89 protein-coding genes and 1 pseudogene (2 of these 90 cut by a window edge) are annotated in these 115,343 nt (G+C 71.0%); 39 read left to right on the forward strand and 51 right to left on the reverse strand.

The window, feature by feature from the left end; genetic code table 11:
* Window positions 1–2,594 carry the 3' portion of an NEW3 domain-containing protein gene (locus G4D85_RS05560; protein WP_164008578.1) on the forward strand. The gene continues 622 nt to the left of window position 1, outside the view, so the window shows 2,594 of its 3,216 coding nt (coding positions 623–3,216); its start codon lies off the left edge, out of view; its stop codon occupies window positions 2,592–2,594.
* Window positions 2,595–2,737: 143 nt separating this feature from the next.
* Here the strand turns inward: G4D85_RS05560 and G4D85_RS05565 are convergent, their stop codons facing one another.
* The 5 genes from G4D85_RS05565 to G4D85_RS05585 all read right to left on the reverse strand — a co-directional run bounded on the left by G4D85_RS05565 (window position 2,738) and on the right by G4D85_RS05585 (window position 8,180).
* Window positions 2,738–3,196 carry a hypothetical protein gene (locus G4D85_RS05565; protein WP_164008580.1) on the reverse strand — a complete coding sequence of 153 codons (459 nt, stop codon included), beginning with the start codon at window positions 3,194–3,196 and terminating at the stop codon, window positions 2,738–2,740.
* Between the two features lie 652 nt (window positions 3,197–3,848).
* On the reverse strand, window positions 3,849–4,433 hold the full coding sequence (locus tag G4D85_RS05570) for an outer membrane beta-barrel protein (protein ID WP_338052866.1): 585 nt from the start codon (window positions 4,431–4,433) through the stop codon (window positions 3,849–3,851).
* Between the two features lie 96 nt (window positions 4,434–4,529).
* Entirely contained in the window at window positions 4,530–5,297 is a 768-nt protein-coding gene (locus G4D85_RS05575) for a hypothetical protein (RefSeq protein WP_164008583.1), read from the reverse strand.
* Between the two features lie 14 nt (window positions 5,298–5,311).
* Window positions 5,312–7,048, reverse strand: a complete 1,737-nt coding sequence (locus G4D85_RS05580; protein WP_164008586.1) for a hypothetical protein — start codon at window positions 7,046–7,048, stop codon at window positions 5,312–5,314.
* Window positions 7,049–7,169: 121 nt separating this feature from the next.
* Window positions 7,170–8,180 (reverse strand): 3-oxoacyl-ACP synthase III family protein, encoded by a 1,011-nt coding sequence (locus G4D85_RS05585; RefSeq protein ID WP_164008588.1) that lies wholly within the window; start codon window positions 8,178–8,180, stop codon window positions 7,170–7,172.
* A gap of 237 nt (window positions 8,181–8,417) precedes the next feature.
* On the opposite strand from G4D85_RS05585, the gene G4D85_RS05590 reads away from it, so the two are divergent.
* A complete protein-coding gene (locus tag G4D85_RS05590) occupies window positions 8,418–9,275 on the forward strand; it encodes an arginase family protein (RefSeq protein ID WP_164008589.1) in 858 nt (285 codons plus the stop codon).
* 30 nt (window positions 9,276–9,305) lie between these two features.
* Here the strand turns inward: G4D85_RS05590 and G4D85_RS05595 are convergent, their stop codons facing one another.
* On the reverse strand, window positions 9,306–10,193 hold the full coding sequence (locus G4D85_RS05595) for a hypothetical protein (protein ID WP_164008591.1): 888 nt from the start codon (window positions 10,191–10,193) through the stop codon (window positions 9,306–9,308).
* A gap of 155 nt (window positions 10,194–10,348) precedes the next feature.
* On the opposite strand from G4D85_RS05595, the gene G4D85_RS05600 reads away from it, so the two are divergent.
* Window positions 10,349–10,933, forward strand: a complete 585-nt coding sequence (locus G4D85_RS05600; protein WP_164008593.1) for a hypothetical protein — start codon at window positions 10,349–10,351, stop codon at window positions 10,931–10,933.
* A gap of 60 nt (window positions 10,934–10,993) precedes the next feature.
* Window positions 10,994–13,204, forward strand: a complete 2,211-nt coding sequence (locus G4D85_RS05605) for a molybdopterin-dependent oxidoreductase (protein WP_164008595.1) — start codon at window positions 10,994–10,996, stop codon at window positions 13,202–13,204.
* Here the strand turns inward: G4D85_RS05605 and G4D85_RS05610 are convergent.
* Window positions 13,143–14,189 carry a lysylphosphatidylglycerol synthase domain-containing protein gene (locus G4D85_RS05610; protein WP_240359081.1) on the reverse strand — a complete coding sequence of 349 codons (1,047 nt, stop codon included), beginning with the start codon at window positions 14,187–14,189 and terminating at the stop codon, window positions 13,143–13,145. The two genes, G4D85_RS05605 and G4D85_RS05610, sit on opposite strands and share 62 nt — an antisense overlap.
* Before the next feature lie 255 nt (window positions 14,190–14,444).
* Here G4D85_RS05610 and G4D85_RS05615 point away from each other — a divergent pair, with 255 nt between their 5' ends.
* Window positions 14,445–15,431, forward strand: a complete 987-nt coding sequence (locus tag G4D85_RS05615) for a zinc-dependent alcohol dehydrogenase family protein (RefSeq protein WP_164008597.1) — start codon at window positions 14,445–14,447, stop codon at window positions 15,429–15,431.
* Window positions 15,432–15,435: 4 nt separating this feature from the next.
* Window positions 15,436–16,209, forward strand: a complete 774-nt coding sequence (locus tag G4D85_RS05620) for a glucose 1-dehydrogenase (protein WP_164008599.1) — start codon at window positions 15,436–15,438, stop codon at window positions 16,207–16,209.
* A 22-nt stretch (window positions 16,210–16,231) separates the two neighbouring features.
* On the opposite strand, the gene G4D85_RS05625 is transcribed toward G4D85_RS05620, so the two are convergent.
* The 3 genes from G4D85_RS05625 to G4D85_RS49180 all read right to left on the reverse strand — a co-directional run bounded on the left by G4D85_RS05625 (window position 16,232) and on the right by G4D85_RS49180 (window position 20,896).
* On the reverse strand, window positions 16,232–18,739 hold the full coding sequence (locus G4D85_RS05625; RefSeq protein WP_164008601.1) for a hypothetical protein: 2,508 nt from the start codon (window positions 18,737–18,739) through the stop codon (window positions 16,232–16,234).
* Window positions 18,740–18,747: 8 nt separating this feature from the next.
* Window positions 18,748–20,139: a hypothetical protein gene (locus tag G4D85_RS05630; RefSeq protein WP_164008603.1), complete on the reverse strand. Its 1,392-nt coding sequence runs from the start codon at window positions 20,137–20,139 to the stop codon at window positions 18,748–18,750.
* Window positions 20,140–20,209: 70 nt separating this feature from the next.
* Window positions 20,210–20,896 carry a hypothetical protein gene (locus G4D85_RS49180; protein WP_240359082.1) on the reverse strand — a complete coding sequence of 229 codons (687 nt, stop codon included), beginning with the start codon at window positions 20,894–20,896 and terminating at the stop codon, window positions 20,210–20,212.
* A gap of 195 nt (window positions 20,897–21,091) precedes the next feature.
* On the opposite strand from G4D85_RS49180, the gene G4D85_RS05640 reads away from it, so the two are divergent.
* The 3 genes from G4D85_RS05640 (at window position 21,092) to G4D85_RS50685 (ending at window position 23,625) form a co-directional block, all read left to right on the forward strand.
* Entirely contained in the window at window positions 21,092–22,318 is a 1,227-nt protein-coding gene (locus G4D85_RS05640) for a phospholipase D-like domain-containing protein (RefSeq protein ID WP_240359083.1), read from the forward strand.
* A gap of 379 nt (window positions 22,319–22,697) precedes the next feature.
* Window positions 22,698–23,222 carry a VapE domain-containing protein gene (locus G4D85_RS50680; RefSeq protein ID WP_420821690.1) on the forward strand — a complete coding sequence of 175 codons (525 nt, stop codon included), beginning with the start codon at window positions 22,698–22,700 and terminating at the stop codon, window positions 23,220–23,222.
* Window positions 23,104–23,625, forward strand: coding sequence for a VapE domain-containing protein (locus tag G4D85_RS50685; protein WP_420821697.1), 522 nt, complete (start codon window positions 23,104–23,106; stop codon window positions 23,623–23,625). Before G4D85_RS50680 ends, G4D85_RS50685 begins: the two co-directional genes overlap by 119 nt.
* Before the next feature lie 1,483 nt (window positions 23,626–25,108).
* Here the strand turns inward: G4D85_RS50685 and G4D85_RS05655 are convergent.
* The 5 genes from G4D85_RS05655 to G4D85_RS05675 all read right to left on the reverse strand — a co-directional run bounded on the left by G4D85_RS05655 (window position 25,109) and on the right by G4D85_RS05675 (window position 30,638).
* Complete coding sequence (locus G4D85_RS05655; RefSeq protein ID WP_164008611.1) at window positions 25,109–26,071, reverse strand: DUF2381 family protein; 963 nt, start codon at window positions 26,069–26,071, stop codon at window positions 25,109–25,111.
* Window positions 26,072–26,175: 104 nt separating this feature from the next.
* Window positions 26,176–28,212 carry a serine/threonine-protein kinase gene (locus G4D85_RS05660; protein WP_164008613.1) on the reverse strand — a complete coding sequence of 679 codons (2,037 nt, stop codon included), beginning with the start codon at window positions 28,210–28,212 and terminating at the stop codon, window positions 26,176–26,178.
* A gap of 181 nt (window positions 28,213–28,393) precedes the next feature.
* Entirely contained in the window at window positions 28,394–28,636 is a 243-nt protein-coding gene (locus G4D85_RS05665; protein ID WP_164008615.1) for a hypothetical protein, read from the reverse strand.
* Window positions 28,637–28,965: 329 nt separating this feature from the next.
* Window positions 28,966–29,496, reverse strand: a complete 531-nt coding sequence (locus G4D85_RS05670; RefSeq protein ID WP_164008617.1) for a hypothetical protein — start codon at window positions 29,494–29,496, stop codon at window positions 28,966–28,968.
* A 116-nt stretch (window positions 29,497–29,612) separates the two neighbouring features.
* Window positions 29,613–30,638, reverse strand: a complete 1,026-nt coding sequence (locus G4D85_RS05675; protein ID WP_164009162.1) for a zinc-dependent alcohol dehydrogenase family protein — start codon at window positions 30,636–30,638, stop codon at window positions 29,613–29,615.
* 119 nt (window positions 30,639–30,757) lie between these two features.
* Here G4D85_RS05675 and G4D85_RS05680 point away from each other — a divergent pair, with 119 nt between their 5' ends.
* The gene (locus G4D85_RS05680; RefSeq protein ID WP_164008619.1) at window positions 30,758–31,672 is read left to right on the forward strand and encodes a LysR family transcriptional regulator; all 915 of its coding nucleotides are present in this window, start codon (window positions 30,758–30,760) and stop codon (window positions 31,670–31,672) included.
* A gap of 8 nt (window positions 31,673–31,680) precedes the next feature.
* Here the strand turns inward: G4D85_RS05680 and G4D85_RS05685 are convergent, their stop codons facing one another.
* A complete protein-coding gene (locus G4D85_RS05685) occupies window positions 31,681–32,286 on the reverse strand; it encodes a CGNR zinc finger domain-containing protein (protein WP_164008621.1) in 606 nt (201 codons plus the stop codon).
* Between the two features lie 116 nt (window positions 32,287–32,402).
* Between G4D85_RS05685 and G4D85_RS05690 the strand changes: the two genes are divergently transcribed.
* From G4D85_RS05690 to G4D85_RS05700, 3 genes are all read left to right on the forward strand, one after another.
* Window positions 32,403–33,122 carry an SDR family oxidoreductase gene (locus G4D85_RS05690; protein ID WP_164008623.1) on the forward strand — a complete coding sequence of 240 codons (720 nt, stop codon included), beginning with the start codon at window positions 32,403–32,405 and terminating at the stop codon, window positions 33,120–33,122.
* Between the two features lie 8 nt (window positions 33,123–33,130).
* Window positions 33,131–33,658, forward strand: coding sequence for a lipocalin-like domain-containing protein (locus tag G4D85_RS05695; protein ID WP_164008625.1), 528 nt, complete (start codon window positions 33,131–33,133; stop codon window positions 33,656–33,658).
* A gap of 162 nt (window positions 33,659–33,820) precedes the next feature.
* The gene (locus G4D85_RS05700; RefSeq protein ID WP_164008627.1) at window positions 33,821–34,510 is read left to right on the forward strand and encodes a zf-TFIIB domain-containing protein; all 690 of its coding nucleotides are present in this window, start codon (window positions 33,821–33,823) and stop codon (window positions 34,508–34,510) included.
* Between the two features lie 12 nt (window positions 34,511–34,522).
* On the opposite strand, the gene G4D85_RS05705 is transcribed toward G4D85_RS05700, so the two are convergent.
* Complete coding sequence (locus tag G4D85_RS05705; RefSeq protein ID WP_240359084.1) at window positions 34,523–37,234, reverse strand: M20/M25/M40 family metallo-hydrolase; 2,712 nt, start codon at window positions 37,232–37,234, stop codon at window positions 34,523–34,525.
* 250 nt (window positions 37,235–37,484) lie between these two features.
* On the opposite strand from G4D85_RS05705, the gene G4D85_RS05710 reads away from it, so the two are divergent.
* The 3 genes from G4D85_RS05710 (at window position 37,485) to G4D85_RS05720 (ending at window position 40,495) form a co-directional block, all read left to right on the forward strand.
* The gene (locus G4D85_RS05710; RefSeq protein ID WP_164008631.1) at window positions 37,485–38,675 is read left to right on the forward strand and encodes a hypothetical protein; all 1,191 of its coding nucleotides are present in this window, start codon (window positions 37,485–37,487) and stop codon (window positions 38,673–38,675) included.
* 69 nt (window positions 38,676–38,744) lie between these two features.
* The gene (locus G4D85_RS48800) at window positions 38,745–39,863 is read left to right on the forward strand and encodes a hypothetical protein (protein ID WP_205525425.1); all 1,119 of its coding nucleotides are present in this window, start codon (window positions 38,745–38,747) and stop codon (window positions 39,861–39,863) included.
* Window positions 39,864–40,123: 260 nt separating this feature from the next.
* Window positions 40,124–40,495 (forward strand): PilZ domain-containing protein, encoded by a 372-nt coding sequence (locus tag G4D85_RS05720; RefSeq protein ID WP_240359085.1) that lies wholly within the window; start codon window positions 40,124–40,126, stop codon window positions 40,493–40,495.
* Between the two features lie 20 nt (window positions 40,496–40,515).
* Here G4D85_RS05720 and G4D85_RS05725 read toward each other — a convergent pair whose 3' ends face one another.
* Window positions 40,516–42,006 carry a catalase gene (locus tag G4D85_RS05725; RefSeq protein WP_164008635.1) on the reverse strand — a complete coding sequence of 497 codons (1,491 nt, stop codon included), beginning with the start codon at window positions 42,004–42,006 and terminating at the stop codon, window positions 40,516–40,518.
* Window positions 42,007–42,035: 29 nt separating this feature from the next.
* On the opposite strand from G4D85_RS05725, the gene G4D85_RS05730 reads away from it, so the two are divergent.
* Window positions 42,036–42,947, forward strand: coding sequence for a LysR substrate-binding domain-containing protein (locus G4D85_RS05730; protein WP_164008637.1), 912 nt, complete (start codon window positions 42,036–42,038; stop codon window positions 42,945–42,947).
* Window positions 42,948–42,969: 22 nt separating this feature from the next.
* Here the strand turns inward: G4D85_RS05730 and G4D85_RS05735 are convergent, their stop codons facing one another.
* Both G4D85_RS05735 and G4D85_RS05740 read right to left on the reverse strand, forming a co-directional pair.
* Window positions 42,970–43,863, reverse strand: coding sequence for a sigma factor-like helix-turn-helix DNA-binding protein (locus G4D85_RS05735; RefSeq protein WP_164008639.1), 894 nt, complete (start codon window positions 43,861–43,863; stop codon window positions 42,970–42,972).
* Entirely contained in the window at window positions 43,860–46,976 is a 3,117-nt protein-coding gene (locus G4D85_RS05740) for a serine/threonine-protein kinase (protein WP_164008641.1), read from the reverse strand. Before G4D85_RS05740 ends, G4D85_RS05735 begins: the two co-directional genes overlap by 4 nt.
* A gap of 162 nt (window positions 46,977–47,138) precedes the next feature.
* Here G4D85_RS05740 and G4D85_RS05745 point away from each other — a divergent pair, with 162 nt between their 5' ends.
* Both G4D85_RS05745 and G4D85_RS05750 read left to right on the forward strand, forming a co-directional pair.
* Entirely contained in the window at window positions 47,139–51,338 is a 4,200-nt protein-coding gene (locus tag G4D85_RS05745) for an annexin (protein WP_164008643.1), read from the forward strand.
* An 87-nt stretch (window positions 51,339–51,425) separates the two neighbouring features.
* On the forward strand, window positions 51,426–52,271 hold the full coding sequence (locus G4D85_RS05750; RefSeq protein WP_164008645.1) for an urease accessory protein UreD: 846 nt from the start codon (window positions 51,426–51,428) through the stop codon (window positions 52,269–52,271).
* A 59-nt stretch (window positions 52,272–52,330) separates the two neighbouring features.
* On the opposite strand, the gene G4D85_RS05755 is transcribed toward G4D85_RS05750, so the two are convergent.
* Window positions 52,331–52,855, reverse strand: coding sequence for a hypothetical protein (locus tag G4D85_RS05755; RefSeq protein ID WP_240359086.1), 525 nt, complete (start codon window positions 52,853–52,855; stop codon window positions 52,331–52,333).
* 163 nt (window positions 52,856–53,018) lie between these two features.
* Here G4D85_RS05755 and G4D85_RS05760 point away from each other — a divergent pair, with 163 nt between their 5' ends.
* Window positions 53,019–54,299 (forward strand): lipoprotein N-acyltransferase Lnb domain-containing protein, encoded by a 1,281-nt coding sequence (locus G4D85_RS05760; RefSeq protein WP_164008649.1) that lies wholly within the window; start codon window positions 53,019–53,021, stop codon window positions 54,297–54,299.
* 13 nt (window positions 54,300–54,312) lie between these two features.
* Here G4D85_RS05760 and G4D85_RS05765 read toward each other — a convergent pair whose 3' ends face one another.
* On the reverse strand, window positions 54,313–55,596 hold the full coding sequence (locus G4D85_RS05765) for a sensor histidine kinase (RefSeq protein WP_240359087.1): 1,284 nt from the start codon (window positions 55,594–55,596) through the stop codon (window positions 54,313–54,315).
* A 67-nt stretch (window positions 55,597–55,663) separates the two neighbouring features.
* On the opposite strand from G4D85_RS05765, the gene G4D85_RS05770 reads away from it, so the two are divergent.
* The 5 genes from G4D85_RS05770 (at window position 55,664) to ureG (ending at window position 60,398) form a co-directional block, all read left to right on the forward strand.
* On the forward strand, window positions 55,664–56,218 hold the full coding sequence (locus G4D85_RS05770) for a response regulator (protein ID WP_240359088.1): 555 nt from the start codon (window positions 55,664–55,666) through the stop codon (window positions 56,216–56,218).
* A gap of 212 nt (window positions 56,219–56,430) precedes the next feature.
* Window positions 56,431–57,201: an urease subunit gamma gene (gene ureA / locus G4D85_RS05775; RefSeq protein WP_164008653.1), complete on the forward strand. Its 771-nt coding sequence runs from the start codon at window positions 56,431–56,433 to the stop codon at window positions 57,199–57,201.
* On the forward strand, window positions 57,198–58,913 hold the full coding sequence (ureC, locus tag G4D85_RS05780) for an urease subunit alpha (protein ID WP_164008655.1): 1,716 nt from the start codon (window positions 57,198–57,200) through the stop codon (window positions 58,911–58,913). The genes ureA and ureC overlap by 4 nt, the downstream gene beginning before the upstream one ends.
* A gap of 75 nt (window positions 58,914–58,988) precedes the next feature.
* Window positions 58,989–59,651 (forward strand): urease accessory protein UreF, encoded by a 663-nt coding sequence (locus G4D85_RS05785; protein ID WP_164008657.1) that lies wholly within the window; start codon window positions 58,989–58,991, stop codon window positions 59,649–59,651.
* 12 nt (window positions 59,652–59,663) lie between these two features.
* The gene (gene ureG / locus G4D85_RS05790) at window positions 59,664–60,398 is read left to right on the forward strand and encodes an urease accessory protein UreG (RefSeq protein ID WP_164008659.1); all 735 of its coding nucleotides are present in this window, start codon (window positions 59,664–59,666) and stop codon (window positions 60,396–60,398) included.
* Here ureG and cglB read toward each other — a convergent pair.
* The 3 genes from cglB to G4D85_RS05805 all read right to left on the reverse strand — a co-directional run bounded on the left by cglB (window position 60,389) and on the right by G4D85_RS05805 (window position 65,646).
* Window positions 60,389–61,657, reverse strand: a complete 1,269-nt coding sequence (gene cglB / locus G4D85_RS05795) for an adventurous gliding motility lipoprotein CglB (RefSeq protein ID WP_164008661.1) — start codon at window positions 61,655–61,657, stop codon at window positions 60,389–60,391. The two genes, ureG and cglB, sit on opposite strands and share 10 nt — an antisense overlap.
* Window positions 61,658–61,968: 311 nt before the next feature.
* Window positions 61,969–64,944 carry a M4 family metallopeptidase gene (locus G4D85_RS05800; protein ID WP_164008663.1) on the reverse strand — a complete coding sequence of 992 codons (2,976 nt, stop codon included), beginning with the start codon at window positions 64,942–64,944 and terminating at the stop codon, window positions 61,969–61,971.
* A gap of 126 nt (window positions 64,945–65,070) precedes the next feature.
* On the reverse strand, window positions 65,071–65,646 hold the full coding sequence (locus tag G4D85_RS05805; protein WP_240359089.1) for a TetR/AcrR family transcriptional regulator: 576 nt from the start codon (window positions 65,644–65,646) through the stop codon (window positions 65,071–65,073).
* 182 nt (window positions 65,647–65,828) lie between these two features.
* Here G4D85_RS05805 and G4D85_RS05810 point away from each other — a divergent pair, with 182 nt between their 5' ends.
* Together G4D85_RS05810 and G4D85_RS05815 are read left to right on the forward strand one after the other, a co-directional pair.
* Window positions 65,829–66,839, forward strand: coding sequence for a saccharopine dehydrogenase family protein (locus G4D85_RS05810; protein WP_164008665.1), 1,011 nt, complete (start codon window positions 65,829–65,831; stop codon window positions 66,837–66,839).
* Window positions 66,840–66,958: 119 nt separating this feature from the next.
* Window positions 66,959–67,966: an SDR family oxidoreductase gene (locus G4D85_RS05815; RefSeq protein ID WP_164008667.1), complete on the forward strand. Its 1,008-nt coding sequence runs from the start codon at window positions 66,959–66,961 to the stop codon at window positions 67,964–67,966.
* 6 nt (window positions 67,967–67,972) lie between these two features.
* Here G4D85_RS05815 and G4D85_RS05820 read toward each other — a convergent pair whose 3' ends face one another.
* Together G4D85_RS05820 and G4D85_RS05825 are read right to left on the reverse strand one after the other, a co-directional pair.
* On the reverse strand, window positions 67,973–68,377 hold the full coding sequence (locus G4D85_RS05820; protein ID WP_164008669.1) for a hypothetical protein: 405 nt from the start codon (window positions 68,375–68,377) through the stop codon (window positions 67,973–67,975).
* 104 nt (window positions 68,378–68,481) lie between these two features.
* Window positions 68,482–69,216: a class I SAM-dependent methyltransferase gene (locus G4D85_RS05825; protein WP_164008671.1), complete on the reverse strand. Its 735-nt coding sequence runs from the start codon at window positions 69,214–69,216 to the stop codon at window positions 68,482–68,484.
* 707 nt (window positions 69,217–69,923) lie between these two features.
* Between G4D85_RS05825 and G4D85_RS50690 the strand changes: the two are divergent.
* Window positions 69,924–70,049, forward strand: a pseudogene (locus tag G4D85_RS50690) (TetR family transcriptional regulator); the annotation flags it as partial.
* A 1,176-nt stretch (window positions 70,050–71,225) separates the two neighbouring features.
* On the opposite strand, the gene G4D85_RS05835 reads toward G4D85_RS50690, so the two are convergent.
* Both G4D85_RS05835 and G4D85_RS05840 read right to left on the reverse strand, forming a co-directional pair.
* Window positions 71,226–74,411, reverse strand: a complete 3,186-nt coding sequence (locus G4D85_RS05835; RefSeq protein WP_164008673.1) for an efflux RND transporter permease subunit — start codon at window positions 74,409–74,411, stop codon at window positions 71,226–71,228.
* Window positions 74,408–75,595, reverse strand: a complete 1,188-nt coding sequence (locus G4D85_RS05840; RefSeq protein WP_164008675.1) for an efflux RND transporter periplasmic adaptor subunit — start codon at window positions 75,593–75,595, stop codon at window positions 74,408–74,410. The genes G4D85_RS05835 and G4D85_RS05840 overlap by 4 nt, the downstream gene beginning before the upstream one ends.
* A 643-nt stretch (window positions 75,596–76,238) precedes the next feature.
* On the opposite strand from G4D85_RS05840, the gene G4D85_RS05845 reads away from it, so the two are divergent.
* A complete protein-coding gene (locus tag G4D85_RS05845) occupies window positions 76,239–77,582 on the forward strand; it encodes an erythromycin esterase family protein (RefSeq protein ID WP_164008677.1) in 1,344 nt (447 codons plus the stop codon).
* Between the two features lie 77 nt (window positions 77,583–77,659).
* Here the strand turns inward: G4D85_RS05845 and G4D85_RS05850 are convergent, their stop codons facing one another.
* Entirely contained in the window at window positions 77,660–78,187 is a 528-nt protein-coding gene (locus G4D85_RS05850; protein WP_164009168.1) for a nuclear transport factor 2 family protein, read from the reverse strand.
* 98 nt (window positions 78,188–78,285) lie between these two features.
* Between G4D85_RS05850 and G4D85_RS05855 the strand changes: the two genes are divergently transcribed.
* Window positions 78,286–79,068, forward strand: a complete 783-nt coding sequence (locus tag G4D85_RS05855; RefSeq protein ID WP_164008679.1) for an alpha/beta fold hydrolase — start codon at window positions 78,286–78,288, stop codon at window positions 79,066–79,068.
* Between the two features lie 119 nt (window positions 79,069–79,187).
* Here the strand turns inward: G4D85_RS05855 and G4D85_RS05860 are convergent, their stop codons facing one another.
* The 7 genes from G4D85_RS05860 to G4D85_RS05890 all read right to left on the reverse strand — a co-directional run bounded on the left by G4D85_RS05860 (window position 79,188) and on the right by G4D85_RS05890 (window position 88,216).
* Window positions 79,188–81,443, reverse strand: a complete 2,256-nt coding sequence (locus G4D85_RS05860; RefSeq protein ID WP_420821691.1) for a caspase family protein — start codon at window positions 81,441–81,443, stop codon at window positions 79,188–79,190.
* Between the two features lie 87 nt (window positions 81,444–81,530).
* Window positions 81,531–82,454 (reverse strand): hypothetical protein, encoded by a 924-nt coding sequence (locus G4D85_RS05865; protein WP_164008682.1) that lies wholly within the window; start codon window positions 82,452–82,454, stop codon window positions 81,531–81,533.
* A gap of 1 nt (window position 82,455) precedes the next feature.
* Window positions 82,456–85,230, reverse strand: a complete 2,775-nt coding sequence (locus G4D85_RS05870; RefSeq protein WP_240359090.1) for a TonB family protein — start codon at window positions 85,228–85,230, stop codon at window positions 82,456–82,458.
* Window positions 85,231–85,394: 164 nt separating this feature from the next.
* Window positions 85,395–86,186, reverse strand: a complete 792-nt coding sequence (locus G4D85_RS05875; RefSeq protein ID WP_164008686.1) for an energy transducer TonB — start codon at window positions 86,184–86,186, stop codon at window positions 85,395–85,397.
* A 9-nt stretch (window positions 86,187–86,195) separates the two neighbouring features.
* Window positions 86,196–86,624, reverse strand: a complete 429-nt coding sequence (locus tag G4D85_RS05880; protein ID WP_164008688.1) for an ExbD/TolR family protein — start codon at window positions 86,622–86,624, stop codon at window positions 86,196–86,198.
* Window positions 86,625–86,626: 2 nt separating this feature from the next.
* Window positions 86,627–87,301 carry a MotA/TolQ/ExbB proton channel family protein gene (locus G4D85_RS05885; RefSeq protein WP_164008690.1) on the reverse strand — a complete coding sequence of 225 codons (675 nt, stop codon included), beginning with the start codon at window positions 87,299–87,301 and terminating at the stop codon, window positions 86,627–86,629.
* 78 nt (window positions 87,302–87,379) lie between these two features.
* Complete coding sequence (locus G4D85_RS05890) at window positions 87,380–88,216, reverse strand: YARHG domain-containing protein (protein ID WP_205525426.1); 837 nt, start codon at window positions 88,214–88,216, stop codon at window positions 87,380–87,382.
* An 80-nt stretch (window positions 88,217–88,296) separates the two neighbouring features.
* On the opposite strand from G4D85_RS05890, the gene G4D85_RS05895 reads away from it, so the two are divergent.
* Entirely contained in the window at window positions 88,297–89,793 is a 1,497-nt protein-coding gene (locus tag G4D85_RS05895; RefSeq protein WP_164008694.1) for a serine/threonine-protein kinase, read from the forward strand.
* An 85-nt stretch (window positions 89,794–89,878) separates the two neighbouring features.
* On the opposite strand, the gene G4D85_RS05900 is transcribed toward G4D85_RS05895, so the two are convergent.
* The 5 genes from G4D85_RS05900 to G4D85_RS05920 all read right to left on the reverse strand — a co-directional run bounded on the left by G4D85_RS05900 (window position 89,879) and on the right by G4D85_RS05920 (window position 99,364).
* Entirely contained in the window at window positions 89,879–90,256 is a 378-nt protein-coding gene (locus G4D85_RS05900) for a hypothetical protein (RefSeq protein ID WP_164008696.1), read from the reverse strand.
* A gap of 127 nt (window positions 90,257–90,383) precedes the next feature.
* Complete coding sequence (locus G4D85_RS05905; RefSeq protein ID WP_164008698.1) at window positions 90,384–92,741, reverse strand: hypothetical protein; 2,358 nt, start codon at window positions 92,739–92,741, stop codon at window positions 90,384–90,386.
* Between the two features lie 57 nt (window positions 92,742–92,798).
* Window positions 92,799–93,683, reverse strand: a complete 885-nt coding sequence (locus G4D85_RS05910) for a trypsin-like serine peptidase (RefSeq protein WP_240359091.1) — start codon at window positions 93,681–93,683, stop codon at window positions 92,799–92,801.
* Window positions 93,684–93,824: 141 nt separating this feature from the next.
* Window positions 93,825–96,272 (reverse strand): alpha-2-macroglobulin family protein, encoded by a 2,448-nt coding sequence (locus G4D85_RS05915; protein WP_205525427.1) that lies wholly within the window; start codon window positions 96,270–96,272, stop codon window positions 93,825–93,827.
* A complete protein-coding gene (locus tag G4D85_RS05920; RefSeq protein WP_164008702.1) occupies window positions 96,269–99,364 on the reverse strand; it encodes an MG2 domain-containing protein in 3,096 nt (1,031 codons plus the stop codon). The genes G4D85_RS05915 and G4D85_RS05920 overlap by 4 nt, the downstream gene beginning before the upstream one ends.
* Before the next feature lie 121 nt (window positions 99,365–99,485).
* On the opposite strand from G4D85_RS05920, the gene G4D85_RS05925 reads away from it, so the two are divergent.
* Window positions 99,486–100,676 (forward strand): hypothetical protein, encoded by a 1,191-nt coding sequence (locus tag G4D85_RS05925; protein WP_164008704.1) that lies wholly within the window; start codon window positions 99,486–99,488, stop codon window positions 100,674–100,676.
* 6 nt (window positions 100,677–100,682) lie between these two features.
* Here the strand turns inward: G4D85_RS05925 and G4D85_RS05930 are convergent, their stop codons facing one another.
* Window positions 100,683–100,970: a hypothetical protein gene (locus G4D85_RS05930; protein ID WP_164008707.1), complete on the reverse strand. Its 288-nt coding sequence runs from the start codon at window positions 100,968–100,970 to the stop codon at window positions 100,683–100,685.
* Between the two features lie 100 nt (window positions 100,971–101,070).
* The gene (locus tag G4D85_RS05935; RefSeq protein ID WP_164008709.1) at window positions 101,071–101,274 is read right to left on the reverse strand and encodes a hypothetical protein; all 204 of its coding nucleotides are present in this window, start codon (window positions 101,272–101,274) and stop codon (window positions 101,071–101,073) included.
* 243 nt (window positions 101,275–101,517) lie between these two features.
* Here G4D85_RS05935 and G4D85_RS05940 point away from each other — a divergent pair, with 243 nt between their 5' ends.
* Window positions 101,518–101,727: a hypothetical protein gene (locus G4D85_RS05940; RefSeq protein WP_164008711.1), complete on the forward strand. Its 210-nt coding sequence runs from the start codon at window positions 101,518–101,520 to the stop codon at window positions 101,725–101,727.
* 120 nt (window positions 101,728–101,847) lie between these two features.
* Here the strand turns inward: G4D85_RS05940 and G4D85_RS05945 are convergent, their stop codons facing one another.
* From G4D85_RS05945 to G4D85_RS05965, 5 genes are all read right to left on the reverse strand, one after another.
* Window positions 101,848–102,648 (reverse strand): nucleotidyltransferase family protein, encoded by an 801-nt coding sequence (locus tag G4D85_RS05945; protein WP_240359092.1) that lies wholly within the window; start codon window positions 102,646–102,648, stop codon window positions 101,848–101,850.
* 204 nt (window positions 102,649–102,852) lie between these two features.
* Window positions 102,853–103,437: a head protein gene (locus G4D85_RS05950; protein WP_240359093.1), complete on the reverse strand. Its 585-nt coding sequence runs from the start codon at window positions 103,435–103,437 to the stop codon at window positions 102,853–102,855.
* A complete protein-coding gene (locus G4D85_RS48805) occupies window positions 103,434–103,739 on the reverse strand; it encodes a hypothetical protein (RefSeq protein WP_240359094.1) in 306 nt (101 codons plus the stop codon). Before G4D85_RS48805 ends, G4D85_RS05950 begins: the two co-directional genes overlap by 4 nt.
* Window positions 103,740–104,134: 395 nt before the next feature.
* Entirely contained in the window at window positions 104,135–105,040 is a 906-nt protein-coding gene (locus G4D85_RS05960; RefSeq protein WP_164008717.1) for an AEC family transporter, read from the reverse strand.
* Window positions 105,037–106,110, reverse strand: coding sequence for a LysR family transcriptional regulator (locus G4D85_RS05965; protein ID WP_164008719.1), 1,074 nt, complete (start codon window positions 106,108–106,110; stop codon window positions 105,037–105,039). Before G4D85_RS05965 ends, G4D85_RS05960 begins: the two co-directional genes overlap by 4 nt.
* A 125-nt stretch (window positions 106,111–106,235) precedes the next feature.
* Here G4D85_RS05965 and G4D85_RS05970 point away from each other — a divergent pair, with 125 nt between their 5' ends.
* Both G4D85_RS05970 and G4D85_RS05975 read left to right on the forward strand, forming a co-directional pair.
* Window positions 106,236–106,832 (forward strand): hypothetical protein, encoded by a 597-nt coding sequence (locus tag G4D85_RS05970; protein WP_164008721.1) that lies wholly within the window; start codon window positions 106,236–106,238, stop codon window positions 106,830–106,832.
* 234 nt (window positions 106,833–107,066) lie between these two features.
* A complete protein-coding gene (locus tag G4D85_RS05975; RefSeq protein WP_164008723.1) occupies window positions 107,067–108,332 on the forward strand; it encodes an MDR family MFS transporter in 1,266 nt (421 codons plus the stop codon).
* A 94-nt stretch (window positions 108,333–108,426) separates the two neighbouring features.
* Here the strand turns inward: G4D85_RS05975 and G4D85_RS05980 are convergent, their stop codons facing one another.
* A complete protein-coding gene (locus tag G4D85_RS05980) occupies window positions 108,427–109,881 on the reverse strand; it encodes a M57 family metalloprotease (RefSeq protein ID WP_164008725.1) in 1,455 nt (484 codons plus the stop codon).
* 600 nt (window positions 109,882–110,481) lie between these two features.
* Window positions 110,482–112,305: an outer membrane exchange accessory lipoprotein TraC gene (gene traC / locus G4D85_RS05985; RefSeq protein WP_164008727.1), complete on the reverse strand. Its 1,824-nt coding sequence runs from the start codon at window positions 112,303–112,305 to the stop codon at window positions 110,482–110,484.
* A 359-nt stretch (window positions 112,306–112,664) separates the two neighbouring features.
* On the opposite strand from traC, the gene G4D85_RS49190 reads away from it, so the two are divergent.
* The 4 genes from G4D85_RS49190 to G4D85_RS06005 all read left to right on the forward strand — a co-directional run.
* Window positions 112,665–113,519, forward strand: a complete 855-nt coding sequence (locus G4D85_RS49190) for a hypothetical protein (RefSeq protein WP_240359095.1) — start codon at window positions 112,665–112,667, stop codon at window positions 113,517–113,519.
* A gap of 269 nt (window positions 113,520–113,788) precedes the next feature.
* Window positions 113,789–114,025: a hypothetical protein gene (locus G4D85_RS05995; RefSeq protein ID WP_164008729.1), complete on the forward strand. Its 237-nt coding sequence runs from the start codon at window positions 113,789–113,791 to the stop codon at window positions 114,023–114,025.
* A 209-nt stretch (window positions 114,026–114,234) separates the two neighbouring features.
* Entirely contained in the window at window positions 114,235–115,158 is a 924-nt protein-coding gene (locus G4D85_RS06000) for a DUF4202 family protein (protein ID WP_164008731.1), read from the forward strand.
* A 121-nt stretch (window positions 115,159–115,279) separates the two neighbouring features.
* Window positions 115,280–115,343, forward strand: the 5' end (the start) of a protein-coding gene (locus G4D85_RS06005; RefSeq protein WP_164008733.1) for an FRG domain-containing protein. 725 nt of this gene lie beyond the right edge of the window; the window shows 64 of its 789 coding nt (coding positions 1–64); its start codon is at window positions 115,280–115,282; the stop codon falls past the right edge of the window.

The raw sequence follows: 115,343 nt of genomic DNA on the forward strand, positions 1-115,343 counted from the left end.
CCACCTTCCCGGGGCAGCCGCAGGCGCTCACCGTGGAGCAGGTGCGCGAGGAGTTCTTCTCCACCACCCAGCGCTCGCTGACGCGCTTCTGGAGCGAGGCGTCCCAGGGCCGCACCAGCGCCAGTGGCGACGTGGTGGGCTGGTACACGCTGGACCGCGGGTACTCGTGCGACGAGTCGGACGCCATGCGCATCGCCGCCATCGCCGCCGCCGACGGGGACGTGGACTTCCGCGAGTATGACCGGGTCTTCATCGTCCACCCGGAGGCGGACGGCACGAGCTGCTACTACGGCGGCCTGGGCACCCTGTCCTGCGTCACGCAGAACACGCAGGACGGCCCCATCACCGCCTCCGCGTCGTGGCTGCGCGCCGAGTACATGGGCAACCATGACCAGGGCGTGGAGCTCGTGACGCACGAGGCCGGCCACAACCTCACCCTGCACCACGCCAGCTCGCGGGACTTCGGCGCGGAGCCCCTGGGCCCCGTGGGCGAGACGGGGGCGCTGACCGAGTACGGAGACCTGTTCTCCACCATGGGCAGCTGGAACCTGGGCCACTACTCCGCGCCCCACAAGGTGCGGCTCGGGTGGCTGGAGCCGGGCGCGGTGGCCACGGTGGACGGCACGGACGGCACCTTCACCCTTTCTCCCATCTCCGCGCCGCTGGGCAGCGGGCTCCAGGCGGTGAAGGTGCGCCGCGGCTTCCATGGCGACGGCTGGCTGTGGCTGGAGGCCCGCCGCGCGGTGGGCGACTACGACGGCACGCTGCCCTCGCAGGTGTTCGGCGGCGCGCTCGTCCACTACGAGGAGCCGAGCACCGGCACGCACACGCACCTGCTGGACTTCACGCCGGAGACGTTCTCCTGGCAGGACCCGGCCTTCCTCCCCGGCGGCACGTGGACGGACCCGTACACCAACGTGCGGCTGACGGTGGACGGCGCCACGCCCGCGGGCGTCACCGTGAGCGTCCACTACGAGCCGGTGCCGTGCGTGCGCACGCCGCCCACGCTGACGTTCGACACCTGGCACACGTACGCCGTGCCGGGTGGGCAGGTGGAGAGTGGCTTCACCCTCACCAACAACGACTCGGTGGGCTGCCCCACCTCCACGTTCGCCTTCCAGTCCGCGCTGCCCACGGGCTGGCCGACGCTGGAGCTCCCCGCCAGCGTCACCCTGGCGCCCGGGAAGCAGCGCTTCCTCTACTTCTCAAAGCAGGTGCCGGAGACGACGCCGTACGCCACGTACACGGTGGACTTCACCGTCACGCGCGACGGAGAGAGCGTCACCGGCACGGACACGCTGGACGTGATTGCGCCGTGCCAGACGCAGCCCATCCAGCTGTACTTCGACCGGCAGTCACAGACCGTCACCGCGGGGGACACCGCCGCGTTCGGGGTGACGGTCATCAACCGCGACTCGCGCGCCTGCGGCTGGGTCTACTTCGAGCCCGCGTCCACGCTGCCCCAGGGCTGGTTCACGGAGTACGACGCGTTCGGCTTCGACATCGAGGCCGGCGGCTCGTTCGAGTTCACCATGTACAAGGCGGTGCCCCCGGACGCGCAGGGCACCTACGACGTGGACGTGCAGGTGCTGCGTGACGGCTACACGGTGGAGGCCACCGACACGGCCACCGTGACGGTGAACCCGTGCGTGCGCACCGCGCCGACCTTCACCGCGCTGCCCTCGACGCTGGACTTCGAGCCCGGCGCCACCGCGAGCTACACGCTGGCCATCACCAACCACGACGCGGAGCTGTGCGGCTCCTCCACCTTCGACTTCGACCTCGTCAACACCGACCCCTGGGCGTCGGACCTCTCCTCCCGGTCTGTCACCGTGGCGCCTGGAGCCACGGCCACCGCCACGCTGACGGTCACCGCGCCCGTGAATGCGGGCATGGGCACCCGCTACTTCGAGCTGGGCCTGCTGCGCGCGGGAGCGTTCGTCGGCGGCGCGGAGCTGGAGGCGCGCGTGGTGTGCCGGAGCCATGCGCCCACTGTGAGCTTCAGCCCCGCCGCTGGCACGGTGGAGGCGGGCAAGCCGCACACCGTCACCCTGACGGTGGTGAACACCGACAACAGGGCGTGCACCGCGGGCAGCTTCACGGTGGGCGCCACGGTGCCCTCGGGGTGGACGCACAGCTTCTCGCAGACGGCGCTGACGCTGGCGCCCGGCGCGAGCGGCTCGGTGGGCCTCACCGTCACTCCGCCGGAGACGGCGATGGCCGCGAGATACCCGCTCAGCGCGCTCGCCTCGCATCCGGGAGCCGCGTCCACCAGCGGCACCTTCACGGTGGACGTCACCCGCCCGCCGCTGAAGGCCGTGCTGTCCGTGCCGGCCACCAGCTACAAGCGGAACAGCGTGGTGCCGCTCACCACCCTGGTGACGCGCGGGACACTCGCGGCCCAGGCCAGCGTGCGCTTCAGTGTCAGCCGGCCGGATGGGCTCACCGAGACGCGCACGGTGTCCACCGATACCACCGGCAAGGCGGCGTGGAGCTACACGGCGCGCGTGCGTGGCACCTACAGCGTCACCGCTACAGCCACGTCAGGCACGGAGACGGCCGCCAGCAACACGGTGAGATTCTCGGTGCAGTGAGGCCCTGACACCGCACGCAGGGGGTCACCCGCATCCGGGTGAGCCTCTCGACATGGTGCGGGCTTGATTCAGGAAGCGCGGTGGGCGCGCTCACGGAATGAAGGCCGGGCCTGGTTGCTTCGGGCCCGGCCTTCTCTGTAGTGCTATTCCCGTCGTAGCTCGAAGGTGGCGGTGACGTAGCCTGCGTCGGTCTGGACGTAGGCCAGGGCTGCCCCGTTCTTCGTGACGAAGAAGTCGAAGTGCGCAGTGCCTCCGAGGTTGTCGAGGAGCGTCGCGGTGCCGCTACAGTCGGGCGCGACGGTGTAGGTGCCAGTGTAGACGATGCGCGTCACCACACCATTGGTATTGATGGTCGCCGCACCGGTAAGGGTCCCGTCCCCTTTGAAGAAATCATGGCCGGCCTGTGCGAAGGGGACCTGGTCGGACCCGCTCACGATGTACCCATCATTCGCATAGATGTAGTTGCCCTTCAGCATGCTCGGCTTGCATGCGGAATTCATCGAAGTCTCCGCTGCGGGAACCTCGCCAGATGCCTCGTGCGCAATGCCCAGGAGACCGGCCGTGAGGACACTTCCCATGACGTACCATTGGAATCGCTTCATGATCCCCGCCTTCGTTTGGGCTTTCACAGCCCGATGCACTGCGGGACGAAGGGTGGCACAGCCTGGGTCTTCTCAAATCGAACTCAGGTAGCTCTCGCTGTGCAGTAATGGATTGGCAGTACGACCGCGAGCGGAGGAAGTCCTGTCATGGCGCGCCGCAAAGGCACACAGCACCTCTGGAATTACCGCACAGTGTGGGGACGGAGTTCCGGGATGCGCGTGGGCTTGCGGTGCTGCTGGTGGTCGTAGAAGCACTCGGGTCCAAGCACGGTGATGAGGCGCTCCTCCGCGGCGTCACCTTCCGGCGTCATCGCCTGCGTGGGCAACTCGTAGGGCTGGAGACAGGGAAGCCGTGCGGGTGCACACGGCGGAGCACCACGTCTGGCGCGAGCCGCCAGGTGAAGAGGTGTGGTTGCTGGTGGAATGGCCGCGCGGCGAGGCCGTCCCGACGAAGTACCACCTTTCGTCCCTACTCCAGGTGCGGCGGCAGCTCCAACTCCTGCGACTTCGCCGCATCGGCCACTGCCCTCTATGCCTGCGCCCGGTCAACGCTCGCGCGCCTCCTCGCGGGTCGTCATGCATGTGACCGAGTAGTATTAGTCCCTCATCGAGACGGCGCGCCTGCGCGGGGAAGCTGGGAGACGAACGAGGCTCACCAGAACAGGCGCGTGCCCAGTCCCAGCGTCCGGAAATAGTTGTTGGGGCGGTCTTCGAAGTCGTCGTGGTAGCGCGCGTCGGCGACCAGGGCCAGCCCGTCCACTAGGTTCAGTTCCACCTCCACCCCCACGGAGTAGCCAAGCCGGCTGTTCTCGGCCCTGTACCAGGCAAGTCCTCCCACGATGGCGGGGCGGACAGGGCCCAGGGCCAGCCCGGCGCGCACCACTCCCCCGAGCTGGAAGAGGGCCTCATTCTGGAGACTGCCGACCTCTTCCCGCCCGATCTGGATTCGGGAGCCCGCATGGGCGTACAGGGCCACCTCCGGGCCGAGAGCGAGATAGGGGCCGAGCCGGGCGAGCAGATGGAGCCGGGCGCCTGGCCCTCCATGGACGAGGGCTTCGTCGTCTGTGCCCCATGCGTAGCCCGCCTGCAGGCCCAGCTCCATGCGCGCGTCTGTTCCCGACCTGGGCTGCGGTGGAGCCTCAGCGGAGGCAGGAGGGCTCGCAGTCCCTTCCTGCGCCAATGCGTGTCCAGCGGTCAGCCACAGCAATATGGAAAGTGCTCTCACGCGCCCCATCATGACATGGAGAAAGCCCGTGGCACCTGATTCGCACCACGGGCACGGCCCCCACTCCTTGGAGTGGCCAGTCCGTCACGACGGGGCAGGCGAGCGCGCTCACTTCGTGGGAGGGGTGAGTTCTGGGACACGCGTGGGCTTGCGGTGCTGCTGGTGGTCGTAGAAGCACTCGGGTCCGAGCACGGTGATGAGGCGCTCCTCCGCGGCGTCACCTTCCGGCGTCATCGCCTGCGTGGGCAGCGCATAGGGCTGGACCAGGACGAGCCCATCCCCGAGTTCCTGGCGGGTGTCCGGAGGCAGGGACAGGAGACGCTCTCCGAACATGCGCACGAAGGGTGGGCCGAAGAAGTTGCGCCAGTACAGCCCGGCAAGTCCTTCGCTGGGGTCTCGCACGGTGAAAGCCTGCTCGCTGCCGACGCCATCAGGACTGGGGATGACCCGCTCACTCTTGCGGCTCTTGTCCTCGTCCGAGCAGGCATAGGCCAGCGGAGAGTCCAACAACCGCATGACCTCCATGACCTGACGAAGGTGAGCGTTGCGCCAGTTTGCATTCTCGGCTTCGGCCAGGGGGGCTGCCCAGATGAGCTTCCCAACGAAAGGGTACTCGTCCCGCGTGGACGGGAAGAGCATCAAGTAGTCCTCCTCGGGTCGCGCGCTGATGGTGATCTTTGGGTACTCGTCGTAGCAGGCCAGGACATCACGATAATCGGAGCGCCCAGGAACCAGCCTTGCCTCGTCGCCGAAGCGGCCGTAGCTGACCGGTTGGAACCAGCGATACTGATTGAACACGAGGTCCAGCAGCTCGCGTACGACTCCCGCAGCAGGTCGCCCCGGCGGCAGGCGGACGTAGGTAGAGATGTGTTTCACCGGCATTCCCAAGCTCAAGGGTACCACCGGATCTGCGCCTGCCCTTGGTCAAAGAGGTCCTTGAACTGCTTGGTCAGGTTGGACGTGAGCTGTGTCTGGCCCCGGTCGTGCTGGGCAGAGCGGAACCACACTTCAACATGTCCCCCATATCGCTCAACGTACTGGAGCATGAACTTGAGGTTGCCGGTGAGGGCCATCTCCGCGCGGCCCTTCACCTCGACGAAACGGTAGGGCCTGCCCCACACCAGCTCCTCGGGATTGCCCACCACCGAGTCCGGGATGAAGCCCTGCTCCGCTCCCTTCCCCGGAGGCGGCATCATCATCGCGGTGTTCTTCTCGTAGCCTCGTGCCTTGAGCACCGACTCCTCGAACTCGCCGCCCCTGCTCATGTTCTCCAGCACCGTGCGGTACATCCGCTCCCACGTGGCGTCCGGCGCGAACTCGAAGCGCGGGTACTTGCCCGGGTGGCGGAACTGGTAGTCCACCCACGCCTGCGCCAGGTGCTCGGCACTGCCCGGCACCAACCGCAGGCCCTCCGTCGTGGCGCGAGAGCCCAGCAGCGGCACCCTGGCCCCGGCCTTCACCGCCTCCGCCACTTCCGCCAGCGGGCCGCGCAGCCGCTCCGTCACCTCGTGCAGCCACTTCATTTCCTCTTTCGGCACCTTCTTCCCCTGCCCCGCCAGCCGCAGCAGTCTCTGCACTCGCTCCACTTCGCCCGGGGCCAGATGCTGCGCCACGCGCTGAAGCACCTGTGCCTCCTGCAAGCCTCGCCCGGTGAGCAGCGCCGTCCTCGAAGCGCCCTCGGCCAGCGCGCTGCCCACCACGAAGGGAATCAGCAGCATCACCGCGCACAGCAGCCGGTCCTCGGGACTCAATTCCCGGCCCAGCATGCTGACGCCCACCACCGCCCCCATCAGGTCCGCTGACTCGCCCACCAGCGGCACCAGCCCCACCGCCGCCTCCAGCAGCACCTCCTCGACGGGCACCCTCGCCACGGCCTCGGGCACCCAGTCCAGGTGCGGCGGCGCCGCGTTGCCCAGCGCCAGCGCCGTAACCAGCGCGCTGCGCTTCGCCAGCAGGTACACCGCCACTTCCTGCGGACTCTTGCGCAGGTAGTCCGGGTCCTGCGTGTGCGCGTACGCCCAGCCCAGCACCGCCGAGGTGAGGGCGTCCTGCGCCCCCTCGTACACGGGGCTCTCCGTCACCAGCCACTCCCGGCCGGCCTTGCGGAAGTGGCGCGCGGCCAGCAGCCGGCTCCTCTCCCTCGCCCACCTCCAGTGCTCCTCCAGCTTGACTTCCACGGCCGCGTCGCGCGCCCTCGCCTCACGGCCCTGCTGCACGCGCGCCACCTTGAAGCGCAGGTACACCTCCTCCGGCTCCTCGCGCGCAAGCTGCTCCTCACCCCGCCCGTGCAGCCACCCCAGCACCTCCAGCAGCGCCGCTTCTCCCTCGCGCCGCTCGGCCTCGGGCACTTTCGGCCGGCGCAGTGCCGCCTGCTTCTCGCGCACGAAGGCCATGAAGCGGCCCAGCTCCGCGCCGCCCAGCGTGCCGCCGCCGCTGCCGTCCTCCAGGGACGCGGGCCGGGGAAACGGTGGTGGCGAGGCGGGGCGGTAGCGCAGCGGGGTGCTCTCCAGCCACGGCTCCAACCGCTGTCCGCCCCAGCCCTGGCATCCCGACAGCACCACCAGCGCAACCATCCCCAGCGCCCCGATACCTCGGGCTCTCGCGGCACACCGGGCTCGCCATTCCACGATAGCGCACCTCCTGGAATTCCGAGGAATACCAGAAGATACCGCCACCTGACAGCAAGCCCGCCAGGAACCCCGTTCAACCCGCGCTACGACGTCGCGACCGTCACGCGCTCGAGCAGCGCTACGGCGTCGCGACCGTCATGCGCTCGAGCAGTGCGCCGGCCCAGGTGAGCCCGCTGCCGACCACGCTCAACACAACCGTGTCGCCCACCGACGGGTCATCCCAGTGCTCGCTCAGAACGCTCGGCGCCCCAGCCGCTCCGGTGTTCCCTCGCCTGTCCACGTTGTACAGGTGGCGTGCATCGGAGACCTCGCAGCGCCGCTGCACCGACTCCAGCATCCGGAGGTTCGCCTGGTGCCCGATGAAGGTGACGTCCCCAGGCCCCTTCGCCGGCTCTCGCGTCAGGTAGCGCCCACGCAGCTCCTGGAACGTCTCGCCCGCTCGGCGGATGGCGAACTTCTGCACCTCGCCGCCCTGCTGGGTGAAGTGCCCCACCCGAGGCACCCGCACCTTGTCCGCGCCCGCCGGGTCTCCCGCGAGCAGCGTCTCCGTCACCTGCCAGCGGCCCAACATCCGAGGGGACAGAATCGCCGCCGACGCGCCGTCACCCCACAGCACCGCGCTGGAGCGGTCCGAGTAGTCCACCACGCGCGTGGAGTTGTCCATGTTCACCACCAGCACGTAGTCCGGGAGCCGCTCCGGCCGCATGCCCGTGAGGAAGTGGAGCTGCATGCAGAACGAGGAACATGCGCTCTGCAGGTCCACCGCGGGCGCGTCGATGCCCAGCAGCTGCGCCACGCGGTTGGACTCGGCCGGAATGCACTCGTCCGGGCTGCACCCGCCCGCCACCACCAGGCCGATGTCCGACGGCTTCAGCCCCGCACGCTCCAGCGCCATCAGCGCCGCCCGCCGCCCCGTCTCCGCGTTGCTGAAGAGGGCCGCCTCCTGCGCCGCGCGCACGTCGCGGTTGCGCGTCTCGCGCAGGTAGTCCAGCGGCAGCACCGTGTGCCGCGTGCGGATGCCCACCCGCTCCAGAATCCACGCGTCGTTCGTGTCGAGGCCCAGCTCCTCGAAGAAGGCATTTGTCAGGAGGTTGGGCGGATGGAAATGACCGAGCGCGTGCAGGAACATGTGAACCCTCTAACCACGTACCCTCGCAATTCTTTGTCAGCGTCATGTCACGGCTCCGCCTCGACGGAGGGCCGTCGACCATCCGAGCAGGCTCCGAGGCGCCAGTACCGCGCCGCGGCGGAGCGGCAGCATCAACGCGACACGTCATGAGCAGAGCGGCCCGTGTACGCCTACGCTGCACGCGCACCCGAGGGCGAGCGTGGGCCGCCCGGGAAAGGCAGACAGCGGATGACCTCCATGGAACGAAGCGCGGCACTCGGCCTCTTCTTCCCGCAGTGGCAGGGCGCCGGAGAGGTCCCCGCGCTGGAGACCGGAGCCCGGCGGCTGCGCGCGCGACTCGACGGCGTGGGCCCGTGGGCCGAGGTGGAAGTCCCCGCCGTCCACCCGCTGCGCCGCGAGGCCGGAGTGTGGGGACACGGAGAGCTGCTCGCGCAGTTCTGCGCCGCCCGTCGCGTGCTGGAGGCACACCAGCCCGCCCGCGTCCTCACGCTGGGGGGCGACTGTGGCGTGGAAGTGGCGCCGGTCAGCTACCTCAATGCCCGGCTCGGCGGCGACCTGGCCGTGGTCTGGTTCGACGCCCACGCCGACCTCAACACGCCCGACAGATCACCCAGCGCGCTGTTCCACGGCATGCCGCTGCGCGTGCTGCTGGGCCAGGGCGCGCCCGCCTTCGTCGAGGGCGCCCGCCCGCACCTGGAGCCCCGGCAGGTGTTCCTCGCCGGAGTGCGCGAGCTGGACCCGCCCGAGGCCGACTTCATCCGCGCGCACGCGCTGCGCCGCTTCACTCCCGCCGACCTCGTGTCACGTCCGGAGGCCCTCGCGAAGGCCCTGCGCGAAGCGGGCTTCCGCCATGCCTATGTCCACATGGATTTGGACGTCACCGACCCGGAAGAGCTGCCGGACGTGGCCTGTCCCACGCCGCATGGACTGGCACTCGGCACGCTCGTCGCACAGCTCCGCGCCATCCGTCAGGCGCTCCACCTCGTGGGGGCGAGCATCGTCGAGTACGCCCCCACGGCCACGGCGGCCTCGCGCGAGGCCGTGCTCTCCGGGCTCATCGACGAGGTGCGCTCGCTGCTGACCGGAAGCCCCTGAGCAGCGGAGCGCACAGCGGAGCGAGAAGGCTCACTTCCACGTGGGGTCGGTCACGGTCAGCTTCATCCCGCCCTCCCCTGCCACCGAAATGCCCGCCGCGCGCAGCTCCTTGCTCAGCCCCACCGACGCGGGGCCGGCCAGGGAGAACCCGAACATGCGGGCCCCCTCCGCCAGAAGGGACATCTTTCCCTCGAGGGGAATCGTCACCGTGACGGGAGAGTCCTTCTCCTGAACGGTCATCGTCGTCGACACACTGAAGATGCCCACGGCGCCTCGCGCATCCTGGACGATTTCGGAGAGCCGGACGCGGGTACCGGTGAACCGCGCGGCCGGGTCGTCGGGCTGGAGGACCTCCTTCGTGAGGACCTTGGCGAAGCGGTCCAGACTGTCCCCCACCCGGAGGGGCTTGTCGGGGAGGGCCGCCTCCAGCGCATCCACCTTGCCGAGTTCGGGAAGGTTCTCTTTGATGGCGGCCAGCTCCTCCGGGGAGACCGGCTTGCCGTCCTCGGTCGTCACCACCATGCGGCCCTTCTCCAGTCCGGCGACGTACGTCTTCCCATTCACCGGGCTGACCGTGCGCTCCTTCTTGCCCTCCTCCACCGCATCCTCGTACATGTCCCCGTAGACCACCTTCACCCGCTCGAGGAGGCCCTTGCGCGCGGCGAGCACCGTCATCGAATAGTTGCTGGACGACGTGTTCGACAGCTCCAGCGGCTCGGAGTCCATGTCCGGCCCACTGAGCACGAAGTCCAGCCGCATCTCCAGGCCCAGCGCTACCGTCTCGACGTCACCGACCGCGGGCGCCTTCTTCTTGAGCTGGAAGGTCTGGCCCTTCAGCCCGTCCCCGGCCTGGGCGCTGACGATGGACGGCGCGAGCGCCAGTCCCACGATGACGATGGACGATACGAGGCGGTGCATGTCGAGTTCTCCCTCTCGCGGCCATCCTTCCATGCTCCCCACGTCGCGTCAGCACGGATGCAGGAGGAGCCGCCTGGAGGCCGCGCGCGGTACGCTGACGGGAGCAGGGCGAGTGGGGCGTCCCCCACCGGGCCCATGACAGGGAGACCCAGCCCATGACGGCGCAGCTCAGTGACAACGTCCGGTATCTCGACCGCGACTTCGCGCTCTCCGGAGTGAAGGGCTCGGGGCTCTTCGAGCCGACGCGGCACGGGCTCGAGCCCCAGATGCAGTCGACAGCCTGCCGCCGTGGCTTCGTCTGCATCTATGCAGTCTCGGACGGCGGGCTGTTCCTGGAGGAGCTGCGCCTCGGCCTGTCCCCACCGGAGGAGCAGGAGGTCCAGGCGGGCCGGGGCAAGCCCCTGTTCGGCCAGGCGCCCCGGTACGTGGACACGTGGGATGAGCACGTCGTGTACGAGCGCCTCCACGCGCCCGTGGCGTTCTCCGGGGGCCTGCTGGTGGCCTCGGACTTCGTCCGGGAGCTGTATGTCCACATGGGCTTCCACCCGGCCTGGAAGTACCGCGAAGTCCATGAACTCCTCTTCGAGAAGGGCCGGCTGGTGGAGGCACGCGACTGCTCCCAGACCATGCACAGGGTCCGCGAGCGCCTGCGCGAGCAGCCGCTCGGACCGGGCGGGTCGGCCAGCCGGAGTGAAATCGAGCAGTGGGTCTCGAAGACCTTTCGTCTGGACCAAGACTGAAGCTCGCCGCTGGGGGCGCCCACGCAGGTCGCCCGGGCGGAGCGTTGTAGACTCCGGGGCATGACTGCCTCCGCCGAGTCCCGGGTCCACTTCCGCACCTGCAATCTCTGCGAGGCCATGTGCGGCCTGCGCATCGAGCTGGAAGGCAACCGCATCACCTCCATCCGCGGTGACGAGGAGGACACGTTCAGCCGGGGCCACATCTGCCCCAAGGCGCTGGCGCTCAAGGACCTGTACGAGGACCCGGACCGGCTGCGCCACCCCATGCGGCGCACCGCCAGCGGCTGGGAGCAGGTCTCCTGGGAGGACGCGCTGGAAGAGACGGCGCGCCGCCTCCACGCCACGCAGAAGGAGCACGGCCGCGACGCGGTGGCCGTGTACCTGGGCAACCCCAACGTCCACAACACGGGCAACATCATGTTCGGGCCCGAGCTGCTGCGGACGCTGCGCTCGCGCAACCGCTACTCCGCCACGTCGGTGGACCAGCTCCCGCACCAGCTCGTCGCGTACCTCATGTTCGGCCACCAGCTCCTTGTGCCCATCCCCGACATCGACCGCACGCGATACATGCTGGTGATGGGCGCCAACCCGCTCGCCTCCAATGGCAGCCTGATGACGGCGCCGGACGTGCGCGCCCGCCTGCGCGCGATTCAACAGCGCGGCGGCCGCGTCGTCGTCGTCGACCCGCGCCGCACGGAGACGGCTGGCATCGCCGACTCGCACGTCTTCATCCGCCCCGGCACGGACGCGCTCGCGCTGCTCGCCCTGCTGCACGTGGCCCTGGTGGAGACAACGCCGCGCCCCGGCCCCCTCGCCGCGCATGTGGACGGACTGGACACCGTGCGCGAGCTTGCCCGCGAGTTCACCCCCGAGCGCGTGGCCCCGCACACCGGCGTGCCGACGGACGTGCTGCGCGGAATCGCCCGCGACTTCCTCGCCGCCGACGGCGCCGTCTGCTACGGCCGCATGGGCCTGTCCACGCAGCCGTTCGGCTCGCTGTGCCAATGGCTCATCAACGTCCTCAACACCGTGACGGGCAACCTGGACCGCGAGGGCGGCGCCATGTTCACCCTGCCCGCCTTCGACATCATCGGCGGTCCGAAGGCGCTGGGCCTGGGGCGCGGCAGCATCGGCCGGTGGAAGAGCCGCGTGCGCGGGCTGCCCGAGTTCGGCGGCGAGCTGCCCTCGGCCGCGCTCGCGGAGGAGATCCTCACCCCGGGCGAGGGCCGCGTCCGCGCGCTGCTCACCCTGGCCGGCAACCCCGTGCTGTCCACGCCCAATGGCTCGCAGCTGGACAAGGCGCTGGGCGGGCTGGACTTCATGGTGAGCATCGACCCGTACCTCAACGAGACGACGCGCCACGCCCACCTCATCCTCCCACCCGTGTCCCCGCTGGAGCGGAGCCACTACGACATCGCCTTCCACGCGCTCGCGGTCCGCAACACGGCGAAGTACTCGCCGGCCCTCTTCGAGCCCGGGCCCGACGCGCGCCATGACTGGCAGATTCTCCTGTCGCTCCAGCACCGGCTGGAGACGCTGCGCAAGGGGCGGCCCTCCCTGCGCTCCACGCTGAAGTACCAGGCCGTGTCGAGGCTGGGACCCGAGCGGTTGCTGGACCTCGGCCTGCGGCTGGGGCCCCATGGCGCCCGCTTCCACCCGCTGAAGCAGGGCCTCACCCTGGCGAAGCTGCGCGCGGCGCCGCACGGCGTGGACCTGGGCCCGCTCAAGCCCTGCCTTCCCCACCGCCTCCAGACGAAGGACCGCCGCGTCCACCTGGCCCCGGAGCAACTGGTGGCGGACGTGCAGCGGCTGCGCGAGCGCTTCCCCGAGAGCGCCACCCCGGAGGTGCGCGACGGCGAATTGCTCCTCATCGGCCGCCGCCACCTGCGCGACAACAACTCCTGGCTGCACAACGTGTCCGGCCTCGTGAAGGGCAAGCCGCGCTGCACGCTGATGATGCACCCGGAGGACGCGGCGCGACGCGGCCTCGCGGATGGCGCGGAAGTCACCGTCACCTCGCGCGTGGGAGCGGTGACGGTGGCCGTCGCGGTGACGGACGACGTCATGCCCGGCGTGGTGAGCCTGCCGCATGGCTACGGACACGGCCGCCAGGGCACGCGCCTCAAGGTCGCCGCCGAGCACGCGGGCGTCAGCGTCAACGACCTCACGGATGACCGGGCACTGGACGCGCTCAGCGGCAACGCCGCCTTCAGTGCGACGCCGGTACAGGTGAGGCTGGCCGCGCGGGAGTCCGCCACACCAGCGGCGTGAGCACGCCCGCCACGACGAAGAGCAATTGCACCACGTGCCCCAGCATCGCCACCGACATGGCGCGCGCGGCCGTGGTGTCCAGCACGCCCGCCGCCATCGCGAAGGCGCCGTCACTCACGCCCACCTGCCCCGGCACCAGTGAGCCCACCGCCAGCGCGCACAGGTAGAGGCCCTGGGAGAAGAGGGCCTGCACCAGGGACGTGTCGATGCCCACCGCGTGCGTCAGCACCGCGTACTGCCCCACCTGGAACACCCGGCTGCCCAGGAAGGCCAGCGAGGGGCGCCACGGCAGCAGCGCTCCGCACCGCGCGGACGCCTGGAACTGCTCCGCGTGCGAGGCCCAGCGGTGGAAGCGCCGCGCCAGCCACGCCACCGGCCGCTTCGCACGCATGCACGCGCGCAGGCCCGCCGACAGCAACACCAGCACCACGCCATGCACCAGCATGGCCACCGTGAAGAGGGAGAAGCCTGTCAGCAGGTACGACGCCAGGGCGCAGGGGAAGGAGATGAGGCCCCCCGCCGCCAGCGAGGCCGACTGCGAGGTGGCCGCCGCCGCCGTGGCCGCGGCGCCGCCCGCGTAGGGCGCGAGCAGCGCCGCCTTGGTGGCCTCCGCCGCCGCGCGGCCCGCGGGAGCCATGCTGGACACCGCCGTGCCGATGAGCTGCGAGCGCACCAGCATGGAGAGCGGGATGCGCCCGGCGCTGGCGCCATACGCGGAGCGCGTGGCCAGGGCGTCCATGCACTGGCGGCCCAGCTCCAGCAGCACCACCCACGGCAGGTACGCGGCGGCGTCCGACAGCACCCCCCGCAGCTCACCTGGCCCCGCCTTGCGCACCAGCAGCGCCAACATTCCCAACCCGGCCAGCGCGAAGACGGGGCGCAGCACCCCCGCCGCCCTCCGACGCCAGGCCCCGGGCAGTGCGGGCACAGACATCGCGGCACCCACCGGCTGGCCCAGGGTCATCTCCCCGTGTGTGTTGCTCACCCGCGCCCCTCCTCGCCGCCCCGCCCACGCCCAGGCCTCGAATGAAACTGGGCAGCGTGATCGCCGCTGGCGAGGGCGGACTGTCGGAAGCCGTCAGCCCCTGTCCCTTCACGTCAGCGGGTGGACACCCGGCCGTGTCCCACACCGCCCCAGGAGGTGGGTTGCGGCGGGTGACATCGACTGCCTGCACGCTCGGCACCCGGATGGAACGCCGCTAGGGTGCGGCACGCATTTCCCCCGGACACGGAGTCACGCATGAAAGCAGTGCGATTCTCGACCTTCGGTCATCCCTTGAAGGTAGCGGAGGTGGTGGAGGAGTCGGACGCGGCGCTGCAGCCCGGCGAGGCCCGGGTCGAGGTGCTGGCCACGCCCATCAACCCCTCCGATTTGCTCACCCTCACGGGCCAGTACGGCCAGCTCCCCAAGCTGCCCGCGGTGCCCGGCAACGAGGGCGTGGGCCGGGTGGTGGAGGTGAAGGACTCCACCGCCGTGCGCGTGGGAGACAAGGTGTTCCTCCCCATCGGCGCGGGCACCTGGCGCACGCACCTCACCGCCCCCGCCGAGACGCTGCTGCCGCTGCCCCCCGGCATCGACTTGCAGCAGGCGTCGATGATGTTCATCAACCCGCCCACCGCGGACGTCCTGCTGCGGCAGTTCGTCACCCTCCAGCCCGGCGACTGGGTGCTGCAGAACGCCGCCAACTCGGCGGTGGGGCGCTACGTCATCTCCCTGGCGAAGCTGGCCGGGTACAAGACGGTGAACGTGGTGCGCCGCGAGGAGCTGGCGGCGGAGCTGACGGCGCTGGGCGCGGACGTCGTGCTGGTGGACGCGGAGAACCTTCCCGAGCGCGTGCGCGAGGTGACGGGCGGCGCGAAGGTGAAGCTGGCCCTCGACGCGGTGGGCGGCGACTCCACGATGCGCCTCGGAGACTCCCTCGCCACCGGTGGCACGGTGGTGAACTACGGCGTCATGAGCGGCAAGGGGCCCAAGCTGTCCGCGGCGGCCTCCATCTTCAAGGACATCACCCTGCGCGGCTTCTGGCTGGTGCTGTGGATGAAGCGCACCCCGCGCGAGGACCAGCGCGCCCTCTTCGCCCGGCTCGCGCAGCTCATCGCGAACGGCACCCTGCGCACGCCGGTGGAGGGCACCTTCGCGCTGGAGGACATCAAGGACGCCCTGGCCCGCGCCATGGAAGGTGGCCGCAGCGGCAAGGTGCTCCTCACCCCCAATGGAAAGGTCTGACGCGATGAAGCGCGTCGAAGGCAAGGTGGCGTTGATTACGGGCGGCGCGGGCGGGCTGGGCAGCGCGGCGGCGCGCATGCTGGCGCGCGAGGGCGCCAGGGTGGTGGTGACGGACCGCAAGGAACGCGAGCAGGACGGGCAGGCGGTGGCCGCGTCCCTGGGCGACGGCGTGGGCCTGTTCCTCCCCCTGGACGTCACGAAGGAGGACGACTGGGCGAAGGCGATGGAGCGCACGCTGGCGCACTTCGGCCGGCTCGACGTGCTGGTCAACAACGCCGGCATGGGCATCCCCAAGGACATCGAGTCGCTCTCCCTGGAGGAGTGGCGCCTCGTCCACGCCGTCAACCTGGACGGCGTCTTCCTGGGCTGCAAGCACGCCATCCGCGCCATGCGTCAGTGCGGCGCGAAGGGCTCCATCATCAACGTGTCCTCGGTGGCGGGACTGATGGGTGTGCCCACGCTCATCGCGTACGGCTCCGCCAAGGGCGCGGTGCGCATGTTCACCAAGTCGGTGGCCATGCACTGCGCGCACAAGGGCTACGGCATCCGCTGCAACTCCATCCACCCCACGTTCATCGAGACGGACATGGTGGACGCGCTGGCGAAGAGCAGCGGCGACCCGGCGAAGGCCCGCGCCAACATGGCGCGCACCATCCCCCTGGGCCGCCTGGGCGAGCCGGATGACTTCGCGTACGCCATCGTCTACCTCGCGTCGGACGAGTCGAAGCTGATGACGGGCTCGGAGTTCGTCCTCGACGGAGGCGCCACCGCGCAGTGACGCACGGTGGAGTGGCGGCGCCTCAGGCCCAGGGCGCCGCCATCAGCTCCCCGAAGCGCAGGCCCAGCTCCATGCGCCCCGTCATGGCCCTGCCCCATGCGGTGGCCTCGGCCGTCCACGACTCCACCGTGAGGCCGTGCGCCGCGAACACCGCCAGGACGTCGGCGCCACCGCCGCTCAGTTGCTTGAGGAGCAGCACGTAGTCCATCAGCGTGGGCAGCCGCGCGTCGGGCAGGATGACCTCGTCGTCAATGGGCCGGCCCGGTAGCTGGGGACGCAGGGTGAAGGCCGCCAGCGCCGCGATGTGCATTGCGGGAAGGTGGAGCGCGGGCTCCTGGCGCCGGGCGTCGTCCGCCTGGCGCTCCAAGTCCCGGCGGCGGGACTCCTCCACCACGCGCCGCAGCTCCGCCTGGCGCTCCAAGTCCCGGCGGCGGGACTCCTCCACCACGCGTCGCAGCTCCGCTTCCCGCTCCCGTGCGTCATCCTCCGCCTTCCGGTCGAGGTACTCGCGCATCAACCGCACTTCGACGTGGAGGTCCTCCAGCAAGTCACGGTGGTAGCTCGACTCGCCCTCCGGCACCGGCGCGGCGCGGACGCGGCGCTCGAAGTCGGGGAACCACGGCAGGAAGCGCTCCACCTCTGGGATGAGCGCGTCGTGTCCCTCGCGCAGCGTGTTGGCCAGCGCCGCCGCCGCGTAGAACGCGGCGTGGGACGTGGAGCGCGGCCAGGCATCCACCCGGGCCTCCGCCGCCGCCCACACGCACGCGAGGCGCCGGGGCAGCTCCTCCACGGGCGCCTCACGGACCAGCAGGTCCACCAGCTCGGGCAGCCGCGTGGGCGCGTCCGCGCGCCACCAGGCCTCGAAGCGGGCGACGGGGTCCGGCTCCTCCGCGAGCTGCCGCTCCCACAGCTCCTGCCGCCATGGCGCAAAGGCGGACAGCACGTCCGCGCGCTCTTCCGGGTGCAGCCGGAAGCGCAGCCACGCGGCGTCGATGAGCTCCTCGCGACCGGAGATACCGCTCCAGTACCTCACCGCCTTCGCGAGCGGGGCCAGCAGTCGCGCCCTCCCGGGAGGCTCCCACACGGCCAGCAGCAGCCGCGCCACCCGGCCGCCGGAGCGCACCTCCCACCGGTCCATCCGGCCGGGCAGGGACACCAGCGCGTCCAGCAGCGGCACCGCGCCCTCCTCCTCGCGCGCCCAACCGTGGAGCAGGGGTGTCTCCTCGGGGCCGGCCAGCGAGAGGAAGCGCGTGAAGTGCCCGTCCTGGAACAGGCGCGCGCGTCCCGCGGGCGTCTCTCGCGCGAGTGCCTCCGCGGCGGCGGCCACGAAGGCGCGCACCGCCGCCAGGCCCTCCGCGTCAGGGGCGGCGGCGGCCCAGTCCAGGAAGCGCAGCGCGTCCTCCCCGGGCAGGGTGCTCAGAGTACGCCGGGCCCAGGTGGCCCAGAGGTCCTGGTCCGCCGCCGACAGCGTGGCGAAGGGCTGGCCCTGGACCCACGAGTGCAGCTCGCCCGCGAGCCCACCCTCCACCCGCGAGGACACGGAGAGCAGCGTGGACAGCGCCCCGGGCGGCGGCGGCGTGGGCAGCCGCCTCAGCACGTCACGGGCAAAGGCCGCGTCTCCGTCGACATGCAGTCGCTCCAGGAGTCGTGCCGAGCCCAGGGCGGCCAGCGTGCGGCGGGCCTCCGTCACCTGCTCCGCGTCGGACGCGTCCAGCGCGGCGAGGAGGCCCGCCTCATCCTTCAAGCAGAGCGCGCACTCGAAGCGCACGTCGGCGTCCGGGTGGCGCAGCCCCTCGCGCAGCGTGAAGAGCAGGTCCAGCTCCGGCTCGCTCCCCGTGACGCGCGCCAGCGCCACGGCCGCGCGGGCCCGGTGCTCCGGATGTTCCGCGAGGACGGTGCGGGCGTGCCGCTGGAGTTGCTCGCGCTGCTCCTTCCGGATGCGCATGCGGGGAAAGACGCGCCAGCGGGTGAGGGCCAGCGTCGCCTCCAGGCCGAAGCGGCCTTCGTCGAGCAGGCAGACGGTGGCGGAGGACAGCATGGCGTGCGAGGGGTGCCCCTGGTTCACCTCCGCGAGCGCCGCGAGCCACCGGACCTCCTCCACGGTGCTCCGCTGGTGGAGCGCCTCCAGGGACTCGGTGGGTGACGCGGGGGACTCGCCCGTCTCGAAGGACGCTGCTCCCGGGAGCCAGCGGGCCCACCGGTCCTCCACCTCCTCGGCGAAGCCCTGGAGGAGGAGGTACGGCTCGCAGCGCCTCACGTCCACCAGGAGGCGGCGCACCTGGGTCCACTGCGCGGCGTACTGGCGCTCCAGCGTGTCCGCCAGGGCTGGCTCCAGCAGGGCCACCCGCTCCGCCAGCGCGAAGCGGTCCACGCCGGCCTGGAGCAGCATGCGCGCGGCGCCATACCACTCGGCCGGCACGAAGCCGCAGCCGCACTCGGGACACCGGCCGTCCGGCGACTTGAAGCGCGTACAGGCCGGGCAGCGGACCTTCGCGCCCCGGCGGGCACCGTTCTCCAGCAGGAGGACCATGTCCCGGGCTACTCCTTCATCACCTGCGCGGCCTTGAGCTGGCCCACCAGCTCCTCCGCGCCGGGAGTCTTCTTCTCCGCCAGCGCGCGCAGCCGCATGGCCACCTGTGGCGTGAGGGACTCCATCAGCGCGCTCCGCAGGGCATCTCGCCCGAAGCCCGGAGCCTCAAGCGCCGGCCCGAGCAGCTCCACGGCCCGCCGGTCCTTCAGCCGCAGCAGCGCCGCCGTGGCCTGCGCACGGGCACCCGGACACTTGCTCGCGAGCTTGAAGGCGGTGTCCGCCGCCTCGCGTCCCTTCACGAAGCCCAGCAGCTTCACGCTCCCACCGCCAGAGGTGTCCCGGCAGAACACCGTCTGGAGGATGGCGGCCTTGGCCTCCGGCTGGCCCTGTCGAGCCGCCGCCTCCAGCGTCTCGTCCTGGACGAAGGAGCCGTCCACCTTGAAGGTCACCTTCACCGGGACGTCGAAGCCCGCGTTGACGAGCTTCGCCGCCAGCAGGTTGCGCTCGTTCTCGGGGTAGCGCGCCAGGTCCTTCGCCGCCCTCGCCCCCGCAGCCTTCCGGGCGCCCATGGCCAGCCACTGCTCGGTGGCCACCGGCACCAGCAGATTCGGCAGGTACCGGCCGCGCTCGGCCACCGCCTCGTACAGCGCCACCGCGCACCCCGGAGCCACCTCCAGCGACTCCCCCGGCCCCGCTCGCACCGGTACCCGCAGCTCGTCATTGGAGCGCGACCACCCCGAGGCCGTCGCCGTGCCCGAGGCCAGCCGGTCCACCCACACCGCGTCCACGTCCGAGGGCTCCTGACAGGTCTTCGCGTCCCGCAGCTCCGCGGCCCGCTCGGACAGGGAGCGCGCATCGTCATTCAGGGTCTGCGCGTACGTCCCGGGCTTCGCCTGCATCATCGCGCAGCGCACGAAGGTGTCCGCCCACAGCAGCAGCCACGGCTCCTTCTCCTGCCGCAACCGCTCCACGGCGCCCGGCAACCCGTCGGGCGTCGAGGTCGCCGCCAGCAGCGCCATGGCCCGGTCGAACGGCTCCGCCGAGGTCTCCGCCCGCTGGCGCAGCTCCGGTGTCTCCACCAGCAGCTTGAGGGCCAGCTTCGCCACCTTCTCCGGCAGCGCGGACTGTCCCGGGTGAGAGCCCATGCGGTGCATGGCGAACATCATGCAAGCCCGAGGGCCCGCCGCCAGCGCCAGCGCCCTCTCCTCGCCGCTCACCCGCGCCAGCTTCACCAGCACGTCGTACGCGGCGGCGCCCCCCTTTCGCAGCGAAGCCTCCGCCGCCTCCTCCTTCCCCGGCTTGTCCAGCGCGTAGGCCGCCTGCCACAGCGCGGAGTCATCAGCGGCCTGCGCCGCCCCCGTGAGCACGAGGAAGGCGAGGAGAAGGGCGAGGCGGGGCATGGGACCTCCTGCGGGGACACGGAAGCGGCGTCATCCTACACGCAGGAAAGCCTGAGCCCGCGAGGGAGACTCAGCGGGTGACGGTGGGAAGCGCCCGGCCCTCCAGCCACGCGTCGAGCATCCCGTCCTCCAGCAGCCGCCCGACGACGTGGTAGCGCGAGAGCATGGCCGGCGAGGTGAGCGCGTCCTCGCAGAGGGCCTCCGCCGTCCCGAGATAGGAGGAGTGGCACATCCACACGCGGGAGCCGTCATTCCAGAGGAAGCCCACGTGGTAGTCGAGCCCGACGACGTACAGGCCCTCGCCCTCACGCGTCACGCGGTGGACGACCTCGCTCACCGGACGGTTCCGGAAGCGCCAGGTCCGCCGGGGCGGCGCGAGCGTCTTCACGATGTGCTCGGCGGGCTGCTGCGCCATCCGCACCCGCTCCACGCGGAAGCCGGCGTCCTCGAGCACGGTGGACACAAGATAGCCACAGGCGATGCCTCCTGAGCGCGGCGTCCGCGTGGTTCCGTAGAACTCCCACGGCGTGCCGTGCCACGCGGGCAGCACCTGTCCGGTGAGGGCCTGGAGCACGACGGTACGTGCCTCACTGCGGACGGCGGCGCGGTCCACGCCCCGTACGCGCCACCGCGTGGCGAGCTCCTCGCGCCGGGCCGTGAGCTCCGCGAGGACCTCTGGATAGGGCCGCTCCCGCGCGAGAGGACCTTCCTCCACCGGGAGTGAGGTGAGGGCCACGAGCAGCAGGACGGAGAGCATGTGGAAGTGGACGCCCGAACGCTTCCAGCCGTTCCCTCCGCGCAGTCGAAACCCACCCGCTGGCGCGAACACGATTCCAGTGATTTACAGATATTTCTTCATTTCATCCCGTAGCACGGCGGCGATGAACCTCGGGAGAGCACCATGCTTTCGACGACGTCCGGCAGCGGCCTTTCGCTTCAACGAGTACTCGCCGTGGTCCTCTGTACGTGGGCCTTCCTCGGCTGCGAGCCCGAGCCCTCCGAGCCTGACGTGGGCGGCGCGGACCTGGGCTCGGTCCAGGCGGGCATCAGCTCCGCGTCCGGGACGCTGGGAGGCAAGCGGGTCTGGGCGCACTTCAACAACCCGCCCGCGTTCGCCGGCCGGGACTACACCATCACCGACGAGCTGAAGCGGCTCATCAACAACGTGCCGGCGGGCGGCACCATCCGGGGCGCCATCCACTCGCTGAGCATCGACGGAGTCGCGGATGCGCTGCTCGCGGCGCAGAACACCCGGGGCGTCACGGTGTACCTGGTGCTGGACGGAAAGAATGCGCCGTCCACGGACCCGGCGGTGAACACCATCCGGCAGATTGCCAACCACAAGTTCTGCACCAACTCGAGCGGTGGTGGCGGCTGCATCGGCACGGGCTCCGCCGGCAACATGCACACGAAGCTGTTCACGTTCAGCGCCACCACGGACCCGAGCGGAGTGCTCCATCCGTACGTCTCGTGGTTCGGCTCGGCGAACCTGACGTACGCGAGCGGCACGGATGCGTTCAACAACACGATTACGGTCTACGACGCGGAGACGCTGTACACCGGCCTGAACGCCAACTTCACGGACATGTACAACCGGCGTCACTACGCCAGCAACGACTACTACGACTCGGCCAGCGGACGGGGCTACTACCTGACAAATCCGGCGGACGGGTATGCCTCTCCCGAGGCGATTGGGCAGACGGACACCATCGTCACGCGGCTCAACGACATCACCCCCGACGCGAACTGCCGGGTCCGCATCGGCATGTCCTTCGTCACCACCGGGCGCCCCGAGCTGCTGGCGCAGATCAAGCGCATGAAGGCCGGGGGCTGCGCGGTGTGGATGGTTGTCAGCGGCAACGCGACGGACGGCATCGATATGTCGCAGTCCGTCTACAACGACCTGCTCACCGCGGGCGTCTCCATCCGCCGTCGCGACAAGGTGCACGACAAGTTCTTCGCCGTGTACGGCAAGTTCGGCACCAGCTACGCGTACCGGGTGTACACGGGCTCGCAGAACTGGTCGCAGGATGCGCTGAACGAGAACGAGGAGATCTTCGTGAAGCTGGCGCCGGAGACGGGCTCGGTGCGCCCCATCTACGACGCGTTCTACACGCACTTCAACGACGCATATAACGGCGGTGTAACTTGCTCCCGGACCAACTACCCCTGCCGTTGATTCGGTAGCAGGATCCGCGCAATGCCCTCCTCCCTCCGCTCCGTGAGCGTCGCCGTGCTGTTCCTGCTGTCGGGAGCGTGTACGCGCATGGAGCGCCCCCTGGAGGAGGGCTGGCCCGAGAAGCTCGACTTCTCGCGGCTTCCTCGCCACGCGCAGCAGGAGTCGCAGTCGCAGGAGAACCTGTCCCGGCTGGAGAGACTGGGCGATGAGCGCACGTACTCGCGCACCTACCCGCAGCAGGGCCCGTTCCATGGCAGCATGCCGGTCGTCACCCTCATCTACGGGCCTGAGCGCGACGAGTTCTACGTGCAGGGGGACTGCATAATGGGACACATCCCCACTGTGCGCCCCCTCGGACGCTGGCGGCCCGTGGCCCTCGATGGGATGCGCGGCCCCCCGCCGCCTGCTTGCGCGCGCACTGCTTGCCTGTCGGGCGGCCTCTGTGGCCCAGCCGGTGGCGCTGAAACCGAGGTGTCGGGGGGCCTCTGCCCTTCAGTGCAGCCGCTCCCCTTGGGGCGGGCCGCGTGCAGATGCCAGGGGCAAGGGGAGGGTGGGCAGCCCCAGGTGCCTCAACACCTCCTTGACGCTGGGGCCTTTCAGCACCGCCAGTACCCTCCGGCGCCCGCCGCAGCCAGGACAGGTGAAGACGTCGAAGTCGAAACTGCGCTTCAGCAGCGTCGCCCAGTCCAACCGCGCAGCGCGCTGCTTCCTCCGCACCTCCGCAGCGCCTGCTGGGGCCTGCGTCTTCGTCGGAACCACGAACTCGTCCGAGTACCTGCGCGCGGATTCGAGCGGCTACCGGCGGTGGTGGCCCCGTCAAGTGCACACGCATCGACATCGCGGGCCTGAAGCGCGACAGGGGCCAGTTCTGGGCGGAAGCCGTTGCGTGCTTTCGCATGGGTGAGGAGTGGTGGCTCGAAGAGAAGCAAGCCCAGTTCGCGGAGCGACACGCCCAGGAGCGCAGCGAGTCGGACGGCGGCCCGGACGACACGATTCTCCAGTGGGTGTTTAGCTTGCCGACCGAGAAGCGCAACGAGGTGACGACCGAGCTGGTGGCCCGCAACGCGCTACTCCTCACGACGCCGGGGCAGATTCCGCGGCGTCCGCCTCGACATTGGCCGCGCCTTGCGACGCCTGGGCTTCCAACGCACCCAGCGGCGGATTGCCGGCATCCAGACGTGGGTCTACCTGCCGCCGGAGAACATCCGCACCGCTGCAACGCGATGGGCGCCGCCTGTTTCCTTAGAGCTCCTAACAAAAGTAAGGGTTGGAGCCTCCTCCCGAGGGGAAGTTCCCCTCAAACCTGACTTTTGTTAGGAGCTCTTACCGTGCGCTTCATGAGCCTCCCTCATGCACCCCACAGCCCATGCCTTAACTTCTTGTAGTCTGAGGACCAGAACTGCTGTCCGGGGTGACCTCCACCGAGGGAAGGAAACTCACGCTCAGCGGGACCAAGTCGAGAAGTCGTAGAAATTATGAATTACACACTAGTCATGGACTTCCGCTTAGTTCCGTAGTTCAACTTGCGGCTCTACCTGCTTTCACAGGAGCCGAAATGACGTTGTCGGAACGAATTCATGGCTGGACGTATTTGCTGGGTGTGATTGCGCTCTTGGGCTCGGCGACTTCTGCTCATGCGGCTGGCCCATTACTCATCACTTCAGCGGAAGCTGACCCGTCGACGAACACGCTTTACCTCTACGGCGAGAACTTCGGGTACGTGAAGCCGTCGGTGGAGTTCGCAGGCCTCGGCATCCGCGCCGACAGGATCCCGAGCTACGGAGACTCGGCGATCACAATCATCGTTCCCTTTGAACTCCTGTGGACGTCCGGGACGTACTTGGTCAGCGTCTCAACGGGGCCAGCTCCGGAACAGAATTCTTCTATTGCGGTCACGGTGGGAACCCAAGGCCCGAAGGGAGACAAGGGAGATACTGGCTCGACGGGTTCCAAGGGAGACACCGGCGCGCAGGGCGCTCAGGGACCCACGGGTGATACCGGATTGACGGGAGCGCAGGGGCTCACGGGTGAGTCAGGGCCCCAGGGGCTCAGAGGGGAAACTGGTCCGCAGGGGCCTCAGGGTGTGAAGGGAGACACCGGCGCGCAGGGCGGTAAGGGCGACACCGGCTTGACGGGGGCCAAGGGCGACAAGGGCGACAAGGGCGACACCGGCTTGACGGGGGCCAAGGGCGATACCGGATTGACGGGCGCAACTGGCGCAACTGGCGCAACTGGCGCAACTGGCGCAACTGGTCCTAAATCAATCGTTCAGTGTGAAGGGGTTGTCGGGCCGTCTACGCCTGCCGGAACGTGGGCTTACGCATCTTGTCAGGCAGGATGGTGGGCAATGGGGGGGGCATGCCGTCAGAGTGGAGGATCTACGGGCCTAGTGCAATCAGTCCTCCATACGAACAATTATGGTTGCTATCTCGCTGGCTCGGCGGCCAGCGGTTCGGTGGTTGCGCAGGCGAGGTGCTGCTATATCCAATGAGGTGGCGCGCAGGTCTGTGCTGAGAGGGCAAGTCGGAGCGTTGGTGTAGGGCTGTCCTTGAATCAGGGAAAGCCCCTAGTCCTCAGACAGCATGATTCCGGGGCGCCTCTCCGAGGAGGCGCCTCAACTGTTGCCGCGCACGTATGTTGATGGTTCCACGGCGTTCCACGGACCGGGGCTTTGATGGGCACCACAGGGAGGCCCGCGAAACTACCCCCTGTGTCAGGGAAGTTGTCGCCTCGGATGACCGGCAGAGCTGACCTCAAGAGATGCAAAGATGGCACGCGGCTAAATATTGCCTATTCGCCTTCGTGCGACTGGGCGACCGGGGCGAAGGAGATGCCGTCGACGACCAGGGCTCGGCGGTTTCCTTCCTCGGACAGCCGCAGCGTCCACGCGTCCGGGGACAAGGATGCGTCGGACTCCGCCTCCACCAGCACCCAGCTCGAATCGACCGTGGTGACAGGAAACTCCTGCCACACGGATACGACCTTCAGGCGCTCGCCCCTGCTCCTCGTGAGCGATGCGTCCTTCGCAGTCCAGGGTTCCCCTGGCTGACTGAAGCGCAGCGATAGCTCCACGAGTACCCGGCGTCTCGCGCTGTAGGTGCGTACCTGATTCGCCATGAGCGCACCGCTCCGTAGCCGAAATGCCACCGCAGGGATTTTCCGCGCCACAACACCATTGTCAGCGAGAACCGCGGAGACCCGAAGTGCCGTCAGACCAGTCAAGCCGCCTGGCGTGGCCTGGGCCCTGGTCAATTCCTCATGGCACTGGCGCACGGCCTCCCAGGCCTCTCGCACCTCTTGCTGGTAGGACTCCACCGGGCGTGGCTCGCGATACACCTCCACCAGTCGGTCCGCATGCGCCTCCCGTACCACCAGGACAAAGGTGGCTACAGGCGGGGCCGCACCATCCGCGAAGCGCACGGTCAGCCGCACCTGGTCGCCAGTCTTCAATTCATCGGAAGGAACCAGCCGGAGGACGGACTCTCCAAGCTCCAACCGCTGGAAGTCCGCTGACCGCTCCAACGCGACCTGGAGCCGTCCTACCGGCTCACCCGTGGGCCTCCCGTCGAAGGTGAGCACGGTGGAGATGCCGGGGCTGATGTGTATCTCTGGCTCCGCGTCGGCTGCTACGGCGCGAAGCTCGATGCGCCGAAGTCCTGCCTCGGGAGGAAAACGCTGCGGCTGCGCGGCTGCAGTGGCGCCCACTCCCAAAGCGAGGGCGAGCGCCAGCAGGAAAACAGGGTGGACGGGCACGTGACGGAATCTCCTGCGCGCCATGGCCATGGCCTTCGCGAGTAGTGCCACGCCACTGTCCCTGACTTGCAGAGACCTCGGCCCGGGTAGCCATCAGCGGCGTTTCATTTGAAGCGCTTCACCGTCATGAGCTTTCCTATCGGATGGACGAGCACGGTGCTGGGTTCGTCTCCAGGCCCCTCCACCGCCCAACCCAGTCTGCGGTCTTCATCCAGCAACACCATGCAGACGGGGAATCTTTGGCCATCCCTCGTTCGAGCCTCGGTGAACCAGCCATGGACACGGCCCTTGGCGAAGAACAACCGTCCGGACACCGTGGTCCCCCGCCGGGGCAGGGTCCCCAACTGACGATCGAGCGCAAAGACCGCGGGGCCCTCGCGCGCAGGGGCCGGTCCCTCCTCATACTCATAGGGCACGAGGCTTCCATCCGGCTCCGATTCGCCGACCTTGTCGAACTGAAGCTGCGCCATCGCCTCCAAGGCGTCCGGAGGACACTCCTCGGGCGGAGGCCGTGCCTGTTGCAGCGCCGCGGGGAGCCGCGGCACCTCCACCTGCTGGGGACTCGCGCAGGCCGCGCCCACGCAGGTAGCGGTGAGCGCCGCTCCAAGCGCGCCGCGCACGGCGTCCGGAGTCTTCGCTCGCTGCTTCGCGGGGGGACTGGAGGGCTTCGAGGTCTTCACGTCGGAGGTGTCCTTGGCCTGGGTCATGGGTGCAGCATCCGCTCCGGGCGGGTTCTCCACCAAGGGTGGCGACACGGCGTCGCGAGGCCCCAGTGTCCCTCCGGAGGGCGCCTCTATCCGCGCGGGCGCGTCTTCCAGCGGTGGTTCCGAATGGAAGGTGGCCCCCACCTCTTCGGATGAAGGCCCTGACACTGCCCCGCGACCGGCGGCCACCCAGGCCACGAGGCCGAGCAGCACCACCACACCGAGCGCCACACCCGCGCGGAACGCATGCTGTCTTGCCGTCGCCCAGGCGGCCCACCCACGAGGCGGCTCCGGCTCGCGACGATCCACGACAATCAGCGCCAGTCCGTGCTTTGCCGGGTCGGCCACGACCGACGGCGGCAGCAGCACGGCTCCGACAGCCCTCCGCCCACCCGTCGAGTGCCTCCTGGGCGGGGCCTCCAGCTCGGGCACCGGAGTCATCGGTGTCGCGGGCAAGACCGGGCGAACCGTGCGCCGCTCGGCGGGGTCGGCCGGCTCGGGTCCTTCCTCCCAGGCGAAGACGTGCTCCTCCCAGGCCTCCGCCGGACCGAGCGCCTGGGCCGCCTCCAGCGAATGGTGCAGCTCGCGCCCGGAGCCGTGGCGGGCCCAAGGTCTCTTCTCCAGCAGCCGCGCCACCACCTCGCTGAAGGCAGGCGGCACCCGGGGATTGATGACCGTCACGGGCGGCGGCACGTGCGCGAGAATGGCCAGCATCAACAGGTCCCCCGGAAGGTCCGGGGGAAACGGATAGTGCCCCGCCAGGGCGCGGAAGAGGCACACGCCCAGCGCGTACAGGTCGTCTGTGGGCTGGAACGTGTAGCGCGCGCCCTCCTCGCGGAAGTACAGGCGGTGGAAGTCCACGGCCTCGGGGCTGCGCAGGTGCACGGTGCCTGGCGGCACCACCGTCGAGGTGAGCGTGCTGGCCCCTTCCTGCCGCCCCACGCCGAAGTCGATGAGTATCGGCTGCGTATCGCTCGCGCGGATGAGGATGTGCTCGGGCTTGAGGTCGCGGTGGTGCACGCCCCTCGCGTGCAGCCAGTCCAGCGTCAGGGCCAGGGTGCTCGCGACCCGCGCCAGCTCGCGCAGCGACGGGTTGGTCTTCTCCGCCCACAGGTGCAGGGGCAGTCCCTGGACCCAGTCCATGACGAAGTACAGGTGATTGCCCGCCACACCCCGAATGCTGCCCCAGTCATGGAAGCGCACCACATGCGGGTGGTCCGTCCGAGCGAGCAGCGCCACCTCGCGCTCGGCGCGCGCGTCCGACGGCCGCAGCGCCAGCTTGAGCGCGTAGCTCTCGCCGGGGACGTCTCCCTCCACCCGGTACACCACGCCATAGCTGCCAGTCCCCAGCCGCTCGATGATGCGCCAGCGATTGACCTGGTCGCCGGGCAGCAGCTCCCATGGATATGCCCCGCTGTCTGCCGCCGGTCCGGACATGCCCTGCCTCGCCACGAGTTCCCGGCTCAACCTAGCAGGTCATCAACGTCCTTGCATACCTGATAGTGCGGGTCCACGGCTGGCGTGAGCGGTCCGGGCCCGGCCACGGGGCCCCAGACGGGACGGCCGGGCCCACATCCCCGGCCGCCCACCTCATGGCACACGTGCGCCCGAGCGACGCTCACGCCGCGGGCACGGGCCCGCTCCGCTGGCGCGCGGTGGCGCACGGGCCGCACACCTGGAGCTCACGGGCAATCTGGAGCCCCATACCGCCCGGGTCGTCCTTCCACCTCACGCGCCGGCCCTCGGCGTGGCGCTGGGTGCCTGGGCGGGCGGGGAACTCGGTGAGGCGGGTGGCCACGGTGACGCGGTGGCTGGAGACACGAGGACCGACGGACTTCTGGCACGACTGACAGCGATACATCGGAACAGCCAGGGAACGACAAGCCCGCGGGGTGGCTGAAGCCCCGAGGGACGGGTGACCGGCCGCGACAGTCGGCCGGAGTGGCTCCGCGCACCCTCCCCGACAGGGAAGGACACACGAAGCCGGGCGAGGCCCTCATGGCCTCGCGAGCGTACGAACCAGGAACAGAGAGACGAAGAGAAGCGAGCCGCTCACGCCGTGCTGCCACGAGGCGGCGCCGGGAGACATCAGCTCAAGCTGTGGAGGAGTTCACGCGAGAGGCGCTGCGGCGCCACGTCGAGAGGATGCGCGCAAGGTAACGACACCTCGCGCGCGGGTCAAGCCACCCCTCAGAGCTCGAAGTTCGTCACGACGTCCACCGTGCCAGTCGCACCCGTGGTCTCCAGTGCCAGGAGGTGCGCCTGCAGCGTGCCCTTGAAGCGGTACGTGGTGGCACCGCCACCGCCACCGTAGAGCTCGATATGGGTGAAGGTCAGCGTGCAGCTCCCGCGCAGGGACGCCCCCGTCTGGGGGTTCTCGTAGTACGCGAACCAGGCCTTCGCGCCATCCCGGACCGTCACACCGCAGTCCACCTCCGAGGTGGGACCGGTGAACGTGCCCACCTCGGGCCGCCCATTCGCCGACGGGCGCACGAGGACGAGGGGCCGCGCGCCCGCCTCCGTCTCCAGGGTGAGGGTGTAGTCGTCATCACTCGAGAAGTAGGCGAGCGACACGTCCCGGCACACGGGCGTCCCCGACACCGCACCCGTGACGGTGACGTCGCACCTGGCCTCGGGCTCCACGTCGTCCGGGCCCTCACCGCCGTCATCATCACCCCCGCAGCCAAGGAGCAGCGCCGCGCCAAGGAATGCCACACCCATGCTTCGTCTCATTCGCGCCTCCGACGCCAGGAACCTCGCGCCGGAAGGTACCCGAAGCGCGGCTCCTGGCTCCAGGCTCCTTCCCGGCGCGGGCGGGCGCTGCCTCCCACGCTCCCTCAGGAGCGGACGCGGATGACCAGCTTGCCGAAGGCCCCGCGGTCCAGGTGCTCCAGCGCGGCCGGCAGCTCCGCGAGCGGATAGGTGGCGTCGATGACCGGCTTCAGCGCCAGCGAGTCCACCGCGCGCACCAGGCGCTCCAGGCCGCGCCTGTGGCCCACGAAGATGCCCTGGATGAGGCCGTGCGTCTGGAACAGCGGCAGCACCGGGAAGCGGCCCTCGAAGCCCTCCAGCACGCCAATCAGGGAGATGCGCCCGCCGGGCGCCAGCGCCGCCGCCGAGCGGCCCAGGTTGTCGCCACCCACCAATTCCAGGATGTGGTCCGCGCCCTGCCCGCCGGTGAGCTCCAGCACCGTCTTCTCCCAGTCCGGCGTGTGGCGGCGGTGGATGCCGTGCGCCGCGCCCAGCGTCTTCGCGCGCGCGAGCTTGGCCTCGTCTCCCGAGACGACGATGACCCGCGCTCCCAGCGCCGACGCGAGCTGCACCCCGAACAGCGACACGCCGCCCGTGCCCTGCGTCACCACCGTCTGCCCTGGCCGCAGCGCGCCCAGCTCCACCAGCGACGTCCACGCCGTGAGGCCGGCGCAGGGCAGCGTGCTCGCCTGCGCGTCGTCCAGCGTCTCGGGCGAGGCGACCAGCCAGCCTTCAGGCATGGCCACGTACTCGGCCAGCACGCCGGGGGCGCTACCGCCCAGGCTCCGCACTCCACCATTCGCGCGGGGCACCGGCCCGTCCACCCAGTCCGTCTGGAAGTTGGCGATGACGCGCGCGCCTTCCCTGAAGCGCTGGACGCCCGCGCCGGTGGCGACGACCTCGCCCGCCATGTCGGAGGCGGGGGTGAAGGGGAGCGACACGCCCGTGTAGGCGGGCCCGTCCAGGAAGAGCTTCTCGCGGTAGTTGAGCGAGACGGCCGAGACGCGCACCAGCACCTCGCCCGGCCCCGGCTTCGGAATCGCCACGTCCGCCAGCTTCAGGTGCTCCCGGCCCGGACGCTCCAACTGCCACCGCTTCATCGTGCCGCCCATCGTCTGCTCCCGTGTCATGCGTGAAAGCCGCACGGGGGATATAGAGACGCGTCCCTTTCTCCAGTGGCGACACTTCGTTGACTCACTGGGGACACGGCGGCACCAATCGGAGTAGCGCCATGACGGACCGGCTCAGCGGAGTGCTCACCTTCGTCCAGGCCGTGGAGGCCGGGAGCTTCGCGCTCGCCGCCGAGCGCCTGGGCCTGTCGCGCTCGGCCGTCGGCAAGAGCATTGCCCGGCTGGAGGAGCGGCTGGACACACGCCTGTTCCACCGCACCACGCGCAGCCAGAGCCTCACCGATGACGGGCAGTCCTTCTATGAGCGCTGCGTGCGCGCGCTGGCGGAGCTGGAGGCCGCCGAGGCGGCGCTGGACTCGGGACGCCGCGCCCCCACCGGCCGCCTGCGGGTGACGGCGCCCGTGCTGTTCGGCCGGCACTGCGCGGCGCCGCTGCTCTGGGAGCTGGCCCGCAAGCACCCCGGGCTGGAGCTGGAGCTCTCCTTCAGCGACCGCGTGGTGGACCTCATCGAGGACGGCTATGACCTGGCCATCCGCGTCGCGCCGCTGGCCGACAATGCCGGCCTCGCGGCCCGCCGGCTGGGAGTGCAGGAGATGGTGGTCTGCGCGTCCCCCGGGTACCTCCGCAAGCATGGCCGGCCCCGGACGCTCGCGGACCTGGAGCGACACGAGGGCGTCGTCTACGGCCGCAACGGCGTCGGCAAGCCATGGCGCTTCCCGGATGCCCAGGGCGTGGACCGGCGCGTGTCCGTCCCGCACCGCCTGCGCTTCGATGACCTGGAGACCATCGCCGACGCCGCCACCCAGGGCTCCGGACTGGCGTGGCTGCCGTGCTGGCTCGTCGCGGAGCGCGTGCGTGGAGGGCAGCTCATCCCCGTGCTGAAAGAGGAGCCCAGCCACGGCAATGAAATCTTCGCCGTCTGGCCGCAGAACAAGCACCTGCCGTCCAAGGTGCGCGCCGCCATCGACGTGCTCGCGGCGCGCATCCCAGAGCGACTGTCCCCGAACCACCGATAGACACCCGTCTACCGTGTGTCCTCGCGCTGCCGTCGGCGGAACTCCTCCACCTTCGCCTTGTTGCCGCAGCCGGACATGGAGCACCAGCGCCGCTGGCCGGAGCGGGAGGTGTCCACGAAGAGCAGCGCACAGCCCTCCCCCTCGCAGTTGCGGATGCGCTCCGCGAGCGGACCGCCGAGCAGCTCCACGCCGTCCCTCGCCACCGCCGCCAGCAGGGAGCGCACGCCGCCCCCCATCCAGGTGAGCCCCTCCGCTCCGAGCTGGGGCGCCGGAGGAGGCTCCGCCGCCCACCGGTTCACCAGCGCCCGGTCCCTGGAGTCGAAGCCCTCTCCCCGCACGCGGGCCCGGGCCAGCCGGTAGAGGGCCTCCCGCAGCTCGCGTGCGTGGCCCAGCTCCTCCTCCGTGGCCTTCGGGTCCTTCACCGCCAGCCCGGCGGCCACGAGCCAGCGGCCCAGGTCGTGAGGCGTCTCCAGCAGCTCTCTCGGCTCGGCCTTGAGCCGCGCGGCCAGGGAGGCCGGCAGGTCCAGCGCCAGCCGGCCGGAGCGGAACTTGAACCCGTCGCGCAGCTCTCCCGTCGGCGTCTCGCGCGGGGCCGGACTCTTCGTGCGTGCCATGTGCGCCCTCAACAAAGCATGAAACCTGTTTGACAGGTTACTAATTCCGGAACATATCCACCGCGCGTAACCTGTTCATGAGGTTACGGCATTCCATCCACTCGGGAGGTGGTCCCATGCAGTTGGAAGGCAAGCGGGTGATTGTCATCGGTGCAGGCTCCGGCATTGGCCGGTGCGTGGCCGTCGCCGCATCGGAGGCTGGCGCCAGCGTGGTGCTGGCGGGGCGCAAGCAGGAGTCGCTGGAGGCCACCGCGGCACTGCTGAAGGGGCCCCGGGAGGTGCGCGTCCTGGATGCCTCGGTGGAGGCGCAGGTCGCGGCCTTCTTCGAGTCGGTCGGCCCGTTCGACCACCTGGTGAGCACCACGAGTCAGGGCGCCTCCGGGCCCATCACCGAGATGGGGGCCGCCTCCGTCGAGCGGGCCTTCGCCGCCAAGCTCTGGGCGCCCATCTTCCTGGTGAAGCACGCCGCCGCGCGCATCGCGCCGGAGGGCTCCTTCACCTTCTTCTCGGGCTTCCGCGCGTGGAAGCCCGCTCCGGGAACCTCCATCACCAGCCTGGTCAATGGAGGGCTCGAGGCCTTCACCAAGGCCATGGCCGTGGAGCTGGCGCCGGTGCGGCTCAACGCCATCTCCCCGGGCGTGGTGGACTCCGGGGCCTTCTGGGAGCGGCTCGGCGCCGACGCCCGGGAGCGGCTCTTCGCGGACTACGCGCGCAGGGCCCCTGCCCGGCGCGTGGGCAGACCCGAGGACCTCGCCTCCGCCACGCTCTTCGCGATGACCAACCCCTTCCTGACCGGAACCGTCCTTGCCGTGGACGGTGGCGGTCCGCTCATGTGAGGCCCGCCTTGAACCCGACTGTACGACTCACCCTCGCCGCCGTGTCGCTGCTGCTCCTCGTCCCCGCCCTTCCCGCGGGCAACGCAGCCCCGCCAGCGGCGGTGTCCCAGGAGCAGCTCGCTGGCACCTGGACGCTCGTAGCCGTGGACAACGTGTTCCCCGACGGCCGACGGGTCCAGCTCTACGGCGTCAGCCCCCAGGGCCTGCTCATGTTCGATGCACGGGGCCGCTACTCCATCCACATCTTCCGCGCGGGCCGCGCCAGGTTCGCGTCCAGCGACAAGAACCAGGGCACGCCGGAGGAGAACCAGGCCACGGTGCAGGGGAGCAACTCGCACTTCGGCCGGTACTCGGTGAAGGCGGCGGAGCGCACCCTCACCTTCCACATCGACCACGCCTCGTTTCCCAACTGGGAGGGCACCGAGCAGCAGCGCGCCTTCACGCTCGCGGGCGACGAGCTGACGTACACCGTGCCCGTACCGACGAGCGGCGGGCCGACGGCGGTGGGCGAGGTGAAGTGGAAGCGCGTCCGGTAGACGGGCCGCACCGGAGCGCGTGTGCCCGTCATCCACGCACCGGGCAGTGAGGAGGGTCCTCGCACGGCTCGGCAGGGCCTGGCCGCTCGCGGGGTGCGGCCGGGCGCGGAGCCCGTCCCACCCACTTTCGCCCGGAGCCGGGTTCATTTATTGAAGAAGGACATGCGCCGGCACTGCCCCATCTGTCCCCAGAAGCCCCTGCGAGACACCCAGCTCAACGGGGTCCTCGTGGCCACCTGTGACTCCTGCAAGGGCCACTGGATGGAGCACGATGAGCTGGAGCGGCTGACCCCCGCCTGGAAGACCGACGCGCCGTGGGCCGCGCTGCACGATGCGCCCCGGCGCTGCCCCCACGCCCAGCACCATGTCCCGGCCTCTCGGGAGAACTGCGGGCTGTGTGGCCGGGCGGCCGCGCGCTGCCCCACCTGCGATGAGCACCTCTCCCAGGTGCGGATGCAGGCCTGCGCGGTGGACGTGTGCAGCCGGTGTCACGGCCTCTGGCTGGACGCGAGCGAGCTGGAATTGCTCCGCCGTGCGCCCAGACACTCGCTGCGCCCCCTGGTGGGTGCCGCCGCCGTGGCCGCCGCGACCGCGGCCGCGCTGGCCGCCTCACAGTCCACCGTCGTCAGCTCGAGCCCGATTCAGGAGGCCGCGCGGGATGTCGCGACGACCACGGGAGAAGTCGTGGCGGAGGTCGCGGTGGAGGTGGTGGCGGAGGGCGCCCTGGAAGTCATCGTGGACGGCGCCGGCACGGTCATCGAAGTCGCCGTGGAGGGCGCCTCCGCCGTGGGCGTCGCGGTCGGCGAGGCGATGGCCGCCGTCCTGGCCGCCATCGCCGACGCCCTCAACTGACCACCGCGCGGCTCAGCGGGGCCGCTTGCTCTCCTGGAACGTCACCTCCAGCGGCACTTCCTTGCCCTCGCGGAAGACCACCGCCTTCACCGTCTCGCCGGGCTTGGAGGCGTTGAGCACGAACATGAGGTCCTCCACGCCGCCAATCACGTGCTTGCCGATGCGCACCAGGATGTCGCCCCGCTTCATGCCCGCCTGGTCCGCCGCGCCCCCGGCGCGCACGCCCGCGAGCAGCATGCCCTTCTGTCCCTCGGGCGGACCCGCGTAGTCCGGCACGGTGCCGAGCGACGCGTTGAAGCTGCGCATGTCCCCGCGAGGAGCCGGCGACGGCACCGTGCGGTAGGTGAGCGCCGTCGTCCCATCCAGCGCCAGCGCCACGGCCGAGACGATGCTCGCCACCCGCGACGTGCCCCCCACGTTGAGCGTCTCCACCGTGTCCGTGGGCTTGTGGTAGTCCGAGTGCGCGCCGGTGAAGAAGTGCAGCACCGGGACGCCCGCCGCGTAGAACGGTGAGTGGTCGCTCGGGCCGTAGCCGTCGCCGCTGGAGTTGCACGGGACGCGGGCCTTCTCGCAGGCGGCGGCGATGAGCGGCCCCCACTCCCCGGCGGACTCGGCGCCCAGCACGTTCAGCCCGCCCGAGCGCAGCCGGCCCACCATGTCCAGGTTCAGCATCGCGGTGATGCCCTTCATCCCAGCGTCGCCGCGCTGCCGCGTGAAGTACGTGGACCCGAGCACTCCCGTCTCCTCACCGGAGAAGGCGATGAAGAGCACGTCGCGCTTCAACTGCCCGCGCTGCTCCGCCAGCGAGCGCGCGATTTCGAGCAGCCCGGCGACTCCAGAGGCGTTGTCGTCCGCCCCACCGTGCGCCTCATGCCGGTCGGGAGACAGCGAGAAGCGCCCGCCCATGCCCAGGTGGTCATAGTGCGCGCCAATCACGACGGTGCCCGGCAGCTTCCCCTCCCCCGCCGGTAGCAGCGCCGCCACGTTGAAGGCGTCGCGCTTCTCGAAGTCGAGCCGCACCTCGAGGCGCGCATCCACCTGCTTGCCCTTCAGCAGCGCGTCCATCAGCGGCTCCAGGGCCGCGCGCTTCACCACCACCACGGGGATTCCGGCGTCGCCATGGCCTTCGGGAGACAGGCCGGGCAGCGCGGCCTCGGGAGGCATCCGCCAGTCCTTCTGGGCAGGCGTGGGGGCCTCGGGCCAGTCCACGACGATGAGCCCCGTCGCTCCGTGCCGCGCGGCGACCCAGGCCTTGTAGCGGAGGTCTCCGAAGCGCCGCTGCTTGTCGGTGTCCGCGAAGGTGGCCGTGTCGGGCACGAAGCGCCGCACCACGACGACCTTGCCCTTGGCGCCGCGCTTCAGGGCGTAGTCATTCACCTTCAGCGACGGCTCGACGATGCCGTAGTTGGCGAACACCAGCGGCGCCTGGACCGCGTTCTGCGCGGAGAACCCGAGCACCGTGAACGCATCCGCCGGGAGCACCTTCCCACCCAGCGTCACCTGCGTCGCCGGGCCCTGCTTCACCGCCGTCGTCACCGGGAACACCTGGCGGAATGAGCCGCCGTCTCCCGCCGGCGTGAGGCCGAGCGTCTGGAAGCGCTGCTCGATGAACTGGCCCGCCGCCTCCAGCCCGCCGGTGCCGATGCCGCGCCCCTCACGCTCCGGGGCCGCGAGGAACGTCACGTCGCGCTTGATGCGCTCCACGGCCGTCTCCGCCGTCTCGGCGGGCTTCGCGTCCTCCACCCACCGCGCGAGGAAGACGTTGGTGTCGCTGCGTCCCTGGGCCGTGGCGCGGTTGCTGGAGAACACCAGCCACTTCCCGTCAGGGGAGAACATGGGGAAGCCGTCGAAGCCCGGCGCGTGGGTGATGCGCTCCAGGTTGGAGCCGTCGACGTCCACTGCCCAGATGTCGAACTCGCGGCCCTTCGGGTCGCCGTGGTTCGAGGAGAAGAGGATGCGCCGGCCGTTGGGGTGGAAGAAGGGCGCGAAGGCCGCGGCGTTGAGCCACGTAATCTGCCGCGCCTCCGAGCCGTCCGCGTTGGCCACGTACAGCTCCAGCTTCGTGGGCCGCACGAGCCCCTTCGTCAGCAGGGCCTTGTAGTCGTCCGCTTCCTTGCCCGCGTGCGGCCGCGAGGCGCGCCAGACAATCTTCGAGCAGTCCGCGTTGAAGAACGCGCCGCCGTCATAGCCAGGCGTGTGGGTGAGCCGGCGGACATTCCCGCCGTCCTTGTCCATGCGGTACAGCTCCAGGTCTCCATCCCGCACGGAGGTGAAGATGACGGAGCCATCCTTCCCGCAGACGGTGCCCTCCGCGTCGTAGCCCGGCGTCTCCGTCAGTCGCGTCAGTTCGCCGCTGCCATCCGCGCGCGACTTGAAGATGTCGTAGGTGTCGTAGAGCGCCCAGACGTAGCCCATGGAGTGGTCCGGACGCGGCGGGCACGCCTCGCCGCCCAGGTGCGTGGACGCGTAGAGGACCTCCTGGTCTCCCGGGAAGAAGTGCGCGCACGTCGTGGCGCCCTTCCCGCTCGACACGGGCGTCAGCGTGGGCGTCGCGCCCTGGACGTCGACGGCCATGCGGTAGATGCGGTCACACCCCATGCCCTCCAGTCGGGCCTGGAGGGAGAGCTGCCGGCCGTCGAAGGACCAGTAGGCCTCGGCGTTCTCTCCGCCGAAGGTGAGCTGGCGAAGGTCCGCCAGCCGCACCTCCTGCGGAAGGGCGGGCACGGTGGGCGAGGAGGCGCCAGCCTCGGCAGTCGGCTCCGGAGCGGGAGCCGTGCCTGAAGGGGTGGCACAGGAAAGCAGGGCAAGGAATGGGAGCAGGCGACGCTTCATGGGCAGACCATCTCAGAGCCGCCCGCCCGGCTCAAATGAAGTCGGGTGGATGATGCAACCCCACCCCCGCCTACTCCTCGCCGTGGGTCTCGATGGAACAGGTCCCCGTCGGAACCTCCCCTCGCCATGCGAGAGTGGCCTCATGAACGGGAGCGACTGGGGCGAGCTGGAGCGCTCGCTGGTGACGTCGTGGAACCTGGACACGCTCGCGGTCTACGCGGACCACCTCCAGCAACGCGGGGACCCTCGGGGAGAGCTCATCGCCCTCGACCTGCGCCCCTCGCCCGAGGACAAGGCCTGGAGGACGCAGCGTCAGGCGCTCCTCGTGGCCTGGCTCGGTGAGGAGCTCGCCGCCCGCGCGGGGCACCTCGTCCAGCACGGGTTCATCCACGCGCTTCGCGATGACCGCTTCCATCCCCCGGGCCTGCTCGACGGTCCGCTGGGAGCCTTCGTCCGGGGTTACACCCTCCGAGGGGACGGGCAGGACGTGGCGCGCCTCGCGAGCCGCCCGCGGCCCTGGCTCACGTCATTGACCCTGGTGAACCAGGGCGACGCCCCCGTCAGCGCCGCGGTGCGGGACGCGCTCATCGGTGCGGCCCCGCACCTTCAAGAGCTCCAGCTCCTGGGACGCCCCGCGTTCGACGCGTTCATGCACCCCGCCGTCAACGTGCGCGTCCTCCATCCCTCTCATGAAGCCCACGGGCCCTTCGTGCTGCGGACAGAGGTGGACCTCGCGCTGGACGCGGTGGACGAGACGCCCGACCTCGGCCAGCTCCAGGCGCTGTATGGCGAGCTGTTCACCGACGGGGACTCGCTGCCGGCGCTGTTGCTGCGCCTGCGCGCGGCGGGGCTCGTCACCCTGGACGGCCCCATCGCCCGGCTGACGACGGCGGGGCGCGTCCTGCGAAACAAGGAGCCCCATCGCCCGCGCCGCGCGCGCGCCGTGGAGGTGGACTCCCCCAAATGGATTCTCTGGGCGGAGACAATCCCGGAGCGGACACCGTACCTGGTGGGAATCCTGAGCCACCAGACCCGGCTCATCGACCAATGCCTCGCCCTCGCTCCGCTCAACGCGGACGTCCAGGAGACGTTGGTGGCCTGGCGCCACTTCCTGACCCGGTTGCTGGTCTCCGACGACGCGGAGCGCCTGGGGCTCAATGACGAGGCCCCCCTCGCTGGCGCCGTGGAGACGCTGCTGGAGCTGTGGGACTTGCTGGGCCGGGACCTGCTCACGGAGGACACGGACCCCTCGCAGCTCAGGAACCTGGACGAGGCACTCGGACCGTCCTCCGCCCCCAGGGCCCTCCTCTTCCATCTCGTGTGGGGCATGTGAGCCACTCGGGTTGTCGGCGCACGGCTCGCTGGACGAGACTGCCGGCCGCCAACACCCCGGGAGGCCAGGATGGGAATCGCCGAGCGCAAGGCCGCGAAGCAGTTCGAGGAGACGCACTACCCGAAGCTGAAGAAGGACATCGACGACGCGGCCCGCTTCACGGTGCAGGTGGAGGTGGACTGGACCAGCCTCGCGGTGGAGGGCTACGAGCACCTCTATGCGGAGGCGTGGCCGAAGGTCTACTTCGAGCCGCTCATCGCCGCGCTCCGCACCCTCGGCCAGGACGAGCTGGGCCGTGAGTCGCTCCAGGGCTCGCTCAAGCGCGTCATCATCCGCAACACCACCGGCACCTCCTCCGCGTCCAGCGTGGCCACCTTCCAGGACGGCGTGCTCATGCTGGACCACGAGCCCGTCACCAACGTGGACGAGGTGAAGGAGCGGCAGGAGGCCATCCAGAAGGCGCTGGAGGCCGCGCCCGAGACGCCCAACGTCTACACGGCGAAGGACCCGCTCCAGGCCTTCCTCGACTGGGAAGCGAAGGGCGTGGACGCGACGCTGTACGCGGTGCTCCGCATCGCCGGGCGCCAGCAGGCCGGCATCCCCCTGGTGCTGCCGCGCATCACCCTCTCCCTGCGCAGCGGGCGCGTCGTGTCCGGCTACGTGCGGGAGATGCTGGAGGACCGCCGCGAGGGCCGCGCCGTGCTCCTCTACTCCCCCAGCGAGAGCGGCCTGCCCTATGACGAGGCCACCCTCGTCCCCGTGGGCGTCATCGAGACGCTGTCCATCCTCGACATGCCCGCCTTCGGCGCGCTGAAGCGCGACGCGGTGGCCGTCCCCTCGCTGCTCCAGCTCCGCCGCCAGCTCGCCACCGTGGAGGCCCGCGTGCGCGCCGCCACGGAGACGTCGCTCGTCCTGGGCCTGGCCCCCGGCGTCAACGCCACCAGCGCGGAGGAACTGCGCGCGCTCGGCTTCCTGGCGGAGCGCGCCCGCGAGGCGCTGGAGGCGCTGGTGAAGGACGAGCTCGGCCGCGCGGCCCTACGCGAGAAGGTGAAGCGCATCCACCTGCGCACGGACAAGCACGCCGCCGTGGCACTCACCGACGGGACGCTGGAGCTGGTGACGGGCCGCCGCCCCGTGGACTGGTACACCCGCCAGGAGCTGGAGAACGCGGTGCAGTCCGCGCTGTAGGTCCAGCTCGCCCGGCCTGGGGCAACCCTGCCCCGGGGTGTGGCTCCGCTCTCCGCCAGCGGAGCCCGCCTCTCCATGAGGTCCGAACGCACTCATGCCACCCGACGAGCAAGGGGCCAGGCAACCGGCAGGCGCGCATTGCCTGGAATGGGAAAATGGGCCGGAACTCCTCGCAGGTCGTGGAAATCCCCTATGCTCCCCCAGGTTGCCCCGAGAGATGCGCCGGGCATCCTTCCGGAGAAGGCCGCATGAGGCACGCCGTGAGCACGAATGACTCCCCGTCGGACCGCCGCCGTTTCCCCCGGCTCGCGGCGCCGCTGTACGCGCGCCCGGCCCGACTGAGGCGCGTGGACTACACGCAGCAGCAGGTGCTTGACGCCAGCCTCGGCGGCATCCGCATCTACTCGGATGACGAGCACAAGCAGAACAGCCCGCTGGAGCTGGACCTGTTCCTCAAGGACGGCACGTCCCTGCGGTGCGACGCGCGCGTGGCGTGGACGAAGGCGCTGCCCAAGGGCGCGGCCGCTCGCTACGAGGTAGGGCTCGCCTTCACCGACGTGTCCCCCGACGCCCTGGAGAAGCTCAAGACGGTGCTCGCTCCCGAAGAAGAGGGCGACTCGGACTTGCCGTAGCCGCCCCCTCGGTCCGCTGACTAGCGCCCCAGTCCCTGCGCGACGCGCTTGCCGTACTCGGCGTCGCACTGGGTGAGGTGGTTCACCATCCGGTCCTGGATGTCGCGGTCGCACTGACTCAGCGCGCCCACCAGGTTCTTGATGAGCTCGTCCCGTTCCCAGTCCTGGAAGGCGCGGTAGCGCGCCCCGGCCTGGCCGTAGTTGTTGGTGCGGCTGAGCTCCTTGCGCACCACCTCGCCGGACACCTTGGGGTGGTGCCCCGGGTACTCGCGAGCCGCCTCGCGCGGCGCCGATTGCTTGCTGGGCTCGTAGTTGACGTGCGGACTCTGGTCCTGCTCCGTGTGCTGGTTCTCGAACGCCATCTGCCCGTCGCGCTGGTTCGTCGCCACCTTCACGCGTGGCCGGTTGATGGGCAGCTGGAGGTAGTTGGGGCCCACGCGGTAGCGCTGGGTGTCCGAGTACGAGAACGTGCGGCCCTGCAGCAGCTTGTCGTCGGAGAAGTCCATGCCGTCGACCAGCACGCCGGTGCCGAAGGCCACCTGCTCCACCTCCGCGAAGTAGTTGGTGGGGTTCTTGTCCAGGACGATGCGGCCCACCGGGCGGAGGGGGAACTGCTCGGGCGGCCAGACCTTCGTCGCGTCGAGCGGGTCGAAGTCCAGCTCCGGGTGCTCGCCGTCCTCCATGATTTGCACCTGCAACTCCCACTCGGGGAAGTCCCCGCGGGCGATGGCGTCGAACAAGTCCCCCGTGGCGTGGTTGAAGTCCTTGGCCTGGATGGCCTGGGCCTGCTCCTGGGTGAGGTTGCGCTCTCCGCCCTTGGGGAGGAAGTGGTACTTCACCAGCACCGCCTCGCCCTTGTCGTTGACCCACTTGTACGCGTGGACACCGGAGCCGCGCATCTCGCGATAGCTGGCAGGGATGCCCCACGGGCTGAAGAGCCACGTAATCATGTGCATCGCCGACGGCGAGAGGCTGATGAAGTCGAAGATGCGGCGCGGGTCCTGCCGGTTCGTCACCGGGTCCGGCTTGAAGGCATGCACCACGTCCGGGAACTTCATCGCGTCGCGGATGAAGAAGACCTGGAGGTTGTTGCCCACCAAATCCCAGTTGCCGTCCTCTGTGTAGAACTTGAGCGCGAAGCCGCGCGGGTCTCTGAGCGTCTCCGGCGAATGGCCGCCGTGGATGACGGAGGAGAAGCGGGCGAACATGGGCGTGCGCGCGCCCTTCTTCTGGAAGAGCTTCGCGCGCGTGTACCGGCTCACCGGCTCGTTGCCCACGGCGCCATACGCCTCGAACCAGCCATGGGCGCCCGCGCCGCGCGCGTGCACCACGCGCTCCGGAATCCGCTCGCGGTCGAAGTGGCTGATCTTCTCGAGGAAGTGGTAGTTCTCCAGCACCGTCGGGCCGCGGTCTCCCACGGTGCGGTTGTTGGTGTTGTCGTAGACAGGGTGGCCCTGCCGGGTGGTGAGGGTGGGGCCCTTACCCGGCTTACCGTCGCTCGACTGGCTCATGACGCTCCTGGAATTCGTACGTTCTGCCTATGAACCTCGCCCCCCACCCCTTCACCCTCCGACAGCTCCAGTACGTGGTCGCGGTGGCGGATGCGCTGAGCTTCCGGAAGGCGGCGGAACAGTGCCATGTGTCCCAGCCCTCGCTGAGCGCACAGATTGCGCAGCTCGAGGGAGTTTTGGGCGTTCAACTCTTCGAGCGGGACAGGCGGCGCGTTCTGTTGACCCACGTGGGGACGGAAGTGGTCCAGCGTGCGAGACGGTTGCTGGTGGAAGTGGACGCGCTGGCCGAGGCGGCTCTGCGGGCGGGCGACCCGCTCAGCGGCACCCTGCGGCTGGGCGTCATCCCCACGGTGTCGCCCTACCTGCTGCCCGCGGTGACGCCCGCGCTCCGCAAGCACTTCCCCCGGCTCACCGTGCGCTGGCTGGAGGACAAGACGGAGGCGCTGACCCGGGAGCTGGAGCGGGGCGGACTGGACGCCGCGCTCGTCGCCCTGGAGGCCGACCTGGGTGACGTCGAGTCGGAGGTGCTGGCGGACGACCCGTTCTTCCTGGTGACGCCGAAGGACCACCCGCTCGGGCTGAAGAAGGGCGACGCCCTGCCCTCGGAGCTGCGCGGACAGGACGTGCTGCTGCTGGACGAGGGGCACTGCTTCCGGGAGCAGGCGCTCTCGCTGTGCTCCAAGGCCCGCGCGCACGAGCTGGAGTTCCGCGCGACGAGCCTTCCCACCCTCACGCAGATGATTGCCTCGGGCGCTGGCGTCACCCTGCTGCCCGCGCTCGCCGTCGCCACCGAGGTGAAGCGCTCCGAGCTGCGGGTGCGCCCCTTCGCGAACCCGGCGCCCAAGCGCACGCTCGCCCTCATCTGGAGGAAGCGCTCGCCCTTCAGCGGCGCGCTCCAGCAGGTGGCCGGCGCCATGCGGGACGCCTGGCCCCGGAAGTAGCGCGACGCGCCCCGGGCGTGGCTCAGCCCAGCAGGCGGTTGAGGCTGAGGTCCAGCCGGCTGCGCACCAGGCCCAGGAGGCTCTCCAGCTCCGGGGCCTCCATCCGCATCCGCGCGGCCAGCTCCGTGCGGGTGAGCTTCAGCAGGCGCTCCCGGGCGTGCGCCACCTGGCGCTGCATGCCGGAGCGCGACTCGCCATACAGCGCGGCGAGCTTGTCCATGGTGAAGCCGTGGAGGTGGTGCAGCCGCAGCAGCGCGCGCTCCCGCTCAGGCAGCGAGGCCAGCACCTTGCGCAGCACGTCGACGAGCAGCTCGCGCGAGTCCTTGCGCACCAGCTCGTGCTCCGGGTCCCCGGTGGACAGCATCCGCGCGAGCGCCTCGGGCGGCTCGTCGAAGAGCTCCTGGCGCCCGTCCCGGTTCGCCAGCTCACCGGCGATGCGCGCGGCGGTGATGCGCACCCAGGCCAGCAGCGGGCCCCGGCCGGAGTAGTCCGCGATTTTCGGTGGCGCCTCGCCCCGCCCCATCAGCAGCCGCGCGCGCAGCACCTGGAGCACCTCGTCCACCGTGGCGCGCGGCAGCGAGCCCAGCCGCGAGGGCACCTTCTGGAGGACGTGCTGGTCGAAGGCACGCAGGGCCTGGGGGTTGCCCTCGGCGCAGGCGCAGGCGAGGTACAGGTCGGCGCCGTGGAGCTGGCGCAGCACCTCCGCCGTCGCCTCCGCGGGCAGGTGCCGGGCCAGGTGGCGGAGGAAGTCCTCGTCCGTGAGGGACACCGTGGGCCAGGCGGTCCGGGCCGCCGTGAGGTGCTGCGCCAGGAGTGCGTCCAGGCCGTCCACCGCCGCCACCTGGACGCGCCGCTCCAGCGGCACGTACGCGCGCAGCAACGCGGACAGGGAGTCAGCTTCGGGTGTGTCACTCATCGCAGTCCCTCGCGTTGCCGCCAGGCCACCACGTGCTCCAGCTCGCGCCGCGCACGGAGGCCCAGGGTCTCGAAACGTGTCTGGGCCTCGCCGGCCATGGCCGTCGCGCGGGCCCGGTCCGGAGGCTTCAGCGCCAGGAGGACCCGGGCCAGGACGAAGGTGGCGCGGCCCGTGTCCCACCGCTCGCCGGAGGAGCTGCCAAGGCGCTCCCGGGCGCGCTCGGCCAGCGGCAGGGCCTTCTCCGGCTCGCCCAGGGCGAGGTGCGCCTCCGCGAGACAGAGGACGTCCCGTCCGACGTCCATGCTGTCGGGGCCCTGCACCGACTCGTTGAGCTCCCGGCTGCGCTGGCAGAGCGCGAGCGCCTCCCGGGGTGCTCCGGCGCCGAGGGCCGCGCCGGCCAGCGGTCCGAGGGCCATGGCGGCGTTGGCGCTGTTCGGGCCGTGCTGCTTCTCCTGCAGGGCCCGCGCGCGCTCGGCGTCGCGCCGTGCCTCGGCGTAGCGGCCCAGACGGAGGTAGAGCTCCGCGCGGAAGAGCAGCGACGTGACAGCGCGCGGGGACTCGGGGCCCAGCGAGCGCTGGAGACGGTCGAGGGAGTCCTGGAAGAGGGCGAGGGCCTCGTCGATGCGCTCCGCGTCGCCGGCCAGCCGGGCCAGGGCGGCCACCGTGAGCGCCGTGTCGGGGTGGTCGGGCCCGCGGATGCGCTCGTAGATGGCGAGTGCGCGCTGCTGGTGCTTCCACGCCTCGTCCAGCAGGCCCTGGGTGCGCAGCCGGAAGGCGAGGTTCTTCAGCGGAGCGGCAAGGAAGACGTTCTCCTCGGAGCCCGCGCTTCCATGGATGGCGATGGCCCGGCGCAGGGCGGCGATGGACTCGTCGGTGCGGCCCAGGCGCTCATGGTCCAGGGCGAGGCTGTTGAGGATGCTGATGAGCTCGGGATGCTCGGCGCCCAGGAGCCGCTCCCGCAACGTGAGCGCCTGCTGGTGGAGCGCGAGGGCCTCCTCATACCGCCGCTGGCGGACCCGGACGCGGCCAAGCGTGTGGAGGAAGTCGGCGGTGTGCAGGCTCCCCGAGCCATGGACCCGGCGAACCAGCTCCAGCCCCTGCGTGACTTCTGTGTCCGCCTGGTCGTACTTCCCCTCGGTCATCAGCACCGCGCCCAGCCGATAGTGAAGGTCCGCGGTGATGTCCGGGAAGCGCTCCCGGCCCAGCCGGGCCACCGCGGCCCGGGCATGGTGGGCAATGCGCTCCGCCTCCGCCGAACGGGCCAGCTCGTCGCCCACCACCCAGAGCAGGAGGTTCCAGGCGCGCGCGTTCGTCTCGTCGTCGCGCCCGGCCTCGGCGGCCCAGATGGACTTGTAGAGGATGCCCTCCGCTTCCTTCGGCTTGCCGTACTGGGCGTGGAGGTAGCCATGGGTGAGGAGCACCTCGGCCTCCAGCGGCTTGAAGTCGAGGCCCTTCAGCTCCTCGAGGAGTGCCGACGTCAGCTGGAGGCCCTCCCCGTACCGGCTCGTCGCGCGCAGGGCCTCGGCGTCCGCCAGCTTGCGCCGCGCCGCATCCACGCGAGGCCGGAGCGCGTCTGGCGGCTGCGGGCGGGTGGAGAGCGCCGGGGCATCGCGACAGCCCTCCAGTCCCTCCAGCGACGAGGCGAGCTGCTGGGCGTTGCGCACCGTCTGCGCGTCCGCCTTGCGCAGCACGTCGGTGACGGAAGCCAGCTGCCACAGCCGCGTGTCGAGACAGGCGGACGTCTGCCAGGCGGTGCTGGTGGGCTGCCTGCTGGCGGCGAGACAGGCCTCGGTGCGCAGCGTGCGCCACTGGGAGGCATGGGCGTCCAGCATGGCGGACACCTTCTCCCAGGCGAGGGAGGCGTACGGCGCCCCCGTGGCGAGGAAGGCCGCGCGCACCTGCTCGCGCTGCGTGGGGCCCCAGGCGGCGCCGAGCTTCTCCGCCTCCTGCGCGCAGTGCGCCTCGCTCCGGTGCGCCACCGCGTAGGCCCCCGCGGCGCCCAGCAGACACGCCGTGCCGGTGAGCGCCGCCACCCGGGCCCGCAGGCGCCGGGGCGGAGGCGTCAGCGCCGCCAGCAGCGGCTCCATGGAGGGGTAGCGCGCCTCGGGCCGTGGCAGGAGCCCGCGCAGCACCGCGCGCCGCACCCAGGCGGGCACCTTCGCCTCGCGGCCCGCCGGGCGCACCCGGCCCTCCAGCGCCGCGCGGGCCATCGCCTCCAGGCTGTCACCCTCGAAGGGGCGCACGCCGTAGAGGGCCTCATGGAGGGCCACGCAGAAGCTGAACTGGTCCGACAGCGCGTCCGCCCTCCGCCCGCCCAGCAGCTCCGGGGCCATGTACGCCGGAGTGCCCAGCAACACGCCCGTCCGGGTGAGCGGACTGGCGAGAGGACTGGCGGTGGGGCTCCCGGTGGACGCGGCCACGGCGGGCCCGACTCGCGGCGCGGCGCCCTGCTCGCGGTTGAGGGGACGCGCCATGCCGAAGTCCGTCACCCGCGCGCGTCCGTCCCGGCCGACGAGCACGTTGGCGGGCTTGAAGTCACGGTGCACCAGCCCCGCCGCGTGCGCCGCCGCCAGCCCGCGTCCGGCCTCGTTGAAGACGCGCAGGACTTCTTCGAGGGAGCGCTGCTGCTTCAGCCACTCCGCCAGCGTGACGCCGTCCACCAACTCCATGGCCAGGAAGACGCAGTCGTCCTGCGAGCCCACGTCGAACACGGCGACCACGTTGGCGTGGGAGAGGCGGGCCAACGCCTGGGCCTCCTGCACCAGCCGCAGCCGCAGCTCCTCCACCTGACGCCCTTCCGGACGCAGCACCTTGAGGGCCACCTGCCGGTCCAGCCGCGGGTCATACGCCGCGTACACCACGCCCATGGCTCCGGCGCCGATGCGCTCCAGCACCACGTAGCGGGCCAGCGTGGCGCCGCGCGCGAGCGGCGCGGGGACCGCCGGGAAGGACGCGTCCAGCTGGGAGGAGGTGGAGTCACCGCCCGCCGCCGCCAGCGCCCGCTGACAGTCGGCACAGCCTTCGACATGCGCCAGGACGTCGCTCCGCTGCTCCTTCGGCAGCAACCCCGCCAGCAGGTCACTCAGCGTCGTCTCAGCCGGGCACATCGTCATACCGTAACAACCGTACCAGGGTTCCCGGATTCCCCGGCTCGACGGTTGCGCGGCGGGGGGCTCTACGGACGATGCGGAAATTTCTGGGACGGCCGCGAGCCTCGGCCTTCTCCCCATCAGACGCCCCCGACAGCGTTTTCCTACAGCTTCCGAGGATTCCCCATGACCTCTGTCACCTCGAATCCGTCCGCCATCGCCGCAGAAATCCAGCGCCGCGCGCGTGAGGCCGCGGAGGCCGCCGCGAGACAGGCCGCCGAAGCCGCTCGCCGGGCCGCCGAGGCACAGGCGAAGCTGGCCGAGCAGGCGGCACAGGCGCAGCGGGCCCAGCAGTCCACCCGGTCCGACTTCCAGGCCGGGGTGAAGACGAAGGGGCCCGAGCTGTCCGCGGACCCGACGGCGCCCAGCAGCTCACTGCTCACGGAGGACACGCGGGACGGCAAGAGCAACTGCCTGGACCAGGCGGCGAACTGGCTGGAGCTGGCCTCGCCGGAGCTGCGTGCTCGCTCGGAGATGGTCTTCCTGGCCGACAGCCGCCCAGGTGCGGAGGGCGAGTCGGGCCATGTGGTCATTCGTCAGGGCAACAGCGTCTTCGACCCGGCCTCGCGCAAGAGCTACGCGTCGATGGACGCGTACCTGAAGGACCAGCCCCACTACCAACCGGCGGGCACGCTCCGGGCCAGTGCGGCGAAGCGCATCTTCGACACCCCTCCCGGGAGCCCCGCCCGCGCCGAGGCGCTGGCGAAGGAGAAGGTGTCCCCCGAGCTGCAGCGGATGATGGTGGCTGACGCCGCGCGGCCTCCGTCCGAGAGCACGACGCAGCCGCCCCCTCCGGGCGCAACGCAGACCGCGCCCCCGGCCGGCACCCAGGCGCCTCCCGCGGAGCAGAAGCCGTCATACACCCAGGAGCAGGCCACGAAGGACGCCGCCGCGCTGTACCAGGCGACGGACGGAGGCGTCACCGGCTTCGGCACCGACGAGGAGAAGCTCTTCAAGACGCTGCAGGGCAAGTCGCCCGAGCAGCTCGACGTGCTCCGCAAGACGTACAAGGACCAGTACGGGAAGGACCTGGACAAGGTCATCCGCAAGGAGCTCAGCGGCGCCGACCGCAAGAAGGCGGACGCCCTGCTCAAGGGTGACGGGGCGAAGAGCGACGCGGTCGCCATCCAGGCGGAGCTGGATGGGGTGTTCGGCTCGTCGGAGGAAATCCTCAAGACGCTGGAGAAGAAGTCTCCCGAGGAGCGGCACGCCATCGCGGAGAAGTACGCGGAGCTGAAGGGCGGCGCTCCGGCGGGACAGTCTCCCGAGGACTTCATGCTGTCCAAGCTGGAGAAGGAGCTGGACCCCGACGAGATGGCGCGGGCGCGGAACCTGCTCGGGGTGAGCCAGGCGAAGACGCCCGAGGAGGCCACGAAGCTGGAGGCCCAGGCCCTCAAGGACGGCCTGCGCGAGGACATCGGCGGCGCGGGCACCGACGAGGACCGCCTCTTCCAGCGCCTGGAGAAGGCCACGCCCGAGCAGCGCGCCATCCTGCTCCAGGACGAGAAGCTGCTGAAGGACCTGAAGGGCGACCTGTCCAAGGAGGACTACGCGCGGGCCATGGGGCTGCTCCAGGGCAATGGCGCCCAGGCGGACGCCGCGCGCATCCGGGGGGCGGTGAACGGCACCTTCGGCGCGGACGAGGAGGCCGTGCGCGGCGTGCTGGAGGGCAAGACGCCCGAGCAGCTCGAGGCCATCAAGGCCGAGTACCAGAAGCAGACGGGCAAATCGCTGGAGAGCGAGGTGCGCGGGTGGGACGGCGCGGACAAGGAGGTGACGCTGCGGCTGCTCAACCCTCCCAAGGAGGGTGACGTGAAGGCCCAGGCGGAGGCCGCCGCCGAGCGCATGCACCTGGCCATGGACGGCGCGGGCACCGACGAGGAAAAGCTGCGCAACGAGCTGCAGGGCAAGTCCAAGACGGAGCTCGACGCCATCGCCGCGGCGTACAAGGAGAAGTACGGGAAGGACCTGCGCAAGGAGCTGGACTCCGAGCTGGATGGCCGTGAGCAGCTCGAGCTCCTGGAGCAGATGTATGACCTGGGGGCCGTCGACCCGAACGACCCGAATGCGAACCAGGAGCGTGTGCGGCGCCTGCGCGAGCAGCAGTCGCAGGAGAAGGGCTTCGGCACGTGGGTGCTCGACCAGACGCAGCGGGCCATCAAGGGTGAGTCGGACAATGACCGGCTGGAGCACAACCTGGACCGGGCGGACACGGCGATTGCCAGCGGCGACACCGAGCGGGCCACCACGCTCACCGGATACGCGACGGAGGACGTGAAGTCGCTGCAGGCCAGCAAGGACTCGCTGGCGGAGGGCGCCGCGACGGCGGCGGTCGTCGTGGTCACCACGGCGGCGGTGATTGCCACCGGAGGCGCGGCCACACCGCTGGCGCTCGCGGCGTACGCGACGCTCGGCGCGGGCACGCGGGCGGCGACGTACGCGGCCTTCCAGGGCGGCGCGGCCGGAGCGCAGGAGCTGGGGCGCCAGGCGCTGATTGGCGCGGCGGAGGGCGCGACCGCCGCCATCCCCGTGGGCAAGGGCGCGGGCGCACTGACGTCCGGAGCGCGCGCCGGTGGCACCACCGTGGCGAAGGAGGCAGGGACTGCCGGCGCACGCACGGGCGCGACCACCGGTGCACGCACGGGCGCGACCACCGGCGCCAAGGAAGCGGGCACCACCGGTGCACGCACGGGTGCGACCACCGGCGCCAAGGAGGCGGGAACCACCGCCACGAAGGAGGCGGCAGGCAGCAGCGTCAGGCAGGCCGCGAAGCAAGGAGTCAAGGAGGGCGCGGCGGGTGGCGTGGCCGGCGGAGCCGTGGATGCGGCCACTCGGAGCGAGACCTGGGACAACGGCGTGCTGAGCGCCCTGGGGGACATCGCCACCCGCGCGGTGTTGGACGGCACCATTGGTGCGGTGTCGGGAGGCCTCACCGGGGCCGGCCTGACGGGCACGCTCAAGGCCACGGGCAAGGCTCCGACTCCTGGGAACAAGGCTCAGGCCTCCGAGGATGGAACCCAGCCCACGGGAGGGACTCCCGAGTCATCGCCCGCCAGGCAGAGCACCACGCCGGGCAATGAGGACGCGCCCGCCGTGGCCGGGAGCACCGGGGCGGGCACTCCCGCCAGGGCGGGCCCGCAGGGCCGCGCCGCGGAGGCGCGCGCCGACATCGACAAGGCGCTCGAGAACGTTCCTCCCCGACTCCGGACCGCCGTGGAGGAGCGGCTCGCCCGCGAGCCGGCCGCCGCAGCGACTGTTCGCGACATCATGACCCAGCCGTCCTGGTCCCGGCTCACTCCCTCCCAGCGAGAGGCGATGTGCGAGGTCATCGCGGAGACCTCTGCTCCCGCACTCAGGGACCTGCGGATGCTGGCGAGAGACGCGAACCGGCTGACCACTCCGGACAGCCAGGGGAAGACGCTGGTCGACAACCTGAAGCAGCTTGCCACCCAGCCACTCCACGCAAGTCTGGCCAGGCCCGGCATCGGCCGGCGGGAGATGCTGGAGTCCGTCCTGTCCGACGTGGCGGCACCGCAGCGGGTGCAGCAGGGCTGGGTCAACAGCTGCCAGGTCACCGCGCTCCAGCGGGACATGGCGGCGTATGACCCGTCGGAGTACGTGCGCCTGATGAACGGGCTGACCTCGACGTCAGGCACCGTCAAGATGCGGGGAGGCGCGGAGCTGACGCTGGAACCGACGCTGTTCGACCGGCAGAAGTTCGCGCTGCGCAACCCCCACCAGACGCCCCACCAGGAGCGTGGCGCGATTTTGAGGGGCCAGCAGCGCGCCCGACCTGAAGACGACATGAGGTCGCCTTCCGAGGGAATCTTCCAGAGCGCGACCCTCCAGCACGCGACGGGCCCGGAGCCGTACGATGCGCGGCGAGGCGCCCGGCTGACGAGCGAGGGGGAATGGAAGGAAGGCCTGCCCTCCCCGTCGACGGGAAAGCTGGCGGAGCAGCTCTACGGGAGGCCCTTCCGCTACGTCCCGTCCACGGACAACAACATCTCCCTGGTGGAGCGCCTCGTGGGCCGGCGGGGCGCGAACACCAGCCCCCCGTACCTGGTCCACGTCTCCAGCACCCCGGATGGCGCGGGCATGGGCCACGTGATGAGCATCTCCCGCTTCGAGAATGGCCGGGTCTACCTCTCCAATCCCTGGGGCCCCACGCGGATGAGTGTCTATGACACGAACGACCCGACGCGGCTCGTCCAGCGAGGCTCGAGCTTCGGGCCGCTCAAGCAGGAGAACCCGGGCATCGGTGAGTGGTCCATCGAGGTGGACCAGCTCCAGAAGTACCTCAAGGGCATCACCGTGCCTGCGTGAGCGGGGCCTCCGCCAGGCACCGGGGACGGGCCCGGGCGGCCATGACCAGCGTTGTGTACCGGCCGGGCTTGCCGCAGGCTCGCCCCCATGAATGCCCTGGAGCCCGCCGAGGCGCCTCTCCGCACCGGACGCGCCGGCTTCGCGCGGCTCGCCTTCGAGCGCTCGGGGCCCCGCACCGTGGTGCGCACCGCGCTGGCCCACAGTCCGCTGCGCCTGCTCACCCCGCGCAACCACGGCCACGCGGCGTGGGCCTACACCAGCTCGTTCGGCGGCGGGCTGGTGGACGGGGACCACCTGTCCCTGGAGGTGGACGTGGCGGCGGGGGCGTCCGCGCTGCTGTCCACCCAGGGCGCCAACCGCGTCTACCGCTCGCCCCGGGGCTGCCGGAGTGACTTCACGGCGCGAGTGGAGGAAGGCGCGCTGCTCGCCGTGGTGCCGGACCCCACCGTCTGCTTCACCGGAGCCCGGTATGCACAGACGTTCGACTTGCGGCTGGCCTCCGGGGCCTCGCTCGTCTTCATGGACCTGGTGACGTCCGGCCGGGACGCCAGCGGCGAGCGCTGGGCCTTCGCGCACTACACGTCCACCCTGCGCGTCTCGGTGGACGGCCGCCCCCGCGTGGACGAGCGCTGGCTTTTGGACCCCACCCACGGGCCGCTGCCGGAGCGCCTGGGCCGCTTCAACGCGCTGGCCTCCGTGCTGCTCCTGGGCCCGGCGCTGGCCTCCGCCCGCGAGGCGCTGGCCGCCGGGGTGGCCGCGCTGCCCGTGTCGTCCCGCGCGGCGCTCATCCCCTCCGCGAGCCCGCTCGGTGACGACGGCCTGCTGCTGCGCGCCGCCGCCGTGTCCGTCGAGGAATTGCTGCGCGCCACCCGCGCGTGGCTGTCCTTCCTGCCAGGCCTCCTTGGCGACGACCCGTGGGCGCGCCGGGTGTGAGGCCGCGGAGCGCCGGACCTGCTCCGGCGCTCCACGAAGGGGCTCACGCACCGTGACGATTAGAGCGGCGTGGCCCAGCGGGTGTGGTAGTCGCTCTGGAAGCGGTGCAGCCAGGGGCTGTCCGCCTGAACCACCAGGTTGGCCTCGCTGCCATCGTCGAGGATGGCGGTCACCGTGATGCTGTTCATGTTCCAGTTGTCGCCGGTGGCGAAGATGTCCGGCTGGCCGGAGGTGAACTGGATGCTGAACTCCAGCAGCCGGCTGAGCACGATGCCCACGGGCATCGGGATGGTCACCGTCTTGGTCGACCCGCCGGGCCACTGCGCGCCGTTGTTCAGGTTTCCGCCCGCGACCAGCTGGTTGCCCGAGGCGTTCGTGTACTTGAGCGTGGCCACGGCGTTGCTCGCGTTGCGCAGGTCGTCGGTGCCGGTGGCGATGGTGACGCGCATCTTCGAGACCTGACGGTCCCCATCACCCGCGAGCGCGGCGCCAGGCGACAGCGCGATGAAGGCCACGGCCAGGGCGGCGCCCAGGCTCGCGAGGGCGCGCCGGGAGACCACTGCCAGGGAACGGATTCCAGTCATGTTCGTCTTCTCTTTCGTCATGGGTCGGGTTCGTGGACAGACAGCTTCCCCGCGCCACCCAGCTCGCGCGGACTGGAGGCAAGGTCTCTTGAAGCCCTCGACGTGAACACTGCCAATCTTCTTGCACTGTCCCCGCCGCGAGGGCCGCGCGATACCCGGGCCCATGGCAAGACACGCCGCACGCATCCTGCTCATCGCGCTGCTCTGGAGCACGGCCGCCGACGCGACGCCGCCCGAGGGCTTTGGCAGACACCCCGAGGACCTGCGCATGAAGGTGGTGACCTTCGGCCCGGGCCCGGACGTGCACCAGTTCTTCGGCCACAGCACACTGTGGGTCGAGGACACGCGGCTGGGCGCGAGCATGCTCTACGGCTACGGCATGTCCTCCGTCGGGCGGGGCGCCGCGCTCGTGTTCCTCCTGAAGCGGCCGACCTACTGGGCCGGACGGGTGCCGCTGGAGAACGCGTTCTTCCTCTACCGGGAGCAGGACCGCGCCATCGCCGTGCAGGAGCTGAACCTGACGGTGGAGCAGCGGCGGCGGCTGCTCGCCCGGCTCGAACACGACGTGCGCCCCGCGCACCGCGAGTACCAGTACCACCCCATCGAGGACAACTGCGCCACCCGCCTGCGCGACGCCCTCGACGAGGCGCTTGGAGGCGCGCTGCGCGGAGGCTTCACGACTCCCTCCCGCCTCAGCGCGCGTGAGCACCTGCTCCGCCATGCCCAGAAGTCCCCGGTGCTGGGCCTGGTGCTGGACGTCTGGCTGAACGACACCGTGGATGCGCCCATGACGCGCTGGCAGGAGTCCTTCGTGCCGACGGAGCTCTCGCGGCTGCTCGCGGACGCCACCCTCCCGGATGGCGCGGGCGGCCGCGTCCCGCTGGTGGGCCGGCGGTATGACGAGCACCTGTCGAGCGCCGGAGCCGTTCCCGAGACGCCCGCCCCCACCCGGAGTGCCGGCTTCCTCATCGGCGCGGCGTTCGCGTCGGTGGCGGTGCTGCTCGCGGCCCTGCGCGGGCGCGGTGAGCCACGGTGGGCGCGCGTCCTCTTCGGGCTGTACCACGCGCTGTTCGGCCTGACACTCGGCTCCGTGGGTGCCGTCGGGCTCGTGCTCCGGTTCGGCTCCGAGCACACGGCGCTGCGCCCCGACGTCGCGCTCCTGCTGGTCAATCCCCTCACCTTCGCGCTCCTGCCCCTCGGCCTCGCGCTGGCGCTAGGACATCGCGGCGCGGAGCGTCTGGCTCGCGGCTGTGTGGGCGTGCTCGTGCTCGGCTCACTGCTCGCGGTGGCGCTCCAGTTCCTTCCCCCCTCCACGCGGGACGACCATGGGCTGCTGTCACTGCTGCTCGTCGCCAACCTCGGTCTCGGCGTGGCACATGGGCTGCGCCGGCACGTGGCCTCCGGAGCCGCTGCGCCTTCACGTGCGAGGCTCCAGCGGGCCTGAGCGGGCGCGGGCCTCACCCGCCAGCGGGCAGCAGCACGTCAACCCGGGCGCCTCCCCCGGGCAGGCTGGAGGCGCGCAGGGTGCCACCGCTCGCCTCCACGAGCCTGCCCACCAGCATCATCCCCAGCCCCGAGCCCCGCGGCTTCGTGGTGACGCTCCGTGGCCGCGCGCCGTCCAGCAGGTCCGCGCGGAAGCCGGGACCATCATCACTCACGCGCAGCAGGATGTGCCCCAGGCCACCGTCCGGCTCCACGCTCGCCCGGACCGTGCTGGCCCCGCGCCGGCCATCGCCCTCACACGCATTCACGAGCAGGTTGGTCATCACGTGGGCCAGGCCCCGCTCCCCGCCGACGACACGGGCGCGCAGGCCCTCCACCTCCGGGCTTCCGGACGCTCCCGCCCCGATGACGATGCGGACGTGGGAGAAGCGCGTCTGGACCACGTCCACCACATGGCGCAGCGTGGAGGCGACGTCCACGGGCTCGGGCTCGTCAATCATCGTCAACTCGCCCAGCGCCCGCGTCTTCACGCTGTCCACGAAGGCCTCCAGCTCGCCCAGGTCTTTCGCGATGGCCTGGGCATGCCGGGCGCACGCGGCGCTTCCCGACTCGCGGAGGATGAGGTCCGTGCGCAGCCGCGCCGCGGACAGGAGCGTCCGTACGTCATGATGCTCCCGGAGCAGCAGGCTCAAGTGCCTGCGCGTCCGCTCGCCGCGTGCGCTCTCACTTCCGGACTTGAGGACCATGCGCCGGGCGACGGCACAGGCGACGGTGGCCACCACGCCCGCGCTGCCCATGACGAGGAGGAGCATCGCCACCTCTGAAGCCCCGTAGGTGACGTGGTGCGCGTTGAGGTGCGAGTCCAGCGCGGCAAGGCCCGCCATCAGCAGGAGGTTGGCGGTCGTGCCCACCCAGGCCGCCCGGGGAGACAGCCGCAGCGCGGTGATGAAGATGACGGCGATGGCGGCGCCCGGGTCCGGCATCCGCAGCAGCCCCGTGTAGTGGGGGCCATGCCAGAGCAGCGTCGACAGCAGCGAGGCATGGGCGAACACGGCGTCCAGCACCGCGGAGGCCACCAGCATCCAGGGCCCGAACCGCCGCTGGCGGGCAGCCTGGAGCGCGGCCACCGACGCCGCGATGCTGAAGAGCAGCACGGGAAACTGGAGCAGCGCCGCCGGGGCGCCACCCTCCGCGCGGATGCCGCCCAGCGCGAGGAACCGGGCCAGGATGAGCCCGCAGAACACGATGCGGACCGCGCTCACCAGGGCCTCGCCCTCGTTGGAGGCGTCGGTCAACACCCGGTGGGCAATCCTCTCGGGCGAGGTCGGCGGAGCGGCGCTAGGCATGGGTGGTAGGGTGGGTGGCGTGGAAAGGGTTCGACATCTCCTGCTGGTCGAGGACTCGGCGAGCCTGGCCCGCGTGCTGGAGGACGCGCTGCGCTCCCGCGCCGAGCGCATCACCCACGTGCCCACCCTGGCCGGGGCCCGCCAGGTGCTGCGCGACGCGCCACCGGACGCCGTCATCCTGGATGTCAGCCTGCCGGATGGAACCAGCGACACCCTGCTGGAGGACCTGCGGGCGGTGGAGCCGCTGCCGCATGTCATCGCCATCAGCGGCAGCGCCACCGCCGAGCAGGCCTTCCGGCTGGCGGCCGGCGGCGTCCGGGCCTTCGTCCCCAAGCCCCTGGACCTCGCGAGGCTGGAGGCGGTGTGGTCGGAGACGCTGTCGCGGCCTCCGGACCTGGTGCTCGCGCTGCGGGCGAGCACCGGGCAGGTGCCCCTGCACGACCTGGAGAGCGTCGTCCGGGATACCCTGGTGGACGAGGCCCTGGCGAAGTCCGAGGGCAGCGTGCGCGGCGCCGCGAAGCTGCTGCGCATCTCCCGCCAGCTCCTCCAGCACATCCTCAACGCCCGGAAGTGAAGTCGCTCGGCACGGCATGGGCCGGCCTCACTTCAAGCGCTGTACCAGCCGGCTTCGACGCGCGTGGCGGCGCACAGCTCATGCCCCTGTAGACTGGGCGGCAACGAAGCGGCGGTTCGCGTGGCCATGGAAGCAACAGGCGCGCGCGCTGCGTCGAACCTGAACGGGGGCTCACCCTGGCAGCGCTTGACGCGGCGCGCTAGCCTGCGGGCGTGCACCTCGCCCCCCGAGACGTCGACAAGCTGCTGCTGCATCAGGCCGGCTTCCTCGCGCAGAAGCGCCTCGCGCGAGGAGTGAGGCTCAACTACCCGGAGGCGGTGGCGCTCATCGCCACGCAGCTGCTGGAGTTCATCCGCGACGGCCGGGGTGTGGCCGAGCTGATGGACCTGGGCCGCCGCCTCCTGGGCCGCGCGCAGGTGATGGAGGGCGTTCCGGAGCTGCTGGTGGAGGTGCAGGTGGAGGGCACCTTCCCGGACGGCTCCAAGCTGGTGACGGTGCACCACCCCGTGGTGGCCGAACATGGCGAGTTGGAGCTGGCCCTCTACGGCAGCTTCCTGCCGGTGCCCCCGAAGGAGCGCTTCAGCGTGCCCGCGCCGACGCAGGCCGGGCCGCCGGGCGAGGTGAAGGTGCTGCCCGGCGAGCTGGTCCTCAACGAGGGCCGTGACGCCCTCTCCCTGCGTGTGACGCACAAGGGAGACAGGCCCATCCAGGTGGGCAGCCACTACCCCTTCTTCGAGACCAACCGCGCGCTCGTCTTCGACCGGGCGAAGGCCTACGGCCGGCGCCTGGACATCCCCGCGGGCACGGCGGTGCGCTTCGAGCCGGGGGAGACGAAGACGGTGCCGCTCGTCGCCATCGCCGGAGACGCGGTGGTGCGCGGCGGCAACGCGCTGGGCAGCGGGAAGGTGACGCCCGAGGGCCGCGAGCGCGCCATGGAAGCGGTGCGGGCACAGGGCTACGGGCACGAGGAGGAAGGCACATGAGCCGGAAGATGGACCGCCGCCACTACGCGGACATGTTCGGCCCCACTACGGGAGACCGGGTGCGGCTGGGCGACACGGGGCTGTGGGCCGAGGTGGAGCGCGACGCCACCGTCTACGGCGACGAGTGCAAGTTCGGCGGCGGCAAGGTGCTGCGCGAGGGCATGGGCCAGCAGGCCGGCGTGGGCGACGCGGAGGCGCTCGACTGCGTGATTACGAACGCGCTCATCCTCGACTGGACGGGCATCTACAAGGCGGACATCGGAATCAAGCACGGGCGCATCGCCGGCATCGGCAAGGCGGGCAACCCCGACGTCATGGCCGGAGTCACGCCGGGCATGGTGGTGGGCGTCACCACCGAGGCCATTGCCGGCGAGGGACTCATCGTCACCGCGGGCGGGCTGGACACGCACATCCACTTCATCTGCCCGCAGCAGGCGGACGAGGCGCTCGCCAGCGGCGTCACCACCTGGGTGGGCGGCGGCACCGGCCCGGCCACGGGCACCAAGGCCACCACCTGCACGCCGGGCGCGTGGAACCTCCAGCGGATGCTCCAGGCCACGGACACGATTCCGCTCAACATCGGCCTCACCGGCAAGGGCAACACGTCCCTGCCCCACGGCCTGGTGGACCAGATTCGCGCGGGCGCCATCGGCCTGAAGCTGCACGAGGACTGGGGCACCACGCCGGCCGCCATCGACACCTGCCTCTCCGTCGCCGAGGGCGAGGACATCCAGGTCACCATCCACACGGACACGCTGAACGAGTCCGGCTACGTGGACGACTCGCTGGCCGCGTTCAAGGGCCGCACCATCCACACGTACCACTCGGAGGGCGCGGGCGGCGGGCACGCCCCGGACATCATCCGCGTGTGCGGCGCGCCCAACGTGCTTCCCAGCTCCACCAACCCCACGCGCCCGTACACGGTGAACACGCTGGATGAGCACCTGGACATGCTCATGGTGTGTCACCACCTGGACCGGGAGATTCCCGAGGACGTGGCCTTCGCGGAGAGCCGCATCCGCGGGGAGACCATCGCCGCGGAGGACATCCTTCACGACCTGGGCGCCATCAGCATCATGGCCTCGGACAGCCAGGCCATGGGCCGGGTGGGCGAGGTCATCTGCCGCACGTGGCAGACGGCCCACAAGATGCGCGAGCAGCGCGGCCGGCTGGGTGGCGAGCGCGGTGACAACGACAACCTGCGCATCCGCCGCTACGTGGCGAAGTACACCATCAACCCGGCCATCGCCCACGGCCTGGCGCACGAGGTGGGCTCCGTCGAGGTGGGGAAGCTGGCGGACCTGGTGCTGTGGCGTCCTGCCTTCTTCGGCCTGCGTCCGGAGCTGGTGCTCAAGGGCGGCTTCATCGCCTGGGGGCAGATGGGCGACGCCAACGCGTCCATCCCCACCCCGCAGCCGTACCTCATGCGGCCCATGTTCGGAGCGCGGGGCCGGGCGCTCGGCGCCACCAGCGTCGTCTTCGTCTCGGGCCGGGCGCTGGCGGAGGGCACCACCCGCGAGCTGGGACTCACCAAGCGGCTGTCCGCGGTGAGCCGCTGCCGGGGCCTGGGCAAGCACGACATGAAGCTCAACGACGCGCTGCCCGTGCTCACGGTGGACCCGGAGACGTACGAGGTGCGCGCCGACGGTGAGCTGCTGCGCTGCGAGCCCGCCCGCGTGCTGCCCCTGGCGCAGCTCTACTCGCTGTTCTGACAGGGGCGCGGCCATGGGCGCGTCGTGGAAGGTGTCGCAGCGGATTGACTCGCCGTTCTGACGGAGAAACGGACCATGGGCGCGTCGTGGAAGGTGTTGCAGCTGGCGGACTCGGGCTTTCCCACCGGGGGCTTCGCGCACTCGGGAGGGCTGGAGGCCGCCGTGCAGCAGGGCGAGGTGCGCGGAGCCACGGAGCTGCGGCGCTTCGTGCGCGAGCTGCTGTGGCAGGCGGGCCATGGCGCGCTGCCGCTCGTGGGCGCGGCGCACCGCGAGCCCTCCGCGCTGCCCGCCCTGGACGCCCGTGCGGACGCCTTCCTCACCAGCCACGTGGCCCACCGCGCCAGCCGGACCCAGGGCCGCGCCTTCCTGGACACCTGCGCGCGCATCTTCCCCGGGCCGGTGGCGCCGCTGCGCGAGGCTGCCCGCGCCGCCGGGCTGCGCTTCCACCATGCACCCGTCTTCGGCGCGGTGGTGCGGGCGCTGGAGGTGGAGCTGCCCGACACCCAGCGACTCTTCCTGTCCCTGACGTTGCGGGGCACGCTGTCCGCGGCGGTGCGGCTGGGAATCATCGGCACGCACGAGTCGCACCAGCTCCAGCACGCGGCCACACCCCTGCTGGACGCCGTCCTGGAGCAGTGCGCCGGGCTGGGCGTGGACGCGCTGGCGCAGCCCTCTCCCCTGTTGGATTTGCTCGGGTCCACACATGACCGGCTCTATTCGAGGCTCTTCCTGTCCTGAGGTGAAGCGCACATGCACGACGACCACCGCGGCCACGGCCACGACGACCATGACCACGAGCACGAGCACGAGGAGCTGGACCACCCGGGCCACTTCCACGAGCGCGAGGAGCCGCAGAAGCGCGACTACCAGTCACGCGCCTTCACCATCGGCATCGGCGGGCCGGTGGGCAGCGGGAAGACGGCGCTGGTGCTGGCGCTGTGCCGCGCGCTGAGAGAGCGCGTACGCCTGGGCGTGGTGACGAACGACATCTTCACCAAGGAGGACGCCGAGTTCCTCGTCCGCAACCAGGCCCTGTCCCCCGAGCGAATCAAGGCGGTGGAGACGGGAGGCTGCCCCCACGCGGCCATCCGCGAGGACATCAGCCACAACCTGATGGCCCTGGAGCAGCTCATGGAGGAGCTGTCGCCGGAGCTGCTCATCGTCGAGAGCGGCGGCGACAACCTGGCGGCGCAGTACAGCCGCGAGCTGGCGGACTACACCGTCTACGTCATCGACGTGGCAGGCGGAGACAAGGTGCCGCGCAAGGGTGGCCCTGGCATCACCCAGTCCGACCTGCTGGTCATCAACAAGACGGACCTGGCCCCGCACGTGGGCGCGGACCTGGGCGTCATGGAGCGCGACGCCAGGAAGATGCGCGGCGACGGGCCCTTCGTCTTCACCCAGGTGACGAAGGGCGTGGGCCTCGACAAGGTGGTGGAGCACCTCCTCGGCGCGTGGCGCCGGCGCACGGGCCGTCAGCGCTGACGGATGGCGCGGACCTTGATGCGGACGGGCGTGTCCGGGGTGGACTCCATGATGCGCTCGCAGGCCGCGCCCGTGAAGAGGACGCCCCGCTCCTCCAGCGTCCAGGTGTCCTCGCCCGCGACGGTGCGCTGGTCATCGAGATAGACGGCCAGCAGCTTCGGGTCCGAAGGCAGCTGGGAGGGGTCCAGCCGGACGAGGCAGGGCTCCAGCAGGAGGATGCGGCCACGGATGTCCTCCAGGGCCTGGGACAGCTCGGCCTGGTTGCCGGCCTGGAAGAAGGGACGCTGACACAGGCGCGTGGCCGGGTCACACGGGTCTCCAGGGCCGCAGGACGTCTGGCCCGCCTCGCAGGTGCGGGCGAAGCCGCCGGCCCGCGCCATGGCATCCAGCACCGCCGGGCCGTTGCCCTCCGCCGTCTCCGAGCCGAAGCCGACGACGATGGTGGTGATGCCCTTCTCCAACAGCTCCCGGACCGCGGACACCGACGCGTCCAGGTCCAGGCAGCCGCGCCGCTCCAGCAGGCCCGTGCACCCCGCGGTCGTGCACCGGCACAGCGCCTCGCCGCCACGATACGCATTGCCCTCGTTGCAGTTGGGCACGCCATCCGTGAGCAGCACCACGAAGCTCTGACGACGGCCCTCCGGCTGGAACCCGGGCAGGTCCTTCACGAAGCGCAGGCTCTGGCTCGTCGGCGTGCCACCCTCGGGTTGCCCATCCCCCGAGTTGGGGATGCCCTGGAGGATGGCGTTGATTTGATTGGCGTGCGCCAGCAGCGACGCATCGTCCTCCCCCTCCGGCAGGCCCTTGAGGACGGAGCCCTCCGAGGCGCCCCGGCAGAAGGCGGTGATGCCCTGCTCCCCGCGCGTCTCGGGGTAGGTCGTCAGGGCGAAGCGGGCCTCGGCACCGCTCTCGGCGAGGAAACCCGGCACCGCGGCCTGCAGCTCCGTCCAGCGCGTGGGGCAGACGGTGGGGTCGCAAGGCGCCTCCTCATCCACCCCACATTCGACCAGCTCCCCGTCGTACGGCACCCTGCAGTCCGGGTCCGCCGCGTCCACCGGCAGCACCATGGAGCCGGAGGTGTCCACCAGCATCATGATGTTGGGCTTGCGGCTGAGGACGGAGAGCTCCTCTTCGACGGTCGTCTGCGACAGGGCCAGGGGCTCCACCGGCTCGAAGTCATACGTCTGACAGGCCCCCGCGAGGGCGCTCACACAGGTACCGAACGCGAGGGCGCTCAACAGGGTTCGCTTGGCGCGCATGATGGATTCCTTCCGCTGGGGAGGAGCTGCGACGCCTTGCTGCCGGCCCGGGTCAGCTCCAGAAGGCGCGCACGCAGGGTAGCGCGTCAGTCGCTCCGGACGTCAATGTCCTCGAGTGCCGTGCCCACGCGCGCTCGCTTCCACCATCAAATTACAACTACAAACCATCCAGCCCGCTTCTCTCCTTGGAACCTGGGGCAGCACGGAAGCCGCCGATGGACCCCACCGGCGACCCCAGTGCCACGGCGAGACGCCTACCAGGCGATGCCGTGGTCCTCGCCGTGGTGGCCTCCTGGACGGAGGGAATCGCGTCAGGGGCAGCTCAGCGAGTACGCCCACTCCGTCGTGGGCAACGCCGTGACGGGGTTGCAGTTCGGCTCCACGCGCACCTTCAGCTGCCCCGACGTCCCCGAGTACGAGAATGTCAGGTTCCGGAGGACCGACGGGTCGCCCGTGGCGACGCAGCCGGTGTCGGCCGCCAGCGTCGTCCCGGAGTAGACCTTGATGCGGTCGTGCACGCCGTAGGTGTGGTAGCTGAGTGTCACCGTCCCGGACGCCTTGCCCAGCTGGAACGTCCGCTCATCCACCTGCGCGCCGCCCGCGGTGGACATGGTGTTGCACGAGCCCACCAGCGTGAAGGTCTGGTACGCCGTCCGCACGACGTTGGAGCGCCGGTCCATGCAGACGCCAAAGAAGAGGTACGTCCCCGGCGCGAGGGTGGCGGTGTGGCTCAGGCTGCGCGGGACGCCGCCCCCCACATCGGTGGTGTCGCCGCTCATCAGCCCGCCCGTCGTGTGGTGGATGGCGAGGTTCGACAGCCCCGCGCCGTTGTCACGCCCGCTGAGCGTCAGGTAGACCTTCCCGTTGTTCGCCGGGTCCACCGTCACCGCCAGCGAGCAGAGCTCCGGAGGCGTGCGGTCGACCACCAGGTCGTACCAGTTCGCCCAGGTATTCCCGAAGCGGTCGACCGCCTCGAACCTCAGCGTGTAGCGTCCCTCCGGGGAGCTGCTGACATCCACGAGCACGTTGTCGAAGCTGAAGTTGAGGGGGAAGGAACTGCTCCACGTCTGAGCGACCACCTCCACCCCGTCCAGGAGCACCCGCGCCGACTGGATGCCGTAGGCGTCGCTGACGCTGAACTTCAGGTTCTGCTGGGGCACGTTTGTAAACCACGGCGTCGCCGCCGTATTCGAGGTGATGGTCACCGCCGGCTTCGCGACATCGAGCGGGAAGTAGACCAGCCTGTTCACCTCGTTTCCCCGGGTGTCCTTCGCGGTGACGCTCACGGTATGCAGCGTGTGCGTCCCATAGTTCTTCGGGTTGAGGGTGATGACGCAGTAGCCGGTGCAGGCCTGGGTGTGCACCGGCGCACCGAGGATGGCGGAGGAGAGGACCACCGTTCCGCTCTCCAGCTTGTTGGCGTCGCGCAGGTCGACCGTGACGATGGCCTCCGTCGAGCTCCTCTGCTCGGTGGTGATGGACACGGCGGGAGGCGTGCGGTCCGCCGGCGGTCCGACGTTCACCGCCGCCCAGGCATCCTCCACCGCCTTGTACTCGGGGGTGTGCGGCACGCGCTGATAGAGCGTCATCGTCGCCTCGAGCATCATCTCCCGAGTCGAGTGATAGTTATTGATGCGCGAGAAGTAGACGCCGCTGAGCGTGTGGTACCAGATCCAATTCGTCGCATCGATACCCAGGCCGGTGAGTCCCGTGGGAAGGAAGGCGCTCCCCCTCTGTGGACTCAGCAGGCCGGCGACGGGGGCCTGTCCTGCCGGGAGCACGCCGACGCTGAGGAAGTAGAACATCCGCTGCAACGGTCCCGCGGCGTAGTGCGAGTCCGCGGTGTCGATGCCCGGCGCCCAGGCGGGGTACATGAACGGGTCGATGAACGAGCGCCCGTAGCGGGCGTCCCCCCAGTTCCCGAACGTCCAATCCCTCCGCACGGTGATGTGCTGGCGGCGCCCTCCGCCGCTGCACGTCAGGGCGTCGCACGGAGTTCCCGCGAGCGCGAGCGCCTCGGGTAGGTAGAAGCCGGCGACCAGACCGAAGATGTCCGCCGTCCCCTCATCCAGTCCCCCCAGCTCGCCGGTGGGGCCGGCGAAGACCCCGGTCATCTGCTCGAAGGCCATGTGGCCGACCTCGTGGGCCACCGTCTCGATGTCGGTCAGCGGGACGTTCGAGAGCGCCTTCCCGTCGGGCACGTACCCGAGCACGATGACGCCATTGCCCGCGGGGTGGGCATTGCCCTGCGGGGCGTGGACATAGGCGTGGATGGGCCCGCCCTGGCCGTCCCAACCATGACGGCGGTACACGTCGGAGAACATCCGGTGGGTGCCGTAGATGGAGATGAACGCGTCCGCCGCCGCGGTCTTCCCGTTGACGGTATTGGGGCCCAGGAAGGAATAGAGCTGGTTGTCGCCCCAGGTGTTGGTGGTGCTCTTGTAGTCGAACGCCGCGGTTCCATCGCGCTGGGTGGCGGCGGAGACGTAGTCGAACCGCTCGCTCTGGAGGTAGTATTGGGACTTCCCGCCCTGGTACGTGGGCAGGACGACGTTCCCCGCGAATGCGCTGCGCAGCGAGCCCTTCGCCATGGCGGAGGGCGGGAAGGCACGCTCCACCACGGCGCCGTCACGCTCGCGGACGAACAGCTCACGGGGCTCATCCGGAGCGAACGCGGAAACTACCTTCACCCGGGTGCCCCGCTCGAACCCCACCACCGTCTCGTAGTCCGCGGCATTCCCGCCGGAAGCGCCGGGGCGCAGGCGGCGCTCATAGACGGGCTCCAGGACAGCCTCGCCCACGTCGCTCACCGTGAGCCCCTTCCGCGCGACATGGGCCTGGGCCCGCTTCAGGCCGGCGGCGGCGGACAGCCGCGCGGGCGCGACGCCCTCGAAGGTGTCGGGCGCGCCGAGCACCTGCAGCGTGTCGTCCACGAAGACGATGACGCCCAAGTCCCTTCCCGTCACGGGCGTGCCCTGGAAGAGCTGCTGAATCCAGACGTGGGTGTCGCCCAGGGAGCTGGTATCGACGCGGCGGACGCGGAACGACAGGCCCGGCGTCCGAGAGGCGAAGCGGCGCTCCACCTCCGCGAGCGCGCGCGCCGAGCGCGGGCCTTCCCGGGCGCGCAGCACCGCGAGGTCCTCGGGGCCGACGTCGGGACGCATGGGCGTGGGAGTGGACGTGGCGCCGTCCCCCGCTTCAGGCAGCGTGTCCCCTGGAGCCTCGGTGGAATCTCCACACGCCACGAGGCCAAGCACGACCAGCACGGACGCGAAACGCGACTTCATGAATGTATCCCCCTCTGAGTGACGACCCGTGGCTTGTAGCAGCGAGCCTCCTCGCGGGACAAACCCGCGAGAGCTCGCCCACGGCGGCCTACGGGTCCGCCTGGGTCCAGGGGGCCTCCCCTCGCCCTACTCGAGCGCTCCCTGCATGATGCGTGAGAGCGCGGAGACGGCCTGCGCGCGCGAGGTCCGCCCGGAGGCCGCGGCCTGGGACAGGGACTCGGCGGCGCCGAAGAGCCCCTCCAGCAGCGCGTGGCCCTCCCCGCGCGAGAGCTTCCCGAAGGGCGCGAAGGCCTTCTTGAGCTCGGCGATACAGGAGTCGCGCACGGACTGCCGGAAGTCCTCCATCTCCTCCGTGGCGGAGAGGGCCGCGGAGAGGGCTCCGAACTCCGGCCCCATGGTGAGGGCGCAGTCCACGTAGGCGGCGCTGACAATCCTGGCGACGTCCTCGAGCGTCTTGCCGTTGGCCTCCAGCGCCGCGCGCATGACCCGGTTCTGTCGCTCGTCCAATTCCTTGTACAGCGCGATGAGCAGGCCGGCCCGCGTGCCGAAGTGCTCGTACGCAATCGGCTTCGTCACCCCGGCGCGCTCCGCCAGGTAGCCCAGCGTCAGCGCCTCGGTGCCCTCGGCCCGGACGATGTCCGACGCCGTCTCCAGGAGCTGCTGCCGCCGCTCCTCCTTCGACATCCGCTTCGCCGCCGACACGACCCGTGCCTCCCTCTCCAGCCTGCCTCGCCGTCACAGCCAGGCGAGAAACCTACCATTGGTAGGTAGCAGGCCGAAATCGTGGCGCGCCCATTTCGCACAACTTACCAATAGTAACATCGCTGGCCGCGAGGACTTCCGGCCGGCCTGTTCCATTCCCTCAGGCAGAGGAGTCATCCGTCATGTCCGCGCACACGCAGAAGCCCGTACTCATCATTGGAGGCGCCGGCCTCGTCGGCTCCCAGACGGCCAGGACGCTTCGTCGGCTCCAGCCCGGGCTGCCCCTCACGCTGGGCGGGCGCGACCTGGCAAGGGCCGGGGCCGTGGCCCGGGAGCTCGGTGGCGCGGACGCGGTGCGGGTCGACCTCGAGCGGCCCGACCTGGGCCTGCCTGACGGGCGGGCCTTCAGCGCCGTCGCCATGTTCGTGAAGGACGACACCCTCCACTCCGTGAAGTACGCCCAGGCGAAGGGAGTGCCTCACGTCGGCATCTCCACGGCCATGTTCGAGCTGGCCCCGGAGGTGGCGCTCTTCATCCACCAGCCCGCCCGCGCGCCCATCCTCCTGGCCAGCCAATGGCTGGCGGGCGCGGCCACGCTGTCCGTGCTCCACTTCGCGAAGGAGTTCCGGGCGCTGGAGTCCATCGACATCTCCGCGGTCCTCGACGAGGAGGACCTGGGCGGGCCGGCGGCGTACGCCGACTTCGAGCGGCAGACGCAGGCGGCTCCGAATGCCCAGATACTCGAGGACGGGAAGTGGCGCTGGGTCCATGGCGAGGCCGCCGCGCGCACCTTCAAGAGCGTGGATGGAACGGAGGTGCGGGGCCAGGCCTACTCGCTGCTCGACGGCATGAGCCTCGCGGCCGCCACCGGGGCCCGGTCCATCCGGTTCGACCTCTCGCTGGGACAGTCCTCAAGCCGCCGACGCGGCGAGCCCTTCTCGACGGAAATCATCCTCGAGCTGACCGGCGAGCTCCGGGATGGGACGAAGGGGCGCGTCCGCCATGAGCTCGTCCACCCCTCGGGCCAGGCACCGGTGACCGCGGTGGGAGTCGCCGTCGCCCTGGAGCGGCTGCTCGGGCTCTCGGGCGGAGCACCCGTGGCGCCAGGGCTGTACCTGCCAGAGGTGCTTGTCGAGCCCGCGTACCTGGTGCGGCGGCTGGAGGAGTTCGGCACCCGCTTCCGGCGTGTGTAACCGAAGCCCGCGTCCGCGACGTGGCACCCACCGGGCACGGCGTGCCTGGAGCCGTCAGCCCGCCGTTCGTCTCGCGACACCCTTCCCCTTCATGCAGTCCCAGTCAGAGGAGGCCATCCATGTCCCCGAACCCGAATAAACCCGTACTCATCATCGGAGGCTCCGGCGTCGTCGGCAGTCGTGCCGCGAGAGCCCTTCGCCGGCTCCAACCGGAGCTACCCCTCACCCTTGGCGCACGCGACATGGACAAGGCCCAGGCCCTGGCCAGGGAGCTCGGCGGCGCGGACACCGCGAGAATCGACCTGGGGCGGCCCGACCTGGGACTTCCTCCGGGAGCGGACTTCAGCGCGGTAGTCGTACTGCTGAAGGACGACTCGCTCCACTCGATGAGGTACGCGCAGGCGAAGGGCCTGCCCTACGTCTCCTTCTCCGACTTCGTGTTCGACATCGGGCCCGAGGTGGCGCTCTACATCCAGAAGCCCACGAGCGCGCCCATCCTGCTGCTGGGCCACTTCCTGGGAGGCACCATCACCCTCTCGGCCCTTCACTTCGCTCGGGAGTTCCGGAAGCTCCAGACGATTGAAGTCAGCGCGGTCTTCGACGAGGAAGACGTGGGCGGGCCGGTGGCACAGGGAGACATGGAGCGCCTCAGCCAAGGCGTGCCGCATCCCCTGCTGCTCAAGGACGGGAAGTTCCTCTGGGCCCGAGGAGCGGATGCGGAGCGCCGCTTCACCGGGGTGGATGGGACGGAGTGGCAGGGACGGGCCTACCCGCTGCTCGACGTGGTGAGCCTCGCGGCCGCGACCGAGGCGCGCTCCATCCGGCTCGACTTCGCGGTGAGGGCCGCGGCCAGTCGCCGAGGCAAGGGTCCTTCGCACGAGGTCATCATCGAGCTGACGGGTGAGCGGCTGGATGGGACGACGGGGCGCGTGCGCCATGAGCTCATCGATGGAGATGTGCACTCGGGGATGAGTGCACGGGGCGTGGCCCTCGCAGTGGAACGGCTGCTGGGGCTCGCGGGTGGACCGCCCGTGGCACCGGGGCTCTACCACCCCGAGAGCCTGCTAGAGCCGGCGTACGTCGTCGAGCGGATGAGGGAGTTCGGCACCCGCATCCAGCGCGCGTGAGTGGCTTCATGGAGTGAAGGCGTCGAACCACCCCAGGGCCTGCTCCCGAGCAAGTCGAGGGGGGCGGTATTGGGCCTGGTAGGGCTCGTAGAACAGCTCCGGGTGGCGCTCCCCGGCGGCAGCACCGGTCTGCCCTGGGTTGCCGCCCACATGCAGGACGAAGAGCGCCTGCCAGTGCTCCTCTTCTCGCAGTTGCTCCGCCGTCAGCCGGTACAGCACCCAGCGTCGCTCCTCGTCATGCGCGGCGATGCGGTCGGGCTCGGCCACGACATAGAGGCAGCGCTCGCCGTGGTACTCGGCGAGGCCTTCGAGGGGGCCATCCCAGAAGTCGTTCACCCACAGGTGCCGCACCTCTCCGTCGGGAAGGCGGGGGAGGTGTGCCAGCTCGAGGCCCTGGGGATGTTCCGTCATTCTCGTCATCGTTCTTCGGAGGTCCTCATCCTGCTACCTCCCACTGCAAGGCTCGGCTCATTCCCATCCTCGCAACACGGCGACCCGGTGGCGAGCCTGGGGATTCAGCCCACAGCTCCGGGCTCGAAGCGCGCGAGGAAGACCTTGAACTGCAGCGAGACGAAGAGCGGACGCGGCGCCACCAGTCCGGTCCGGGCGAACATCGCGAACAGGGCGGCATCGGACTCGATGGGCCGAATCACCGCGAAGAGCTGGCGTCGACGCTCCAGCGCTTCCGTGGGGACTCCATACGCCCGCAACCGCCGCAGCTCCACGTTCATCAGCTCGGGGTCATTGCCGACGCGGCAGCCCAGGACGAGGGGCGCTCCGGGCTTGAGCCGCCGGGTCACCTCTCGCAGCAGCTCGAGGCGGGCCTCCTCGCCCTCCACATGGTGCAGGACCCCCATCATCTGCGCGCCGTCGAACGGGGGGCCGGGAGGAAGGGTGTGCAGCTCGCCCACGTGCAGGTGCGTGCGAGAGAGCATCCCCTCGGCCTCCAGGCGCTGGCGGGCGACGGCGAGCATGGCGTCGGAGGGCTCCACGCCCGTGAAGCGCCAGCCCGGCACGTTGAAGCGCGTGTAGGGCATCAACTCCGCGCCCGTGCCCAGCCCCACATAGAGCAGCGACGCCGTGTCCTGGCCGTCGAGCTGGGCGGTCAGCGCACTGACGCCGAGTTCGTACGCCGCCTGGAAACCCGCGAGGTTGACGGACGCCTGGGCATCGTAATGAGCGGCGCGGTCGGCGCCAAAGCCCGGCACGACGTGGTGGTGGACGGAGTGGGCTGGGTGTTCGTGAGTCATGACGTGTCCTCGGGAATCCTGCGAAGGCGTGCGATACGACAGGAGGATGCGTCGGCCCCCCGATGAACGGGAGAGCGGGGATTCAGGCCGAATCGGCGGAAAGGAGGGTTCGCCGTGCGCCTGGCGGGAGGACCGGCAGGGTAGGCCGTCAGTCCTGGCCTTTCGGGAGCGTGACAGTACCCGGATTCTCGATGGAGGCGAGCGCAGCGCAGCGCGCGGCAGGTAGCGGCCAGGCTCTCCACCGAGAAGGAGTGCCATCTTGATGAGGGAATAGAAGATGGAAGCCGCCTTGGTACCCCGCTGAGACTTGCTGCTCCAGCTGTGTAGCCATTGGAGGTCTCACGCGAGGCTGAAGCCTGCGACGACAGGGCACGGCGAACGCTTACGCCTCCGGGCCCGCAGCTCCACCTCCGGGCCCGCAGCTCCGCCTCCGTGCCCGCAGCTCCGCCTCCGTGCCCGCAGCTCCGCCTCCGCGACTGACCCCACGCCATCATGGCCGCCGCTCCGCTTCCGTGGCGGGCCACACGCCAGGCCAAGCCCGCGGCGGAAGGGCGCACAACCCGAAGCATCCCCTCACGGTGCGCCCCATGTCAGACCCACCCGGTAGACAGGTGCTGGCGGAAGGAACGTTCATTCCGGGCGGTAGCCGTCCGGGGGCGGGGAGGGGCAAGGGGATGTGGGTTCTGGAGATGATGCACGCCGAGGCCATGTACGCGGCGGCGGCGCTGCTGGCGCGGCGGGGCTACGACAACGTGCAGGCCTGCGAGCTGGCGCGGGCCATGCGCTTCTCGGTGGGCACGCTGTACCGGCACTACGGCAGCAAGCAGGGCCTGGCGCTGGCGGTGCGCGACTACGCCGAGAGGGAGCTCAGCTACCAGGCCGACGTCGCCTTCTTCATGAAGCATGTGCAGCCAGGCGTGGACTTCGGCCGGGCCTTCTACGCCTTCTGGTGGGAACTGGTCGGGTGGGCACTGCGGCATCCGGACCTCTTCAGCTTCACCTTCCTGCACTGGCATGCCCATGAGTATGGGGCGCAGTCCGCCCCTGCCCCCGGGCCCCGAATTCCGGGCGCTCTCCTGCCACAGTCGAACGGAGGAGCCACCCGCGCACTGGTGCGCGAGGTGCTGGAGAAGGGCGAGAAGGAGGGCGTGCTGACACCGGGCTGCAGCCTTGTGGGCGAGGGGCTGGTGTGGGGCACGCTGTTGGAACTGGCGCGCGCGGCCCGGCAGGGCGCCAGGGTGGGTGAAGTCGAAGTGCAGTCCTCGGCCGATGCTCTCTGGCGCGCCCTGGCGCGTGCGAAAGACTCCGGACCACGGGGTGCTGGCACTCCTTCTCCAGGAAGAGAAGAACCGTCGGCCGGGCCCCCCAACGGCGTTGCGATGGCGCCAGCTTCTCTACTGCGGGATGCACCGTCGGCCGGGACTCCCGACGCCATTGTAATGGAGCCGGCCTCTCTAACCCTGGAGTCGCCGCCGACCGACGCGCGCCCTGCCGGTGAGGAATGCAGCGCGCTGCTGATAACTCAGGTGGCTGAACTGCGATCCACGGGTGGAGAGCACCCTGTCCTGTTGGGGACGCCGCTGGCTGGCTCACACCCTGGAGATGAAGCACGCGAAGCTCACAGCGCCGCGACGGCTACAGCACCGGGTGCGCCGTCCGCGAGCACGGATTCGTCCCCTGCTCCAAGCCATCCAGTAGGAGGTGTGCTCGGGAGATGCCGTCAGGGCCACTCCCGAGCCAACCCAAACCGTGAGCGTCTGAAAGACAGACGGCCGGAAGCCTCGATGGCTTCCGGCCTGCTCTTCAATCATGGTCCTCGCGACACATTCATCCGCCGTGGACGCGGAACCTCTCTCTCACGGGTCTGCCCTCAGTCATCCGCCGTGGACGCGGAACCTCTCTCTCACGGGTCTGCCCTCAGTCATCCGCCGTGGGCGCGGAGCCTCTCTCGCACGGGTCTGCTCTCAGTCATCCGCCGTGGATGCGGAGCCTCTCTCACGGGTCTGCCTTCAGTGCCCCGGTGCTCCGGTGGCGCCGGGTGGCAGCGGGGCGGGTTGGGGCTCCGCCCTGCGCAGCTCCAGCTTCCGGATGACGATGTAGAAGATGGGCGTCAGCACGAGCCCGAACAGCGTCACCCCGAGCATCCCCGCGAGCACCGCCACGCCCATGGCCTGGCGCATCTCGGCTCCGGCGCCCGTCGCCGTCGCGAGCGGCACCACGCCCATGATGAAGGCCACCGAGGTCATCAGGATGGGCCGCAGCCGCAGCCGGCACGCCTCGAGCGCCGCCTGCACCACGCCCATTCCCTCGTCCTCCTTGGAGCGCGCGAACTCGACAATGAGGATGGCGTTCTTCGCCGCGAGCCCGATGAGCACCACGAGGCCAATCTGGGTGAAGATGTTGTTCTCCCCTCCCGTGAGCCACACGCCCGCGATGGCGCTGAGCAGCGCCATGGGCACGGTGAGCAGCACCGCCAGCGGCAGCGTCCAGCTGTTGTACTGCGCCGCGAGGATGAGGAAGGCCAGCAGGATGGCCAGCGGGAACACGAGCAGCCCTTCCCTGCCGGCGAGCTTCTCCTGGTAGGTGAGGTCGGTCCACTCGAAGCTCATCCCGGCGGGGAGTGTCTCCGTCGCGACCCGCTCCATGGCCGCCACCGCCTGCCCCGTGCTGACGCCCGGCCGCGCCACCCCGTTGAGGTCCGCTGACGGGTAGCCGTTGTAGCGCATCACCTGGTCCGGCCCGAAGGACGGCACCACGTTCACCAGCGAGGCCAGCGGCACCATGTCGCCCCGAGGGTTGCGCACCTGGAGCCGGCCAATGTCCTCCGGCTGCATGCGGTACGGCGCATCCGCCTGCACGTTCACCTGGTAGGTGCGGCCGAAGCGGTTGAAGTCATTCACATAGAGCGAGCCCAAGTGGATTTGCAGCGTGTCGAAGATGTCTCCGAGCGGCACCCCCTGCGTCTTCGCCTTCACCCGGTCCACGTCGAGCTTGAGCTGGGGCACGTTGATTTCGAAGCCCGACATCAGCCCCGCCACCTCCGGCTCCTCCGAGGCCCGCCGCGCGAGCGCCTGCGCCGCTTCGTACAGCGCCTCCGGGCCGAGCCCTGCCCTGTCTTCCAGCTGGAGCTTGAAGCCCGCCAACGCGCCCATGCCCGGCACCGGCGGTGGCGGGAAGATGGCGGTGAAGCCCTCCTGAATGGTGCTGAACTTCGCCTGGAGCCGCCCGGCGATGGCCGTCGCCGAGAGGTCGTCCGTGGTGCGCTTCTCGAAGGTGTCGAGGATGGTGAAGACCACCGCCGCGTTGGGCGCGTTGACGAAGCCGTTGACGGACAGGCCGGAGAACGCCACCACGTTCGCCACGCCTGGCTCGGCCAGGGCCAGCTCCGACATCCGCCGCACCACGTCCGTGGTCCGGTCCAGCGAGGCCGCGGGCGGGAGCTGGGCGATGCCCACGAGGTAGTACTTGTCCTGCATGGGCACGAAGCCCTTGGGCACCCGCTCGAAGCCCGCCCAGGTCAGCCCGAGGAGCCCGCCATAGATGACGAGCGCCACCACGCTGATGCGCACCACGCGCCGCACCGCGCTCACGTAGCCCTCCGAGGCCCGGTCGAAGAAGCGGTTGAAGGGCCGGAACAGCCAGCTCCCCAGCGCCCAATCCATGAAGCGCGTGAGGGCGTCCTTCCGCCCGTGGTGTGAGCGCAGCAGCACGCCCGCCAGCGCCGGACTCAGGGTGAGCGAGTTGAAGGCGGAGAGGAGGGTGGAGATGGCGATGGTGAGCGCGAACTGCCGGTAGAACTGGCCGGTGAGCCCGCCCATGAAGGCGGTGGGCACGAACACAGCCGCCAGCACCGAGGTGATGGCGATGATGGGCCCCGTCACCTCCGTCATCGCCCGGCGCGCCGCCTCCTTCGGACTGGCGCCCAGCGCGATGTGCCGCTCGACGTTCTCCACGACGACGATGGCGTCGTCCACTACGATTCCAATGGAGAGCACGAGCCCGAAGAGCGAGAGCGTGTTGAGCGAGAAGCCCAGCAGGTGCATCACCGCCGCCGTGCCCACCAGCGACACCGGCACCGCCGCCAGGGGGATGATGGAGGCGCGCCACGTCTGGAGGAAGAGCACCACCACCAGCACCACCAGCAGCACCGCCTCCAGCAGCGTGGTCACCACATTCTTGATGGACGCGCGCACGAAGAAGGTCGGGTCATAGGCGATGCGGTACTCCATGCCCTTGGGGAAGGCCTGGCTCAGCTCCTTCACCTTCGCCTGCACGGCGGAGGACACCTCGAGCGCGTTGGAGCCAGACGCCTGGTTGATGCCGATGGCCACCGCGGGCTTGCCGTCCAGCAGGGCCTTCAGCGAGTAGCTGCTGGCGCCCAGCTCCACCCGGGCCACGTCGCGCAGGCGCGTCACCTGCCCGCCCTCTCCCACCTTGAGGACGATGTCGCCGAACTGCTCCTCGTCGGTGAGCCGGCCCTGCGTGGTGACGGTTATCTGGAAGGCGGAGCTGGCGTCCGGCTGCTGGCCGACGACTCCGGCGGCCACCTGCACGTTCTGCTCGCGGATGGCGGCCACCGCGTCACTCGCCGTGAGCTTGCGCGAGGCGAGCTTCGCCGGGTCCAACCAGACGCGCATGCTGTACTCGCCCGCGCCCCACACCACCACGCCGCCCACCCCGGGGATGCGCTGGAGCACGTCGCGCACCTGGAGCACCGCGTAGTTGGAGAGGTAGAGGGGCTCCAGCGTGGAGTCCGGTGAGACGAGGTGCACCACCATCAGGAGGTCGGTGCTCGTCTTCTCCGTGAGCACGCCGAGCCGCTGCACCTCCGCCGGCAGGCGCGGAATCGCGCGCGCCACCCGGTTCTGCACCTGCACCTGCGCGAGGTCCGCGTCCACGCCCTGGGCGAACGTCACCGTCAGCGTCACCCGGCCGTCGCTGGTGGACTGCGAGGACTGGTAGAGCATGCCCTCCACGCCGTTGATTTCCTGCTCCAGCGGCGCGGCCACCGTCTCGGCAATCACCTGGGGGTTGGCGCCGGGGTAGGCCGCGCGCACCACCACCGTGGGGGGCGCGACGGCGGGGTACTCGCTCAGGGGGAGCTGCACCAGCGAGAGTCCGCCCGCGATGAGCAGCAGGACGGAGAGCACGGCCGCGAAGATGGGCCGGTCGACGAAGAAGTGGGTGAACTTCATGGGCGCGAGCCCTCGGGACGTTGCGTCTTCGCCATGGCCACCAGCTTCGGTGCCACCTTCATGCCCGGCCGGGCCATTCCCTTGAGGACGATGCGCTCCCCGGGGGCGAGCCCCTTGAGCACCGAGCGCAGGCCCCCTTCAGTGGCGCCCAGCTCCACCCGACGCTGCTCCAGCGACTCGTCCGGGCGGACCACCAGCACGAAGCGGCCCTGCTGGTCCGTCCCCACCGCCTGCTCGTCGATGAGCACCGTGGCTCGGGCCGGGCCCGTCTCCAGGCGCACACGCGCGAAGAGGCCGGGCGTGAGGCGGCCGTCCGGGTTGGACAGGACGGCGCGGGCTCGCGCGGTGCCCGTGCCCGAGTCCACGCGGTTGGAGAGGAAGTCGAGCCGGGCCTCCCAGGGGAAGCCCTCGTCGCCCAGCAGGGCCACGCGGACGGGCACCGGGTGGACCCGACCGTCGGACTGCCGGCCCGAGGGCCCCGCGCTCGCGAAGCGCAGGTAGGTGGTCTCGTCCACGTCGAAGTAGACGTAGAAGGGGTCCACCGAGACGATGGTGGTGAGCAGCGTCGCACCGGCGCTGCCTCCGCTGACGAGGTTCCCCGGCGTGACGAGCGCCTGCCCCACCCGTCCGCTGATGGGCGCTCGGACCTTCGTGTCCTGGAGGTCGATGTCGGCCGAGCGCACGGCGGCGCGGGCGGACTCGACGCGGGCGCGGCTCTCGGCGCGCTCGGCCTTCAGCACGTCGAAGTCACCCTGGGAGATGACCCGCTCGGCAACCAGCTTCTCGCCGCGCTCGAAGCGGCTCTGCGCGAGGGTGCTCCGCTCCTCGGCCTGACGCAGGTCCGCCTGGGCGCGCGCGAGGGTGGCCTCATAGGTGCGGGCGTCGAGTTGGAAGAGCACCTGTCCCGCCTTGACCAGCCCTCCCTCCGCGAAGCGAACGGAGTCGAGGTAGCCCCCGACTCGGGGACGCAGCTCGACGCTCTGCACGGCGGCGAGCGTCCCGGTGAATTCCGCGCTCTCCGACAGCGGCTTCGTGACGACCTCGGCCACGATGACTTCGGGGGCCGCCGCTCTCGCGGGGCTCGCGGACGGCGGTTCACCGTTTCCGTCACGGGCCAGGACGAACCCTCCCACCATCAGCGGGGCGACCAGGGCCGCGCCCACCACGACACGTCTCAGCTTCATGGGTGACTCCTCTGCAAAACGAGACGGCCGGCACGAAATGGCTCGCGCTCCCGCGAGTCGGCTTTCGCACCAACCGTTGAGGCTCAGGAGGCGGAGCAAGGCTCCGCCAGGGCTCCTCCACCGGGACGGACACGTCCCCCGGGGAGCCGGAAATGTGGGTGCAGGGGTTCAGGCGCGGCAGGGACGCCGCGCACTCACGGACAACGGGCGTCGGGAGCGGCTCTTACAGCTGCCGGGTCGGGCGCGGGTTGCTCAGCAACGTTGTCGACAACAGGGGCGCGCCGGGAGTATCCGACGTTCTCTCACGCCACCTCCCATGGAGGCGCGAGCCACCTGGGCGGAGTGGGACGACGGGGCAGTGGCGGCCATCCGCGCGGCAACGGAGGCCGCGACGGTCTGAATGGGGGTGTTACCGGCCACGAAATGGAACATGGCCGGTTACTAATCACCCAGGCCCGAAAGCCGCAACGCATTCTTGGGTTCCGCATCCGCGGGCGCGTCCACGTCCAATGGGCCTTGGTGATTACACTGACAGCGGCGCGGGGCTGTCGCTCCCCTGCCCGCCCCGCAGGCTGCGAGGAGAGGCCGCTGGTCAACGGCGCCTGCCCGTCCCACCTTTGAGGGCATGAGCCCGCCAAGGGGCATGAGCCCGTTCGAGGACGAGCAGGAGATGTCGCCTGCCCTGCTGGAGGGAGTCCGGTCGGCCGCGCTGCCGCTGAGTGGCAGGCCCGCGGACCTGGACCCGCTCATCGAGGGCATCGGCGACGCGCGCTTCGTGCTCCTGGGCGAGGCCACCCACGGCACCCACGAGTTCTACCAGGTCCGCGCCGCCCTCACCCGCCGCCTCGTCTCCGAGCATGGCTTCACCGCCGTGGCCGTGGAGGCGGACTGGCCGGATGCCCTGCGCGTCAACGCCTTCGTCCACGGCGAGGGCAACGACAGGGACGCCTCCAGCGCCCTGGGCAACTTCCAGCGCTTCCCGAAGTGGATGTGGCGCAACCGCGAGGTGCAGGAGCTGGTCACCTGGCTGCGCGCCCACAACGCCAGCGTGGGCCCCGAGCTCCGCGCCGGCTTCTACGGGCTGGACCTCTACAGCCTCCATGCGTCCATGCGCGCGGTGGTGGCCTACCTGGAGACGGTGGACCCCGTGGCCGCCCAGCGGGCTCGCGAGCGCTATGCGTGCTTCGACCGCTTCGGCCACGAGCCGCAGAGCTACGGCGCGGCCACCGCCTACGGCCACGCGGACACCTGCGAAGACGCGGTCCGGGCCCAGCTCCTGGAATTGCAGCGGCGCGCGCCCCTCAACGCACGGGACGAGGACCCACGCTACTTCGCCGAGCAGAACGCCCGGCTCGCCGCCAACGCGGAGGGCTACTACCGGGGCATGTACGCCGGCCGCCACGAGGGCTGGAACCTGCGCGACACGCACATGGCGGACACGGCGGACGCACTCCTCGCACACCTGTCCCGCAAGGGCCGCCACGCGCGCATGGTCATCTGGGCCCACAACTCACACCTGGGCGACGCCCGCGCTACGCAGATGGGCGACCAGGGCGAGCTGAACCTGGGCCAGTTGCTGCGCGAGCGGCACGGCGACGCCACGTACAACGTGGGCTTCACCACGTACACCGGCGTGGTCATCGCCGCGCACGAGTGGGACGAACCGGGCCTGCGGCGGCGGATTCAGCCCGCCATGGCCGGCAGCTACGAGGCCCTCTTCCACGAGGTGGGAATGCCCTCGTTCCTCCTGCGCATGGAGGATTTGGGCGAGGCCGCCAGCGGCCTGCGAGAGCGCCGGCTGGAGCGCGCCATCGGCGTCGTCTACGCCCCGCGCACCGAGCGCTGGAGCCACTACTTCCACGCGGACCTGCCCGCCCAGTTCGACGCGGTGCTGCACTATGACGAGACGCGCCCCCTCCGGCCGCTCGATGCCGACTCCGGCCACGAGGAGGAGGACGCGCCAGACACCTACCCGTTCGGTTTGTGAGGAGCGGGGTGGGGGCCACGACCCGGGTCCGAACCCAGGGGCCGTGGCAACCCCACTCCCTTCCTCTCCCGAGCGGGCTACTTCTTCGGAGCGGGCGCGGGCGCCGGAGCCGGCTTCGCCTTCGCGGCCGCTTGCGACTTCTCGTATTCGGCGATGCGCTTCGTCACGTCGCTCATCAAGTCGTTGGGGACGGGCACGGAGAGGTTGTACTGGGCAATCTTCCAGGCGTTGCCCTCCTTCACCAGCACGCCGCTGCCCCGGCTGGGGCCCAGGTTGGGCGTGTCCAGCGTCTCGTCGAACCAGGCGAGCGCGCCGTCCTTCGAGAGGGAGATGTGGCGCGTCACCGGCTTGAAGCTCCACGCCTTGCCCTTGGAGAAGTAGGGCTTCGCCCAGGCGCGGAACTCGTCGCGAGTCCAGCGCTCGGTGGCGTCGGTGCCCATGAAGACGCCATCGGCGGTGAAGTGGCCGAAGTAGCGCGGCTCGTCCGCGGCGGCGGCGGCCTTGTGCCAGTCATCCAGCACCGCGGCGACGGCGGCCTTCGGGTCCGTGGCGGTTCCACCCACTGGGGCGGCGGCGAGCGCGAGGAGCAACAGGGAGACAGTCATCACGCGGAGAGACCTCGTCAGAAAGAAGGTTCGCGGTATGAAGCGGCACGGCCCGCCCCAGGTCAAGGTGCTCGGGAGCGGAGAGAAAGGTGACGCACATGGTCCTCGAGAGCTTCCAGGTGGGTGAGGGCGACGTGCCCACGGTGTTGCTCCACGGCTTCCTCGGGACGGGGCGGAACCTGCGCTCGCTGGCGGCGGCGTGTAGCGCGGCGGACCCTCGCCGCCGCTTCCTGCTGCCGGACCTCACCGGCCATGGCGCTTCCCTCGGCATGCCCCCGAACGCGGACCTGTTCACCCTGGCCCGCGACGTGGTGGAGACCGCGCGCGCCCAGGGCATCTCCGGCGCGTTCGACTGGGTGGGCCACTCGCTGGGCGGGCGCGTGTCGCTGGCCGCCAGCCTCCATGTGCCCGAGGCCGTCCGCGGCGTCACCCTGCTGGACATCACTCCCGGCCCCGTCCCGGGCGACTTGTCCGAGAGCGGCAAGGTGCTGGGCGTGCTCCTCCAGGCGCCCGCGCGCGCGGACAACCGCCGGGCGATGCGGGCAGAGTTGACGGGGCGCGGACTGTCCGAGCCGCTGGCGGACTGGCTGCTGATGAACCTGCTCACCCAGCCGGACGGCGTGAGCTGGCGCTTCGACCGGCAGGCGCTCGCGGGGCTGCACTCGCGCGTCAACGGCACGGACCTGTGGGAAGCAGTGGAGCGGAAGGGCCGCCCGCCCATGCGCTGCATTCGCGGCGGGCGCGCGAAGTACGTGTCGGACGCGGACGCGGAGCGCATGGTCGCCGCCGGCTGCCCCGTGGCCACGCTCCCCGAATCAGGGCACTTCGTCCATGTGGACGCGCCCCAGGCCCTGCTGGAGTGGCTGCTGCAGGGCGCATGAAGCCCGGGCACCTCGCCCCGGCTTCGGCGATGTGGACGCACCCCAGGCCCTGCTGAAGTGGCTGAGGCAGGGCGCGTGACGCCAGGGCACCTCGCTCCCTGTGACGAGGGGCCGTCCTGTCAGATGCGCACGCCGAACAGGAGGCCGGGCCACACCTGCGTCGCGTCCGGCCCGCGCCCCAGGTTCCACTGCGGCAGCAGACTGGGGTCCAGCTCTTCCCCCTCATCGGACGGCTCGTAGAGGTTGAGCGAGACGCCCGCGAAGACGGCGAAGCGCCGCTTCAGCTCCCAGCCCACCATGGCCCGCAGCCGACTCAGCGAGCCGGCACCGTCCCCGCCGATGAACTGCGTGGAGAGGTCCACGTCCAGGTAGTACCGCTCCGCCTCGGCCAGCGGGAAGTGCACGCCCAGGCCCATCAGGGTGAGGGTGCGCACGGAGCGGTTCTCGATGCGCACGCCCTCGGTGACCAGCACGTAGACGGTGCGGCTGCCGTACTTGATGCTCACCGCCAGCGGGAGGGCGTCATCGGACGTCGCCTCGAAGGCCAGCCGCCCCTTGCGGACGATGCTCAGGATGCCGATGGGCACCGACACGTCGTCCGCGATGTTGATGAGCCCCAATTGCACGCCCCGCACGTCCGCCGCCACGTTGATGAGGCCCACCTGCGCGCCGGAGACGTCCCCGGAGATGTTGATGAGCCCCACCTGCGCCCCGGCGAGCCGCTCGGCCAGGTTGATGCCCGCGGCGGCCTGGAAGCCTCGCAGCTTCGCCGCCGCGCGGTTGGCCGTGGTGCTGAGCTGGAAGCCGGTGTAGTCGCCCTCCGCGCTGTTGAAGCCGGCGGACATCTGGCCGCCCGTCCCGCCCGCGAAGGCGAGGTTGCCGCCAATCGCCAGCTGCAAGCCCGCCACCTCGCCGCCCGCGACGTTGGCGACGCCCGACACCTGCACGCCCTCCATCGTCCCGTCCACCCACCCCACCCCGCCAGCCGCGCCCAGGCCCTTCAGCTGCGTCGAGCGCACCGCCAGCGCGCCCAGGGCCAGGTGGTTGATGCCGCTGCCACCCCACAGCGTGCTGGTGGCCAGCGGCGGCACCAGCGACACGTTGAAGGGCACCGTGGGTACGTCCACCCCGGGGGCCTCGGGGAGCCCGGCCACGACAGGCTCGCCACCGCGCGCCGCCGTGCGCGTGAGCGACACCGGGACGAAGTGCTCCGAGCGCAGCTCCGCGCCGCCCTTGGAGGACACCGACAGCTCGGCCTCGAAGCGCTGCGTGGGGCGCTCCAGGATGAAGGTGTAGCGGCCCGCCGCCAGCCCCAGCGCGAGCCGCCGGCCTCCGGGCTTCTGCAGCTCCGCGACGAGCTGGTTGCCCCAGTCGCGCACGAAGAGGCGGCCCTGCACGTCCTCCGCCACCGCGAGCCGCACGCTGGAGCCGCGCAGGTCCGTCATCACCAGGTCGCCGCTGCCCGCGAGCTGGATGTCGTAGGCCGCGTGCTGCGGTCCACCCTGCGAGCGCTCGGTGCGCGCCAGCGTCTCGTGGAAGGCGAACTGGTAGGCCTCGTGCAGCGTCACCCGCCCATCGCCGCTGGCGTCCGCCGCGCCGCGCAGGCCGGTGACGAGGAAGTGGGTGAAGAAGGAGGCGCCGATGCTGTCGGACTCCTGCGCCACCTCGTCCGCGGAGCTGGAGGCGAGGTAGGCGTGGCCCCGTACCTGCGACGACTCGTCCGTGAGGAAGGCGGGCCGGCGCACTCCGCCCTTGTACCGGGTGAGCGCGCCGGAGCCGCACGAGTCGAGGATGGCGATGCGCACGTCCGCCGGCACCGCGCCCAGCGCGCGCCGCAAGTCTTCGTAGGAGAAGCGCTCGCCGCGCGGCAGCAGGCCGTCCCCGTCCGAGTGGCCCGAGTAGTACAGCACCAGCTCACGCCGCACTCCCGGCGCACCGGCTTCTCCCATCAGCGCCTTCATCCGCTCCAGCGCGCCCAGCAAGGCGGCGCGGTCCGACTCCAGCAGCAGCACCCGGTCCGCCACCGCCACGCCGCCGAGCTCCTCCAGCACTCGGGACATGGCCAGCGCGTCCGAGCCCGCGTAGCGCAGCCGCTCGCGGCCCGGGCCGCCCTCGCTGGAGCCGACGACGAGCGCGAAGCGGCGCAGCGTGGCCCCGGGCTCCTCGGTGGGCGTTGTGGTGGGAGCGCCGCTGCGCGGTCCTACCTCCGGCCCTCCGCTGGGGGACGCTACGACCGGGGCGCCGGGAAGCGTGGCCCCGGGCTCCTCGGTGGGCGGAATAGCGAGGGCAGCCGGCGCGAAGCCGAGCCCCAGCCACGCCGTGGCCAGCAGGCCGGCCACCCATCCCCACCCACGCGATGTGGTGCGTCTCATCATCCGCATCCCGCTCCGTGCCAACCCCGGCCCGGCGTCACGTGAGCGCCGGTGGCATACCGCGTCTGGCCGCCCCCTGGCGAGTCGCGCTCAGGGACTCCAGCGCGCCCGACGCATCACCCACGAGCTGCCGCCCCGCCCGTCCCGCACCACGGCCCAGAACGTCACCTCCTGCGCCGTCGCGCCCTCGGGCGGCTCCCACTCCGTGCGGTGCCTGCCCTGCTGGCCACCGAAGTCCGCGCCGCCTGTCTCCTGCGGGGCGAACTCGCCCAGCGTGGTGTGCCAGGAAATCTCCCACGCCTCCTTCAGCGTGACGGTGTTCAGCCGCAGGCCCGGCACCACGTACGTCTCCTCCAGCGCCGACACGTCCTCGGACGTCACCACGAAGGGGCCGGGGCCGCTCAGCTCCGGCAGCGCTCCGTCCTCCCACGGTGCGTCGTCCACCCGCAGGCCCGGAAGCACCGGCTGCTCGTTGGCCTTCATGCCCTCCACCACCGGGCACCAGAAGACCATCAGCTTCTGCGCGTACACCTCCTCGTCCCCCGCCACCGCGTGGAGCACGAGCGGCATGCGGATGCCTCCCAGCCCCTTGTAGGGGTCCTCCTCCTGCACGCGCTCCAGCAGGAGCTTGTCCTCCCCCACCGTGGCCGCGCCGGGGCGGATGGGGAACGACAGCTCCCCCGCGACGGTGGTGCCCTCCGCGAGCAGCACGCGGTTGGCCTCGTCCGAGCACCTGTGGTCATCCGTGTCCGCGCACGCCCACAGCGTGTAGCGGATGGGACGCCCTTCACCGGCGGGGTCCACCAGCAGCGCGCGGTACGTCACCTCCGCCGCGAGCGAGTCCAGGGCCTCCGGGGTGCGCTCGCACGTGGCGGCCATCAGCTCCGGCTGCTCCGTGGCGACGCCGAGCACACGGAAGTCGTGCACGCGCGAGGGCTGGTCTTCGGGGTCGACGCAGGCGATGGCACCCAGCGCCACCAGCAACAGGCCGCCGTAGTTGAACAGGGCCTTCATGTCAGAAGCTTCCTTTCACGCCCACCACGGGAAGGATGGGGATGCCGGGCACCTCGTACTCCTGGCGCTGCCGGTAGTCGTTGAAGACGAACTCGACGTTCTCCTGGTTGTAGAGGTTCTGCACGTCGAGGTAGGCGCCCAGCGTCCAGCTCTGGAACTGCCAGCTCTTGTCCAGGCGCATGTCGAGCTGGTGGAAGCCCGCCGTGCGGGCCGAGGCGTACGGGCCATACGTACCGTCGAAGCGGTTGCGGTCCGACTGGTACAGGTCATACGTGTGGTTGAGCGGCGTCGTCGGACGGCCGGTGGTGTAGCGGAAGCGTCCGCCCAGCTCCCAGCCGTTGCCCAGCACGTAGCTGCTCACCAGCGTGAGGATGTGCGTCTGGTCGAAGGGGCTGAGGCCGTACGTGGAGTCAGTCTCATTACCGAAGTCCCCGCCGAAGCCGCCGCCACCATCAGGCTTCGGCCCCGCGCGCCCGTCCAGCGAGCGGCTGAAGGTGTACGACACCCAGCCGGACCACTTGTCCGTCGCGGACGTGCGGTCCTTCTTCGCCATCAGCTCCACACCCCAGGCGCGGCCGATGCCGTCATTGGAGTAGGGCAGCTGGACGACACCCCCGCTGTCACGCGTGACGAGCTGCCCGGGCGCCACGATGTTCTTGAAGCGGCGATTGAAGAAGCCCGTCAAGTCCACGTTGAACGCGTCGGTGAAGCGGTGCTCCACGCCGAGGCTGCTCTGGAAGGCGCGCTGGTAGACGACTTCCGGGTTGCCGTACGGCAGGCTGATGAAGCGAAACGTCTCCGGCGGCTGGCTGTAGAGGCCGAGCGAGCCCTTCAGGCTGGTGCGCTCGGTGGCCCCGAAGCGCACCCACAGGCGCGGGTCCAACGCCAGGTTCCGGGCCCCGCCGCTCGCCACCTGGAGGTTGCCGCGCACGCCCGGGGTGAAGGTGAACTTCCCCACCTTCACGTCCGCCTCCAGGAAGAGCGCGCCGTCGAAGGCATCGACGGACAGCTGCTCCACCAGCAGCTCCCCCACGGACTCGGCGCCCGGGAAGGCCACGTACTCGAAGTCCTCCGGGGCGGGGAACTTCACGTCGTAGGACTGGTACTCGTACATGAGGTCCAGGCCGGTGCGCACGGTGAGCTCGGAGGACAGCTCCATGCCCAGCACCTCGCGCGCGCCCACCGTGTAGGCCGTGCCGTCCTGACTGGCGGTGCCGAACTTGAAGCTGCTGCCGTCGTAGCCCACGTACGGCGTGAAGACGGAGGTGAGCGCGCCCTTGCGGTACGTCCAGTCACCCTTGATGCGGTGGAAGAGCGTCTGCGTGTCCAGCGAGAGGTCCCGCTCCGTCTCCGGGCCCGAGGACACCACGCGGAGCTGGTCGTCGCTGCCGAAGGCCATGACGTAGCCGGTGCTGCGCGCGCCGCCCGCCAGGGCCTGGGCCTCCGCCTCGGAGTTGGCGCCGCGCTTCGCGCCGAAGTCCACGCGCACCTGGTAGTCCCAGTAGCGCGGCACCACGGACAGCGTGCTGCCCTCGCTCTTCGGGAGGAAGACGGGCAGCAGCGTGTCGATGTACGAGCGCCGCGCGGCGGCGGCCACGCTGATGCCGTCCGACACCGGCGTCTCCAGGAAGAAGCCCGCATCCAGCACGTCCACCTTCACCGAGCCGTGGAACGTGTCGGCGGCGCCCTTGCGCGTGCCGACCTCCACGATTCCGCCCACCGCGCGGCCGTACTGGCTGCCGTAGCCGCCCGGGTAGAAGTCGAGCTGGTCGATGAACTCGGCGTTCACCACCGAGGGGCCGCCGAGCAGGTGGAAGAGGATGGGGATGCTGACCCCGTCCATCATCGTCGCCGTCTGGCCGGGGTTGGAGCCGCGCACCAGCAGCTCGCCGGAGATGAAGGGCGCGCGCGCCACACCCGGCAGCGCCTGGATGACGCGGATGGGGTCTCCGAAGGTGCCCGGCGTCTTCTGCGCCTCCTCGCGCGTAATCGTCCGGCGCACGACTTCCTTCTTCGGCCGCTCGGAGCGCACCACCGTCTCCAGCGCGCCACCCGCCGGGGCGAGGAAGAAGTTCACCTCCGTCGTCTCGTTCTCCTTGAGCTGCTCCTTCGTCTGGTAGAGCTGGTAGCCGGACGCCACCACGCGCACCGCGCACTCGCCCGGCGGCACCTCGAGGGTGAAGCGGCCGTCCGCGTCGGAGGTGGCCTCGGGCGCCTCCGGGTCGTCACCACAGCGCACCGTGGCGCCCGCCACGCGCGAGCGGCTGCCTCGCGAAATCAGCTGGCCGGTGAGCGTGGCCTTCGGCGCCTCCTGCTCGACCTGCTCCTGTCCGGGGCCCTCTTCCGGGGCGGTGAGGGTGAAGTGGTAGACGTACTCCACCTGCACCGGCGCGGGCACGCCGTCCACCTCCGCGGGGGAGAAGCGGAACTGGCGCACCGCGGCCTGCGCGGCCTCGTCGAAGCCGTTGCCCACCAGCTCCGTGGGCTGCACGTCCGACACGGTGCCGTCCTCGGCGATGGTGATGATGAGGCGCACGGAGGCGGTGAGGCCCTGGGTGAGCGCGTCGGGTGGGTACTGGGCATTCACCTGCTGCACCAGCTCGGGAGGCTTCGTAATAGTGGGCTGGGCCGGCGCGGGCGGAGCGCCCTCGGTCTGCGACGGCGCAGCGGCCTCCGCGGGAGGCGCGCCGGCCTGTGGTGCCTGGGCGAGCGCCGGGGTCGCCAGCAGGAGCGAGGCCGCGGCGAGCGCGCTTCGGGCTTTCAGGTTCGGGGACATGGCGTGGACGAGCATACGGGGTGATGGGGGTTCCCGCTCCCACTGAGGGAGGGGCGGAACGAAGGCCTGTGGAGAAGTCCGGCGCCTTGGGGCTGAGGAGGGGATATCACCAGCCAGGTCCGGCCTCCCCTCGCTCCGCCCCTCTCCCAGCGGGAGAGGGAGCGTCAATCGAGGAGGAACGTGTAGGAGTACTTCATCTCCGTGGAGACGGCTTCGCCGCCTTTGAAGGCGGGCTTGAAGCGGAAGCGGCGGATGGCGTCGCGCGCCGCCTCGTTGAGGCCGTAGCCCGGCCCGTTGAGAATCTTCGCGGCCACCACCCTGCCCTCGTTGTCGATGGTGATGGACAGCGTCACCGTGCCCTCGACTCCGGCGCGGCGGGCCTCGTCCGGGTAGGGAATCTTCACCTCGGCGGCCACGGTGGGCTCCGAGTCCACCTGGTAGATGGGCGTGTACTTCGGCGCGCTGTACGCCTTCACCTCCTGCGGCGCCTTCGCCTTGTCGGCGGTGCGGCCGTAGAGGGTGTTGCCCACGGGCGCCGCGAAGCTGCCCGCGCTCGTGGTGGAGGACATCGTCATGCCCACCACCAGCGGCGTGGGCTTCGCGGCCGGCGGGGGCGTCTCATTCGGAGGAGGCGGCGCGTCCAGCGGAGGCGGCGGCAGCGGCCTGGGCGCCTCGGCGACCTTTATCGGCGGGGGCTTCACGCGCACCTTCGGCGGCGGAGGCGGCTCGGGCTTCGGCTCCTCCTTCACCACGGGGGGCGGGGGCGGCTTCTGGACCTCCACCATCACCAGCTCCACCGGGCGCTGCACCTTGGAACGCTCCGTGGGCCGCGTGTGCAGCACCACCAGCGCCAGGCCGTGCAGCGCGAGCGAGCCGACCACGAAGCCCACCAGCAGCCCGTTGCCCCCGCGCCTCGGGGCGACCCACGCCCTGTCATCGAGCACCAGCTCACTCATGGCTTTGCGTCAGCCCCGCGGCGCGGTGGGCGCGACGTCCTTTTCGATGTTGAGCGCGAACTTCGCGATGCCCTGCCCCTTCACCACGTCGATGAGCCGCATGACGCGGCCATAGGGAATCGACTGGTCGGCGCTGATGATGGCGCGGGTGTCCTTGTCCTTGGCCACCTGCTCCGCCACCTTCGCGGACAGGTCGGCCTCGCTCACCTCGGTACCGTCGAAGAAGAGCTTGCCGTCCTTGTCCAGCACCACGTTGACCAGCCCCTGCACCGTCTCCCCACCATTGGCGGCGCGCGGCAGGTCCACCTCCACCGTCTCGCGGACGATGAAGTTCGCCGTCACCATGAAGATGATGAGCAGCACCAGCACGATGTCCACCAGCGGCGTGACGTTGATGCCGGTGATTTCCTCTTCGTTGTCCTGCTGGGCGCCGGCCATGACTAGCGGACCTCCGCGCGCAGGCTGCCCACCAGCGCATGGCCCAGCGCATTGGCGCGGCTGGTGAGCGTCTTGAGCTGGCGGTTGAAGATGTTGAAGGCGACCACCGCCGGAATGGCGACGGCGAGCCCCACCGCCGTGGCGACGAGCGCCTCGGAGATGCCAGCCATGACGGTCTGCTGAATCGCCGCGCCCTTGGACCCCATGGAGCCCAGGTCATGGAACGCCTTGATGATGCCGAGCACCGTGCCGAACAGGCCGATGAACGGGGCGTTGTTGCCCAGCGTGCCAAGGAAGGAGAGGAAGCGCTCGTACTGGGGACGCTCACGGGCCATGGTGGAGGCAATCACCTGCTCCACGGAGTCGGCGCCCTGGCCGGAGGACGCGAGGCCCTCGCGGATGACGGCGGCCTCCATGCCCTTCTTTCCCTGGATGGCGACACGCACCGCCTCCAGCTCGCCACGCGCCAGGCGCAGCGCCAGCGTCTCGGAGTCCGGCAGCCGGTTGCGCGCGAAGTACACCGTGCGCTCCAGCATGATGGCGATGGAGAGCACAGAGAGGCACACCAGCACCCACAGCACCCACTCGGCGGAGGTGAGCGTCACGCCGAGCAGCTTGCTGCTGAGCCAGCCCAGACCCTCGGCGGGCGCCTGGGCAAAGACAACGATGGACGACATGGTTTTCCCCTCATGAACCGCGTTGGCGCGAAGGGAACACCGACCCCTATTTAATGTGTCACCCGAAAGTGCCCGGCCCTACTTCCGGCCCTTCGCCGCCTTTGTCTCGGCGGCCTGGATGAGGTCCAGGTGCTGCTTGTCCTCGGGGGTGAGACGTGCGTCCGTGTAGGCAGGGTCGGGCTGGTACCAGGACTCCTGGGAGAAGAAGTCCTGGAGGTCCTTCGCCTGGAAGACGCGGCCGTGGCGGGCATACACGGCGTTGCGCAGCAGGCGGAACTGGGGCGGAGACAGCAGCGCCAGCGCTTCCGCCGGCAGCTTCCCCTGGAGCGAGCGGATGGCGGCGGCCAGGACGAGGTTCTGCCCGTACGGACAGGACAGCCGCTTGCGCGCGTCCGCGGGCTTCACGCCCGACGGTGGCGGCCAGAGCTGGTCCAGCGTCACGTCCTCCAGGGCCAGCTCGGAGATGACGTTGTAGTGCTCGCAGTACGCGTAGAGCGCCCGGGTGAAGGCGGCGGCGTCCCCGTCCGTCGCCGACACCAGCGTGTCCCACAGCGGCGCGCGGCCCCCGGCCACCATGACGGGACGCACCTTCGCGCGCACCGCGGTGTCCGCGTAGGACTGGGAGCTGAGCAGCAGGTTGGTGGCGCCCCTGGACAGGGCCTTGTCCTTCGACGCGGCCACCAGCCCGTCCACGCCGAGGCGGAAGGACTCGGCCGTCTGCTCGCCCTGCTTCACATTCTTGTAGGAGAGCCCGCGCACGCAGCTGAGCGCGTCTTCCTTGCTGGGGCGGCCCTCCTCGCACTGGGAGATGTCCTGGGACGTGGCCTTGCCGAGGAGCACCTTCGGGTAGAGGTCGACGTCACAGAGACAGCTGCTCGCCCGGGCCCCTGGGGCGGAGAGGACCACGACGAGCACGGTGAGACATCCGAGGCTACCGGCGGGCAATTTCATGTCTCGGGAACGATAGCCTACGCTCCGCGCGAGGAGACCGCCTCTTGTCCTTCCTGCTCTATCCCACCCGGGAGCGCACCGTCTTCCAGGACGGGGCTCCCCTACTCTGGCAGCTCGGGCCCTACGTGGCCGTGTTCCAGCGGCCCGAGTTGGGGACCACGGGCGCATTGCTCGCGCGGCGCGTGGAGGAGGACGGCGCCGAGCGTGGCGACGTGCTCATCCACCAGCTCCCCTCCGGCTCCGCGCTCAAGCAGGGCGGCGCGGAGGTGTTCCACGAGGAATGGCGGCGGGCCACGCGCCTGGACCACCCGAACATCCTCCGGACGCTGGACACGTGGCTCGGCACGCCTCCCGGCGCGGAGGACGGCTCGCCCCGGCCCCTCTTCTTCCAGCTCATCACCGAGTACGTCCCCGGCGAGACGCTCTCCACCGTGCTCGCCGCGCTGGAGGCGAAGGGCGCGCGCCTGCCCGTGCCGCTGGCGCTGTCCATCGTCGCGCAGGTCGCGCACGGGCTGCACGCCGCGCACGAGGCCACGGACGCGGAGGGGAAGCCGCTGGAGGTGCTGCACCGGGACGTGGCACCCGCGCACGTGCTGCTCGGGTATGACGGCGGGGTGAAGCTGTCCGGCTTCGGCATCGCCCGCACGGCCGTCCGGCTCATGGGTGGCCCCATCTTCAAGCACGTGGGCTCGCAGCCACCGGAGGCACAGCGCAAGGGCAGTGGCCTCGTGGACCGGCGCGCGGACGTGTACGGCCTGGGCGTGACGCTCTACGAGGCGCTCACTGGAGCGGACCCGTTCCGCCGCCCGCTGGACTACGACTCGCTGAAGGCGGCGATGGTGGGGGAAGCGCCGCCGCCGAGCCAGCACCGGCCCGAGCTGGGGCCCTCGGTGGACGCGGTGGTGATGCGCGCCATGGCGCCGAAGGCTGGAGACCGCTACGCCACCGCCGCGGAGCTTGCCAAGGAGTTGGAGGAGCTGCGCGCGACGCTGGCTCCGGGACACGGGCGCGAGGAGCTGGCCGCGTTCCTGCGCGAGCTGTTCGGAGAGGAGCGCATCCGCGCGCGGACGCGCATCCCCACCCTGGCGGAGCTGCGGGCCCGGGCCGAGGCCGCCGCCGCGCTGGAGGCCCTGCCCCCGGCGTCGGAGCAGACAGACGAAGTCGCGCCGCCTCCGCCGACAGGGCTGAAGCGCTTCGTGCCGCACTCGCGGCTGATGATTCTCTACGGAGGCTTCCTGCTGCTCATCGTCTCCGCCGTGCTGTCGCGCGTGGCAAAGACTCGCGAGTCCTTCGTGGAGGAGGTGACGGAGGTAGCTCGCACGGGAAGGGAGCGGGCCGTGACGTGCCTCGCGCGCGGAGTGGGTGAGCGGGTGCCGGTGCAGCTCACGCTGGATGGACAGGGCCATGCGGAGGCGAAGGTGGCGGGGCCGCTCGCGGGCACGGTGGCGGCGCGCTGCATCGAAGAGGCGATGGCGGGGCTCCCGTATCCTAGGAAACGGGGCCTGCCGGTGACGGTGGAAGTGGCGGCCGACGGGCCTTGAGCGCCCGGGCGCGGCGGCGGGCACTCGCTCCGCCGGCCCAAAGAGCGCCGCGTCGCGGCAGGCGCCCTTGAGGGAGCGCGCCGCCTCAGGCCATGCGCTCTTCCCCGACACCACTGCTGCGGAAGTAGTCGCTGAGCTTCGCGCCGGAGGCCGGGCCACGCGCCACGGTGGTGGTGGGCTTCGTGCCCGTCACCGCCTCGACCGCCTTCTTGAGGAGGAGGGGCAGGGCCGCGCCTACGATGAGGTACTGGCGCGCGGGCAGGTCCGTCTCCCCCGCGAACCAGGCCCAGACGGCCACGCCCGAGCCGACAATCATCAGGCCGGTAATCACCCAGTACGGCACGGAGCGGATGAGCTGCTTGTAGCGCGGCGTCGACAGGTGCTCGCGCAGCCCGTACCAGTGCAGCAACTCCTGAAGCGCGCTGCCCAGTGCTCCGATGAGGATGATTTGCAGGGTACCCATGACGCCCCTCCAGTGCGGGTTTCCAGGAGGCTGGAGTGGGGACCAGGAGGATGTGACGCGGGGACGGGCCTCCTGCCCGAGCCTCCTGCGGGAGAGCCTTCGGAGGAGCGAGGGACTCCCTGCCCGCTCAGGGACCGGGGGTGGTCTGCTTCTCCACCCGCGTGAGCAGGCCGGTGAGCCCCTCGAAGGTGGCGTTGCCCACCTGGTGCAGGCCGAAGCCCCACAGGAAGGCCGTCATCCCCGCGCCGAAGCCGCCCCACGTGGGCGAGAAGACGTTGAGCAACTGGAGGCCCAGCGCCACCGCCACGCCGGTGAGCAGCAGCAGCACGCCCAGCTCCACCATCCACATGTGGCGCGGTGATGGCAGCGGCATCGCCTCGAAGTCTCCCAGCGCGGACGTGCCGGCGGGCGCCTCGGGGAGGGTGGGAATGACGCCTCCCGTGGGAGCCCCCATATTCGTGGGGCGGGGCATACCGGCGACCTCGCCCCCGTCCGGCACCAGCGACTCATTGATGACGCCGAGCCCTGCGCGAGGGGGCTGCTGGTAGCGGGTGAAGTCGGCGCGCGCCTCGTCGTAGGCCACCGCGGCTTCGTGCGGCGAGGTCGCGGACAGGAACCCCATGGCCCCGCCCAGCGCGTCGTCGATGCCCTTCAGCGTGCTCCGGTGCGCCTCCGTCGTGGCGTCCTGCTGCGCCGTCTCCACGTCTCTTCGCAGCTCCGTGATGAGCTGGCGTACGTAGATGGCGTGGGCGCCCTGGTACAGGCGGAAGGCCTCATCCACGCTGGTATCGGCGCGAGTCCGTGCCTGGCGGAGCCGCTCCTTCACATCCGTCGTCAGCTCCAGCCACTCCTCGTCGGTGAAGCCACGCGGCGGCAGCGGCGCCGCCACGGCCGTGGACAGCTCCGCGCACAGGATGTCGAAGTAGGAGCGGCGGGCCAGCTCGAACTGCTGCCGCGCGACGCCCAGGTTCGCGCTCTTGAGCTTCCCTCGAACGCTCTGGAGCAGGGGCAGCAGCTCGTACGTGAGGCGCAGGCCCAGGGGGTCCTTGCCCCGCTGCTTCGACAGCGCGCGCGCCTGACCCTCGATGTCCAGCAACTGCGCCTCCAGGCCCGCCCGCGCGAGCCCTTCCACGTCCAGCTCCCGCACCGCCTTGAGCTGCGCGAGAAGCTGCTCCGCCGTCGCATCCTCGCTGCGCAGCGACGTCGCCACCGCGGAGAGCCGCTTGCTCGCTTCCGGAGGGTGCAGCTCCTCTGGCAGTGCCCGCAGCGTCCGCGAGGCGGCGCACCAGACCTCGTAGAGCCGCAGCCGGGGCTCCACCCCCGCCAGCTCCGCGTCCCCCACGCGGATGCCCCGCACCGGCTTGCGTATCTCCGACACGAGCGCGTCGAGCTGCCCGCGCAGCGCGAGGCCCACCTCCTGCAGCTTCGCGTCCTGTCCCGTCATGAGCGCCTGGAGCCGGCGGCTGAGCGCCAGCGCCCGCTGCAGCCGCTGCGCCCGGGGACGGATGTGCTGCGTGTACAGCCGCACCGAGTACGACGAGAGCGCCCCCAGCGCGATGAGCAGCGCCCCCCAGGTCCACGGCGAGCGCACCCAGATGGTGAAGGTCTGCTCCACCGGGACGCCAGCCGGCACGGCCACCCGCACGGTGCCGGTGTACTCACCCGGACCGTCCAGCCCGCGCAGCGTCAGCACCAGCGCGCCGCTGCCATGGGCCTCCACGGGAATGTCCTCCCGCAGCGTCCCCGCGTCCTGGCCGTCCGCCCCCTGTGGCGCACCCTCCAGCGCGAAGTGGGCACCCGTCAGGCGCGGCTGAATCAGGGCCGCGCCCAGGTCCGGCGTCTTGCGCTGGAGCTGGAGCAGTTGGGGCACCGCCATCCGTCCGGCCACGCCCGCCGTCTCCCGGAAGGGCAGCCGCACGGAGGCGTCCACCGGCCGCCAACCCCAGCCCGACGAGGCCACCGCCGGGGACGTGGCGACGAACTGCACCGTGGGCGCCGCCTGCACGCGCGTGACGACGAGCGACGCCGTCTCCCGCCCTCCCGCGTGGATGAGCACCACCTGCCCCGTGTAGTCCCCCACCGTCGGCAGCCGCCCGGACAGCTCGACGGACAGCGGCTGGCGCGCGGAGATGACCGCGGTGGTGCCTCCACCCGACTCCCCGCCCACCGTGGCGGCCAGCGGCACCTGCACGCCGTCCTGGGACTGGAGCGGGTCCACCAGCACCGTCACGCCGCCAGGGAGCAGCTCATCGACGCCGCCACCCGGCGACGCGGCGGAGGGCAGCAGGTCCACGCGCAGCACGTGCCGGAAGGTGTCCGACGTCGTGCGCAGCCGCACCTCGTTGCTGGCATTGGAGCCGGCCACGCGGAGCCGCGGCTGGGCCTGGACGGCCCCCCACGGCGCGAGGAGCAGCAGGGCCAGGGCCAGGTGCGCGAGACTCGCGCCGGAGCCGAGGACGACGGAGCGGGCGGAGACGGGTTCCATCCACCGACGATAGCAGGCACGCCCCACGGCTCCAGTTCGCGCCCGGGTGGCCAGTGCTCACTTCCAGCCCAGCACCTCGAGCAGCTCCGGGGACAGGTTGGCGCGAATGGTGTCGGTGGGGATGCCCTCGTTGTGGCCTGGCGCGGAAGGCATGCGCGGGCCGCCGCTGTGGTGGAGCGCGGCCAGCCGCAAGTCCCGGGTGAAGCACGGCGCCCCGGAAGAGCCCGGCCCCGTGCAGGCCCGGTACGTCACGCGCGTGCGGGACGGGTTGACGCCCAGGAACTCGTCCACCGCGACGCTCATGGGCTGGCCCTCGGGGTGCTGGACGATGAGCACCAGGCTGCCGGACGCGAAGGGCTCGCGCGTCCTGGGCAGCTCCAGCCAGCCCCGGGGCTCGCCGTCCACCAGGGCCTCGCCCGGCACCCCCTCCACCTGGAGGAAGGCGTAGTCCAGCTCGTCCGCCGTGGACTCGCGCGGCCTCGGGTGCATCAGGTCCGCGGGGCTGTAGCGACTGTGCGCCAGGCACTTCGTCACCCGGTACACCGTGCCCGCCTGGAGCAGCGTGCGGTTCGGCAGCACCTTGTGGTCGAAGCGCACCCGCAGCGACTCCAGCAGCTTGTTCTCGATGACGTGGAAGTTGGTGAGGACCACGTTGGGCGAGACGAGGAAGCCGGTGCCCAGCGCCGCGCCTACCTGGGGCTCCACGCGGCATACCTGCCGTTCGATGGAGGCCAGCCGCCGCCGCCACGCTTCCGGCGTGCCCGAGCGACCGGGACCGAAGATGCGCTCCAGGCTGACTCGGGCAATGCGCAGCGCCCGCTCCGGGGCCAAGGTGCGGGTCACCGCCCGCAACAGCTCGTCTCTGTCCGCGCCGTCGAACTCCATGGTGGTCACCCAGGACGAGAACACCCCCACGAGGCGGGCCGGCCTCGCGACTCTCACCAAAATCTGCCGCATCCCAGCAGTGAATTCACGGGGGGCTGCTGGGACGGCCAGCGCTTCAGGGCATCTGGCGCTGGTGAGAAGACACTTCCCACGGACCTTGTGTCCACGGCAGTGCCCCCGAGGGCAGGGGTGTGACGATCACCGCACCGCCCATATAGTGGGAGGTACGTAGGAGACGAGGTCGGGCCGCGCCACCACCTTCAGCGAGGAGGCGCCTGCCTGGAGCGTGCCCGCCAGCGTGGGGATGACGCGGAAACGTGCCTGGAAGGGCTCGCCCGCGCCCCGGGGCGGCAGCATCAACGTCACCGCGCCGTCCTCCGCGTCCCACGACGACACCCGGCCCTCGGACACCAGCGCGTCGAGGCTGGCCGGGTCCACCTGTACACCGGCAGGCAGCCCGTGGCGCAGCTCCAGCGCGAGGCCGGACGGGGTGGACGCTTCCACCACCACCTCCGCCGGCTGCCCCACCCTGGCCTCCGCCGGGCCCTTCACCACCAGCTCCAGCCCACCCTGGGACTCCGGCTTCCACGGCACCGCCGCGGCCAGCACCAGCGAGTAACCGAGCCCCGGCACGGCGGGCTCCGCGCGCACCGTCCAGGTGTGCGCCCCGCCCGAGCCCGGCGCCGCCACCTCCAGCGCCAGCACCTCGCGCAGCGCCTTCGCGTCATAGGTGCCCTCGGTGAGGGCCTGGCCGTCGCGCTCCAGCACCACGCGCACCCGGGCGGGCAGCGGCTCGCGGAAGAGGGCCACCACCGCGCGCAGCGCCATCCGGTTGGCTCGGCCGCCGCCCCAGCCCAGGGCCGGCTCGTAGCGGGAGAGCAGGAAGGCGCCCAGGTCCGCCAGCGGCGCCTTCGCGTCGCCGTCCAGCGCCAGCACCGCCAGCGCCGTGGCCTCCGTTTCCGAGGGCGTCACGCCACCACCGTCCACCACGCCCGAGTCCACCGGCAGGTACGCCGAGCCGCCGTCGCGCGTCTTCACCGCCTCACGCACCTGGGTGCGCAGCTCCTCCTTCAGCGAGCCCGACACCGCGCCGCTCGCCAGCAGCGCCGCCGCGGTGTAGCCGTCCTTCACGTGGGCCCGGTTGCGCTCCACCGCGCCCAGGGCTCGCGCGGCGAAGAAGGCCGCCCGGCGCCTGCCCTCCGGAGTCCCCGCCGCCGCGTTCACCACGCGCATGCAGTCGGCGGTGGCCACCAGCAGCCGCTGCAGCGTCCAGCCCTCGCCTCCCTGGCAGGTGCCGTCGGGGGACTGCGCCCGCGCCACCTGCGCGGCCAGGCGCTCGCCCAGGCGGGCCAGCACGAGGTTGTCGGGGTGGAGCAGCGCCCCTTCGGCCAGCAGCGCCGCCGTGGACACGTCCGGCGAGCGGCCCTCGCGCAGCGCGCGCTGCGTCGCCTGGGCCAGCAGCTTGCGCAGGCCCTCCACGTCCAGGGCGCCCTCCACCGGCTGCGGCGGAGCGGCCATGCGCCGCGTCCCCGAGGTGAGCGCCTTCAGCGCCTCAGCGGCCTGCGTCTCGCCCAGCGCGGTCAGCAGCTCCGGCGAGCGGCCGACGAGCATCAGCGTGTAGGCCACGTCCGCCGTGCCCCCGCGCCCGCCCGCCGTGGCCCACTCCGAGCGCAGCACGCCCAGCGCGCCGGGGTACACGAGCAGCCGCACGCGCTCACTGCCCGCCTGCGCGTCCGCGGGCCCCTCCAGCGTCACCGTGCGCGGCGCCGCCAGCGTGCCTCCGCGCTGCTTCACCACGGGCCGCCCGGTGGGCCACACCTGGAAGTCCCGCACCACCGCATCCGCGGCGCCCAGCGTGGCGCGCACGGCCACCTGTCCCGGGCCGGCCGCCTTCACCAGCACGTACTCCACCACGCTGCCCCGCGCCGGCACCCGCACCGTGCGGCTGCCGCCCTCCACCGTCGCGCCCTGGGCCTCCACCTTCAGCGGCACCTCCACGGCGGAGTCCGTCGTGTTCACCACCTGCACCGGCAGCCGGGCCGCGTCGCCCGCGCGGAGGAAGGGCGGCAGCACCGGGTCCACGTACGTGGGCAGCGTGCCGGAGAAGCGCGCCACCGCGCCCGCCTGCGCGCCGGAGCGCGAGTGCGCCAGCGCCAGCACCCGCCAGCCCGTGAGCCGGTCCGGCACGCGCACCGGCACCGTCGCCGCGCCGGAGGCGTCCGTCACCACCAGCGGCTCGAAGAGGAAGGTCTCCGGGAACCAGGCGCGGCTCGGCGCCGAGTCCGCCTCCGGCCCTCCTTCCCCGTTGCCGCGCCCGCCCCTGTCCTTGGACTGGTCCGCGCGGCGGGAGTCCACCACCGGGTTCACGCCCCCGGGCGCCCCGCCGAAGGACTCGGCCGCCTTCTCTTCCATCTCCATCATCGGCTCGGGCGGAGGAGCCATGGCTGGCGCGGGGGCCGCACCGCCCATGACGCCGTCCGCGTCGTCGAAGGCCGAGGACGTCGGCATGCGCTGCAAATTGGCGACCCCCGCCGGCTCCGCCGAGCGCGAGAGGTCCCCCCCCAGCCGGAGGACGTGCATCAGCAGGAAGGCCACCAGGGCCCCCAGCAGGAGGCCCACCGTCCCCATCATCAGCGTGCGCTTCATGGCGCCTCCCGGGCGACCCACGCGTTCCAGTTCTCCACGTCCTCGGGCAGCCGCGTCCCGCTCGTCACCACCGAGCGCGGGTCCGTGAGGGCCAGCAAATCCCCAGGCAGCCGGGACAGCCGCAGCCGGCGGCCGAAGGCGTCCGTCACCTTCTCGCCGCGCTGCTCACAGGCCGTCAGCGCGCCGTCCCACAGCTTCGCCAGGTCCTCCGGGTCCAGCGTCTCGCCCTCGGGGGCCTTCTGCTCCCAGGCCCGCACCTGCGCATGCAGCTCCGAGAGCACCCCGTAGAAGGGGTCCGTCAGCTCCGCGGACGGGTCGAAGGGCGTCGCCGCGTTCACCGACACCGCGGGCTCGACGTCCTCGCGTCGCGGCACGCCACTGACGCGCAGCAGCGCCGCGGCCGCCGCGTTGGAGCCGCGGATGCGCCCCATGGCCAGCGCCTGCCCGTCCAGCACACCGAAGGCGGACGAGGCCATCGAAGGCGCGGGCCGCACGGAGTCCAGCGACTCCGTCCCCGGCAGCGGCGTGAGCTGCGCCAGCGTCTCGTCCACGCCGAAGAGGCCCACCGCGGCCGGGCCGTCCTTGCCATCCACGCGCGTACGAAGCTGGAGGCGGGCCAGCTCGCCGGGCGCGTACACCGGCTTCTCCGGCGACACCTCCACGGTCAGCCCCGCGCGCGGCGGTACGTACACCCGCGCCACCGCGCCCTCCCACCAGGCCTCGGCCCAGCCCTCGAAGTCCGCCGGCAGCCGGAAGCGCGCCGAGCGCGAGCCCCGCTCCACCTTCGCCTCCAGCCGCGTGTCGCCCGCCGTCAGCACCAGCTTCTCCGGCAGCTGGCCCACGAACTGGGGGCCGCGCATCAGGTCGATGCGCACCTCGTCCCCTGCCCGGGCCTGCACCGGCGTGGCCCGCAGGCGCGCATTCGGGAGCTGCGCCGGGCGCAGCACCAGCTTCGTCGCGCCCGCGTCCTTCCCATCCACCTTCGCGCTCACCTTCAGCTCGTAGCCCGGAAAGACGGTGGCCTGCGCCTGCCCGGCCTCTTCCCGCGAGCCCGACGGGTACGCGGTGAGGCGCGCCACGCCCAGGGCCTCGCCCCGGTCCTTCTCCGCCTCCGGAGGAGGCAGCCGCAGCCGCGTGAAGCGCTCCTGGATGCAGGACAGCGCCGAGGCGGGCAGCGCGCTCGCCGACCCGGGCAGCGACACCCACGACGCCGCCACCTCCGGCCCCGTCCTCGCCAGCCGCCAGCTCAGCGCGAGGGGCAGGGGCGTCGCCACCGACAGGTCGCGAGGCAGGCACGCGCGGGCATCCCTCGCGGCCACGTCCAGCACGCCCGCCAGGAAGTCGGCCTCGCCCATGGCCTCCTCCACCTCCACCTCCAGCCGGGGATAGCTCGTGTCACGCACGCTCAGCTCCAGCGCCAGCACGCGCTCCCGTCCGGGTGCCAGCGCGCGCGAGCGCAGCGCCGTGGCGAGACACGCCGCCAGCGGCCCCGGGTTCACCGCCACGTCCATCACCGCGCCGCCCGCTCCCACGCGCACGCCCAGCGTCAGGTCGGTGTCGCCGTCATCCGGCGTCACGAAGCGCGAGCACGGGAAGAGCGACGGCAGCCAGCCCTCCACCGCGAGCTGGTCCTTCAGCGACGCCTCCGTGTTCTCGTTCAGCAAGTCTCGCAGGCCGCCCAGCTCCACCATGGGAGGCGGAGGGGGACGGCGCACCGGCATGGGCGGCACCACCACGTTGACGGGCGGCCCGGGGTCCAGCTGGAAGGCGGCCACGCCGTCCTCATCCGCCACCGCGCGCACGCCCTCGTCGCGAGCGTCCCACGCGCGCGTCACCTTCAGCTCCGCGCCGGGCAGCACGCGGCCGTCCGCGGTGGTGGCGCGCAGGTAGACGCGGTTGCTGAAGCCCGCCACCAGCCCGTCCTCCAGCTCCGTCACGGTGGACACGGCGAGGGCGTCCTCGGCGAGCAGCAGCGACACCGCGCCCTGCACCCGGTCTCCCGCCGCGTCCTTCGCCGCCACGCTCGCGCTCAAGCGGGCGTTGCCGCGCAGGTCCATGGGCACGCGCGGCAGCGCCACGCGGAAGCGCCCCGCGGCATCCGTCTTCGCGCGCCCGGGCAGCCCGCCATTCAGCCACTCCGTCGGCGGGGGCCAGTCTCCCGACGCGTCCCACTCCAGCTCCACGTCGGCGTCGGCCACCGGCGCGCCCGAGGCGTACACCACCTGCCCCTCCACCTCCGGTGAGTCCCCGGCGCGCCAGAAGGGCCGGGGGCTGCTCGCCTCCACGCGGAAGCGCGGCAGGGTGAAGGGCTCCACCTTGAAAGAGGCCTCGGCCTGGGCGCTGCTGCTCACCCAGCGCACCGTCCACAGGCCCGTCGTGGCGCCCCTGTCCAACGGGAAACTGCCGGCCACCACGCCCCAGGGGCCCGCCGGTGCGCGCTCCTCCAGCACCACCTCGCCGGACGGGTCCGTCAGCGTCCACGTCCCGGGCCGGCCGTCCAGCGGCGACAGGTCCTTCGCGCGCAGCGCCACCGCGCGGAAGCGCACCTCGTTGCCCGGCTCGTACAGCGGCCGGTCCGTCAGCACGTGCACGCGCGCGGGCGCATATAAAGGTAGCGCCGCGTCCACCGTGTCCGTGCCCAGCGGCGTGGTGAGGCGGGCGCGCAGCCGGTAGTCCCCGTCCGGCACCTGGGGCAGCTTCACCCGGGTCGTCAGCGGGCCGTACCCCTCGCGGCTCCAGTCGTGCTCCGGCTCGGGCGGCAGCGGCGTCTCCTTGCCCTCCGCGTCCACCAGGAACAGCTCCGCCGAGCCGCGCGTCACCGGCGCCTCCATGAGCCCGCCGTAGCTGGCATGCGGCGCGTGGGCGGTCGCCCAGACGGACACCGGGCTCGCCACCCCGCGCGACAGCCCGTCCGCGCTCAGGCGCACCGTCTGCCGCATGTCCCCGTCCGGGCAGCGGTTCATGGGCACGCCGAGCAGGAAATAGGAGGACAGGCAGACCTCGAACGACAGCAGCGTCAGGAAGCCCCCTCCGAGCAGTCCTGCGAGCCCTCCGATGATGAGCGGCAATCGGCGGCGGAAACCTTGCGCCATGCGTCCTCCCCTGGCGCGCAGTGTACGTCGAGAAGGCATCGCTCTGCCGAGCCCCCCTTTTTCGCGCCCTGGCGGCGGTGCGCTAGGGTGCCTCCCGTCCCGCCGCTGCCCACACCCCACCATGCCCGCGCCGACGCCCAAGCCCCGCCCTCCCCAGGACGCCCTGCCCTCGCGGCTGGAGTCGTTGCTGGAGTCCCTCACCGACCGCCACCTCGCGGACCGCCTGGAGCGCGTCCACCGCGCGGCGGCCGTGGCCATCGACCGGCTGGGGCACCTGAGCATCGCGAAGTACGAGCCCACCTCGGTGGAGTCCGACGGCGGCGCGGACCTGGCCCTCTGGGAGACGATGGCGCCCGCCATCGGCGACACGCTGGTGGGCGTCAACCAGCTCGTCGCCGCCATCCACAAGGAGTTCCCCCCGCCCGCGCGCCCTGCCAGCGGAAGCGAGGGCTGGGCCCCTCCGCCCGCCAGCTCGGACGAGCGGCTGGCGCAGGAGGTGGAGGCGGTGCTGCACACCAGCGCGGAGCGGCTGGCGAAGCGCGTGGGCGAGCTGGGCCAGCAGATGCGCCGCCCCGAAGTGGTGAGCGACCGCTGGACGCTGATGGCGGAGCTGCAGGCCTTCCGCGCCGACTTCAGCGCCCGCATCGGCGACCTCGTCTACCTCACCGCGTCGGCCTTCGAGGACGTGCGCCGCGAGGACGTGGTGCCCGGCTACCTGCACCAGGTGGCCGCGCGGGCGGCCCTGCGAGCGGCGGCGGCGGACCTGCGCCGCTCCCTGCAGGGGCGCCTGGAGCGCGCGGCGAAGGCGGAAGGCCCCGCGAGGCCCGCGCTGGCGAGGCAGGTGGCGGAGAGCCTGTCGGCCTTCGTCTCCCTGCCCGCCTCGGTGGCGCTGCGCACGCCGCAGAAGCACCAGGTGCTGGAGCTGCGCGCGCACCTGCTGGAGACGGGCTCGCGCCCGACGCTGGAGCCCGACGTGCTGCCGGGACTCGTGGAGCCCTTCCTCGTGGCCATGGAGGGACACATGGAAGAGGTGACGCGCGCCTGGCTCATCGTGCACGACCGCAGCGTCTGGGCGGCGTGTGGCATGAAGCTGGAGCAGGCGGAGATGCACCTGACGCTCGGCTCGATGGGCGCCGCGCGCGTGCTGACGGACGCGGTGCAGGCGGCGGGAGCGCTCCAGGGGCGCTCGGGCCCCTTCGACGCCTTCCTGCGCAAGGCGCGCCAGGAGTCCTCGGACGGCCTGGACGAGGCAGGGGCTCGGGAGCTGCTCACGCGCTTCCGGGAGCGGCTCGCGGCCCTGCCGTTCAGCTAGGAGGGGCTACTCCTTCTTCGGAGCCTCGCCCTGGGGCAGCGCCGGGGCCGGGGGCTTCGGCGGCAGGACGCGCAGCTCGTTGTAGCGGGCCGCCAGCGTCTCCGGCGTCAGCTCCTCCTGCCACTGCTTGGGGTTGGTGTTCCAGCCGAAGTCGGCCGGCACCTTGCCGCCACCCTGGTTGGTGTAGCCAATCATGTCCGGGAACTGCGCGGACCAGCGGCCGGCGGGGTCCGGCTCCTTGGTGATGTGCTGACGGTTGGGACGGCGGAGGAAGGGCTTGGGTGCGTCGCTCATGGGGCGAAAGCCTCTCCGAAAGCCGCCCGCAAGGGTAGTGGGAAGCCACTGCCACGGCGCCCGGAGGCCTGGCCCCCCAGCCCTCCCCCGGGCAGGGGCCTCAGGCCGCCCGCCGGGTGCGCTTGCGCCGCGCGGGTACCACCGGAGGCAACACCCGGGGTCCCAGGGCGAACACCGCCGCGAAATAGCGGGCCTGGGCCTCGCTGCCGTAGCGGTAGCGCCGCACGGCGCCCTCGCGCATCAGCACCTCCACGCCCCAGCCTCGCTTGTCGTGGAGGAGCTCCACCTGTGACACCTCGCCCATGCCGTCCCCCTCCCACCTGCGTTCCCCTCCGCTCTTGAAATCCCCGTGCCAACCGGACGTCGTGGGCCTGACGGGTTGCGTTGTCCGGGAGTCGTCACTCGGGGTGAGGGCGGTAAGGATTGCAGGAGGGCTCGGCTGCTCGCCCGCCTGGGCAAGGCACCGTGGGAGCGGGCCCGGGAGGGCGTACCGGATACACACCCCGGGGCGCCTTGTGCCCCACGAATCCTGCGTTAACTCAAAGGCATGACTCACTTCGAGAGCAGCAATGGCGACCGGTTCGCCGAATTCGTCCTTCCCGACGGCTGCGTGCTCTGCGGCGGCGAAGTGACTGTGCGCGCCTCACAGGCAGGCGCGCACAGCTACTGCCCGCAGTGTCACTGGCTGTCCAAGCCGAGCATGCGCGTGCGCGACAACGGCGTGGAGCTGTCCTTCGCCACGTCGGCGCAGGCGTAGGCCCTCTCCTTCCCGGGTGGCGCGGAGCCAGGCTGGCCCCGCCACCCGCTCACGGGCCAGACCGGAGTGCCGGCAGGCCCCTGCTCCCTTCCACCACCGTGAGTCGCCGCGCCACGGGCCTCAGTGAGGCCCGTGGACGCTGCTCGTGTGCCCCGTGGCGAGCGTCGCGTCGTCGCGCTGGCGGTCCTCCTCGTCCCACGCGCGGCCGTCCTCGTAGCCCCACTCGGCGAGGTCCACCTTGTATTGGACGTGGGACAGCAGCCGGCCGCGGCAGAGCTTCCGCTCCCAGTTGCCTTCCTGCACCGAGCCGCTGGCGCGGGCCAGCAGCTCCTGCATCAGCCACTCGGGGACGATGGCGCGGTCCGCGGGGTAGGCGAAGCGGAAGAGCATGAGGTGCGAGAGCAGCACCTCCCAGTACCGGTCGAAGCGCTTGAGGAGCCGTGGCCAGTCGAAGCTCGCGCCCGCCTTCAGCAGGAGGTGGGTGAGCTCGTGGCCGTCGAAGCGCTCGCGCTCCAGGACGAAGGCCTTGCTCCAGAAGATTTCCTCCGCCGGAGGCACCTTGCACGCGCAGCCCAGGAGCTGCGCGCAGACGGCGTGCTCGAACCAGCCGTCATCGACGACGGTGAGGCCGTTGCCGGACGCGAAGATGATGTCGACGAGGTAGTCGTCCCAGAAGGCCTTGTGCAGCCAGCCGTGGACGTTGCTCTCGGTGCTCCACTCATTCCGCGCGAGCAGCTCGAGCGCGCGGTCCGCGTCCTCCTTCCGGATGAAGAGGTCCAGGTCCTTCGTGTCGCGGTAGATGCCGGTGTAGTGCGCGAATGCGTACGCACCGCCGACCAGGAAAGGAATGCCGGCATCAGAGAGTAACTGGATGGCGTAGGCGCGTGCGCCCAGCTCGGCGACAGGTCGCCGGACCTCCATCCGCCGCGGGTCCCCCCCGGGTGCTCCCGAGGCCTTCGGTGGTTGCTCAGCCATGCGCAAAAGATAGGAGGACAGAGCCTGCACGACAGCGGTACGGCCGCGTGCCCGGATGCAGGGCAGGCAGGGAGGCACAGCGGTTGTTACGGGGCTCACGGCGGAGTGTCGGACAGCGCACGGCTCACTTGCGCAGAACCACCGCCGGAATCAGTCGTCGGCCTCCGCTTCCGGGAGCGACTTCGCGGCCATGGACATGGGGTAGATGGCGCGGAGGTTGACCCGGTAGTGGTACGCGACGAGGTGATACTCCCCCGCAATCAGGATGAAGACCTGTTGGGGCGGCTCGGGCTGACTGTCGACCCAGGCCTTCGCTTCCTCGTACGAATCGAACGTGGCCACCGGAGGGGGGAGCCCACCTCGCGCCATGTCTTCGAGGTAGAACTCCAGGACGGGACTGCCGGGCAATCTGCGTTCGCCCAGGTCTCTGAAATAGACGATGTTGTGGTACTCACCGGCGATCAGCACCTTGGCGCCGTCCGGCGGATTGGGGTGCGCTTTCAGCCACGCCATTGCCTCCTCACGCGTGTCGAAGCTGGCGGTGACGAGTGGAGGCGCCCTGAGGTCCAGGCTCTTGCGGTATTCGTCGAAGGCGTACGTCTGACCCGTCTCGAAGAGGAACTCGAACAGGTCCATCGCAATCCGCAGCTGGTCCTTCTCCTCCGGCGACTGGTTTTCATGACGAAGCCGTCCGAGCAGGGCTTCGACTTCGACCATCCCCTTCCCTGGTTTCACGGTACGCCTCTCTCCATGAAGGGATCGGTCCCAGGAGCCGCCTCGGCCAGAAGTACCGCTGGCGCGAGAACGATGAGCCCCGCGCCCATGGAAACCACGACGAAGACAGCCCCCGCGATAACGACCACGCTCCCTACCAGAATCGCTCTGCGATTCCGCTTCAACCAATCCACTGCGGCATCCACCGCTGCGAACTCCTGTGGCCGTAGCTTCTCCAGCTCAACGCAATCCATATAGGGCTGCATGCATTGGCCTTCACAATACTCCTTCTTGCCGCCTTTCTTCCGCTCAGGAGAGGTCATATGTCCGTATCCCCGGGACAGAGGACGGCGTATGCACTCAGCGACACATTCCCGGTTCTCTGCATCGCAGTCGCGAGGCCGGCGCACGACAGGTACGACCCGGCCAGCCAGCTCCCTTGGGCTCGAACGGGCGCTGAACCGCGCAAGGTCAAGCTCCTCGGCGGGCTGCCATGAGTGAGTCACCGTGCCGTCAGCCTGCTCTTGGATGACGAGCACGAGGCGAGTGGACTCCCCGGCGCTGACCGGAGCGCCGGAGCGGGTGGTTCCGCACGAAGCGAGAAGCATGGCAAGGAGTGAAGCAACGATTCGCTCCGAGTTCGCGTGAGTTCTCATGCCCATCCTGCTTCCGTCGTGAGCTGCATCCGCCAGCCATCCAAACACATCGGTCTCTCACTTCACCGCACCAGCCAAAGCCACAGCGGCGCGGTAGCGAAGGACAGCGGAATCCCCACGCCCACCATCAACACGGCCAGCTCGGGGTCCAGCTTGTGCTCGGCGGCGAGGATGGCCGCGCTCACCATGGGCGCCATCGCCGCCTGGAGCACCGTGGCCTGCACCACCACCGGCGCCAGTCCCGGCATCGCCAGCAGGCCCAGCGCCACCAGCCCCGGCACCAGCAGCAGCTTGTACGACAGGCCCAGCGCCAGCGCGGGCAGCCGGTGCCGCACCCCCGTGAGCCGCAGCTGCAAGCCCACCGAGAACAGCGCCAGCGGCGTGAGCAGCGCGCCCAGTCGCTCCAGCACCGTGTCCAGCCACACGGGGAAGCCCCAGGGCCGCAGTACCAGCGACACCACCAGCGCGAGGAACGGAGGGAACGTCACCACCTTCCGCGCCAGCTCGCGCCACGGCAGGTCCGCCTCCGCGCTCGCCCGCGTCGCCGCGAGCGTCGCCAGCGTGGACAGCACCAGGAACGAGCCGAGCTGGTCCGCCACCACCGCCACCGCGAGGCCGCCCTGCCCCAGCAGCGCCTCCGCCATGGGCAGCCCCACGAAGGCCGTGTTGCCCAGCCCCGCCGACAGCACCAGCGCCACCACCGACTGCCGCGACAGTCCCAGCCGAGGCCCCAGCAGCCGGAAGAACGGGCCCGCCGCCAGGTAGTACAGCCACGGCACCACCGCGGCCACGGCCAGCTCGGGCACGAACTCCAGCCGGTGCATCACCCGCAGCACCAGCGCCGGCAGCGCCACGTACAGCACGAAGGTGTTGAACGCGCCCGCCGCGCCCTCGGCGAACCTGCCGCTGTGCCGGGCCAGCACACCCAGCAGCAGGCACGTTCCCAGCAACCCGATGACCGCGCTCATGACGTCCGTGCCTTCGCCTTCCCTCGCCGCCCTTGCCCTATATGCGAACGCGAGGACGCCTTCCCGCGTTTCGCCCCGCCGCCTGACGGCCGCCTTACCGGAACCTCCTCGGGAGGCTTCACCCGGGACTCCGCCTCAGCCAACGAGCCCGGACCCACGGGCTCCCCTGAGAGCAGCCCGCCCCCCGCCAGCAACGGCCGCGCACGCTGGATGACCTCCGACAGGAAGCCCATCACCGCCCGCACCCGCGCGCTCTGCTGCAGGTCCGGGTGCACCACCAGCCAGATGTCCCGCCGCAGCGCCGCCACCGGAGGCAGCAGCCGCCGCAAGCCCGGCGCGGTGTCGCCCTGGAAGCACGGCATCAACCCCAGCCCCACGCCCGCGCCCGTCGCCGCCACCACCGACAGCAGCGAGTTGCACCGCATCACCACCCGCGCGGACGTGGCCACCTCGCCCATCCACCGCGCCTCCGGCCACTTCGCCGCCGCGTCCGCGTAGCCGATGACGTCATGCCCCGCGAAGCCCAACGCCGGGTCCGGCAGCCCGCGCCGCGCGAGGTACCCCTCCGCCGCGTAGAGCGAGATGGCAATCTCCCCCACCTTGCGCGCCACCAGCGACGCCTCCTTCGGCCGCGTCAGCCGCACCGCCACGTCCGCCTCGCGCCGGGTCAGGTCCAGCGCGCCGTAGTCCGTGAGGAACTGCACCTCGATGCCCGGGTGCCGCTCGCGGAACACCCCGAAGCGCGGCAGCAGGTGATTCACGGCGAAGGCCTCCGTCGTCGTCACCCGCACCACGCCCTCCAGCCGCGCGTCCTCTCCGCCCGCCCGGCGCTCCACCGCCAACACCGAGGCCTCCATCTCCTCCACCGTGCCGCGGATGCCCTGCCCCGCCGCCGTCAGCACGAAGCGCCCCGGCGTCCGGTCGAACAGCCGCGTCCCCAGCTCCTCCTCCAGCACCGTCAGCCGGCGCCCCACCGTTGTCGCATCCACCCTCAGCGCGCGAGCCGCCGCCGCGAGCGTCCCCTCGCGAGAGATGGCCAGGAAGTACCGCAGGTCATTCCAGTCCGGCATGGCGCCCTGCAAGATTGCAGGCCCCCACGGCATTCTCCAGCGTTTCCGCATGGCCGCCTCCAGGGCATTCATGGCGCCACAACCGGGCCGCGTGGTGCGGCCCCACACCCCGCTGGAGCCTTGCCATGAACGCCACCACCCGCCTCGCCCTCACCCTCGCCGCCCTCTCCGCCGCCGCGTGTGGAGGCGCGAAGACGGCCGTCAAGCCGCAGGACCTCGCCGGCCGTTGGGACAGCCCCACCTGTGAGGCCAGTCCCAACGGGGACGGCAGCACCAGCTACGTGCAGCGCCACTTCCAGCTCACGGAGTCGGCGTGGACGCTCGAGCTGGACGTCTTCGGCGACGCGCAGTGCCAGACGAAGCTCTTCACCGCCCGCCTCCTCGGCCCCTACACGCTGGAGCGGGACTCGGAGAAGGTGGCTGGCGCCACCGAGGGCAACTTCTCCTTCGGAGAGCGCTACCTCACCGCGCACATCCAGCCGCTCGCGGACGCCTTCGCCCAATCTGGCTGCGGCACGGGCACGTGGACGGTGGGCGCCGAGCAGTCCGTCCCCGCTGCCTGCCTGTCCTTCAAGGCGCTTGCCGGGTGCAGCACCGACCATGACCTGGTGAAGGTGGACGGCAACCAGCTCTTCTTCGGTCAGCGCCCGGCGGACAACGACATGTGCGCCCCCGACAAGCGCCCGCTGGCGCTGGCCCCGCTGCCCGTCATCAAGGGCTGAGGCCCCGCTCCGGCAGGGCCTCGTGCCGCCAGCGTCAGGGGCACACCGCGCCTGGCGTCCGCGAAGAAGCCACCCACGCGCGGACCTCACGATGTTGGACCTCAAAGAGCCCCTACCGTCACTCCCGGGCACTTGGAGCGGAATACCCGCTGACGCATGCTCCGCCGCCGTCATGCCTCCCCGCTCCGGTCCTCCGTGCCCCGCTCCCGTCCCCTCGGTTCTGGAGCGGCGGCCATGAGCGGCGCCCTGGTCCAGGCCGTGCGCGCCCTCGCGGGGGGCCTGCCCCGCACGTACTGGGTGCTGTGGGTGGGCACGCTGGTGAACCGGCTGGGCTCCTTCGTGGTGCCCTTCCTCGCCCTCTACCTCACGCGCGAGCGGGGCTTCACCGTGGAGCAGGCGGGCCTCGTCGCCTCGCTGCACGGCGCGGGGACGGTGCTGGCGGGGCCGCTGGGTGGCACGCTCGCGGACCGCGTGGGCCGGCGCCTCACCCTGGCCGGGGGCCTGTGGCTGGGCTCGGCGGGCATGCTCTTCCTCGGCTTCTCCCGCGAGCCCTTCTGGATTGCCGTCGCCGCCTTCACGCTGGGCGTGCTGGGAGAGCTGTACCGGCCCGCGGTGTCCGCCGCCGTCGCGGACGTGGTGCCGCCGCGGGACAGGACTCGCGCCTTTGGCCTGCTCTACTGGGTCGTCAACGTGGGCTTCGCCATCGCCCTTCCGGTGGCCGGGCTGATGACCCGCTTCGGCTACGTGACGCTCTTCGTCGCCGACGCCATCACCACCTTCGTCTACGGCTGCTTCATCTGGCTGTTCCTGCCGGAGACGCGGCCCACCCGCCGGCCCGCGGGCGAGCAGGCCAGCGCCCCCGCGAGCCCCCCGGCGGCCTCGCCGCTCGCGCCCTTTCGAGACCCGGTGTTCCTCTCCTTCGGCCTGCCCATCTTCGTGGTGTCCCTCATCTTCTTCCAGGGCCACATGGCGCTGCCGCTGGACCTGGGCGGGCGGGGGCTGACGCCGGCGCAGTTCGGCTCGGTGCTCGCGGTCAACGGCGTCCTCATCGTCGTGATGCAGCCCTTCACCGGCCGGTGGCTGGGCCAGCAGCGCCGCGCCGTCGCGCTGGCCCTGGCGGCGGCGCTCACTGGCGTGGGCTTCGGCCTGCACGCGCTGTCCGCCAACGTGGGACTGGCGATGCTGGCCGTCCTGGTGTGGACGCTGGGGGAGATTGCCCAGGCGCCGGTGGCGCCCACCGTGGTGGCGGACCTCGCTCCGCCCGAGCTGCGCGGCAGCTACCAGGGCGCCTACCACATGCTGTGGGGACTGGCCGCCTGCGCCGCGCCCGCGCTGGGCGGACTGGTGATGGGCCGCTTTGGCTCCACCACGCTGTGGCTCTGCTGCCTCGTGCTGGGCGTCGCCGCGGCGGGCTGGCACCTCGCCATCGCCGGAGCCCGACGCCGCCGCATGGACACGCTGCGCACCCTGCGCCCGGACGTCAGCACGAGCGCGGACTGACGCTCCGCCCCGCCGCGAGTCCCGCCGGAAAAAGCAACGGGCGGCCCCCCCTGGAAGGAGACCGCCCGCGACTCACGCGTTGCCTGGGGTCAGGCTACGGCGAGGTGTAGTTGATGTTCAGCGTGTACGTACCGGCCGTGTAACCGCGCACGCCGATGTACGCGCTCGTCTGGCCCGCCGGCACGGTGACTTCGCACGTCTCGGCCGCGCCGCTGAGGTACGGACGGCAGGCGTAGCTGGTCGTCGTGGGCGCCGAGCCGAACTGCACGTACAGGTCCGGGTCACCCGTGCCCGACATCACCACCTTGAAGGTGGTGCCGGCCAGCACGGAGTACGCGGGGAGGTTCGTGACGCTGCCCGAGGCCACGCTGCCGGACTTCGTGTCCGTCTTCGGCGTACCGGTGCCGCCGGTGCCGGGCTTGGTGTAGTTGATGGTCAGGTTGAAGCTGGCGGCGGTGTAGCCGCGCACCATGATGTACGCGCTCGTCACGCCCGCGGGCACCGTCACGTTGCACGACTCGGCCGCGCCGCTGAGGTACGGACGGCAGGCGTAGCTGGTCGTCGTGGGCGCCGAGCCGAACTGCACGTACAGGTCCGGGTCACCCGAGCCCGTCATCGCCACCGAGAAGCTGGTGCCGGCCACCACGGAGAAGGGACCGTAGTGGGTGTTCGCGCTCGCCGCCACGGAGCCGGAGCGGGTCTCCGTGGTGGGGGTGCCCGTCGGGGGCGGCGTGCCACCCGGAGCGCCGTAGAGCGCCTGGATGCCCTGCGTGTCCTTGGCGGTGATGACCAGGTCACCCGACTGCGAGCCGTTGCACTGCGGGTAGTGCATGACGGACGCGGAGTCGTACGTGGTCAGCGCGCGCCAGTTGTTGTCCTCGAAGCACGTGCCGGACTCGGGGCGGGTGTGCTCGTGGCGGAAGCCCAGCGTGTGGCCCAGCTCGTGGCGCAGGATGCCCGTCAGCGTCCACGGCGACGTGTTGCCGAAGGCCGTGTTGTCGATGAGCACGTTGCGGTTGGCGCGCGAGTCGTTCGGGAAGAACGCGCGGGCCAGGTACTGGCCACCCGAGTTCACCGGGCGCACGTCGAACACCACGTTGTTGTTGCTCGCGGTGCAGCTGCCGTTCTGCGCGCTCACGTAGACGAACTTCACGTCGCCCGCCGCCTCCCAGGCGGCCGCCGCGCTGGCCATCTCCGTCACCGCCCTGGCGTGGTTGGTGCCGAACGTGGTGCTCACGCAGTAGGTGATGTTCTTCTTCGCCGTGTCGCTCCACTTCGCGTCCACGCCACCCGCCGTGTGGACGATGAGCTGGCCGTTCTTGACGTTGTTCTCGTAGAACTCGCGCAGCAGCTTCTCGGAGGCGAACGTCGTGTCGCCGTCGGCGATGAAGATGCCCGTGTCCGGCTCCTGGTACACCAGGGACAGGAACTGCTCCCACGACATGCCCTGACCGGTGGTCTCGGGAGTGGGGGTGGTGCCTTCGCTGCCGCCGCAACCGGCGAGCAGCGCGAGGCCCGCGAGGGCGCCGACGAACTTGGACTGGGTCATGGACTTCCTTGATGGGAAGAAGGGAGCCCCGCGCCAGAGCACCCCCCGTGCCAGCGCCCAACCCATTGCCATTACTAGGTATTACAACCAGCCCTTCAGCGGCTCCGGTGCACCGATACTCCAGGAGTACCCGCGAATTCGTAAACCCTGCTTACGATTTGGCACCAAAGCCGAGCGACTCTAAGTACTTACCCGTATTTCGGAAGCCGATCTGAAACAGGACAAGCCGGATGTAAAAGTGAAACCGACCGAGACAGTTTTCTGCCCCAACGTCTCGAAAAGCGGCGGCCCGGCGAAAACGGACCCACCCCGGTGGCCCACGGCCAGAGAGGTCCGGTGGCTGCCGCGCCGCCCCCTCAGCCGAAGACGGCGACCAGGGTGAGGACGACGAAGGCGACGAACACGAACCACGCCGCGGCGTAGTCCAGGTCGCTCTCGTGGAGCAGGTGGTTGAAGTCGAGTCGCATGGCGGTGGTCCCCGGTGGAAATCCCCTTCAATGGGGCTACGGGAGACGGCGCCAGGTGATTGCGCGGGCACGGCGGGCGCTGCGCCCCCTGGGACGCCCGTGTGACGGGCGGCGGGGGCGGGGCTCCGGGGGACTACAGGCCGACGAGGGCCTCCGGGCGGTTGAGCCCCCGCGCGCGGCCGAGCGGCTGGAGGATGTCCGCCGGGGGCGCGTCCGCGGTGAGCAGCAGCGCGCGCACGGCCGTCTCCACCACGTCCTCGGCGCCGGGACGCACCATGCCGCGACGGGCGTCCTCCACGCGCTTGCCGCGGTAGGTGTCGAAGCGCGCCTTCACCCGCCGGGCGAGGTCGGCCACCGCCTTGTCGCCCACCTCCACGCGCAGCTCCAGCTCGTTGCGCAGCTGCACCGGGTCCGCGAGCACGCCGTAGCGGTCATACCCCTTGTGCGCCACGTCCTCGTGCGCCACCGCGTAGTCCTGCGTCTGGGGCGCCACCACGCCGGAGTCCTTGAGCAAATCCTTCATCACCGCGGTGACGGAGGCCGTCACGGTGAGGCGGTGCAGCTGCACGTCGTAGACGAAGTCCGAGTACATCGGCTCCTCCACGGTGACGGGCTCGCGGAAGGCGGTGTCGCGGTTGCGCTGCACTTCGATGCGCTGCGCCTCCGACTTGTCGAGCGCCGCCTCCAGCGCCTTCTCCTTCTCCTTCACGGCGGTGGCCTTCTGGACGAGCAGCAGCTCCTCCTGGGCGCACGCGCCGCTGGCGCAGCGGGAGGGGTTGCACTCGCCGGGAAGCTGGCCGGGCTTCTCCGCCTCCCGGGCCGCCTCGCCGCACTCCTGCAGGGCCTCGCGGCACTCGCGGCGCTCGCGCTCCCGGCAGCGCTCCGCGCCTTCGCGCACCGTGAGCAGCTCCGCCTGCATGCGCAGGTACTCGCGCAGCGCCGCCGCCTGCTTGCGGTCTGTCTCCTCCATCGTCCGCTCCGCCTGCAGCAGCTTGCCCTCGAAGCCCGCGCGGCGCGGGTTGGGCACGGAGCGGTTGCCGGCCAGGTAGCGCTGCGTGCGCTGCGAGTCCTCCGTCACCTTCAGCGGCAGCACCCGCTCCAGCGACAAGTCCAGCCGCACGCCCTCGCGGCCCTCGGGCGCTTCCGTCACCACGCGCAGGGGCAGCTGCGTGGGCAGCATCGTCGCCAGCCGGCCGGCCGCCAGCCGCTGCGCCACGTCCGGCGCCCCGGCCCGGTCCTCCACCGGCGCGGTCACCACCAGGAAGGCCACCTCGTCACGCAGCTTCTGCCGCACCGCCTCGGCCCGCTCGCGCGCCGCCGTGGCGCCCACCCGCTCCTGGTCCGCGCGCACGTACGCCACCAGCGCGTTGCCCAGCTTGCCCGCCTTCTCCAGGCTCTCGCCGGTGCCGAACCAGCGCTTCGCCCACGCCACCTGCACCCCGTCCACGCCCCGCTTCGCGGCCGCGTGGTCCGGCGCCACCGACAGCACCGCGTCGAACTCGGTGCGCGCCTCCTTCAGCCGCTCCTCCTTCAGCGCCTTCTGGCCCACGGCCACGCGCGCCTCCAGCGTCTGGCCCAGCAGCTCGCGCGCCGGTACGTTCTCCGCGTTCAGCTCCAGCGCGCGCACCAGCCGCTTCATCGCGCCGTCCAGGTCGCCCCCGGCATGGAGGCTCCGGGCCTCCTCGAGGACCCCGTCGCTCCACGCGTTGCGCACCTTCGTCAGCTTCACCTTCACCTCGGACGCCTCGGGGTCCGCGGCGAGCGCTCGCAGGTAGGCGGCTTCAGCATCCGCCCACTTCTGCTGCTGACTGGCGGCGTCGCCCTCCTTCACCGCGCGGGAGAAGGCGGTGCAGCCCGTGAGGGCAAGCAGCGTGGCCAGGGCCAGGGCTCCCAGCCAGCGGTGGGACGAGGCGGGAGCGGAGCGGGGGCTTCGGGGGAGGACAGGCACGGCTCGCATCTTCGGGGAAAGCCCTCACCGGGTGAAGACTTCCACCATGAGCCCGCCCGCCCTCCTGCCCGGGAGCAGAGCGCGCCCGGGCGCTGGCCAGGCCTGGCTGTCCACCTCCAGGAGCGCCGCCTCCGGTGCCCTCCCTTCAGGACCTCCGCCGCACCGTTCCGTGTCGCCACTCTTTGCTTCCACCACCGCATATCGGTAGGGTCCAACCCACCCCAACTGGGTACCTGCCACCTCTGCCCACTGGGAAAATTACAGTTCCATTGCTGATATTCGTCTCTGCTGTATACATCCAGCGCGTTGGGCTGTAGCGCACTGCCCCACACGTCTCCGTGGACCCCGGCATGGAACTCGCTCCCCGAATGGTGTCTTCGCAACCCCGGCAGGTGGTGAGGACGGTGCTCCGCGAGGCCCTGGACAGCCAGCTTGGCGGCGAGGTGGTGGTGAAGTCCTCCACCCTGTCCGGGCGCATCTTCGTCGTGGCGCGGAAGGTGGCCTGGGTGGCCATCACCGGCCCCGGCGCCACCAACTTCGCCTCGGTGCTCGTCCAGGAGCGGCAGGTGAGCCGCGAGGACCTCGAGCAGGTGGTGGCGGAGTGCCGCAAGAGCGGCGGCAACTTCTGCGAGATGCTGGTGTCCTGGGGCCTGCTGCCCTGGGACAGCGTCCGCGAGCTGCTGCGCCGCCACCTCACCAGCCAGTTGGAAGCCCTCCTGTCCCTCCGGGACGCCCAGGCCCTCTTCGTTCCCCAGCACCGCACCTACTCCAGCCAGCTGACCTTCAACCTGGAGGAGCTGGCCCCTCCGGTTTCATCGCCCCCCACCCCGAATCAACTCCTGGAAGAGAGAGTCAACATGGCGAACGTGAAGCAGTCCCTCGAGGAGTCGCTGAAGATTGACGGGGCCTTCGCGGCCTGTCTCGTGGACTCGAAGAGCGGCATGAGCCTGGGCAGCATCGGCGGCAGCGCCACCTTCAACGTGGATGCCGCGGCCGCGGGCAACACCGAGGTGGTGCGCGCGAAGCTGAAGACCATGAATGCCCTCGGCATGAAGGACCGCATCGAGGACATCCTCATCACGCTCGGCGAGCAGTACCACGTCATCCGCCCGCTCTCGACCAAGGAGGGCCTGTTCCTCTACCTCGCCCTGCACCGGGCCAATGCCAACCTGGCCATGGCGCGCTTCAAGCTGGCGGACATCGAGAAGGCGCTGAGCCTCTGAGCCGCTGAGCTTCTGAGCCGGGCTCCCGCGAGCCCGGCGCCGCCTGCTCGCTCTCCGTGCTGGAAGCCGCGCCTGTCCGCCAGCATGAGCCCCGCCGTCTGCGCGTGGTTACCTCGCCCGTTACACAACGCTGCCTTCTGCTGGCCCCCATGAGGCGGACCTCGCACGTCACGCGGGCCGCCCGGGATGCGTCGGGAATGACGCGACGCAACAGCCGGTAGAGGAACACAGCACTCAGCAGCACCCACGAGGGGGGCGAGAGAGTCACCATGTCCTGTCCACAGCCACGTCCCACCCAGTTCCGTCTGCCCCTGCGGGCAGAGACCTTCTCCATCGAAGAGCACCGCAACGTGCACTGCCGCTTCTACGGCGGCTGCATCGACGTGGCGGTGAAGAAGGACTGGGACAGCTTCACCTGCGCCAAGTGCCCCCTGTTCCACCAGGACCGGGCGCCCGGCGCGTCCTCGTACGCCTTCAACCAGCCCGCCGACTCCGGCCGGCCCTAGTCTGGCCGGTCGCCAGCGGGGCGGGCCCTGGTGAGCTGCCACGGCGCGCCGCCCCACGGCCCCGCATCGCGCGGCCCACGTTCCGGCCCCGGGCTGTGTACCAGCCCACGAGTCCCTGCGCTCCCGAGGTAGTGGGCGGCGGGCGCACGGCACCACAGCTTCCCCGTCAACCTGCTCGGGCCCGGTGTACCGCCCGGAGGGGAGGCACCATGCTCCGCCAGCTGCTGCTGTCCGACTTCGGGAGCGAGGGGCCCACCGCTGGCCATGGGTGGGCGCTCGTTCAGGCGGAGTTTCCCACCGTGGGGATAGGTCCGCTGGCGAACGGCCGGGGCTCGCGCGTGCTGCGCCTGGACGTGTCCGAGTGGGGCTCGCTGGACTTCGACCCCTTCACCTGGGACGAGCGCGTCTTCGGCGCGGCGGAGAGCTCCGAGCAGCTCGCCCTGCACCTGGAGGGCGCGCGGGGCGAGGCGCTCGTCATCGCCGCGCTCGAAATCCTCACCCGCTACCAGGGCCTCGTGGGCCGCCGCAACGAGGCCTCGTCGATACGCGTCTTCGACCGGCTGCTGGCGCGCCACCGCGCGCTCCATGACCTGCACCTGCCGGGGGTGCGCGCGGACTACCAGCACGCGCTGGACGCATGGCAGTGGGCGCTGCGGCTGCGCCCGGAAGCGGACCTGGCGGTGCAGGCCGCCGCCCTCTTCCATGACGTGGAGCGGCTGGTGCCCGGAGCGGACCCGCGCGGCGAGCACCCGGCCCCGGGCTGCCAGGCCTTCAAGGGCGCCCCTGCGGCACGGGGCGCGGCGCTGACGTGCGAGGTGCTGGAGGAGGTGGGCGCGGACACCGACACCTGCCAGCGCGTGCGCAACCTCGTGGCGAACCACGAGCGCCCCGACGGGGACCCGGACTTGGCGCTCATCAACGACGCGGACGCGCTGTCCTTCTTCTCGCTGAACGCGTCCGGCTTCATCCGCTACTTCGACCCCGAGCACAGCCGCCACAAGGTGGCGAACACGCTCGCGCGGCTGCGCCCGGCGCAGCTCCGCCGGCTGGGGCAGATGCGGCTGGCCCCCTCGGTGAAGGTCCTCCTGGACGCGCAGCTCTCCTCCATCCCCTGCTCCGGGGGCGAGGCCTGAGGCGTCGTCGCCATGTCAGGGTGAGCCCGCCTTTGCTCCTGCCTCCCGCCACCCGTTGGGATAGAGGTGCCCCAGCGCCGTGTTCTACCGGGTGAAACACGGGCGGAGGGAGGGGCACCCCATGCGGGAGCTGCGGGTCAACACGTGGCTGGAGCTCCAGGACGCCCTCTTCGCAGACTCCTGGA

It is taken from the genome of Pyxidicoccus trucidator (assembly GCF_010894435.1).
Taxonomy (GTDB): domain Bacteria; phylum Myxococcota; class Myxococcia; order Myxococcales; family Myxococcaceae; genus Myxococcus; species Myxococcus trucidator.

Bases quoted from the DNA above. Each gene is read 5' to 3' on its own strand.
- G4D85_RS05860 (WP_420821691.1), bottom strand. From the start codon at position 81,443: ATGATGAGACGCACCACATCGCGTGGGTGGGGATGGGTGGCCGGCCTG.
- G4D85_RS05810 (WP_164008665.1), top strand. From the start codon at position 65,829: ATGTCCGCGCACACGCAGAAGCCCGTACTCATCATTGGAGGCGCCGGC.
- G4D85_RS05740 (WP_164008641.1), bottom strand. From the start codon at position 46,976: ATGACGATGTGCCCGGCTGAGACGACGCTGAGTGACCTGCTGGCGGGG.
- G4D85_RS05965 (WP_164008719.1), bottom strand. From the start codon at position 106,110: ATGCCGGACTGGAATGACCTGCGGTACTTCCTGGCCATCTCTCGCGAG.
- G4D85_RS05900 (WP_164008696.1), bottom strand. From the start codon at position 90,256: ATGGGTACCCTGCAAATCATCCTCATCGGAGCACTGGGCAGCGCGCTT.
- G4D85_RS05870 (WP_240359090.1), bottom strand. From the start codon at position 85,230: ATGTCCCCGAACCTGAAAGCCCGAAGCGCGCTCGCCGCGGCCTCGCTC.
- G4D85_RS05945 (WP_240359092.1), bottom strand. From the start codon at position 102,648: ATGGAGGTCCGGCGACCTGTCGCCGAGCTGGGCGCACGCGCCTACGCC.
- G4D85_RS05710 (WP_164008631.1), top strand. From the start codon at position 37,485: ATGAACGGGAGCGACTGGGGCGAGCTGGAGCGCTCGCTGGTGACGTCG.
- ureG (WP_164008659.1), top strand. From the start codon at position 59,664: ATGCACGACGACCACCGCGGCCACGGCCACGACGACCATGACCACGAG.
- G4D85_RS05620 (WP_164008599.1), top strand. From the start codon at position 15,436: ATGAAGCGCGTCGAAGGCAAGGTGGCGTTGATTACGGGCGGCGCGGGC.
- G4D85_RS05585 (WP_164008588.1), bottom strand. From the start codon at position 8,180: ATGTTCCTGCACGCGCTCGGTCATTTCCATCCGCCCAACCTCCTGACA.
- G4D85_RS05615 (WP_164008597.1), top strand. From the start codon at position 14,445: ATGAAAGCAGTGCGATTCTCGACCTTCGGTCATCCCTTGAAGGTAGCG.
- G4D85_RS05730 (WP_164008637.1), top strand. From the start codon at position 42,036: ATGAACCTCGCCCCCCACCCCTTCACCCTCCGACAGCTCCAGTACGTG.
- G4D85_RS05745 (WP_164008643.1), top strand. From the start codon at position 47,139: ATGACCTCTGTCACCTCGAATCCGTCCGCCATCGCCGCAGAAATCCAG.
- G4D85_RS05625 (WP_164008601.1), bottom strand. From the start codon at position 18,739: ATGGTCCTCCTGCTGGAGAACGGTGCCCGCCGGGGCGCGAAGGTCCGC.
- G4D85_RS05850 (WP_164009168.1), bottom strand. From the start codon at position 78,187: ATGACTGTCTCCCTGTTGCTCCTCGCGCTCGCCGCCGCCCCAGTGGGT.
- G4D85_RS49190 (WP_240359095.1), top strand. From the start codon at position 112,665: ATGGTGTCTTCGCAACCCCGGCAGGTGGTGAGGACGGTGCTCCGCGAG.
- G4D85_RS05920 (WP_164008702.1), bottom strand. From the start codon at position 99,364: ATGGCGCAAGGTTTCCGCCGCCGATTGCCGCTCATCATCGGAGGGCTC.
- G4D85_RS05960 (WP_164008717.1), bottom strand. From the start codon at position 105,040: ATGAGCGCGGTCATCGGGTTGCTGGGAACGTGCCTGCTGCTGGGTGTG.
- G4D85_RS05725 (WP_164008635.1), bottom strand. From the start codon at position 42,006: ATGAGCCAGTCGAGCGACGGTAAGCCGGGTAAGGGCCCCACCCTCACC.
- G4D85_RS05840 (WP_164008675.1), bottom strand. From the start codon at position 75,595: ATGAAGCTGAGACGTGTCGTGGTGGGCGCGGCCCTGGTCGCCCCGCTG.
- G4D85_RS05785 (WP_164008657.1), top strand. From the start codon at position 58,989: ATGGGCGCGTCGTGGAAGGTGTTGCAGCTGGCGGACTCGGGCTTTCCC.
- G4D85_RS48800 (WP_205525425.1), top strand. From the start codon at position 38,745: ATGGGAATCGCCGAGCGCAAGGCCGCGAAGCAGTTCGAGGAGACGCAC.
- G4D85_RS05800 (WP_164008663.1), bottom strand. From the start codon at position 64,944: ATGAAGTCGCGTTTCGCGTCCGTGCTGGTCGTGCTTGGCCTCGTGGCG.
- G4D85_RS05915 (WP_205525427.1), bottom strand. From the start codon at position 96,272: ATGAAGCGCACGCTGATGATGGGGACGGTGGGCCTCCTGCTGGGGGCC.
- G4D85_RS05660 (WP_164008613.1), bottom strand. From the start codon at position 28,212: ATGTCCGGACCGGCGGCAGACAGCGGGGCATATCCATGGGAGCTGCTG.
- G4D85_RS05595 (WP_164008591.1), bottom strand. From the start codon at position 10,193: ATGCACCGCCTCGTATCGTCCATCGTCATCGTGGGACTGGCGCTCGCG.
- G4D85_RS05760 (WP_164008649.1), top strand. From the start codon at position 53,019: ATGGCAAGACACGCCGCACGCATCCTGCTCATCGCGCTGCTCTGGAGC.
- ureC (WP_164008655.1), top strand. From the start codon at position 57,198: ATGAGCCGGAAGATGGACCGCCGCCACTACGCGGACATGTTCGGCCCC.
- G4D85_RS05590 (WP_164008589.1), top strand. From the start codon at position 8,418: ATGGAACGAAGCGCGGCACTCGGCCTCTTCTTCCCGCAGTGGCAGGGC.
- G4D85_RS05905 (WP_164008698.1), bottom strand. From the start codon at position 92,741: ATGGAACCCGTCTCCGCCCGCTCCGTCGTCCTCGGCTCCGGCGCGAGT.
- G4D85_RS05820 (WP_164008669.1), bottom strand. From the start codon at position 68,377: ATGACGGAACATCCCCAGGGCCTCGAGCTGGCACACCTCCCCCGCCTT.
- G4D85_RS05935 (WP_164008709.1), bottom strand. From the start codon at position 101,274: ATGGGCGAGGTGTCACAGGTGGAGCTCCTCCACGACAAGCGAGGCTGG.
- G4D85_RS05975 (WP_164008723.1), top strand. From the start codon at position 107,067: ATGAGCGGCGCCCTGGTCCAGGCCGTGCGCGCCCTCGCGGGGGGCCTG.
- G4D85_RS05675 (WP_164009162.1), bottom strand. From the start codon at position 30,638: ATGGGCGGCACGATGAAGCGGTGGCAGTTGGAGCGTCCGGGCCGGGAG.
- G4D85_RS05735 (WP_164008639.1), bottom strand. From the start codon at position 43,863: ATGAGTGACACACCCGAAGCTGACTCCCTGTCCGCGTTGCTGCGCGCG.
- G4D85_RS05755 (WP_240359086.1), bottom strand. From the start codon at position 52,855: ATGACTGGAATCCGTTCCCTGGCAGTGGTCTCCCGGCGCGCCCTCGCG.
- G4D85_RS05565 (WP_164008580.1), bottom strand. From the start codon at position 3,196: ATGAAGCGATTCCAATGGTACGTCATGGGAAGTGTCCTCACGGCCGGT.
- G4D85_RS05885 (WP_164008690.1), bottom strand. From the start codon at position 87,301: ATGTCGTCCATCGTTGTCTTTGCCCAGGCGCCCGCCGAGGGTCTGGGC.
- G4D85_RS05980 (WP_164008725.1), bottom strand. From the start codon at position 109,881: ATGACCCAGTCCAAGTTCGTCGGCGCCCTCGCGGGCCTCGCGCTGCTC.
- G4D85_RS05815 (WP_164008667.1), top strand. From the start codon at position 66,959: ATGTCCCCGAACCCGAATAAACCCGTACTCATCATCGGAGGCTCCGGC.
- G4D85_RS05665 (WP_164008615.1), bottom strand. From the start codon at position 28,636: ATGTATCGCTGTCAGTCGTGCCAGAAGTCCGTCGGTCCTCGTGTCTCC.
- G4D85_RS05670 (WP_164008617.1), bottom strand. From the start codon at position 29,496: ATGGGTGTGGCATTCCTTGGCGCGGCGCTGCTCCTTGGCTGCGGGGGT.
- G4D85_RS05970 (WP_164008721.1), top strand. From the start codon at position 106,236: ATGAACGCCACCACCCGCCTCGCCCTCACCCTCGCCGCCCTCTCCGCC.
- G4D85_RS05600 (WP_164008593.1), top strand. From the start codon at position 10,349: ATGACGGCGCAGCTCAGTGACAACGTCCGGTATCTCGACCGCGACTTC.
- traC (WP_164008727.1), bottom strand. From the start codon at position 112,305: ATGCGAGCCGTGCCTGTCCTCCCCCGAAGCCCCCGCTCCGCTCCCGCC.
- G4D85_RS05875 (WP_164008686.1), bottom strand. From the start codon at position 86,186: ATGAGTGAGCTGGTGCTCGATGACAGGGCGTGGGTCGCCCCGAGGCGC.
- G4D85_RS05845 (WP_164008677.1), top strand. From the start codon at position 76,239: ATGAGCCCGTTCGAGGACGAGCAGGAGATGTCGCCTGCCCTGCTGGAG.
- G4D85_RS05865 (WP_164008682.1), bottom strand. From the start codon at position 82,454: ATGAAGGCCCTGTTCAACTACGGCGGCCTGTTGCTGGTGGCGCTGGGT.
- G4D85_RS05925 (WP_164008704.1), top strand. From the start codon at position 99,486: ATGCCCGCGCCGACGCCCAAGCCCCGCCCTCCCCAGGACGCCCTGCCC.
- G4D85_RS49180 (WP_240359082.1), bottom strand. From the start codon at position 20,896: ATGCTCTCCGTCCTGCTGCTCGTGGCCCTCACCTCACTCCCGGTGGAG.
- G4D85_RS05605 (WP_164008595.1), top strand. From the start codon at position 10,994: ATGACTGCCTCCGCCGAGTCCCGGGTCCACTTCCGCACCTGCAATCTC.
- G4D85_RS05630 (WP_164008603.1), bottom strand. From the start codon at position 20,139: ATGCCCCGCCTCGCCCTTCTCCTCGCCTTCCTCGTGCTCACGGGGGCG.
- G4D85_RS05825 (WP_164008671.1), bottom strand. From the start codon at position 69,216: ATGACTCACGAACACCCAGCCCACTCCGTCCACCACCACGTCGTGCCG.
- G4D85_RS05750 (WP_164008645.1), top strand. From the start codon at position 51,426: ATGAATGCCCTGGAGCCCGCCGAGGCGCCTCTCCGCACCGGACGCGCC.
- G4D85_RS05690 (WP_164008623.1), top strand. From the start codon at position 32,403: ATGCAGTTGGAAGGCAAGCGGGTGATTGTCATCGGTGCAGGCTCCGGC.
- cglB (WP_164008661.1), bottom strand. From the start codon at position 61,657: ATGCGCGCCAAGCGAACCCTGTTGAGCGCCCTCGCGTTCGGTACCTGT.
- G4D85_RS05685 (WP_164008621.1), bottom strand. From the start codon at position 32,286: ATGGCACGCACGAAGAGTCCGGCCCCGCGCGAGACGCCGACGGGAGAG.
- G4D85_RS05880 (WP_164008688.1), bottom strand. From the start codon at position 86,624: ATGGCCGGCGCCCAGCAGGACAACGAAGAGGAAATCACCGGCATCAAC.
- G4D85_RS05995 (WP_164008729.1), top strand. From the start codon at position 113,789: ATGTCCTGTCCACAGCCACGTCCCACCCAGTTCCGTCTGCCCCTGCGG.
- G4D85_RS05855 (WP_164008679.1), top strand. From the start codon at position 78,286: ATGGTCCTCGAGAGCTTCCAGGTGGGTGAGGGCGACGTGCCCACGGTG.
- G4D85_RS50680 (WP_420821690.1), top strand. From the start codon at position 22,698: ATGGGATGCGCGGCCCCCCGCCGCCTGCTTGCGCGCGCACTGCTTGCC.
- G4D85_RS05835 (WP_164008673.1), bottom strand. From the start codon at position 74,411: ATGAAGTTCACCCACTTCTTCGTCGACCGGCCCATCTTCGCGGCCGTG.
- G4D85_RS48805 (WP_240359094.1), bottom strand. From the start codon at position 103,739: ATGACCTCTCCTGAGCGGAAGAAAGGCGGCAAGAAGGAGTATTGTGAA.
- G4D85_RS05930 (WP_164008707.1), bottom strand. From the start codon at position 100,970: ATGAGCGACGCACCCAAGCCCTTCCTCCGCCGTCCCAACCGTCAGCAC.
- G4D85_RS05680 (WP_164008619.1), top strand. From the start codon at position 30,758: ATGACGGACCGGCTCAGCGGAGTGCTCACCTTCGTCCAGGCCGTGGAG.
- G4D85_RS05700 (WP_164008627.1), top strand. From the start codon at position 33,821: ATGCGCCGGCACTGCCCCATCTGTCCCCAGAAGCCCCTGCGAGACACC.
- G4D85_RS05940 (WP_164008711.1), top strand. From the start codon at position 101,518: ATGACTCACTTCGAGAGCAGCAATGGCGACCGGTTCGCCGAATTCGTC.
- G4D85_RS06000 (WP_164008731.1), top strand. From the start codon at position 114,235: ATGCTCCGCCAGCTGCTGCTGTCCGACTTCGGGAGCGAGGGGCCCACC.
- G4D85_RS05570 (WP_338052866.1), bottom strand. From the start codon at position 4,433: ATGATGGGGCGCGTGAGAGCACTTTCCATATTGCTGTGGCTGACCGCT.